This is a genomic window from Vogesella lacus (assembly GCF_979366295.1).
The window spans coordinates 15628-128450 of the sequence record NZ_CEETQT010000007.1 but is presented as its reverse complement, the minus strand read 5'-3'; the positions used below and the strand labels follow the sequence as shown (position 1 = coordinate 128450).

Here is a 112823-nt window from a genome sequence, read left to right as displayed (position 1 = left end):
TGGCCGCAGACTGATCAGGCCCTTCAACCAGCTGCAGGAAAAACTGCTGTCGTCGCGCGAAATTGCCCAAACCTTCAACATCAACAAATCTGATGCGGTCAGCAATCTGCACACGCTGATTGATACGCTAGAGCAGCAAGTCACCCTGATGCGCCGCCAGCATCAATCGATGCAGGATGCCATCACCAGCGCCGAACAGGCCAATTCGGCCAAAAGCGAATTCCTGGCCAATATGAGCCACGAAATCCGCACCCCGCTTACCGCCATCCTCGGCCATCTGCACCTGCTCTCTGCCAGCAAGCTGGAGACACCCCAGCAAGTCAACGTTGATCGCATCACGACGGCAGCACGCATCCTGCTTGATGTCATCAATGACATTCTCGACTTTTCACGCATAGAGTCGGGCAAACTCGAACTCGAGAGTGTCAGCTTCGAGCTGCATACCGTCCTGTCCAATATGTATGCCATGCTCAATCTGCAGGCCAAGAACAAAGGATTGAGCTTCAATATCGAAGCGCCCTCGGACAGTCACTCGCTGATCGGCGACCCGCTACGGCTGAGCCAGGTTCTGCTGAACCTGACCAATAATGCGATCAAGTTCACCGATAGCGGCCATGTGCAACTCGCCGTCACCGTAACCGCCCTCGAACACCAGCACAGCCAGCTGTCATTCCGCATCAGCGATACCGGTATAGGCATGAGCCAGGCAGAAATCGAGCGCTTGTTCCAGACATTTTCACAAGCAGACAGCTCTACCACCCGCCGTTATGGCGGCAGCGGTCTGGGGCTGGCGATCTGCCAGCAGCTGGTTGAACAGATGGGCGGTCACATCTCGGTACAAAGCGTGCCGGCAGAAGGCTCGACGTTCAGCTTTGCCATCAGCCTGAAAAACGGACAAAAAGACCAGGACCTGCAACTGGAGGAGCTGGAACCCGCATCACCCAGTACGCTTGCCGGCATGCGCATTTTGCTGGTGGAAGACAATGCCTTGCTGACCGAATACCAGAGCGCCCTGCTGCAAGGCCACGGAGCCTTGGTCAGCTGTGCGGAAGATGGCTTGGCCGCCATTGCGCAGCTACAGTCAGACCCGTCATTCGATATCGTGCTGATGGACATCCAGATGCCAAGAATGGATGGCCTGACAGCCAGCAGAGAAATCCGCAAGCAATACAGCCCGCAGCAATTGCCGATTATTGCCATGACTGCCCATGCCTTGCAGGCTGAAGTTGAAAAGTCGCTAGAGGCCGGCATGAATGCCCATCTTTGCAAGCCGGTAGAGTCCAAGCTGCTGTTCAGCACCCTGCTACGTTTTGCCCGTGAAAGACATGCCACACCAACCGGCACTGTCAGCAGCCCGCCTCCGGCAAATACCGTCCTTCCGGACAATATGCTGCACTTTGACCTTGCCTCGGCATTGAGCAGTATGGGGGGCAAACCTTCACTGCTGCGCAGATTGCTAAAGAAAATGCAGCAAGAATATCGAGGAAGCGCCGACGAACTCACCCGCTTGTTACAAGATGACGAGCATGCTACGGCATTGCGCCTTGCCCACTCACTCAAAGGAGTCGCTGCAACGCTGGGAGCAACACAATTGCAAAGTGCCGCCCATCAACTGGAAAGCGCCTTGCGTGACGAGCCCGATGCCGATCATCACCTGCTTGCCGCCGCGCTAGGCACTCAGTTGGCCGCGTGTATCGCGGAGCTCGACCAGTTGTTTGCCAGCGATGATGCCAGCCAGGCTGATAACAAGGCAGGCAAAACACTGATTGAGCAGGCTGACTGGGACACACTGATTACGCTACTGAAAGAGCGCAATATCAGAGCTAGTCGGCACTTTGCCGAACTGAAGCCACGGCTGGCACAAATCTCCGCACTCGATGTTGCCGAGATCGATATCGCCATGCAGTGCCTGGACTATGCACACGCCTTGAACCTGTTACGTGCACTTGGCAAACGCCTGAACTTCTGACGCATACCGGCAAAATGAAACGACCTGCAAGACAAAAATCCTTGCAGGCCGCAATAAAATCATACTCAAATCATCAGACGTCTTCAGTATCAGCCCAGCCGCTACGATCACCACGATTCAGCACAGCATCAATCAGCAAGACATCGCCTGCCGAATAGGCGGCGGCGTCTTTCAGCTGCTCGTAATAAGCGGTGAAATCGGGGGCAGTAGCATCAAACAGCTGCTGGAAGCTGTCGATCACGAAGTAGGTTTTCTGGAAAGTATCAATACGGTAGCGCGTATTCATGATACGCAGCAGGTCAAAGCCGATACGGTTCGGGCTGCTGCTTTCTAGGCAATAAACCGACTCGGTCTTGCTGGATACAATGCCGGCACCGTAAATACGCAAGCCCTTCTCGGTCTTGATCAGGCCGAATTCCACCGTATACCAGTACAGGCGCGCCAGTAGCGGCAAGGCACCTAGTGACTTGGCCTTCATGCCGCCCTTGCCATAGGCCTCGAGATAATCGGCAAACACCGGGTTCATCAGCAGCGGTACATGACCGAACAGGTCATGGAATACATCCGGCTCTTGCAGGTAATCAAGCTGGTGCGGCTCGCGCAGCCACCAGGTCACAGGGAAACGGCGATTGGCCAGATGCTCGAAAAACACCTCGTCAGGAATCAGGCCGGGTACCGCGACGATTTTCCAGCGCGTGGCGGCAAACAGCTTTTCGTTCAGGCGCTCGAAATCCGGCACGCGGTCGGTATCGACCTCGAGTGCGGCCAAGCCTTCGAGGAATTCATCACAGACGCGGCCCGGCAGCAGCTCGCTCTGACGCTGGTACAAGGTTGCCCAGGTCTGGTGATCTTCGGCGCTATAGCGATCCAGCGGCTGCGGCAGGGTAAAATCGCTGTCATGGCCGAGACCGGCATTCTTGCGGACAGTGATGTCCGGTACGGTAAACGGTGTGCTCTCCATCTTGTTCTCTCTTTTGTATTTTGGCGTGTGCGCCAGAACAAGTAGTGTAGGAGGGGATGCATGCGGCATGTCCGCAACATTTGCCAACATCACCGCAATTTTGCATACTTCCCGCACCAATTATAGGAATATGCAGAAAATGCGCACAGTAGAGTTTGACCGTTTTGATTACCTGATCCTGGAAGCCCTGCAGAAAGATGCGCGCGCCACCCATCAGAAACTGGCACAAGACATTGCCCTGTCGCCCTCGCAAATCGGCCGGCGCATCCAGCGGCTCGAAGAAAGTGGCGTGATCCAGGGCTACCATCTGGCGCTGCGCCCCGACATGCTGGACCTGTCGGTGACCGCCTTTGCCAATGTCAGTCTGGAAAAACACGGCGAAAGCTCGATCCGCGAGTTTGCCGCCGCGATCTCCGCCCTGCCCGAAGTACTCGAATGCTATGCCGTCGCCGGCGAGGCCGATTACTGGCTGCGCATCGTAGTGCCCGACCTGCCCTCGCTATCCAAATTCGTGATGAACAAGCTGATGACCGTGCCGCTGGTGCGCAGTGTGAAATCGACCATCGCACTGGAGCCGATCAAGCACACCACCCACCTGCCCCTGCCCAAGCCGTTCTAGGCGCGTCGCCACAAGGAGGCGGCAGACAAGGCCAACAGGCCGGCCGCCTGCAAGATCACACCAACGCTTTCGCTCAGCGACAGGCTCTCGCCCATCAGCAGCATCGACAGCAGCAAGGCAACCGCCGGAATCGCCAGAATGCTGACACCGGCCATGCCGGCCGACAGGCGTGACAGCAGCGTCATCCACATCAGCCAGCCAAGGCCGCCCGCCAGCACACCCGAAAACATCAATACCGCCGACAGCTGCCACGAGAACACGATGTCCTTGCCCGGGAAAAACGGCAGTAACAGCAACAGCGGCAGACAGCCACACAACATCTGCCAGAAAGTCAGCGACAGGGTATCGAGATGCGGATGGGCGGCGCGCAGCTTCTTGGCAATGATGGCCGAGGCTGCCCACACCAGACCGCCAGTCAGTGCCAGCAAGTCCGACAGCCAGTTACCGCCGCTCTGCCATGGCTCGAGAATGCAGATCAGCCCGACAAAGGCCAGCGCCACACCCAAGAGCTGGTTTGCGGCCAACCTTTCATGCAGAAAGATTCGCGCCAACAGCAAGGTCCAGAACGGCATGGTGTAACACAGCACCGACACCTTGCCAGCCCCGCCCGCCACCAGTGCCAGATTGGTAAACACCACAAAACCGGCAGTCTGCGTCAGTCCCAGCAAAAAGGTTGGCCGCAAGGGTGGCATGCGAAAAGATAGCTTGCGCCAGGACATGATCAGCGCCAGCGTCATCACCGCCAGCAGAGTACGCCCGAGCCCCAGTTGAAAAGCACTGGCGTAAGCCAGCCCCAGCTTGGTAACCACCCAGTTACCGCCCCAGGCCAACCATAGCCCGAGCAGCATGGCGAGAAAGGAATAAGACATCAGCGCACGCAATAAAAAGGCCGGATCTTTCGACCCGGCCTGTCAGCAGAAAGGCTGCTGATTATACCGCTTATGCAGACAGGTTTTTGGAGACGATCTCGAACACATCGTTCGACAAGCCATCCTTGGCCAGAATGCTCTGCAGCGCTTCAGTCATCAGTGCCTTGCGTGCCGGCTCCAGTTTCTGGCGACGGTTGAACACCGACACCAGGCGGCTGGCTACCTGCGGGTTGATGCCATCCAGCACCTTGATCTGTTCGGCCAGGAACTGATAACCGGAACCATCCGCCGCATGGAAGTGCAGCAGATTGCGACCAAAGCTGCCCAGCAGGGAGCGTGCCTTGTTCGGGTTTTTCAAGGTGAAGGCCGGATGCGACATCGCGGCACGCACATGTTCAAGCGTACCCGGCAGCTGGCTGCTGGCAATCAGCGCAAAGAACTTGTCCATCACCAGCGCGTTATCCTGCCAGCGGCTGGCAAAGGCCAGCAGGCAGTTTTCACGCTCTTCGCCTTCGCGGTCACGCAGGGCCAGCAGCGCGCCCATCTGGTCGGTCATATTGTCCGCCGACTGGAACTGCTGCTCGGCAGCTTCGGCCGGCCAGGCATCCGGCAGACGATTAAGCATCGCCAGCGCCAGATTCTTCAGGCCACGACGACCACCGTCTTCCGGACGATATTCGCTGCACTGGTTCAGATCCAGCGCCTCGTGCCATTCGCCACGCAGCTGCTGCGCCAGGGTGTCGAGAATGAACTCGCGCACCGCATGGATAGCAGCCGGATCGGCAACGTCAACCATTTCCAGAATTTCGTTTTCGGCCGGCAGATTCAGCATCAGCGCCTTGAACGACGGATCGCTGGCCTTGTCGCCCAGCACGGCACGGAAGGCCTCAACAAAACCGCCCGCCAGCTGCAGCGGCTTGCCGGCAGCCTGATCAGCCAGCAACTGGCGCACCAGACGCTCGGCATAAGCCTGACCGGCCTCCCAGCGCGCGAAGGTATCGCTGTCATTGGCCATCAGGAAGGCCAGTTCGTGATCGGCCCAGTCAAACTCCAGACGCACCGGCGCAGAGAAACCACGCAGCAGCGATGGCACCGGCTGTTCGGTCACATTCACGAAGGTAACGCTGTGCGCCGCTTCACGCAGTTCGAGCACGCGTGTGCTGTCGCCGGCGGCCGCTTCGCCCGCCTGTTGCAGCGGCAGGCTTTGACCATCCTTGCCCAGAAGGCCTACGGCAAACGGGATGTGGAATGGCAGCTTTTCGCTCTGGCCAGGCGTAGCCGGGCAGCTTTGCTCGACATGCAGGGTATAACTTTGCGCCACCGCATCGTATTCGCCACGTACTTTCAGCAGCGGCGTGCCGGCCTGGCTGTACCAGCGCTCGAACTGGGTCAGATCGACATCATTGGCATCCGCCATCGCGGCACGGAAATCGTCGCAAGTGACCGCCTGACCGTCATGGCGCTCGAAATACAGCTTCATGCCCTTCTGGAAGCCTTCTTCACCCAGCAAGGTGTGATACATGCGCACCACTTCCGAGCCTTTTTCGTAGATGGTCATGGTGTAGAAGTTGTTCATCTCGATATAGCTGTCAGGGCGAATCGAGTGCGACGTCGGGCCGGCGTCTTCCGGGAACTGCAGCTGACGCAGGTTTTTCACGTCCTGAATGCGCTTGACCGCACGGCTGTGCAGATCGGAGCTGAATTCCTGATCGCGGAACACGGTCAGGCCTTCTTTCAGGCTCAGCTGGAACCAGTCGCGGCAGGTCACGCGGTTACCGGTCCAGTTGTGGAAGTACTCGTGGCCGATGATGGCTTCAACACGATCAAAGTCGGCATCGGTGGCGGTATCCTGGCGCGCCAGGATGGCCGAGGTATTGAAGATGTTGAGGCCCTTGTTTTCCATGGCGCCCATATTGAAGTCGCCAACCGCCACGATCATATAGATGTCGAGATCGTACTCGAGACCGAAACGCTCTTCGTCCCACAGCATCGAGCGCTTGACCGCGCCCATGGCGAAATCAACCTTGTCCTGATCGGCAGCCACCGTCCAGATTTCCAGCGCCACCTTGCGGCCGCTACCGGTGGTATAGCTGTCCTGCTTGACCACCAGCTTGCCGGCTACCAGCGCAAACAGATACGCCGGCTTGCGATACGGGTCTACCCACTTCACCCAGTGGCGCTTCTTGTCAGCCATGCCCTCGCCCACCTTGTTGCCGTTGGACAGCAGCACCGGATAACGCTGCTTATCGGCAATGATGGTGGTGGTGAACTTGGCCATCACATCCGGACGGTCAGCGTAGAAGGTAATGCGGCGGAAACCTTCCGGCTCGCACTGGGTGTACAGATTGCCGCTGGATGCATACAGGCCGCTGAGGCTGGTATTCGCTACCGGGTCAATTTCGGTTTCGACATCAAGAATGAAGCTGTCCGGCACCTCACGGATAAACAGCTTGTCGCCCTCTAGGCTGTAACGCTCGGCCGGCAGCACATCACCATCAAGTACCAGTGAAACCAGCTTGGCTTCGCCATCCAGCTCCAGCACTTTGGCCGCAGCCGATTCCGGGTTGCGGTGAATCACCATGCGCGACTGCACACGGGTCAGATTGTCTTCAATAATGTCAAAAGTCAGGTCAACCTTGTCCACCAGATAAGCCGGCGGCAGATAATCCTTGCGGTACTTCACTTGTGCTTGCGTGCCCATGAGCGTTTCCTATGCAAATGGGCGGGTCGGCCACAGGCCGCCCGCCCTTGTCATGTCTTGTTAGATGCTGCCCTGACTCAGGATTTGATCCACTTGCCGCCATCGACAGCGAGGGCCAGACGGCAGGTATCGGCCTGGGTTGCGGCCAACTTCACTTTGTAGGTGCTCAGTTCGTCCCTACGGAAAGCGTGGATCTTGACGGTATCGCCAACCTTGTGGCGAGCCAGCGCTTTATCAAGGTCTGCCACCTTCATCCCGTCAATCGCAATCACCACATCACCACCAGACAAACCGGCTGCTTGCGCCGAACCACCATCCAGCACTTGTGCCAGCTTGACGCCCAGACTGTCGGCAACCGCCTTCACACCCAGAGTTGGCCGCAACTTGCCGGCCTTGATCTCGTCAACCACGCTACCGCTATCACCGGCACTGTCGGATGGCACCAGCTGCATGCTCACGCCCTGGGTGGCAAAGAGTTTTTCCAGCGGCAGGTCTTTTGTCGAGCGGATCGCCAGATCAAAGAACTTGCCCAGCTTGAGACCGGTCGCCTCCTCGGCTACCGACTCCCACTCGCCCTCTTCCAGACCCTTGCCGTCAGCCAGCCATTTCTGCCACAGCGCCAGCATCACGGTGTCCAGGCTCTTCTCCCCTGCCGTTTCGTGACGGATGTGCAGATCCAGCGCCAATGCCACCATCGAGCCTTTGGTGTAATAGCCGACGATACTGTTCGGGCTGTTTTCGTCCTGACGGTAGTATTTGGTCCAGGCGTCGAAGCTGGAATCAGCCAGCGACTGCTTGGTACGACCATTACCGCGCATCACACCGGTAATCACCTTGGCCAGCAGACCCAGATAACGCTTTTCGTCGATCAGGCCGCAACGCACCAGCGCCAGATCGTCGTAATAGGATGTGATGCCTTCGAAAGCCCACAGCAAGGTGGTATGGCCTTCACGGTTCAGATCATACGGCGTGAATACCGCCGGCTTCATGCGCTTGACGTTCCAGCTATGGAAGTACTCGTGGCTGATCAGGCCAAGCAGGCGCAAATAGCCTTCGCCGATTTCGCCTTCGGCCAGATCTGGTGCCGGCAGATCGTCACGATTGGCCACCAACGCGGTAGAGGCACGATGCTCGAGGCCGCCATAAATGTCGGCGCCGACAAACAGCATGAAGACATAACGGTCAAACGGCGCCGGCTCACCAAAGAAGCGGATCTGCCATTCGCAGATGCGCTTGGTGTCTGCGGCCAACCTTTTCAGATCTGCCTTGTATTTGCCCGACACCACAAATTCGTGCGGCACGCCGCAAGCCTCGAACTTCACCCGTTCGAAATCACCCAGCTCGACCGGGTGATCAATCAGCTCGTCGTAATCGGCAGCACGATAGGTGCCGAAACCGGATTTTTTGGTTTCAAGCGCTGGCAGGCTGGTCGCCACTTTCCAGTCGGCAAAATCCTTGCCTTCCGGAGCCACGATTTCAACCTCGCACGGCTCGTTCTCGTAGCCATCCGCACTCAGGAACACGCTGGTACCGTTATAGAAGCCACGCTGCTGATCCAGATACGCACCGCGTACCGACAGGTCATAGGCGTATACGGTGTACTCGACAGTCAGCTCGCCCTTGACGGCAGCCGCCTGCCAGCTGTGCTTGTCCAGTTTTTGCAGGGCAATTGTCTTTTTGCCGCTGCGTGCCGCGATCTGCACGATATGACGCGAAAACTCGCGAATCATGTAACTGCCCGGAATCCACGCCGGCAAGCGCAAAACCTGGCCGGCAGACGCCGGTTTGGCAATAGTCATGGTGACTTGAAACAGATGTGCATTCACATCCAGCGGCTGGATACGGTAACGAATGGCTGCGCCCATCAGCGACTCCAATTGGTTTTCTTATAGAAACAGGAACGGGATTCTAACATTTCGGCACAATAACGGCCGGTCTGGTCATCTTGATTTTCATCAAGAAGAGAAATCAGGATGACAATATAATCGCACGTAGGTAAAAAGGGCTAAAACCCAGTTGGTATATACTTTTTTGCACTGCAAAAAACCTGCACGCGTCCACTGGCGCGGCTGGCCGCCAACAACCGATTTGATTTAGAATGGCTGATTGATATCAGGGATAACGGCATTCATTGCGACTTGTTCGTAATGGACGTTTCCGGTCAGGGAAAAGTTCACCATGACCTGAGGCTACGCCCAAGTCCCGTCACGACTTGCCGGACTTCATTTTCATATGGGGCTACGCACCGGGGGTTCAAGTCGTCAGGTTTTACGTTCTAGTTCGCAACCTTGGAGAAACCCTAATGGAAACGCAATCCACTTATAACTATAAGGTGGTGCGCCAGTTCTCGATAATGACCGTAGTCTGGGGCATTGTCGGCATGCTGGTTGGCGTCATTATTGCGGCCCAGCTGGTGTGGCCAGAGCTCAACTTCGGGCCCTGGTTCCACTACGGTCGTCTGCGCCCACTGCACACCAATGCCGTAATCTTCGCCTTTGGCGGCTGCGCATTGTTTGCTACCTCGTACTACGTTGTTCAACGTACCTGTAATGTCCGCCTGTTCTCGGACAAGCTGGCTGCCTTCACCTTCTGGGGCTGGCAACTGGTTATCCTGCTGGCCGCCATCACCCTGCCGCTGGGCTATACCGCCGGCAAGGAATACGCCGAACTCGAATGGCCAATCGACATCCTGATCACCGTGATCTGGGTTGTTTACGCCATTGTGTTCTTCGGCACCCTGGCTATCCGCAAGGTCAAGCACATTTACGTAGCCAACTGGTTCTACGCTGCCTTTATCCTGGCCGTAGCCCTGCTGCACGTAGTCAACAGCCTGGCGATTCCGGTATCCCTGACCAAGTCTTACTCCATCTACGCCGGCGCAGTTGATGCGATGGTGCAGTGGTGGTACGGCCACAACGCCGTAGGTTTCTTCCTGACCGCCGCCTTCCTGGGCATGATGTACTACTTCGTTCCGAAGCAGGCTGGCCGTCCGGTTTACTCCTACCGTCTGTCCGTTGTGCACTTCTGGGCACTGATCTTCACCTATATGTGGGCTGGTCCTCACCACCTGCATTACACCGCCCTGCCTGATTGGACCCAGTCGCTGGGTATGGTGTTCTCCCTGATCCTGTTTGCACCTAGCTGGGGCGGCATGATCAACGGCATCATGACCCTGTCCGGCGCGTGGCACAAACTGCGTACCGACCCGGTACTGAAGTTCCTGGTGGTTTCCCTGTCCTTCTATGGTATGTCCACCTTCGAAGGCCCGATGATGTCGATCAAGACCGTTAACGCCCTGTCGCACTACACCGACTGGACCGTTGGTCACGTTCACTCCGGCGCTCTGGGCTGGGTTGCCTTCATCTCCATTGGTTCCCTGTACTACATGATCCCGCGCCTGTTCGGTCGTGACGGCATGCACAGCACCAAGCTGATCGAAGCCCACTTCTGGCTGGCCACTGTCGGCGTCGTTCTGTACATCGCCGCACTGTGGATCTCCGGTGTAATGCAAGGCCTGATGTGGCGTGCCCTGAACGCCGACGGCACCCTGACTTACGCCTTCGTAGAAGCCGTTAAAGCAACGTACCCGTACCACTTCGTACGTCTGCTGGGTGGCATTCTGTTCCTGTCTGGCATGCTGATCATGGCTTACAACACCTTCCGTACTGTTGCCGCAGGTCGCGCCGTTGATGCCAAGATCCCGGCCGTTGCCGCTCACGCGCACTAAGGGGTAGGAAAACATCATGGAAAAAATCCAGAAACTGATTGAAGAAAACGTTGCCTACCTGATCGTGCTGACCCTGCTGGTTATCAGCATTGCCGCACTGGTAGAAATCGTACCGCTGATGTTCCAGAAATCGACCACTCAGCCTATTGCCGGCGTCAAGCCTTACAACGCGCTGCAGCTGACCGGTCGTGACATCTACATCCGTGAAGGCTGCTATGGCTGCCACTCGCAGATGATTCGTCCGTTCCGTGCAGAAACTGAACGTTATGGCCACTACTCTGTTGCGGGCGAGTCGGTATACGACCATCCGTTCCAGTGGGGTTCCAAGCGTACCGGTCCTGATCTGGCTCGCGTTGGCGGTCGTTACTCCGACGAATGGCATCGTGTTCACCTGATCAATCCGCGTGACGTGGTTCCTGAGTCCAACATGCCTGCCTTCCCGTGGCTGTCCAAGAACCTTGCCGACGCTGATGGCGTTGCGGCTAAGATGACTGCCCTGCGCAAGGTTGGTGTGCCATACACCGATCAGGAAATCGCCGAAGCGAAAGCCATGGTTGAAGGCAAGTCCGAAATGGATGCGATCATTGCCTACATGCAAGGTCTTGGCCTTGCACTGAAGAACACCCGCTAACCATGGACTGGACCAATCTGGCACGCATTCTTTTCACGGTCTTTTGTTTCGTGACATTTGTCGTGATTCTGGTGGGTGCCCTCGGTAAAAAATCGCAGAAGCGTTATGACGATGCGGCCAACCTGGTCTTCAATGGAGACCAGGAAGAGCGCGACGGACTTGACGCTTCCAACGGAGCGAAAAAATGAGTGATTTCGTGAGTGACTTCTGGAGTATCTACATCGCGGTTATCGTGATCGTAGGTATTGTCGGCCTGACTTATCTGCTGTTTACGCAATCGAAAACAACAGTGCAGAAAGGCGAGAAAGTCGAGATTACCGGCCACGTCTGGGATGACGACCTGGCCGAGTACAACAACCCGCTGCCGCGCTGGTGGATGCTGATGTTCTACATCACGCTGATTTTCGGTGCGGTTTACCTGGTGCTGTATCCAGGCCTGGGTACCTGGAAAGGTATTCGCGGCTGGACTTCGGTTGGCCAGTACAAGGAAGAGCGTGCTACCGCTGAAGCCAAGTACCAGCCACTGTATGACAAGTTCCTGAAGCAGGATGTCAAGGCAGTTGCTGCCGATCCGGAAGCACAAGCCATGGGCAAGCGCCTGTTCCAGACCTACTGCATGCAGTGCCACGGCTCTGATGCTCGCGGAGCCAAGGGCTTCCCTAACCTGACCGACAGCGATTGGCTGTACGGCGGCGATACTGCCACCATCCACAAGACCATCGCTGAAGGCCGTCATGGCCAGATGCCGGCCTTTGGTGCAGCTTTCGGCGAAGAGAAGGTCAAGGATGTTGCCAACTACGCAATGTCGCTGTCCGGCAAGAAGCATGATGCCGAGCGCGCAGCACGCGGCAAGGAAACCTTTACCGCAGTTTGCGTGGCCTGCCACGGTGCTGACGGCAAGGGCAACCAGGCGCTGGGTGCGCCCAACCTGACTGACAATGTCTGGCTGTACGGTGGTACCGAGAAAACCATCGTCGAGACCATCACCAATGGTCGCAACAACCAGATGCCAGCCTGGAAAGACTTCCTGGGTGACGGCAAGGTTCACCTGCTGACAGCTTATGTTTATGGCCTCGCCAATAAACCAGCAGCTCAGTAATTGATCCGCCTCAATACTGCCCGCGCAAGCGGGCAGTATTGTTTTCATCATACAGTTTATTTAGTTGTATAATAAACGCACATTCAGATTGTTTGGCCAAGCACATGGCTTCGTGTGTTTTGCCAAGTTCTCTTGCCAAGGATCTTCCTATGAACGAGCCGCTGAAAGACATCAAGATCAAGGTCGAAACACCCGTCCTTGAAACGGTTTCGCTGTACGAATCGCAAAAGAAAATCCACCCGCGCAGTGTCAAGGGCATTTTCAACAACTGGCGCATCCTGTTTGTCCTGGCCACCCAACTGTTCTACTTCGGCCTGCCATGGCTGCAATGGAATGGCCGCCAGGCGGTGCTGTTCGACCTCGTCAACCGCAAGTTCTACCTGTTTGGCCTCACCATCTGGCCGCAAGACTTTGTCTATCTGGCTGCCCTGTTGATGTGCTGCGCCTTCGGCCTGTTTACCTGGACCACCATCGCCGGCCGTCTGTGGTGCGGCTATTCCTGCCCGCAAACGGTCTACACCGAAATCATGATCTGGATCGAGCAATGGGTAGTCGGTGACCGCAACAAGCGCATCAAGCTCGACAAGGAGCCGATGAGCCTGCGCAAGTTCCGTCTGCGCGCTACCACCCACGGCATCATGATCATCTTCTCGCTGATCACCGGTTTCACCCTGGTTGGCTACTTCACACCGATGCTGGATCTGGTCGCCGCCATGCCGACCTTCAGCTACGGCCCGTGGGAAGCGTTCTGGATGTTCTTCTATGCCGGCTTTACCTATCTGCTGGCCGGTCATATGCGCGAACAGGTATGTAAATACATGTGCCCGTATGCCCGCTTCCAGAGCGCGATGTTCGATGAAGACACCCTGATCATCTCTTACGACGAAAAGCGCGGCGAACCGCGTGGTGCGCGCAAGAAAGGCCAGGAAAACGAAAACCTGGGCGATTGCGTCAACTGCGGTATCTGCGTGCAGGTCTGCCCGACCGGCATCGACATCCGCAACGGCCTGCAATACGAATGTATCGGCTGCGCAGCCTGTATTGATGCCTGCGACGAAGTGATGGTCAAGGTCGGCAGCCCGAAAGGCCTGATCCGCTACACCACCGAAGCCGCACTGGAAGGCAAATACCCTGAAAGCCAGTTCTGGGGCCGTCTGAAACGCCCGCGCGTGGTGATGTACAGCGTCGTACTGCTGGTGATCATCGTTGCCGCCGTAACTTCATTGGCCATGCGCAAACCGTTCAAGGTTGATGTGATCAAGGACCGCGCTTCGCTGGTGCGCGAGACCGATGAAGGCTGGCTGGAAAACAGCTACAACCTGCGCATCATCAACACCTCTGAGCAGGAACAACGCTTCCGCATCACAGTCGAAGGTCTGCCTGACGCCAAACTGGTGTTCGACCGCAAGGAAATCGTGGTGAAAGGCACCGAAAACGAGCAATTCGACGTACGGGTGCAAGTTGATCCACAATATGCGACCAAAGGCAGTCACCCGATCTACTTCCACGTCGACTCTGTCGACACCGGCAGCAGCATCGAGGAAAAATCGAGCTTTATCGGAGAGTAAGCATGCAGAAGTCTGCAGGGGCACCACGCCCCTGGTTTAAAGAGCGCTGGTTCTGGGTCCTGATGTCTGGCCCCATCCTGGTTGTCATCGCCGGCTTCGTCACCTTTGGCATCATTGCCAAAGGTGCCGACGACCTCGTCAATGACGACTATTACAAGCGAGGCAAAGACATCAACCTCGAGCTCAAGCGTGATGTGGTCGCGCGCGACATGGGCATGACCGCCCAGCTGATGTTCAACGAAGACATGAGCTCGGTGCGCGTGCTGATCAACAGCCAGCAGCCGTTCAGCGGCACGCCGGAATTGCTGCTGCTGCACCCGACCCGCCAGCAGGGTGACCAGAGCATCGCGCTGAGCCGCATGGCCGACAATATGTATCAGGGCAAACTCAAGCCTGACCAGGCCAGCCACTGGTATGTGCGTGTGCAAGACAAGGAAGGCATCTGGCGCGTACAGGGCGAATGGCTGCCGGCCGAGGGCAATGCACTGACACTGGGCACGGCCAAAGCCGTCAGCCAGTAAGGACTACATCATGAGCAATCGTCGTCATCTGCTGCTGGGCCTTGGCACTTCGCTGCTGGCCGCCTGCGCCACCACCCGGCCAAACATGGCCTATGTGAACGGCAAGGCTTTCTATCTCGAACGCATCGTCTTCCCCAAGGACAAGACCCTGCTGCGCGTGCGCCTGCTGGATATCAGCAGCAGCCCGCATCAGGTGCTGGCCGAGCAGTCGCTGGAGAAAGTCGGCACCCCGGCAGCGTTCTCGCTGTGTTACGACCGTGCCCACGCCAAGGTTGGCCGCAAGTTTGCTGTCGATGCCCGCCTGTTTATCGATGGCGAGCTGCGCATGCAAGCTGCCGAAGAGCTGGCCTCGCTGGACGCCAGCCCCGAGCTGCGGCTGGTCATGGTTGGCAACTGATTGCCGCCTGACACCCCGACAAAACCCGCCACCAGGCGGGTTTTGTCATCTGTGGCCAAGCTCTGCTCGACTACTACGGTCTGATAATCACCAGCAAAGTATTGAACCCATCTGGATTACCGCAGCAACCAATAGCTGGCCGCCCGTCTTGGCTTGCCAGCACGCAAACTCAAAAGCCAGATGTACAGATCGGCAGTTATGGCCTGGGCAATCCCATGATGTATGCAAGCCAGGCCACACCATTCTGGCTTATGGCATAATTCTGCAACTTTCTTGCCGGACCTCCGCCATGCTGCGCGCCCTGCTATCCATTTTGCTGCTTGCCACCACGCTGAATGTCATGGCGGCCAACCCTGCCAGCCCATCACCCACACCGCTTGTCGCCCCTGCTACAACGCAAAATCAGGCGGTTCAGGAGGACATCAACAAACTGCAGCTCGAAGTCGGCATTCTCGCCAGCAAGATGGATGCATTTGACGGCAAACAAGCCAACCAGATCGCGCTGCTGTCGAACCAGTCATCCCAACTTGGCTCGCTGATTGCAGAAGTCAGCATCCTGATCACCATCCTTGCGGTCGGAGCAGGCTTTTTTGTGCACAAGCGTACCGAGGCGCTAGCCGCCAAGTTCGAAGCTGACAGCAAAGCCATGATGGAAAAGGCAGAAAAGGAGCTTGATGAAATCAAAAAGGCCAAGCGCGAGGCCACGAAACAATTCGAAGAACACAAAGAAAAAATGGCAGAGCTGCATACGCAAGCCGCAGAACAAGAAGCCGCCCTAACGCAAAAATTCGAATATTTAAACAATACACTCGAGCAAAAATGGGACACTCTTAATGCACGCACGCAAGAGAATTTTGATGCTCTTGAAGAACTTGCAAAACAATTCAGAATTGGCCAGCAAAAACAATTCGAATATTTTAATGCCGACCTACGTAAAAAATCTGACGAGATAAATCCAGACAAAACGGAAGTAACATTCGAAACGAAAGACAGTCTACCTATTACTGAAAAGCACGACCAGCCGCCTTTGGAAATAGCCCCCTCAGTCAAAACAGAGTTGACGGAATTACAAAATTTACTTGATAAAGCAATGGAATCATTTCGTGAGTGTGATTATTTCGCCGCAATCACCCACTGCAACCAAGCATTGAATTACATCAAAACAAATGACGACACTCCAACACTAATAGCCAAGGTTTTATTTATCAAAGCCACGAGCCAACACAATCTCAGAAATTATGCAGATGCGATTATTGCTTATCAACAAATCATTAATCGATTGAAAAATAGTGTTGATAAAGATACCCGCGAAATAGTTGCCAAATCAGTGGTCAACTGCGGCACCTGCCAATCTCAGTCAGGCGATGACAAGGCAGCCATCGCGACTTACAGCCAAGCAGACGAGCTGATCAAAGACTCAGACTCTCCTGAACTTCGTCTTTACAAGGCTGGCGCGCTGTTCAATACCGGTATTTCTTTCAAGAACTTGCAGCAGTTTGACAAAGCAATCCACGCCTACCAGCAAGTTATCGAACGATATGGCAACGATGAAAATCGTGACGTACAGCAACGAGCTGTTGAGGCTGCAATCAATATGGCAGAGGCATACAAAAAACTTCGTAATTATGGCCAAGCCATTCAGGTATATCTGGAAGCCATTAAAAGAGGTGATGACAAACACGATTTACATATTACTCTAGGCCTTGAAAACACCCTTTCCTCACTTGAATATCGCCTCCCTCCTGAGAGGCAAATAGGCACACTAGGGCAAATTACCGAATTTTATAAAAACGATAACCAGCCAGAAATCCAGAATGATCTTGCAAACATAATGTATAAGCTTGGCCTTGTCCATGAGAAGAATGAGCTGAGCAAGCAGCAGGCCATTGATACGCTAGAGAAACTAATCAGCAGGTTTGATAATGTCGCCAGCTGCAAAACCATCGTCAGCCACGCCAGAAATACACTTGGGTTCATTTTTTTGATGCAAGCCAAACAGGAAAACTCAAGCACTGGTAAAAGCAATTTACTGGCTAAAGCAATTTCCATCTTGACTACCGCACTATCAAGCTGTCGCGATGAAGAGCGTGCATTAATCGCTGGCAATCTGGGCTACGCCCACTTTTTGCAGGACGAAACTGCCAAGGCCGAGCGATACACCCGTGATTGTCTGCAGCTAGGTGGTAAGGCATCGTATGCAGAACAACAAAATGATGCCAAGCAACACCGTCTTGAAGCACAAGACAGCGAATACGAAGCCATGCTGCACAGACTGTGGCAGGACATCCAGCACGCACCTGACGCAGAGCAAGCCGAACAGCCCCCGGCAGGCTGATGGCTACGGCAATACTTGCGGCCAACCTTGGCCGCAAGCTCAGCCACGCAACACCACAAACTCGCCGGCAAACTCCCCCACCCGTTCATCCTCACACACCAGCACTGCCTGTAAGGCAAGACGGGCGCGGCCTTTTCGTGCCAGCTGGCGGACAAAGCGTGGCCAGTCAGTGTCGTCGATGAATTGCGCTTCGGCCCAGACATCGGCGCTGGCCGGTCGCTGGTAGTGCATTTGCTGGCGCTGGATGACCACCTCTGCATCCACACCCGCCGCCTGCAGGCGGCAATGCAGCAGCGACCAGCAGGCCAGGATGCACAGCGTGACGCCGCTGCCGCCAAATAATGTCTGCTGGTGATTGCTATTCGCTGCCAGCGGTGCGGCCAGGCTGAGCGCCTCGGGCGTGATGTCTTCGACCGTCACCGCCATCGCCTGCGCCAGTGGAAATTGCCGCAGCAGGTAGTCTTGCAATGCCTGCGTATCCATCCGACGTCACCTCAGTACAAAGGGGCCGGCGGTGGCAGCGGCATGTCGTGCGTCGCACCATCCGCCAGAAAACGGGCGACAGCCTGCGCCACGTCTTCACTTTGCAAAATGCGCGCGTGCCCCATGCCCTGCTGCGGCTGCAGAAGGCTGCCGGGCAGCGCTGCGGCCAACATTTCGGCGTGGCTGAATGACACTTCGCGGTCGGCAACATCGTGCCAGATTTGCACCGCTGGCGGAGCTTGAAGGTTGGCCGCCAGTTCGCCCGCTTCCAGATTGGCCAGACTGCCGCCCGCCAGTTTTTCGATTGGCCGTGACAGCGCCTGCAAGGTGGCCGGCTGCAAGGCTAACCGCTTTGCCAGCTGTTGCCAGACATGATCAAAACTTGCCAGCGGCGCAATCGCGGCCAACCGTGGCAAGGCCAAGCCGCGTGACTGCGCCAGCAGGATGGCCAGCGCGCCAAACGAGTGCGCGACCACGCCATGCAGCGCGCCGTGCTGCTGCGCCACGGCCTCGATGGCGCGGCAGTAATGCCAGATCGAGGCCTGCCGGCCGCCGGCACGGCCATGCCCCGGCATGTCCAGCGTCAGTACACTCAGCCCGGCTGCCAGCAGCGGTGCGACCAGCGGCGTCATCTGTGCGGCGCTGCCGGACCAGCCATGCAGCAGCAACACGGCCGGCCCTTCGCCCCAGCGATAGACGATAAGCTCGCCATCGGCCGTAGCCAGACGGACACGCTGCGCCTGTTGCAGCACAGCCAGCTGCGACGGGCGTGGCTTTTGCCGCTGCGGACGCAGGATCAAACGCGCCAGCACGGTCGCCAGCGGATTTGGCCAGGCCCGCTGCGCCGCGAGCCATAGTCTGGCTGGCAGGCTGCGTTTCTTTGTCTTTTCAAAACGACCGATCGTGCTTTTTTGAGGGTGTGACAAGCTGCTCAGGGGTTCGGACATGATCTACCTCGGAATGGTCAGATGAAGGTCAGGCGTCGGGAAGGTAGCCGTAACGTTGCAGCAGGCCGGCAAAGGCGTGGCGCAGACGGGCTTCGGCTTGCGGGTCGCGCAGCATCTTGTGCGCGAGCTGATAAGACATGGTCAGGCCGATGAAATCGAAGGCGAATTGCTCGGCATCATTGCCCTCGCCGGCTGGCGCTGCGGCCAACAGCGGGGCGATCAGACGGGCGATGAAGCCGCGCCAGTCGTCCAGCGCCAGATGCAAGGCATCGCGCAACGCGCCGGGCTGGTCGTCAAACTCCTGACTGCTGGCGACAAAAAAGCAGGTGCCTTGTTGCACCTCGCCGCCCAGCCAGGCCAGGTAATGCGCGAACAGCGCCTGCACTTGCGGCCAACCGCGCGGTGCGGCCAAGGTCGGCAACACCACATCGGCGCGGAATTGCTCGACGGCGCGTTCGATCACCGCCAGTTGCAGCGCTTCCTTGGATTTGAAGTGCGCAAACAGCCCGCTCTTGGACATGCCGATGCCGTCGGCCAGGGTGCCGAGGGTGACGGCTTCGAGTCCGATGGAGTTGGCCATCTGCAGGGCCTGCTGCACGATGAGGGCGTATTTGCTGTCGCTACGTTTCATGCGGCTAAATTAGCACGATCGGTCGCTTTTACCAAGCGCGGTTTGCCGTTGGCCGCAACAGCTGCAGGCCGATGTCGTCCAGCGTGCGGCAGCCGCACAGCGCCATCGCGACTTCCAGCTCTTCCTGCAACAGCCGCAGCACATGCGCCACCCCCAGCGCGCCGGCCACCGCGAGGCCATGCAGATAAGGCCGGCCTATCATCACCGCCTGCGCCCCCAGCGCCAGCGCCTTCAGCACATCAGTACCGCGCCGCACGCCGCCATCCAGCAAGATCGGCAGCTGGCCGGCCACGGCATTGGCGATTTCGGGCAGTACCTCCAGACTGGCCGGCACGCTATCGAGCACGCGTCCGCCATGATTGGACACCACCAGCCCATCCACGCCGGCCTGCTGCGCGAGCCGGGCATCATGTACCGACAGCACGCCCTTGAGCAGAATCGGCAGGCGGGTCTGCTGGCGCAGCCAGGCGATGTCGTCCCAGCGCGGCGCGATGGCCATGAAGCCGTCAAACACCATGCTCTGGCCGTCGCGCAGCGTGGGCTGCCAGGCCGGCATGCCCTGCAGGTTGGCCGCAAACACCTCGGGCGGCAGCGCAAAGCCTTCGCGCTGCTCGCGGTTGCGCACCCCTGCCAGCGGTGCATCCACCGTCAGCATGATGGCGCGGTAACCGGCAGTCTCGGCGCGACGGACCAGCTGCAGGACGAAATCACGATCATGCTGCCAGTAAAGCTGGAACCACAGCGGGCCTTGCGCGGCGGCGGCGATGTCTTCCAGCGGGGTGCTCGCCAGCGTGCTGACTACCATGCTGCTGCCAACGGCGGTGGCGGCATAGGCGGCGGCGCGTTCGCCATCGGCATGGGCAAGCTTTTGATAGGCGACCGGCGCCAGCAGAATCGGGTGGGAAAGCGCAAGACCAAACAGGCTGCGACGGCAATGGCCGCCGCTCACCTCTGCCAGTACGCGGGTTTCCAGCCGGTAAGCCGAAAAAGCAGCAAGGTTGGCCGCATGGCTGGTTTCATCCGCAGCGGCGCTGTCGATATAGCTGCGGGCATTGGCGCTGAGGTGCTGCGCGGCGTAGCGTTGATAATCGCCAAGGCTGACGAGATCGGCGGGAATATGCTGGAGAGGGGCGGCAGACATGGCAGCTCAAAAGCTGCCATTCTGCAATAGATGATAATAACTATCAATAAGATCAGAACAGTTCGATATCGCCAGCCAACTCGCTAGCCTCGGCCTGTTTCATTTCGGTAATGCGAGGCTTGCTGCGACGCGGCGCGCTCCAGGCCTGCATGTCCTGACTGGAGCGCTGCAGCACGGCCTTGAGTTTTTCGGCCAGATTCAGCAGGTCGTCCGGCGCAATCGGGTGCGCCTTGCTGCTGGCCAGCGCGTCCTGATTCAGCTGCTGCAGGATCTCGCCGGAACCGCGCGAGGTGCTGACCGCATCGGCCTGCGCCTGCACCGCCTCATCAATCTGGCTGGCGGCCTGATTGATGCTGGCAATCGCCTCGCGCACCGCCCCGAGCTTGCTGCGCGAGCTGTCGGCATGCCGCGCGGCGTGGCTGGCACGCTCGCCGGCCTGCTGCATGGTGGCCCCCACCTGCTGGCTGCTTTGCTGTACCGCACTGATGATGTCTTCGATTTCGCGGGTCGCCTCTTGCGCCTTGCCGGCCAGCTTGCGCACTTCGTCGGCCACCACGGCAAAGCCGCGACCGGCCTCGCCTGCACGGGCGGCTTCGATGGCGGCATTCAGCGCCAGCAGATTGGTCTGGTCGGCAATGTCCTTGATAGTCTGCAACGTGGTGCTGACGCGAGCGGCGGCATGGGCAAGCGATTGCACATCCTGCTCGGCCGCGCCCAGATCACGCGCCACCACTGACACGCCATCAATCACGATGGCTGCGTCTTCAAAGGCCTCTGCCATCTGCTGACCGGCACCTTGCGCCGAGGCATGAATCGCCGTGGCATCCTGCTGCAGATGCGCGGCCTGCGCGCTCATATTGGTGATACCGCCCACCATCACATCGACGTGGCTGGCCTGCATCATGTTTTTCTGCATCATGTCGCTGTAAGTGTCTTTCAGCTCTTGCGCCATCGGCACCAGCCGCGCAGCCGTCTGGTTGCCTTCCTGCAGGGTGTCGCGCATGTGCTGATGCCATTGCAGCATGCCGCCAAGCAAGGGCTGCCAGTATGGCAGGCCATTCAGATCAGGCAGCTGCGGCCGCTCGCCAGTGCCACCTTGCGACTTCCAGAACTCGGTCAGCTGCACCAGCGGGCGCAGACATTGCGTGCTGATCCGGTAAAGGACCAATACGGTGAAAACGGAGAGGGTGACCACATCCCAGACTATTTCCAGCCAGTCCGACGGATCCACCACTGCCTCAAGAAACATCAGTGGCAAGACACAGACAAAAGCAGGCCACAAGATACGGACCAGTTCTTTGAACATATTATTTTCCCGGTTTCAGTACGGCGCAGTCATTAGCAAGCATTACAAACGAGATTACTGATTTAATTTATAAGCCACAAACTTATCTTTCCGTATTACCAGATGGTCATGCGGATGGCTTGCGATTCTGCCACAGGCAGATGACACAAAAAAACCGGCGCAGTCATTACTGACCACGCCGGTTTTCCGGTTACGACGACCTTAAGCTTGCGGCTGCAGTCTGGCGGTGAAGTGACGCAACATCGGCGGCTCGTAAGTAAAGCCAAGGCCGCGAATACTGCGCGCCCGCGCTGCGATATCGATCAGGCAATCGGCGATGTAGTCCATATGATCATTGGTATACACACGACGCGGAATGGTCAGGCGCAGCAGCTCGAACGGCGACGGTTCCTGCTCGCCGGTCTGCGGATTGCGCCCCAACAACAGCGAGCCGATTTCGACCGCGCGAATGCCACCTTCCAGGTACAGCTCGCAGGCCAGTGCATGCGCCGGAAACTGCCCGGCCGGAATATGCGGCAACAGCATGCGCGCATCGACAAATACCGCGTGACCGCCGGTCGGTGTCTGAATTGGCACGCCACCTGCGGCCAACCTTTCACCCAGATACGCAACCTGGGCAATACGGTAGGCCAGATAGTCGGCATCCATGCCCTCTTTCAGGCCGATGGCCAGCGCCTCCATATCCCGGCCGGCCAGACCGCCATAAGTGACAAAGCCTTCCATCGCCACACAACGCACCTGCACTGCGCGGAACAGCTCTTCGTCATCCTTGAAGCAGCACAGGCCGCCGATATTGACCAGCGCGTCCTTCTTGGCCGACATGGTCAGCATGTCACCGTAACTGAACATCTCCAGCACGATGTCGCGCATGCTGGCAGCGGCATAGGCCGGATCGCGCTGCTGGATGAACCAGGCATTCTCGGCAAAACGGGCGGCATCAATCACCACCGGAATGCCGTGCTGGCGCGCCATTGCCGCCGCCTCGCGGATATTGCCCATACTGACCGGCTGGCCACCGGCGCTATTGCAGGTGACGGTAATGATCAGGCCGGCGACGTTGGCCGCACCGACTTCTTCGATAGTTTCGGCCAAGCTGGTCAGATCGAAATCACCCTTCCAGTCGTAGGCTGTGGTGGTGTCCAGCGCCTGTGGCGTCAGCACATTGATGGCACGTGCGCCGGCAATCTCGACATGTGCCTTGGTGGTGTCAAAGTGATAGTTGGAGATGAACACCGGCTGGCTGCTGCCACGGCGGCGCACCAGCTCGGGAAACAGGATCTGCTCGGCACCGCGGCCCTGATGAGTCGGCATGGTGTGGGCGTAGCCGAACAGCTCGCGCACGGTGTCGGCCAGATGATAGAAGTTGCGGCTGCCGGCATACGCCTCGTCGCCGGTCATGATGCCGGCCCACTGGCGGTCCGACATCGCGCCGGTACCGCTGTCGGTCAGCAAATCGATATAGACATCTTCACCACGCAACAGGAAAGGGTTCCAGCCGGCGGCCTCGAGCGCCTCGCGGCGATACTCGGGCGTGGTCATACGGATAGGTTCCACCATCTTGATGCGGAACGGTTCGGGAATGCGTCGTGCCATGATCTTGCTCCAATAGCCATAGCGCCTGCCGGCAGACGCAAAAGCATCTTGCCATCAGGCAAATTCGGTTTTTTATCGGGGAATGAAAGCGCGCAGCCGGGCGGCTGCCAGCAAGATCAGGCGTGCGGGAAGTCGTCGTTGAGGACGACATCAAGAGTGTACCAATTGCCCGCCGGTGAACCGTAGTGCACGGCTTGACGGGATAAACAAGCCTTGAGGTTCATGTTTGACTCCGTAAGTGCGGCCTTGTAGTGCCGCACTTACAGCCTACATCGCGCCAGCCGCATCCGGCAAGCCCGGCAGCCTTGGCCACGGCAGATTGGCAGCTTCGTGCTGCTGCAGTGTCGCGGCCAGCAGTTCTTGCGGCCAGGCTTCACCACTATCCGGCAGATCGCAAAAGTCGAACGAGTCGCCATCGAGCGCGAAACGGATGCGCCAGGCGTGCAGATAGGCACGATCCGCCTGTGCGCCGCCATACAGCTCGTCACCGTAGATCGGCGCACCCAGCGACTTCATCGCCACCCGCAGCTGATGCGTGCGGCCGGTATGCGGCTTGAGCACAAACAGGCGCAGGCCCGGCGTCAGGCTGAAACTGAAAAACTGGGTAATGGCCGGATTGGCCAGCGTTTCGCTGAGCCGCCAGGCGCCACCGCGCGCCTTGAGCATATCGCCGCGAATCAGGCCCTGCTTGCGTTTGGGCTTGGCCGCTGACAGCGCCAGATAAAACTTGTTGACACGCCGCTCGGCAAAGGCGGCACCCAGCTGTGCGGCCACCTCGCTGCTGCGCGCCAGCAGCAACAGGCCACTGGTGACCTTGTCGAGGCGATGCACCGGCCAGATGGCTTCATCATTCAGCAACTCGCGCACCTGCGGCAGCAGGCCGGCCTCATCGTCATCCTGATGAAAACTGACGCCGGCCACCTTACTGACCAGATAAAAGCGCGGATCCTGATAAACCAGTTTGCAGGCAGTCATCAATCCCCCTGCAACAGACGGATTTCAGCTTGCGCCAGCGCCGCCGGACGGCCCAGCAACACCAGCACATCGCCTTCTTCCAGCTCGAAGGCACTGTCAAACTCGTTGATACGGCGGTTACCACGACGAATGCCGCGAATGCCGACAGCCATATCATCCAGCCTGAATTCACCGATACAGCGGCCAACCGCACTGGCACCGGCAATCAGCGGAATGCTGTACAGCCGTGGCTGCTCGCTGTCATCCAGCCCCTCTGCATCGTCACTGGCCCCGCGGAAGAAGCCGGTAAACAGGCTGTAGCGCTGCTCGCGCACGCTCCGGATACGGCGCAGCACACGGCTCATCGGCACGCCGAGCACCATCAGTGCGTGCGAGGCCAGCATCAGGCTGCCTTCCATCACCTCGGCCACCACTTCGTCGGCACCGGCAGCACGCAGCTTCTCGACATCGCTGTCATCCACCGTGCGCACAATCACCGGCAGATCACGGCGTAAATCATGCACCACATGAATAATGCGCTCGGACGCATGGGTATCGGCAAAGGTAATCACCACGGTCTTGGCGCGCATCGCGCCGGCTGCCATCAATACCTCGCGCTTGGCCGCATCGCCGAATACCACCGGATCGCCGGCTTCGGATGCCTCACGCACGCGCTCCGGGTCCAGATCCAATGCAAAGAAGGAGATGCCTTCGGCCTCGAGCAAGCGCGCCAGCGACTGACCGCTACGACCGTAGCCGCAAATAATCACGTGCTCGTCCTTGGCCATGGTCTGCACCAGAATCTGGTGCAGATCGACCGATTGCTGCGCCCAGTCCTCGCGGATCACCAGCTTGCAGATGCGGTCGGCGTACTGGATCAGGAACGGTGCCAGCAACATCGACAATACGATTGCGGCCAACGCCGACTGTTCGACTTCACTGCTGATCAAGCCCAGATTGCCGGATAGCGCCAGCAGGACAAAGCCGAACTCACTACCCTGCGCCAGGGCCAGCGCACCCTTGAGGCTATCCTTGGCGCGATGACCGAAGGCACGTGCCAGCAGGAAAATCACGATGATCTTGACCGGCAACAGCAGCAACAGCATCACCATGATGCTGCCGGACTGCTCGACCAGCACGCCGACATCGAGCTTCATGCCGACGGTGACAAAGAAGAAACCCAGCAGGATGTCGCGGAAGGGCTTGATGTCCTCCTCAACCTGATAGCGGTATTCGGTTTCGGAAATCAGCATGCCGGCGACAAAGGCACCCAGCGCCAGCGACAGGCCGGCCAGCTGGGTCAGGTAGGCAACGCCCAAGGTCACCAGCAAGACATTGATCATGAACAGCTCGCTGGAGCGCTTGCTGGCCACCATGTGAAACCACGGCCGCATCAGGCGCTGGCCAAATACCAGCAACAGGCTCATCACGATGATGACCTTCAGCAAGGCAAGACCCAGATCCATCCACAGCTGATCAGAGTTGGCCGCAAAAGCCGGCAGCAAGATCAGCAACGGCACTACCGCCAGATCCTGGAACAGCAACACACCAACCGCCAGCTGGCCATGCTGCTGCGCCATCTCGACGCGCTCGGACAATAGCTTGAGCACAATCGCCGTCGAAGACAGCGCCAGCGCACCACCCACTGCAAAGCCGGCCAGACCGCTACCGCTCAGCCACCAGACTATGATGCCGATCACCAGCATGGTAAGCGCGACTTGCGAGCCCCCCACTCCGAACACCAGCCGCTGCATGGCGCGCAGCTTGGACAGCGAGAATTCGAGGCCGATGGAGAACATCATGAAGACAATGCCGATCTCACCCAGAAACTCGGTTTCCGGCCCCTCGGGTATCAGGTGCATGACACCGGGGCCGGCAATAAAACCGACCACCAGATAGCCCAGCATGGGGGGGACTCGCAGGCTGCGGCAGGCGGTTACCGCCAGTACTGCAACCAGCAAGACAAGAACAATAGGTGAGAGGTCATGCATCCGGAACAACACTCCTGGCCTGAGGGCAATGGTTATTAAGCAAATCTTGCACCAGCTGACAGGTGCCGAGTGATTATAAGCTGATATAATTACCGACTATGAAAATTGACCCAAAAACTTGCCTGCAATTGGCCAGAGAAACGCTGCAAATCGAGGCAGCCGCCATTACCAGGCTCTCGGAAAGACTGGACGAGCAGTTCGTCCGCAGTGTTGAACTGATGCTGGCATGCAAGGGCCGTGTAGTTGTCAGCGGCATGGGCAAGTCCGGTCATATCGGCAACAAGATTGCCGCAACACTGGCCAGTACCGGCACACCGGCTTTTTTCATGCATCCGGCCGAAGCCGCCCACGGCGACCTTGGCATGATTACCGACAAGGACATCCTGCTGGCAATGTCCAACTCTGGTGAAAGCGACGAAATCATCGCCCTGTTGCCAGCGCTCAAGCGCAAGGGCACGCCCATCATCGCCATGACCGGCCGCCCACAATCCACACTGGCACGTGAGGCCAATATCCATCTGGATGCCGGCGTCGAAAAGGAAGCCTGCCCTTTGGGCCTCGCCCCGACTGCCAGCACCACCGCCGCACTGGCGCTGGGGGACGCACTGGCAGTAGCGTTGCTCGAAATCCGCCAGTTCAAGGCCGAGGATTTTGCCCTCTCCCACCCCGGTGGCAGTCTTGGCCGCAAGCTGCTGGTACACATTCGCGACATCATGCATAGTGGCGAAGCCCTGCCGCAGGTGCAATCCGGTGCCAGTCTCAAGGAAGCGCTGCTGGTAATGACCCAGAAAGGTCTGGGCATGACTGCCGTTTGCGACCGTGAAGGCAAGCTGATCGGTGTCTTCACCGATGGCGACCTGCGCCGCACGCTGGATCGCACGCTGGATCTGGCCGGGCTCTACATTGATGACGTGATGGGCAGAAACCCGCGCACCGTTGCGGCCAACCTGCTGGCCAGCGAGGCCGCTCACCTGATGCAGCAACACAAGATCAACGGCTTGCTGGTAACCGGCAAGGACGGGCAATTGCTCGGCGCCCTCAATATGCACGACCTGCTGAAGGCAGGCGTTATCTGAGATTGACAATGCAAACGATTAACGAACTGGCCAAGCAAACCCGCCTGCTGATCATGGATGTAGATGGCGTGCTGACCGATGGCCGGATTTTCATTACCGCCTCCGGCGAAGAGTTCAAGGCCTTCAATACCCTGGATGGCCATGGCCTGAAAATGCTGCAGTCTACCGGTGTACAACTGGCCATCATTACCGGCCGTGCCGCCCCAAGCGTAGCGCATCGCGCTCGCGGCCTCGGTATTGATCATTACTATGAAGGCGTGCACGACAAGCGTGTCGCCTTTGCCGACCTGCTGCAAAAAACCGGCTTGACTGCCGCACAATGCGCCTACATCGGTGACGACGTGATCGACCTGCCGGTAATGAGCAAGGTTGGCCTCGCGGTTGCCGTTCCGGCGGCACCGAGCTTCGTGCGCCAGCATGCCCATTTTGTCACCGGCAATCACGGCGGCAGCGGCGCAGTGCGCGAGCTGTGCGAGCTGATCATGCAGGCACAGGGCACCTTTGACGCACTGATGAACAGCTATCTGGCATGAATCGCGCTGCACGACTCTTTCCGCTCGGACTGACGCTAGGCATGGCGCTGCTGGCCTTATACCTGCACATCGTTACGACGCAGCAGCCCTTCGCCCGGCCAGACCTGAATCTGAACGAGCCGGAATACACCATCAGCAATCTGCAGGCGCGCCAGTATGACGAGCATGGCATGCTGCAAGAGCGCCTGTACGCCAAATCGCTGTGGCAACTGCCCCGCAATCCGCTGGTCTTTGTGCAAGAGCCACTGCTGACCCGTTATCAGAACGGCAAGGCCGACTTCTCGGTAAACGCCTCGACGGCGACTTACCACCGTCAGGAAAAGCTGGCCGAGCTGAAAGACAATGTCCGCTGGGAGCAGGAGCAGCCGGGCAAAACGCCGATCGTACTGCAGACCTCCAGCATGCAGCTGGATGGCAACAAGCATGAAGTACGCAATCAGGCACCGCTGCTATTGACCCAGCAAAACTCCAGGCTCAATGCCACCGGTTTCATTTATCGCCAGGACAGCCAGACTCTGGAATTTCTGTCCAATGTTAGGATCTTCTATGCGCCATAGCCTGCCAGCCCTGTTACTGATCAGCTGCCTTGCCGTTCCGGCTCATGCCGACAAGGCCGATCGTGACAAACCGATCGAAATCAGCGCCGACAAAGGCACGCTTGACCAGAAAAAAGGCACCACAGTCTGGGAGGGCAATGTCGATGTCAAACAAGGCACTCTGCTGATTCAGGCCGACAAAGTCATTGTGGTACGCGATAACAAGGGCCAGCAGCAGCTGCAAGCCAGTGGCGGCCCGGTCAAGTTCCGCCAGAAGATTGATGGCAGCAACGAATTCGTTGAAGGCTCGGCCAACAGCGTGCAATACGACAATGGCAGCGACCTTGCCATTCTGACCGGCAATGCGCGTATCAAGCGTGGCATGGACTCGGTCAGCGGCAGCCGCATTGTCTACAACACCGCGACCGAGAACTATGAAGTCAATGGCAGCGCCAACGGCAGCACCGGCCGCGTCACCGTGATCCTGCAACCCAAGAGCAAGCCATGAGCAGCACGCTTTCCATCCGCCAGCTGAAAAAGACCTTCAAAAAGCGCACCGTCGTAAAGAATGTGTCGCTGGACATCAGCAGTGGCGAAGTGATCGGCCTGCTGGGTCCGAATGGCGCCGGCAAAACCACCAGCTTTTACATGGTCGTTGGCCTGATCGCTGCCGATGACGGCCGTATCGAACTCGACAAGCAGGAGATCACCCACCTGCCGATTCATCAGCGCGCGCGCATGGGGCTGGGTTATCTGCCGCAAGAAGCATCGATTTTCCGCAAACTCACCGTAGAAGAAAACATCAAGGCCGTGCTCGAGATCACCGGCCTGCGCGGTGAAGAGCTGGAAAACGAGCTGGTATTGCTGCTGGACGATCTCAACATCGGCCATCTGCGTGAAAGCAACGCCATGGCACTGTCTGGCGGTGAGCGCCGCCGCGTGGAAATCGCCCGGGTACTGGCCACCCGACCGCGCTTCATCCTGCTGGACGAGCCATTTGCCGGCGTTGACCCGATTGCCGTGATCGATATCCAGAAGATTATCCAGTTTCTGAAATCACGCGGCATCGGCGTGCTGATTACCGACCATAACGTGCGCGAAACCCTGCGCATCTGCGACCGCGCCTACATCATCTCGGAAGGCGGCGTACTGGCCTCCGGCCTGCCGGGCGAACTCGTTGAAAATGAACAGGTAAGACGTGTCTACCTGGGCGAACACTTCCATCTGTAAACAAGCATGAAACAGACCCTCCAGCTCAAGACCAGTCAACAGCTGACGCTGACGCCGCAGCTGCAACAGTCCATCAAGCTTTTGCAGATGTCCACACTCGAACTGGGCTCCGAGCTGGAGCGCTATCTGCTGGAAAACCCCTTGCTGGAACGCCAGGAAGAAAGCGAAGAAAAGCTGGTGCCGCCAAGCGAATGGCCAGAGCGCAACCAACCGGCCGAAACAGCTCCGGAAACCCCGCAAGAAAACGCCTCACAAGATAGTGATAACAGCAGTGCATTTGACGAGCCTGCTGACTGGGGCAGCCGCAGTAGCAGCAATCACGATGATGATGACGAGTTTGACCCCATCCTCAGCGCCCCGAAAAAGCCCTCGCTGCGCGAGCACCTGTTAAGCCAGACCGGCGAACTACAACTAAGCCAGCGTGACCGCGCCCTGATTGCCCTGCTGATCGACGAGCTCGATGATGATGGCTACCTCTCCAGCCCTCTGGACGAGATACTCGCCGAGCTGCCGCTTGAGCTGGATGTCGAGCTGGAAGAGTTGTCCTGCCTGCGTCGCCTGCTGACCCAACTGGAGCCCGTCGGCTTTGCCAGTCTTAATCTGCAGGAATTCCTGCTGTTACAGCTCGACAATGCCCCCCATGACAAGCACCCCGCGCGCGAGTTGGCCGCAAGCATTGTCAGCCAGCATTTTGACTTGCTGGGCAACCGTGACTTCATCAAGTTGAAGCGGGCCTTGAGCATTGACGATCCGACACTGAAAGCCGCTCACGGCTTGATCACCAGCCTGCGCCCGCGCCCGAGCAGTGGCTTTGACCACGGTGAAACCCACTACGTTGCACCGGATATCCGGGTGATCAAGGTTGGCCGCAGATGGGTTGCCCGGCTAAACCAGGCCAACCTGCCCAAACTTCGTGTCAACCAGATGTATGCCTCTCTGCTACAACAGAAAGGAACCAGCCACGATCTGGGTGGTCAACTTCAAGAGGCACGGTGGCTGATCAAAAACATTCAGCAACGATTTGACACCATCCTGAAAGTGGCGGAATCTATAGTCGAAAGACAACAAGAGTTCTTCGAGCTGGGCGAAGTAGCCATGCGCCCGATGATTCTGCGGGATGTCGCAGATGAGCTTGGACTCCATGAATCAACCATTTCCAGGGTAACCACGCAAAAATATCTTTTGTGCAGCAGAGGCCTGTTTGAGCTGAAGTACTTTTTCGGCAGCTCTGTTGATACCGATAGTGGCGGTGAGTGTTCGGCGACAGCCATCAAGGCCATCATCAAGCAACTCATCGATCATGAAGATAATAAAAAGCCGTTGTCAGACGGTGCGATTGCAGACCATCTCGTCGCCAAGGGCATACAGGTAGCCAGAAGAACGGTTGCCAAGTACCGGGAAGCGATGCAGATACCACCGGTCAGCCAACGCAAGTCACTTTGATTTTCTTGAGTCGCGACACTTCGTTCGCGACACTTTAAGAAGGAGTAAAGGGTATGAACCTCAAGATTACCGGTCTCCACCTCGAAGTTACCCCAGCACTGCGTGAATATGTAGAAAGCAAGCTGGAGCGGATTACCAGGCATGTAGATAATGTTATCGGTGTCAACGTGACATTGTCTGTCGACAAACTGGTACAGAAAGCCGAAGTAAACGTGCATTTGGCGGGTAAAGACATCCACGCCGAAGCGACGGATGCCGATATGTATGCTGCCATCGATGCCTTGGCAGACAAGCTTGATCGTCAGGTTCTGAAGTTCAAGGAAAAACAGGTTGACCACCGCGTCAGCCCTATCATTCAGGATCAGGCAGCCCTCTGATACCCTGCAAAGACAAGAACGGATAAGATTTCTTATCCGTTCTTTTTGTTTGAAACAATCCACCACGCTTACGTCCTGATCGGCTATTGAAATCTTGCCGGAAAGCGTAGAATGGCCAACGTTCTTTACTGGCACCACGCAAGATGAGCCTCATTAGCAAAATCCTTTCTCCAGAAAATGTCATGGTCGGGCTGGATGTATCCAGCAAGAAACGGTTGTTTGAACAAGTCGGCATCCTGATTGAAAACTCACAGGGCATTGCCCGCAGTGATGTTTTTGACAGCCTGTTCTCCCGCGAAAAACTGGGCTCGACCGGACTTGGTCAAGGTGTCGCCATACCTCATGGCCGCATCAAGGGCCTGAAAGAAGCCACCGGTGTTTTCATCCGTTTGAGCACTCCTATCGCCTTTGACGCCCCGGATAACAAGCCGGTCAGCCTGCTGTTTGTGCTACTGGTGCCGGACCAGGCGACAGATATTCACCTGCAGGCACTTTCCGAACTCGCCCAGCGCTTCTCCAGCAGAAGCCTGCGCGAGCAAATGAACAGCCCGGAAAGTAATGCAGAACAACTTTATGAACTGATCTGCGGCCAGAGTGACCATGCCTAATATCAGCGTACGCCGCCTCTATCAGGAAAATCAGCACAAGCTCAATCTGAGCTGGATCGCCGGTCGTTCGGGTGCCGATAACCTTATTTCGAATGATGAACAAAGACCCACCCAAGCACTGGTGGGACATCTGAACTTCATTCACCCCAACCGGGTACAGGTGCTGGGTCTTGCCGAGGTGGAGTACCTGAACAAGCTGGAACAGGCTGCCGCCAGAACCGCGCTTGACCAGCTGTTTCACCGCAGCATGGCCGTTGTCATTGTCGCCAATGCCCAAAACGTGCCCAACCTGCTGCGTGATTACTGCCATACCCACGGCGTGCCACTGATGAGCACCCCGCTGGAAAGTCCCTATCTGATGGATGTCCTGCGCATCTATCTGGCCCGAGCGCTGGCAGTTTCAACCGTCATGCATGGCGTATTCCTTGATGTACTCGAGGTCGGCGTGCTGATCATGGGTGACTCCGCCATGGGCAAGAGTGAACTGGCGCTGGAACTGATTTCACGCGGCCATGGCATGGTGGCCGATGATGCGGTCGAACTGTACCGGATTGGCCCGGAAACGCTGGAAGGTCGTTGCCCTGCCCTACTGCGTGATTTTCTTGAAGTACGTGGCCTCGGCATTCTGAATATCCGCACCATTTTTGGCGAGACAGCCGTTCGCCCGAAAAAGGTGCTGAAACTCATCATTCACCTGATGAAAGCCAATGATCAGGCAATGCAAACCCTCGACCGGCTGAATATCCAGTCCGAGACTCAGGATATTCTGGGCGTGAAGGTGCGCAAGGTCATCCTGCCCGTTGCCGCCGGCCGTAACCTGGCTGTACTGGTTGAAGCCGCTGTGCGCAATTACATCCTGCAGCTACGCGGTATCGACAGCACCAGAGAGTTTATCGATAGACATACCAGTTTGTTACGTGAGCAAGAGCATGCAACTGATTCTGATTAGTGGCCTTTCCGGTTCGGGTAAATCGGTTGCCCTGCGCCTGCTTGAAGACAATGATTTTTTCTGTGTTGATAATCTGCCGGCCGTGTTGCTGGAAGACGTCGTCAGCCTGCACGATGATCAGCTACAACCCAAACTGGCAATCAGTGTAGACACCCGTTCTGCTGCGACACTCGCCGCCTTGCCCAGTGCCATGCAGGCACTGCGCAGCAAGGGCATTGATACTCGCCTGATTTTTCTCGAAGCCAGCGACAACACACTGGTCAAACGTTTCTCCGAAACCAGAAGAAGACATCCGCTGTCTGGCAGCGGTCTGACCGTAGAAGAGTGCATCAATCTCGAACGGGAAATGCTCGAACATCTGCGTGAGCTCGGCCATCGTATCGACACCACCAATCTGTCAGCCAACACACTAAGGAGTTGGGTCAAATTGCTTGTAGATGCCGATGCCTCCGACTGCCTGACCCTTGTATTCGAGTCATTCGGTTTCAAGCATGGCATTCCGCTTGATGCCGACTTCGTATTTGACGCGCGCTGCCTGCCCAACCCTTATTACGAAGAAAAACTCAGGCCGCAAACCGGCCTCGATCAAGACGTCATGGACTTCTTCGCTCAAGAAAAGCTGGTCAGCGAGATGCAATCTGACGTGATGAAATATCTGCAAAAATGGCTGCCCCGTTTCCGCAGCGACAATCGCAGCTATGTCACGATTGCCATCGGCTGTACTGGCGGCCAACATCGCTCTGTCTATCTGGCAGAACGTCTGGCCGAAGCCTTCGACAACCAGCAAGTCCTGATCCGCCACAGGCAGCTGCAAGGCAAATAATGTGCTGCGCATCGGCGACATGCTGATACTGGTTTTGCTTGCGGCCAGCCTTTGGCTGCTGCAGGCAAAGCTAGCCGACAACAGCAGTGCAAGTTATGTAGAAATCACGCAAGACGGCCGGATCACCGGCCAATACCCGCTGCGATTGGATAAAACGCTACGACTGCACAGTGACGCCGGCGATACCGTTATCCAGATCAGTAAAGGCCGCGTACGCATTGCGCAATCCCCAGGCAAGTATCAATACTGCGTCAAGCAAGGCTGGCTCTCCGCCGCTGGCGCATTAGCCATCTGCATGCCGAGCCGCATCTCACTCAGACTTATCGGCAATGCCACAGCAGAAGACTCTCTCGCCTACTAAGCAAGACCTGCAGATCGCCAATCTTGCCGCACTGGCCATCTCGCTAAGCCTACTTGATGCCGCCATTCCAAGCCCTATTCCCGGCATCAAACCCGGTTTCGCCAATATCATCGTCCTGATAACCGCCTACCAGCATGGCTGGCGTGCCGCGGTCTGGGTGAGCATCTTGCGCGTATTGGCCAGCGCCCTGCTGCTGGGTACGCTGTTTACGCCAGGATTCTGGCTGGCCACTGCCGGTGCCATCAGCAGCCTGTTAAGTCTGGGCTTGAGCCTGCGCCTGCCTGCTCCTTACTTCAGTGCAGTCAGCCATAGTCTGATTGCTGCCCAGGCGCATCTGCTGGCGCAGCTACTGCTGGTACGGCTAATATTTATCCCGAACGATAATATTCTTGGTCTCGCCCTGCCGATGGCAATTGCCGCCATCCTTTCGGGGCTGGTCAATGGACTGATAGTCAACAGGCTACTGAAAAAATGAATCGACCCGTCAATACCATTACTGTCGCGCTAACCGGCGCCTCCGGCTTGCCTTATGGCCTCAGGCTGATTGAATGCCTGCTGAAGGCCGGCAAGCGCGTCTGGGTCATGTATTCGCAGGCTGCACAGGTCGTGGCCAAGCAGGAGATGAATCTCAGCCTGCCCTCGCAGCCACAAGAATTCCAGCAATGGCTGATCAGCAACTTCAATGCCGAACCGGACAAGATTGCCGTATTTGGCCGGGAAGCGTGGTTCGCCCCGCCAGCATCAGGCTCAAATCCAGCCGATGCCATGGTAGTCTGCCCGTGCAGCATGGGAACGTTGGCCGCAATCGCCAACGGCAGCAGCGACAATCTGATCGAGCGCGCTGCCGATGTGATGATCAAGGAAGCCAGAAAGCTGGTGCTGGTGCCACGCGAAGCGCCGTTTTCAGCCATTCATCTGGAAAACATGCTGAAGCTTGCCCGGCTGGGCGTCTGCATCCTGCCGCCCAACCCTGCTTTTTATACCCATCCGCAAACCATCCAGGACATGATTGACTTCATCGTTGGCCGCATCATGGATCAGCTGGCTATCGACCATGACTTGCACCCGCGCTGGGGGGAGTCGACATGAGCTGGCAGCCCGATATGCTGATCGGCCCCGCGCCACTCAAAGCGCTGGAACAACAGGCCGAGCAGGCCGGTTTGCAACTGATAGAAAAAGCCGGATCCGCCATTGCGGCCTGGTTACAGCAAAAGATACTTCGACCCGATCAGTCATTACTGATTGCTGTTGGCCCGGGGAATAATGGCGCCGACGCCCTCGTGGCAGCCCGCCTACTGCAACAAGGCGGAACGAAAGTCATCGCATGGCAACCTGTGCCAGCCAACTCCCCTGCCTGTCTGCAAGCCGCCCAAACTTTCCAGCAGATCGGCGGCAGTATCAACCATGAGCCAGTCGCGCCCGAGGCTGACATTCTGCTCGATGGCCTGTTTGGTGCGGGGCTGCATCGCCCGCTGGCAGCACCGTGGACGAGCATCATCCAGCAGCTCAATGAAAGAGATTGGACAAGAATAGCCATTGATGTGCCAAGCGGGCTCAATGCATGGACCGGCGACTGCCCGACCCAATGCCTGAGGGCCGATCATACTTTGGCTCTGCTTGCCCACAAGCCAGGTCTGTTCACTGCCGATGGCCCGGATAACTGCGGCAAAATCCACCTGCTTGATATGACCTGCCCCGAGAGGTTTTACCCCGAGCCTGAAGGGTGTCTCATCGCATCCATATCGCCCCTCCCCCCGCGTCAACGCAATAGCCATAAAGGCAGCTATGGCACGGTACACATTATCGGTGGTAACCACGGCATGGTTGGTGCCGCCATGTTGGCCGCAAGATCTGCGCTGCACGCGGGTTCTGGCAAAGTCATGGCACACACACTGGACGAGCGTCTGATCTTTGACCCTTCATGCCCTGAGCTGATGATCTCCGCTTTTACCCCTGGCGATACTTTTGACAATGACGTTATCGGCATCGGACCGGGACTTGGCTGCGATGAACACGCTATTGGCGCCATGTACTCTGTCATGCAACATCAGGGCGGCTTGGTTCTGGATGCAGATGCACTCAATTTGCTGGCACAAAATCCGCTGTGGCAGCAAAGTCTGCAACAACGCAAAACAGCAGCCATCCTGACGCCACACCCGGCCGAAGCCGCCAGGCTGCTGCAAACCGATACGCCAACGATACAAAGAAACCGTATCAAATCGGCCAGAAAAATCGCCGAGAAATACTCGGCAATTGTCGTGCTGAAAGGTGCCGGCAGCATCGTGTGCGCGCCCTCTGGCGCATACGCCATCATCAATGCCGGCAATGCCGCCTTGGCCAATGCCGGGCAAGGAGATGTCCTGACCGGACTCATCTGCTCCTTGCTGGCACAGAATGTCGATGCATGGGCCGCGGCATGTCATGCCAGTTATTTGCATGCCAACAGTGCCGATCTGTATGCCATTGAAAATCCGGGACTTGTCGGCATGACGGCCAGTATCACCATCAGTTTGATCAAACAGCAGTTGGCACAATAATATTGTTACGGAAAAAATCTTGAATCAACAAAGAAAAGCATACGCATTTGGCCTGTCGGCAGTCATTGCATGGTCAACCGTTGCAACCGCCTTCAAAATCACACTGAATCACCTAAGCCCGGCTCAGCTGGTTTTTTATTCCAGCCTGTTTTCCCTGATTTGCATCGTCGGTATTATTACCATTCAGGGTGACATCAAGCAATTTTTTACCGCAATAAGAAATAACTGGAAGCGCTCACTTATTCTTGGAGCAATCAATCCATTCGTTTACTACCTTATCTTATTCCAGGCATACGATCTGCTTCCCGCCCAAGAGGCTCAGGCGCTCAATTATACCTGGGCGCTGACCATGACTTTGCTGGCAGTCCCTATCCTCAAGCAGAAGTTGAAGTTACAGGATGCGCTGGCTGCCTGTTTTTGCTATCTGGGTGTTCTGTTCATCGCAACGCGCGGCAATCCTTTCAGTCTGGATTTTGCCAATATTGAAGGTGTCATCTGGGCGCTACTATCAACATTACTGTGGGCAATATACTGGCTGCTCAATACCAAGGATGACAGACCACCTGTCATCGGCCTTGGTTTGAATTTCCTGATGTCGATGATCTTTTCATTCATTTACTGCCTGATAAATAATGAATTGCACTTACCGGCATGGCAGGGACTGGCCGGTGCCGCGTATATCGGCTTTTTTGAAATGGGCATTACATTTGTATTGTGGCTGAGTGCAATGAAACTGACTGACAGCACGGCCAAGATTGCCAATCTTATTTTCCTTTCACCATTACTTTCCCTGTTTTTTATTTCCACCCTGCTTGGCGAGCAGATATTCCCGTCCACACTCATTGGACTTGCCTTGATTCTCGGTGGACTGATACTGCAAAAAATCCCGGTCAGCCGCTTGCGGCTTGCTCTAAGATGAATTAGTCCTTACGTACTACGTGAGTAAAAATGCGAAGCATAAAAACTAGGCTGGCTATCTGGATTGTTTCTGTGCTGTGTATCGTGATGATTGCGATCGGGTACCTGTCCTATCAAGCTGCTAGCCAGGCTGAGGAACGCGACTATCTGTCCATCAAGCAAGGCCTGCAGGAGCGCCTGGCACTTTCCCTCCCACATGGTGTGTGGCAACTTGATGACCAGTTCATCCGCTTGACGCTGGATGCCGAGCTGAAGTCCCCCGCAATTGTCGGGTTGATTGTGCAGGGGGATGCCGGCCTTTATTTCGGAAGGATGAGATTGCCCGATGGGCGGATTACCGACTTATCCAAAGCAACTCCGCCTCTACATGATGAAGTGCTGACACTTCCCATTATTTACCAGCAACGCAATAACCTCGGCCAGGTCACCGCTTATCTGTCACGCGAGCGCATCACCAATCGGCTCAACAATCAGCTCTGGACTCAATCAGCCCAACTGCTGATCGTCATCATCCTTTTGCTTGCAGTACTGTTGATTGCCTTGCGGCGCTATGTTTTTACCCCTATCGGCGCCTTGCAGAGAGCCCTGCACAAAGCCGCAACAATGGAGCTGGAGGCCGATATCCAACTGCCCCAAGCCGAATGGCGTGAGTTTGCCGACCTCGTTACCGGCGTAAACCTCATTATCATCAAGATCAGCAACGAACTGGGCTTGCGAAAGACAGCCCAGCAAGCCGCGGTACTGGAAAAGGACCGTGCAGAAATTGCTTACCAGCAATTGCTTGAAACCCAGAACACGCTGGTAGAAACCGAAAAACTGGCGTCTCTCGGCGGGCTCGTTGCCGGAGTTGCCCACGAAATCAACACTCCGGTCGGTATCACCCTGACCGCTGCCTCTCATCTTGCTCTGGCAACGGAAAAGATTAACGAGCAGATGCAAACTGGCCAGATCAAGAAGAGCGATCTCGAGTTTTATCTGAATGATGCCAACGAGTCATCAAGGCTGATTCTCTCCAATAGCCAGCGTGCTGCTGATCTGATCCACAGCTTCAAGCAAGTTGCCGTTGACCAGACCAGCGAAGCACGACGCCAGTTTCATATTGATCAATACCTGTCAGAAATCATTACCAGCCTGAGCCCGAAACTCAGACACAGCCTGATCACTGTGGATGTGGACTGCCCGTCTGGCCTCGAGATGGATAGTTACCCCGGTGCCCTGTCGCAAGTTGTCACGAATCTGCTGATGAATGCGCTATTGCATGCATACAATGAGAAGGAAAGCGGTGTCATTCTGATCCAGGTTGACCCTTTGGCCAACAACCAGATCAGACTGACCGTCAGGGACGACGGGAAAGGCATACCGTCTGAAAACCTCAAGCATATTTTTGAGCCCTTCTTCACCACCAAGCGTGGCACGGGCGGTAGTGGCTTGGGGCTACACATTGTCTACAACATTGTCTTTAAAAAGCTGGGGGGAAGCATTCACGTTGACAGCACGGCAGGAGAAGGTACAACCTTTACCTTGATGCTGCCCTGCAAGGCACCCGAAATGAATGCGTGAGGGGGATACATGCAAGAAAATGATGATTGGCTGCTTGATGACTCGGAGGAGCAAGCCGCTGCATCTCATCAGGCTGCAGCGCACAGCAAGCCCTGGAAAATCCTGATCGTCGATGACGAACCGGATATTCATACCGCAACTCGTCTTGCCATCCAGAATATCCGCTACAAGGACAAAAGTCTTGAACTGCTGAGTGCCTACTCTGCAGCAGAAGGCTTCGAGCTTTTGCAGTCTAACCACGACATCGCCGTCATTCTTCTCGATGTCGTGATGGAAACCGACAGCGCCGGCCTGAATCTTGTCAAAAGGATCCGGGAAGAGCTGAATAACCAGATTGTCAGAATCGTATTGAGAACCGGCCAACCCGGGCAAGCCCCGGAGCAGGACGTCATCCTCAATTACGATATCAATGACTACAAGACCAAGACCGAGCTGACCGTCCAGAAACTGTTCACCGTCATCATTGCCTCACTGCGCGGTTATGAGAGCCTGGTGACGATTGAGAAGAACCGCCAAGGCTTGGGCAAGATTCTTGAAGGAGCCAGCGATCTTTATCAGCTGCGTTCGCTGAAGGAATTCGCATCGGGTGTGCTGAAGCAGATCAGTGCGATTCTGGATGTCGGCACCGATGGTCTGTTGTGCATGGAAAGTGCGCCGCAAGGCAACGGTAGACCAACCCTGGAAATTCTGGCGGCAACCGGCGAGTTCGAAACGCTGCTCAATGGTGGCGATTTATCGACCTTTCCCCAGCTGCAACAAACCATCGAGCAGGCACTGAGCGAAAAACGCTCGATCTACCAGCACCCATACGACATTCTCTACATCACAGCCAATAATGGCCGAGAGTTTGTGATCCACTTTCAGCCGCCCTGGCCGCTGGAGGAATATGAATGCAATTTGCTCGAGGTATATTGCCAGCGGATTTCAGCAGCCTACGACAACCTCTATCTCTACTCTCAACTCGTCAAATCGCAAGAGGCTACCGTTGTCGCCCTCGCTGACCTTGCCGAATTCAGGGATAGCGATACCGGCGAGCATGTACTGCGAGTACAGAAACTGAGCGATGCCATTGCCCAGGATCTGTTCAGCAAACATGTTTACACCGAGCAGATGCCGCCACCGTTTCTCGACATGATAGGCATGGCCAGTATCCTGCACGATGTCGGCAAAGTGGCCACACCCGACCACATCCTGTTCAAACCGGGCAAGCTGGACCCGGATGAGCGCCGCATCATGGAGCAACACGCCGAGATCGGTGCCAACATCCTGCGCAAGGCCAGCAAGCTGGTAGAGGGCACCAGCTATCTGTCGATGGGTGCCGATATCGCTGATGGCCATCACGAATTCTTCGACGGCCATGGTTATCCTTACAAGCGTGCAGGTCAGGACATCCCCCTGTCCGCACGCATCGTGGCTGTTGTGGATGTGTTTGACGCCCTGCTGCACAAACGGCCTTACAAGGAACCATGGTCACTCGATGAAACCATGGCTTATATCAAGTCACGCAGTGGCCAGCAATTTGACCCCGAAGTCGTCAAGGCGCTGGAAAGGCTGGTGGCCGAAGACCGCATGCCGATCAAACCACCAATCAGCTGAAGCCATCCCCAAAAAAATGAGCCCGGATCCGGGCTCATTTTCCATTCGACTTGCGGCCAACCTTGATATCAAAACATCAGAGCTTGTAGCTGCTCTGCGTCATGACCTTGGCGCTCAGCTTCATCAGGCCCTTCACCGGCAAGGGCAGCTTTGCCGCACCAAAATTATGCGCCAGCTCGGCATGACGCAATTCATCGTCACGCATCTGACTGACAATCGCACGGCTCTTGGCATCCTGCGCCGGCAAGGATTGCAGATGGCTATCAAGATGGGCACTCACCTGCTGTTCGGTTTCCTCCAGAAAACCCAGATTCCATTTGTCCCCCAACAAACCGGCAGTCACGCCAATCGCCAGCGAGCCGGTATACCACAGCGGGTTGAATACGCTGGGGCGACCTCCCAGCTCGCGAATACGCTGCTCGGTCCAGGCCAAATGCTCCACCTCTTCAAACGCGGCATGACGCAGCGCCTCACGAGTTGCCGGGTCACGCGCCGTCAGCGCCTGGCCCTGGTAAAGCGCCTGGGCGCAGACCTCGCCGCAGTGATTGACGCGCATCAGGCCTAAGGCGTGCTGTTTTTCTTCCGCGCTCAGCGCCGTTTCTTCCACTTCGCGGTCAGGATGCGGGCGGGCGCTGGCTGCCGGTGCAAACAGGGTGCGCAGGCCACGGTCAAATTCGGTAATCAGGGTATCTAGGATCATGTCGGCTTATGGCTTTCATCAATACGGGCGATTATACCTTGCTCGTGCTGCTGTTATAATCCGCAAGTTTTCCGTTTACGCAACTTCACTGTAAAGGATCCAGCATGAACCTCGAACTGATCGGCCCAGGCAAAGACATGCCGAATGACATCAACGTCATCATCGAAATCACCGCCAACAGCGCTCCTATCAAGTACGAATACGACAAGGAAAGCGGCGCGCTGTGTGTTGACCGTTTCATGGGCACCTCCATGTTCTACCCGGCCAACTACGGCTTCGTACCGCAAACCATCGCTGGCGATGGCGATCCGGTCGACGTACTGGTAGTTACCCCGTTCCCGCTGCCACCTGGCGTGCTGATCCGCGTTCGTGCGCTGGGTCTGATCAAGATGGAAGATGACGGCGGCGTGGATGCCAAGCTGGTTGCCGTGCCGGTTGAAAAACTGTGCCCGATGTACAAGGACATCCAGAAGCTGGAAGACCTGCCACAACTGCTGCGTGACCAAATGGTGCACTTCTTCGAGCACTACAAGGATCTGGAAAAAGGCAAATGGGTCAAGATCCAGGGCTGGGGCACCATGGAAGACGCGACCCGCGAACTGAACGAAGGCATCGAGCGCGCCAAGCAAGGCTAAGCTCAAGGTTGGCCGCAAGGCCAAGCTGCCCGAAAGCCGGCGCCTGCGCCGGCTTTTTCATGCCATCTTGCCTGCGCTGGTCAGCCTGCATGGCTTTGTATACAGTAAGGTCTGTTGCACACCATCGACCCTCATCATGTCCAGCACCATTGCCAACCGCCTGTTGCCACTGCAGCTTCGCCTGCAGGCCACAGCCGCGCCAATGCAATGCCATCTGGATGAGCAGAACCTACACTGTGGCTCGCACACCTTTTCTATCGATAGCACAACACTGCCTGCGGCCAACCTTGGTATCGACTTTGCCCCGCACCCGCTGCAACAACAACTCGGCTTCATGCTGTTTGTCGCCGGCCCAGCCCGACCAGACCCGACATTAAGTCGCTATCTCAATCAACTCGCACCCGCGCCAGGTGCCTGGCTGTATTGCGGCCCTCATGGCAGTGCACGCTTTTGTCGCCAGATTTTTGATGCGTTGTTTTACTTGTGCGGCCCGATACTCGGCGTGCCCGATAGTACAGAAGCCAGGCTCCCGGATTGGCCACACTTGCTGCAAAAGCAATGGCAACTGGCCGAACAGTTACTCGCACTTTGTCAGGCTTATCGTCAACAGCATCAGGACCCACCGCTGGCTGAACTTGCCTCGCTGCTGACAGCCATGACCACCCCGCCGGCGAATCAGGATCACTTCGCGCTAGCCCTGGCCAGACTGCTGCAAGCGGGATTGCAACAACAGGCCGACTGCCAGCAGGCTTTCATGCTGCTCTGGCAGCGCCTACAAGATGGCAAACCTGCAAAGTCTTGAGCTGGCAGAACTCCACAACACAACAAAAAAGCCGCGAATATCGCGGCTTTTTTGTTGGCATCTGGCCAGTACTTACTTGCTGCCCGACATATCCTTGGACAGGAAGAAGGCATCAGAGAAGAACTCGTCTTCCGGCAGCTGACGCTCGCCGATAAAGCTCTTGTGGGCGGCCTCGACCATCACCGGTGCACCGCAGGCGTACACCTGATAACCGGACAAATCGGCAAAATCATCCATCACCGCCTGATGGACAAAGCCGGTACGGCCTGGCCAGTTGTGCTCCGGCAGCGCATCCGACACCACCGGGATGAAGGTGATATTGCTGTGCTGCGCCTGCCATTGGCCTGCCATCTCGGCCAGATACAGATCGGCCGGCGTACGCGCGCCCCAGTAGAACACGATAGGACGGGTCACACCGCTGTGGATCGCGTGTTCGATAATACCCTTGATCGGCGCGAAACCGGTGCCGCTAGCCACCATGATGATAGGCTTGTCGGAATCTTCGCGCAGGAAGAAGGAACCCAACGGCCCCTTGAAGCGCATGATTTCCTTCTCCTTCATGGTGTTGAACACATAGTCGGAGAACGAGCCGCCCGGCTGGTGGCGGATGTGCAGCTCGATGAAGGCATCGTCATGCGGCGCATTGGCAATCGAGAAGCTGCGTTTCTTGCCATCCTTCATCAGGATATCGATGTACTGGCCGGCCATGAACTGCAGGCGCTCGGACACAGGCAGTTTCAGCTTCAGAATCGCCACATCGTGGACTTTTTCGATCTTTTCGACGCGGCAAGGCAGGGTCTTGATCTGGATATCGCCAATACCGGCCACTTCGCGCGCCTCGATGGTGATATCACCTTGCGGACGGGCACAGCAGAACAGGGTCAGGCCCTGGGCCTTCTCGGCACTGTTCAGCGCTTTTTCCTGAGCGCCGCCGTGATCGACATCGCCCTCGACCACTTTGCCCTTGCAGGCACCACAGGCACCGTCGCGGCAGCCGTATGGCAGACCGATGCTCTGGCGCAAGGCCGCCTCGAGAATGGTTTCGTGTGCTTCTACCGCGAAGGTATGGCCGCTAGGCAGCACTTTTACCTGACAGGTCATGTTGTTCCCTTAAACTTCGCTAGAATGGCCAGCATGCGTACATTACTGATGATAGGCGCTGGCGATATCGCCTGGCGCACCCTGCCCCTGCTGCGCGCGCACTGGCGCGTCGTGGTGTTGCTCCGCAAGCCTGAAAATGCCGCGCGCTGGCGAGAGGCCGGAGCCTTGCCCATGCTGGCAGATCTGGACAATCGTCATAGCCTTGCGCGTTTCGCCGGGCTTGCAGATGCCGTGCTGTACTCGGCACCACCACCGGAACAGGGCCGGATAGACCCCAGAATGCGCAAGGTCTTGTCGCAGCTGGCAAAAACGGGAAGTCTACCACAGCAAATCGTGTATATCAGCACCAGCGGCGTCTACGGCAATGCCGATGGCAACTGGCTGGACGAGTGCTCGCCACTGCAGCCGGTTTCGGATCGCGCCAGACGTCGTGTCGACGCGGAGCGCAATCTGCGCGCCTTTGCCCTGAGCCATGGCAGTGGGCTGACCATCCTGCGCGTGCCGGGCATCTATGCGGCCAACCGTCTGCCGCAGAGCCGCTTCAGCAGCCAGCTGCCGCTGATCCGGGCTGATGAAGACAGCTACAGCAATCACATCCACGCAGACGATCTGGCGCGTATCTGCGTAGCAGCCTTGCACAAGCCGCGACAAGGCATCCGCGTGTTCAATGCCTGTGATGATGCGCCAACTGCGATCGGCGACTGGTATGACCTGCTGGCCGACCACCTGGGGCAAGCTCGTCTGCCACGCCAGTCGCGCGAGGCAGTCAAGGCACAGACGCCGGCCGGGCTATGGTCATACATGGCCGAGTCGCGTCGCCTGCGTAACGATCGCCTGAAAAAAGAACTGCTGCCCGTCCTGACTTACCCGACGGTGCAGCAGTTTCTCGCTGGCCACAAAAGCTAGATGACTTCGCTGGCCCGCTCGCACGGGCTATCCAGCCGCTCTTGCGCCAGCCTCGCCAGCGCATCGAGGTCTTCGGTCAGATTTTCCTCGATATGACGCAATGCCCCGCGCAAGATGGCCGAGGCCAGCAAGGCCTCGTCGCAGCCGAACACCTCGGCCATTGCGCGCAAATCCTTGCAGCAATCGTGACATAGCGGCACGGACAATTGCCGCACCGGCTCTACCGACAACAGCGAGGCCATTTCCCGGCCTTGCTCGCGGTGCGCTTCAAGTTGACGGATAAAATCATGCAAGGTATCGCTCATGCTGCCCTCCCCGGCTCACAGGTGATGATGTCACTAACAGCATGGCACACCGTCGCCCGAAGCCAAGGTCGAAACAGCCCTGAATTGATCTGGCTCCGTTCAGCCGCGTTCGGCCAGTAACAGTCGGCCGGCCAGTACGGCGAAAACCGAACCCAGCAGCCATTGCGGCCAACGTTGGCCGCTGCGCCCCAGACGGCGCGCCAGATGACTGGCACTCAGAATCACCGCGCCATTGACGACTAGCCCGACCATATTCAGTACCGTGGCCAACAGCAGCATCTGCCACCACAGCGGGCCTGCCGCCGGCTGCACAAACTGCGGAAACAAGGCCAGCACAAACAAGGCCATTTTCGGATTCAGCAGATTGGTCAGCAAACCTTGCAGGAATACCTTTTGCAACGACATGCGCTCGGGCACGGCGCACTCGCTAGCCACGGCCGCCGGTTTGGTACGAAAGCACTGCCAGGCAAGCCAGGCCAGATACAGTGCCCCGGCAAAGCGCAAGGCCTCGTAGGCCAGCGGCACATGCTGCAGCAATTGCGACAGCCCCAAGGCCGCCGCCAAAGCATGACAGTAGGTGCCCAGCTGTATGCCGGCCAGAGTGGCAAAACCCGCCAGACGGCCTTGTGTCGCACTACGCGAGGCAATCAGCAACATATCGGGGCCGGGGGTTGCCGCAAGTAAAAAAGCGGCGAGAAAAAACAGCAGCAGAGTATCAAGGGTGGGCATGGCAGCATCTTTCGCATGACGAAAGGAAGATCATGCTAGCGATGCCGCCACCCTATCGTCAAGCCGCCGCCGGCAGGCTATCGGCGAGCGGCAAATTTCGGTAACATCGCGATCTTTTTGCAGTTTTTCGAGTACGCACATGGAAAATCCCGGCTTCAACCGTGCCATCCGCAGCTTCGTGCTGCGTCAGGGCCACCTGTCCGCCGCCCAGCAGCGCGCCATTGATGAAGGCATGCCGCGCTGGGGTATCGAGTATCGCCCCGAGTCTATCAACCTGAACGAAGCCTTCGGTCGCGAAGCACCGAAAATCCTCGAGATCGGCTTTGGCATGGGCACGGCAACTGCCGAGATCGCGGCCAACAATCCGGACAAGGACTATCTGGGCATCGAAGTGCACTCGCCGGGCGTGGGCAATCTGTTCAAGCTGATTGGCGAGCAAAACCTCGGCAATCTGCGCGTGATTCGCCATGATGCAGTCGAGGTGATGGACAATATGCTGGCCGACGGCTCGCTCGATGGCGTGCATATTTTCTTCCCTGACCCATGGCACAAAAAGCGCCACAACAAGCGCCGCCTGATCCAGGCACCGTTCATCGAAAAACTGGTGAAGAAAATCCGTCCGGGCGGCTATCTGCACGCCGCCACCGACTGGGAAGACTACGCCATCCAGATCATGGAAGTCTTCAGCGCCAATGCTGAGCTGCAAAACAGTGCCGATGGCTATGCCCCGCGCCCTGACTATCGTCCGCTGACCAAGTTTGAAGCACGCGGCATCCGTCTGGGCCACGGCGTATGGGATGTGATCTTCACCCGCAAGTGATGACTGCAGCCACTGTGCGTAGCCATCAGCACTAGACGACGTGACTGCGGCCAACCCCAAAGGTTGGCCGCAAGCCTGATACCACCATGAAAATTGCCTTTGAAAGCGCCAATCAGCCGGAAGTCATCGCCCTGATTGCCGCACTCGACGCCTACCAGATCCCGCTCTACCCCGCCGAGAGCCACCACGGTCTGGATCTGGCCGCACTGCAAAGCCCCGATATCCTGTTTGCCGTCGCCCGTGATAGCCACGGCGAAGCTGTTGCCTGCGCCGCCATCTTCATCAACCGCCAACTGGCGCTAGGCGAACTCAAGCGTATGTACGTCAAGCCGGAAAACCGTGGCCAAGGCATCGCCCAGGCCTTATTGCAAAAGCTGGAAAACGCCGCCATTGAGGCCGGTTGTCGCTGGCTGGCGCTGGAAACCGGCTACCTGCAAACCGCCGCCATCACGCTGTATCAGGCGGCCGGCTTCCGCCATTGCGGCCCGTTTGCCGATTACCAGCCAGACCCCAACAGCGTATTCATGCGCAAGGATCTGTAAGAAACCTCGCTAGCCGGCTGCCTGCAGCAAGACTTCGAGATCGTCGCAGATGTCTTCCGGCTCGGCGGCTGGCTCGTAACGCTTGACCAGCCTGCCCTTGCGATCGATCAGGAATTTGGTGAAGTTCCACTTCACCGGGTGCGGATGGCTGCTGTCCGCCGATGTCAGCCATTGCCACAGCGCCGGGGCGAAGCGGCCATTGACATTGCCCTTGGCAAACAGCGGAAACTCGACGGCAAATCGGCTCTGGCAAAAGTCGGCAATCTTCTCGTCGCTGCCCGGCTCCTGCCCGCCAAACTGGTCGCACGGAAAGGCCAGCACCACAAAGCCTTGCTGGCGGTACTGGCTGTACAGCGCCTGCAGGCCGGCATACTGCCGCGTGTAGCCGCACTCGCTGGCCGTATTGACGATCAGCACCACCTGCCCGAGATACTCGGCCAAGGGCTGGCTGCGGCCATCCGGGCATGCTGCGGAAAAATCGGCAATCGTGGTCATGTGCTGCCTCCGTCCGTATAATGCTGTTTTTTCAAGTAAAACAGTCAACATCCATGTTTGCACCGAGTCGCGAAGATGCCCGCCGCTTCTTCTTCGATACCTGGCAAAAGCAACAGGCCGGCCATCCTTTGTCCGACCTTGAAAAACTGCTGGCCAGCGTGATCGCCGCCCATCCCGAATACCACGCCGTGCTGTCGCGTCCGGAGCAGTTCCGCGATCGCGAATGGCAGCCGGAACAGGGTGAAACCAACCCGTTCATGCACATGAGCATGCATCTGGCAGTCGAAGAGCAACTGTCTATCGACCAGCCTTTCGGCATTCGTCATCTGTACAAGCAGTTATTGCTGAAAACCGGCAGCGAGCACGATGCCCAGCATGAGGTGATCGACTGTCTTGGCGAGATGATCTGGCAGGCGCAGCGCTACGGCGGCGGGCCTGACGTCAACGTTTACCTGTCCTGTATCCGCGGCAAGCTGGGGCAGGATCCGGAAAACGAGCGACGTCTCAATCTGCAAGACATGGATGACTGAAGCAATAACGGCGATGTTCTCTTTATGAGAGACAGTCGCCGTTTTTTCAAACCTCGCCGTATTGTTGTCGCCAGTCGCTGACGGACTGCGGCACATCCTCCAGCCGCGCGATCTGCCGGCAGCCCGATGGCCACTGCCTTGCATGTGGCACGCCGGCCCCGCCCAGCCAGATTTCGACTGACTCGGGCAGACTGCCACGCAGGGTTTGCAGGTCCTTGCCGACATTGCCGTGATACGACTGCGAGAACGACAGCACGATGATGTCGACGCGATGATTGACGGCTGCCGAGGCGATCTCGCTCAATGGCATCTGCGCCCCGAAAGCAATGGTGTCGCAAGCCGACAGCCGCAGCAGCGCCTCGACCATCAGCAGGCCAAGCGTGTGCTGCTCGCCCGGGCAGGTGGTCAGCATCACTCGCGGTGCGCTGACCGAGGCCGGCAAGGTAGCCAGCGTTTCGCGCATCACCCGCATCAGCTCTTCTGCATACAGATGCTCTTCGTATACCTGCAGCAACCCTTGCTGCCAAGCTTCGCCGATCTGCAGGTTGGCCGCAGGCAAAAACTCGCAGACAAAGCGGCGCAAACCTAATTCGAGCAGACGATGGCGCAGGAGCTGACGCACGGCCAGCGCGTCGTGGCCCTGCAGCACTTGCAGGAAATCGCCACCGACCGTCGCCTCGCTGATGGCGATGCGCGGTGAGGCGCTCTCCAGCATGGTTTGCAACTGCGGTATGGCGAGAGCGACCAGCTTTCCCGGCCGATGTCCGTTGTCGAGCAGGCGGCGAATCAGCTTGAGTCGCTGGACATCTTCAACTGCATAACGCCTGTCCCCCGCCGCATCACGCAGCGGCTTCGGAAAGTCATAGCGGCGCTCCCACTGGCGCAGCAGATCTTTCGGAATACCGGTCTCGCGCTCGACCACGGCAATCGGCAGTCCCGCAGACGCGTTTTGGCTGGATTCAGGCATAAGGTCAGACATCGGCATTCACAATCGGACAAAAGCGGCATTATGCCATGCGTCGGCGCAAGCCGCGCAGCACAGCCCCCAGCAGTGGAATCTGCTCGTAGACGCCCGAGGCGGCATCCCAGTAATCGGCATGCTCGACAATCAGCCCGTCAGCCCCCAGCCGCAACAGCGAGCCGCCATGCAGCCGGCGCTGGCGACCACGCCAGCCATAGTGAAAATCCCAGCAGACAAAGGCGCGGCTATCCTCGGCAATCACCTCGACAATCTCGAAGCGCGGTGCCTGCAGCCGCTCGAACATGCGGCCGTACAGCACGCCGATTGCCGCTCGCCCTTGCAGTTGCTGGAAGGGGTCGCTGAAACGCGCATCCGCAGCGTAAACCTCGTCAATACGCGCGAGGCTGGCCGGCGACAGTGCGGCAAACCAGTCAAGATGTGCCTGCAGTTTGGCATTCATGGTGTCGTCACCTTGCGAGCCAGCCAGAAATACAGCCGGTAAGGCAGGTGTGCGGCCAACTTCAAGGGCCAGGTAAACCTGCCGGGAAAGTGGATATCGAAGCGCCCGGCCGCCAGACCTTTCATGATCGCCATGGCTGCCTGTGGCGGTGTCAGCAAGGCCGGCATGGCAAAATGATTGCGCGCCGTCAGCCGTGTCGCGACAAAGCCGGGATTCACCACATGCACCGCCACGCCCTTGTCGTGCAGATCAAGATACAGGGTCTGGGCCAAGTGATTGACCGCCGCCTTGCTGGCCCCGTACACCAGCGCATTGGGCATGCCGGCCCAGCCGGCCACACTGGCCACCAGCACCAGCCGCCCCTGCTGCTGCATCAGCGTGGCAAGGTTGGCCGCAACACCATGCAGCACGCCATTGAGATTGACATCCAGCGTCGCTGCCGCGCGCTGACTGTCGAGCTCCCACGCCCGCACCGGCTGGTAATCGGCCGCCAGCAACACCAGCATGTCAATTCCCCCCCAGGCAGCCAGCAAGGCATCCCGCGCACGCTGCCATTGCGCCAGCTGGGTCACATCCAGCGGCAACACCTGCATGCCCGGACAGGCTGCGGCGACCTCATCCAGCGCACTGCGGGTGCGCCCAGAAATCGCGACCTGCGCCCCGGCAGCGTGCACGGCGCGCGCCAATGCGGCACCAATACCGTGGCCAGCTCCGACCAGCCACACACGTTGGCCGCGCCAGTCACGCAGCGGCGGATTCAGGCTCATGGTGCGTCCTTGCGGAAAAACAGCGTCACCTCGCCCAGCGTGATACCGAACTTGCTCATGCGCGAGCGATTCAGCAGCGTCTGCTCGTCCAGCTGATACATCCAGTCATCAAAGCGCACCTCGTACACCTTGCCGTCTACCGGCAGCTTCAGGGTGTAATCCCAGAACAGCGCATAACCGGCAGTGCGGCCTCGCGCCTCGCCAACCACGTCATCGGCAGTGCCGGTGTACGAGCCATCGGGCTGTTTGACGAGTCGCCAGACGCGGCGCTGTTTCTCGCCATCATCGTAGGTAAAGTGCTCGTCAAGCACGCCCTGATTGCCCTGCCAGCTGCCGGTCATCTCGACTGTAAAACGGCGCACAACCTTGCCGCTGCGATCCTGGAACATGCCTTGCGCCGTCAGTCGGCCATTGAAATAACTGGCCAGATCAAGCCCCGGCCGGGTGCCGGCATAATCATCAATGCTCACACTGCGGCAGGCACCCAGACTCAACACCGCCAACACCATCAACAAGCGTTTGCGCCACATGCTGCATACTCCTTGCGCATCAGACGCCACAACAGCAGCAGCGCCACACCTTTGCAAAACATCGGCAAGCCGGCATACAGGCTTGTCAATTCCTGACTACTCTGGCCGGGCTGATAACCCGACCACTCGGCCAGCGGCAAAGCCAGTCCGGCCGCCAGGGCCAGCGCCAGCTTGTTCAGCATCGACATCACGCCGAATACCTTGCCGCCATGCTCCCCGGCCTGCTCGCCGAGCTTGTCGGCCACCATCGCGGCGGCCAGTGCCAGATCCGCGCCCAGGGCAATGCCGGTCAGCACACACACCAGCAGAAAACCGCCTATCGCCCCGCTCTGCAGCCCGAACACCGGCACAAAGCCAGCCATCGCCAGCAACATGCCAAGACACCAGGCCTGCGCCTTGCCGCAACGGTCCGCCAGCCTGACCCACAAGGGCAAGGCCAGCATCGCCGCCAGAAAATAAGCGAGCAGAAACAGCGCCGTTGACGACTCCGCCTGCAATACATCCGCCACATAAAAGTGCAGCAAGGTTGCCGGTATCGCCATGGCCAGACCGTTCATCAGCAAGACCAGAGCAAGCGCGGCCCAACCTTTGCCACCGCTGGCCAGAGCTTCCACCCCTCTGCCAGCCACCGCAGCGGCCGGCATAATCGCCGGCGAAGCGCGCAAGGCCCACCATGCCAGCAGCGCACAAGGCAGCAGCAGCCAGACAAACTGTTGCAGCGCCGCTTGCTCGCCAGCGCTTCTGGCCCACCAGGCCGGCAAGGCCGACGCCAGCAAAATGCCGAGCACGCCCCAGCCTTCACGCCAGGCAGTCACCCGGGCACGCCCTTCGGTAGTCGGCCACAGCAGCGCGCCGTAGCGCAGCAGGGCAATACCCAGCCAGCCATGCGCGAGATAGACCAGCAGCAGGCTGGCTATCAGCTGCGGCCAGATGAGCCATCCCGGCTGCGGCGACACCAGCCAGGTGAAGCCTGCCAGCGCACTGACGGTGGCAAGCAGGCTGGCGTTGCGCAATTGCAGCTGACTCAGCCGGTCTTGCCAGTAGCCGAGCAGCGGGTCCAGCACGGTATCCAGCAGCCGCACCGCAAACAGCAGGCCGCCCAGCAGCCCAAGCGACAAGCCGAACTCGCGCGCATAAAGTGCCGGCGTATGCAGATACACCGGGAGCGCCAGCATCGCCAGCGGCATGCCGGCAAAACCGGCCAGGGCAAGCTGCCGCGGTGTCATGATGGCTCGTTCAGCAGCTGCCGTCGCAAGCCCGGCGCCCGCGAGGCTGCATCCAGCCAGATACGGAAAAACTGGCGGCCGAACACCGGGTCGTCAATCTGCTCGGTCGGCTTGCCGTTGTACCAGAAGCGTGTCTGCCGGCCGTCAAAACTGCCGATGATCACATCGCCGTCCTGCACGTCCGGAAACGCCTTCTGCATGGCCTGTCGCCACATCAGCCGGCGATTTTCCGGCACGCCGTAACGCTGCATTTCTTCCTCGCTGACCTGCACCAGCTGCTGGCTGCTGATCTGCCGCGCATAGCGCAGCTGCAGGGCAAACGGCCGTGCCCAGTCAAAGGGCTGGCCTTGTGGCGTCAGCAGGGTTGCCTCGTACAAGCGAAAGCCGAACCAGCGCATATCGCCCTTGCCCAAGGGGCGCAGCATCGACAGCTCTGCCGGCATCGCCATGACCAGCCCGCTTATCAGGGTGCTCATGATCATCAGGCTAGCCTTGATGGCTAAACTCGAACTGATAGACATCGGTGCGCCCCGCTTCAAAACCGGCAATGCAGTACCAGAAATAGAACTGCCACAAACGGATGAAAGCCTCGTCAAAACCTTGCGCCCTCACCTGCGGCAACACCGCGTCAAAACTGGCCAGCCAGTGACGCAAGGTACGCGCATAGTCAGCGCCAAAGGCAAACGCATCACTGATCTGCAAGCGGGCCGCCTGGGCGTGGCGCGCCATCTCGGCCGGCGACGGCAACATGCCGCCGGGGAAGATGTATTGCTGGATGAAGTCGGTGCCACGGCGATAGTGCGCAAAATGCGCATCGGCCATGGTGATGACCTGTACCACCGCCTTGCCGCCTGCTTTCAGCCTTTGCTGCAGCGTGCGGAAGTAGCGCGGCCACCAGCGCTCGCCGACTGCCTCGAGCATCTCGATCGAGACGATATGGTCAAACTGGCCTGTCACATCGCGATAATCCTGCAAGCGCAGGTCGGCGTGCTCGGCCAGCCCCGCTGCGGCCAACCTTTGCCTTGCCCACGCCAGCTGCTCGTGCGACAGGGTCAGTCCGGTGACTTTGACCTGCCGGCTACGGATCGCATATTCGGCAAAGCCGCCCCAGCCACAGCCGATCTCCAGAATGTGCTGGCCCGGCTGCACATCCAGCCGCTGCAGGATTCTTTCGTATTTGGCATCCTGGGCCTCGCTCAGCGGCTGTGCTGCGTCGCTGAAAATGGCCGAGGAATAGGTCATGCTGTCATCGAGCCACAGCCGGTAAAAATCATTGCCCAAGTCGTAATGCGCCTGGATATTGCGCTTGCTGCCTTTGCGGGTGTTGGCGCGGAACAGATGGCGCAGCCAGTAGCCCAGCGTACCCAGCCAGTTGCCATGAATCGCCGCCGACAGGATCTGCTCGTTGGCAATCGCCAGTTGCAGCAGCGCCGGCCAGTCGGGCGAGGACAGCTGGCCATCACGCCAGGCTTCGGCCAGGCCAATGTCTCCGGACTGCATGATGCGGCTCAGCGCCCGCCAGTCGTGGATGTGCAAGCTTGCCGATATGCCGGCTTTTTGCCCGTTGAACACCTGACGCCCGGCCGGGGTATGCACCGTCAGCTCCCCTTCGACCAGACGATCCAGCACCCGCCACAGCGGCCGTGCCAGCCATGGCAACTCGCTTTGGGGCAATTGCCAGCTTTCGCTACGTGTATTCATTTGCTTCTCCCTGCCGAGCCGGCAGATTTGCCTGACCACTCTTGCCAAAAAACGGAATACGCTTGCGCCACAGCTGCCAGGCGTGCCAGTGAATCAACAGCCATACCAGCAGCACGCTGCGGCCGCATTGTCGCCAGACCGCACCGGCAGACAGCGCGGCAAGCGGCTGCCCCCTGCCCTGCAAGGCGGCGGCAAAGTCATAGTGCTGACCATCGGCGGCGTACTCGATACGCACGGCAAACTCGCCATCCGCCAGCTGAAACCGGAAACGGTACTGCCCCTGAACCTGATAAAACGGCGAGACATGCAGGACCTTGCCGGCCAGCAGCCAGTCCTTCGAGCCGATGGCGGCAAAATCGGGCTGATGCAACAGATAGTCATGGCGCTGGCCAAAGGTATTGCTGACCTCGGCCAATACCGCCCGCAAGGCCCCGCCCGCGTCCTGAACCAGATAAAAACTCACCGGATTGAACACCCGGCCGAAAACGGCAGGCAGGGTGTGCAGCGTCAACCGGAACCCCTCGCTAAAACCGGCACGCTGCAGGATGGCGGCCAACCATGGCTTGAGCGCCCGCCCGTCCGCCGGACCATGCCGCTTGCGCAGCCAGCTAATGCCCGGAGCCAGATCATGACGCGGGCTGTCATCGTCGAGATTGATCGCCACCCAGCCATGCGGATAGCTGAACTGGTGCACCTTGGGCTGCTGGCGGCCATGCCAGACATGGCCGTGAAAAACAGAGACTGTCATCGCGTGGCCAATACGAATTCCGGCAGCGGCCGGTGTTCGCCCAGTGGCAGGCTGCAATCCCACGGAATACTCGCCCCCAGTGCCTGCGCGACCTGCATGCCGGACAGCAAGCCGTCCTCGTGAAAGCCGTAGCGCGTCCAGGCACCGGCAAACCAGGTATTGCGCTCGCCCTGTAGTGCGGGTAGCGCCTTTTGTGCCGCGATAGCCGCGCTATCAAACACCGGATGCGCATAGTCAAAGCTGGCGAGAATATGCTCCGGCACGCGCTCGGGATTGAGAGTCACCATCAGCGGCGAGGAAAACGGCAGATCCTGCAGCCGATTCAACAGATAGGTCACCATCACCGGCCGCTCGCTTTCGCCGGCTTGTGCCATCTGGTAATTCCACGCCGCCCACGCCTGCTTGCGCGTCGGCAGGAAAGACTGATCGGTATGCAGATAGGCAAGATTCGGCTGATAGCGCACCTTGCCCAGTACCGCGGCTTCGCGCGGGCTCGGGTCTTGCAGCAAGGCCAGCGACTGGTCGCTGTGGCAGGCCAGAATCAGCTTGTCAAAGTGATGCTGGCCATGATCATCGTGAACGATGACACCATTGCCCGGCCGGCTGATCTGCCTGACCGGATTGGCCAAGCGTACATCGACAATCGCGCGCAACATCCGCTCGACATAAACCTTCGATCCGCCCTTGATGGTTTTCCACTGTGGCCGGTCAAAAATCTGCAGCAGGCCATGATTCATGCAGAAATCAAAAAATGTCTGCGCCGGAAAGGCGGCCATATCGCGTGTCGAGCCCGACCAGATCGCCGCCGCCATCGGCAGCAGATACCAGTTGCGCATCGCCTCGCCATAGCCGTGACGTGACAGGATCTGCCCCAGTGTTTCCTGGCTCGCGGCCGCTTCGCGCTGCAGCTGCGGCGCTTGCCGGTGCAGACGCAGAATATCGCCTAGCATTTGCCAGAACGTTGGCCGCAACAGATTGCGCTTCTGGGCAAACAGGCTGGCCAGATTGCTGCCCGCCCATTCCAGGTTTTCGCGCTGCAAGCTAACCGAGAAGGTCATTTCCGTCTGGTAGACCGGCACATCAAGCAAGGCCAGCAGGCGGGTGAGATTCGGATAGGTGTGGTCGTTGTGCACCAGAAAGCCGGTATCGACGCCGGCGCGGATGCCGTCCAGCGTGACGTCTACTGTATTGCTATGGCCACCGGCACGATGGCCCGCTTCAAACAGGCTGACGGCGTGTCCGCTACGCGCCAGCAGCCAGGCCGCCGACAGCCCGGCAATACCACTCCCTACCACTGCGATCTTCATGACAGCCACCTCTTTATTTCGTACATGATTTGTACAGTACAATATAGAAAAGTTCAACAAAAAAGCCTGCACAAGGCAGGCTGCTTTGTTCAGGCCACGTTCAAAGACCAGGCATCGGCATCAATCGAGCCGGTTTTGCCGCTCGCCACGCTGCCAGGCTTCGATATTGGCGGTCAGTTGTGCGGCCAACCTTTGCATCGCCTCACGGCTGGCCCAGCCGACATGCGGCGTCACAATCAGGTGCGGCAAGCGCGCCTTCAGCAGCGGATTGCCCTCGCGTGGCGGCTCCACCGACAGCACATCAAAGCCGGCACCGCCGATCTGGCCGTATTTGAGCGCGGCCACCAATGCGTCTTCATTGACGATGCCACCACGGGCGGTATTAATCAGGATCGCGCCCGGCTTCATCGCCTGCAATTCGGCGATATCGATCAGGTTGCGGGTTTGCTCATTCAGCGGGCAATGCAAGGACAGCACATCCGCCTGCGCAAGCATGGCATCAAAGGCGACATAGCCCTCACGCACATCGGCAGACCCTTTTCGCTCGCCGAAAATCACTTTCATGCCGAATGCCTCGGCACGTCTGGCCAGCGCGAGACCAATGCCGCCTCGACCAAAGATGCCCAGGGTCGCGCCCTGCAAATCACGAATAGGTGCGCCGAAATGGCAGAATTGCGGCGCGTTTTGCCAGACGCCAGCGGCCACATCACGCTGGTAAGCCGGCAGATTGCGCATCAGGGCCATCATCAACATGAAGGCATGCTCGGCAACGGTTTCATCACCGTAATTGCGGATATTGCAGACAGCAATGCCACGTTCGCGACAGGCAGCCAGATCGATATGGTTGTAGCCGGTTGCCGCCACGGCAATCAGCTTGAGAGCAGGCAGCGCCGCCAGTGTTTCGGCATCCAGCGGCACTTTGTTGGTGATGATGACGTTGGCCGCAGCACAGCGGGCAATGATGTCATCGCGGCTGCTGGCCGCATACTCGGTGTAATGGTGGGGAAAGGATGGAACGGAAACCGGGACAGGCAAGCTGTCCCGGTCGAGGAAAACGATTTCAATTGTCATGGATCAGTCTTCAGGTTTCATACTCTACCAGGGCGCGATAGGCGTGCCAGCTTGCCAGACCCAGCACCGGCATGATGATCAGCAGACCAACAAAATAGGTGGCAAAACCAATCGCAGTAAGAATAACGATCATAGCGGCCCAAGCCATCATCGTCACTATATTGGCAAACACCGCCCGCACGCTGGTGACCATCGCGGTAATGGTATCGACGTCCTTGTGCAGCAACATCGGAATAGCCACGACGCTGACCGCGAAAACAGCCAGTGCAAAGAAAAAGCCAAGCGCAAAATAGGCAATCGCGAAAGTCATGTGCTCGGAGCCAAGCATGCTCAACAGCAGCGTATCCAGACTCGGGATATTGCCATCATAAAACAGCGCAAAAATCAGCAATGACATGCGAAACCAGCCAAACACCAGCACCGTCAGCAAGGCGGCAAACAGGGTGAAACCCGGAATATTGACGCGCCAAGCCGTCATGCTGTGCAACAGACTGACTCGCCCGCCATTGAAGGCCTCGAGTTGCCGTGAAATATCGTACAGCCCGATGGCAAGGAACGGCCCCGCCAGCAAAAACAGGGTGGCAAAAGTAATGACGAACTGTGGTGCGTAGTCGTAATAGATGTTGAGCATATAGCCCATCAAGACAAAGACAGCGCCGTAAAACACGGTATCAGCCGGCGCACGGCGGAAGTCCCGCCATCCCAGCTGCAGCCACTTCAGCGGCTGATCAAGGCCCACTTGCCTGACTACCACATGCTCTTCGGAAGGAAGATGTGTAATGTCCATGGTCGTACCCCTCTTCTTTCACCCTGCACTAACGAGGATGAGTACTTCCGTTATAAGTCATTGACTGGCAAAGACAATGGCAACCTTTCGACGTATCCGGTGCCAGCTGTTAGAATAGCCGGTTCGATAATGCTGCAAACGAAGGACATCAAATGGCGGAACTGATCATCGAAGACCTGCAGATTGGTGAAGGCGCACTGGCCGAAGCCGGTGAAGAAATTACCGTGCACTACACTGGCTGGTTGACCGATGGCACCAAATTTGATTCCAGCAAGGACCGTTACCAGCCCTTCAGTTTTGTTCTGGGCCAGGGCTATGTGATCAAAGGCTGGGACCAAGGCGTTCAAGGCATGAAGGTTGGTGGCAAACGCAAGCTGACCATTCCTGCAGAACTGGGCTATGGTGCTCGTGGTGCTGGTGGCGTGATTCCACCGAATGCCACACTGGTATTCGAGGTTGAGCTGCTGCAAGTCGGCTAAACCCAATGAAAAAAGCCCGGATATCCGGGCTTTTTTGTTTTCTGCAGCTAGACACTCAGGCCTTGGCTGTCTGCTTTTTCTTGCGCCACCAGACGATACCGATACCAGCCCCCAGCAGTGCGATCACTATCAGGATACCTGCCTGCCCCTGATGTACGACATGCATCAGCCACTCTCGGTTACTGGCCCCAAAATGGCCCAGATACACCCATACCGGTACTGAGATCAGCGCGGCAAAACCATCCATGCACAGAAAACGCATATACGACACACGGCGCGTCATGCCTGCTGTCAGGAAGATCGGCGAGCGCAGGCCCGGCAAGAAGCGGGCAACAAACAGAACCCAGTTGCCGTAACGATCAAACTTGTCCTGCACGGCAGCAAAACGTTCCGGAGTCATGATGCGTGACACCAGCCGGAAACGCAGTACACGTTCGCCGTAAACACGACCAAGCGTAAACATGATGCCATCGCCGGCCAACACGCCGGCCATGCCCACGGCAAACATGGTATGAACATCGGTATAGCCCAGACCTGAAATGATCCCGCCAGCTACCAGCGTAATGTCTTCAGGTATCGGCACGCCAAACCCGCAAATCAGCAGTACCGTAAATACAGCGGCATATCCGTAGGTAGTGAAAAAATCGAGGAGAATCTGCAGGATGTCCATATAGACCTGACAAGGATTTCAAAAACGAACGTCTATGACTGAAGACATTTCTATGAGTTCAGCGCCGAGCGCATCTTAGCACAGGCCTTTGTTACACCAGGCTGGCCAGCATCAATTATTTCGAGCCAAAATAAAGGCCACCCCAAAGGATGGCCTTGCACGAAATCAAGCCTGCTCGATAGTGCCGGCAATATGCTGAGCCCACTGATCAGCCAGTGCCTGCTCGTCGGCTTCAACCATCACCCGCACGACCGGTTCAGTACCCGATGGACGCAATACCACGCGACCACGCCCTGCCAGGGCAGCTTCCGCCTCGGTAAGCGCATGAGCGCTGGCAGCCTTCCAGTCCTGACCATTCAGGCGGACATTGATCATGCGCTGCGGGAACGGTGCCCAGTCACTGCAGATCCGTGCCAGATCCTGCCCAAGCTCGCGCATTGCGGCCAACACCTGCAGGCAGGAAATGATGCCATCGCCAGTTGTGTGCTTGTCCAGACACAAAATATGGCCCGAAGCCTCGCCACCGACTTGCCAGCCCTTGCCGTGCAGCTGCTCCAGCACATAGCGATCACCGACCTTGGCACGCGCAAACTCGATACCGCGCGACTGCAAGGCCAGCTCCATCGCCAGATTGGTCATCACCGTACCGACAACCCCGCCAACAAGTTGGCCGCGCGCGGCTCTTGCCTTGGCAATCACGTAAATCAGGCGGTCGCCATCGTAGATGGTGCCATCACGATCCGTCATCATCAGACGATCGCCATCCCCATCAAGAGCGATACCAAAATCTGCGCCGTGCGCCCGTACCGCGGCAGCCATCGCTTCAGGATGTGTCGCACCAACACCATCATTGATATTGAAGCCATCCGGCTCGGCACCCAGCGTAATCACCTCGGCACCCAGCTCATGAAAGACCTTGGGGGCAATGTGGTAGGTCGCGCCATGCGCGCAATCGACCACCAGCTTCAAGCCTTTCAGGTCGAGCTCATTCGGGAAGCTGCTCTTGCAGAACTCGATATAACGTTCGGCGGCGCCATCAATACGGCGGGCACGCCCCAGCTCGCGGGACGGGCTGCATACCATCTCGGACTCCAGCATTGCCTCGATCTGCAATTCGAGCGCATCGTCCAGCTTTTTGCCACCCTCGGCAAAAAACTTGATGCCGTTATCGTCAAACGGATTGTGAGAGGCAGAAATCATGACACCGGCAGAAAGTCTCAGGGCACGGGTCAGATAAGCAATGCCCGGCGTAGGCAGCGGGCCGGTCAGCAGAACATTCACACCCGCTGCGGTAAAGCCGGCCTGCAAGGCAGCCTCCAACATATAACCGGAGATACGGGTATCTTTACCGATGATGACTGTCGGGTGTTTCTGGTGCTCGTGATCCACCAGCACCTTGCCTGCGGCATAGCCGAGGCGCAGGACGAAATCCGGGGTAATCGGGTATTCACCGGCCTTGCCACGAATACCATCTGTACCAAAATATTTGCGAGCCATTTTCTTTCTCGTTTTCAAGCAGGGCAAGGCGACATTCTAGCGAGAATCGCCTGCCAGAGTATCGGCAAAATCATGCGTGACTGATTCAGCGCAAGGCCTGCCAGAGCTGCAGCGCCTGCATGGTCGGTTTGACATCATGCACCCGAACCACAGCCGCCCCGCCCTGCACCGCCAGCAAGGCCGCTGCCACGCTGGCACCCAGACGCTGGGCAGGATCAGCCTCGCCAGTGACAGCCCCCAGCATGGACTTGCGCGACAAGCCTGCCAGCATCGGCACCCCAGCCTCGGCTTCCAGCCTTGGCAGCTGTTTCAGCAGCGCCAGATTGTGATCGAGGCTCTTGCCAAAACCGAACCCCGGATCTGCCAGCAAACGCTCTGGCACCACACCGGCAGCAAGACATGCGGCCACTCGTCGCTGCAGATAGCTGCCCACTTCGGCAACCACATCTTCGTACTCCGGCTTGAGCTGCATAGTGTCCGGGTTGCCTTGCTTGTGCATCAGGCAAATCGCCACCTTGGCCGCGGCCACCAGATCCAGCGCCCCCTCATCTTCAAGCGCGGACACATCATTGATCAGGTCAACCACGCCATTTGACAACGCTGCGTGCATGACCAGGGTTCTACGAGTATCCAGCGATAGCGGTACATTCAATGCGGCCAACCTTTCCAGCACCGGCATCACCCTTTGCAACTCTTCCTCAGGGCTGACAAACGGGGCATTCGGCCGGGTGGACTCGCCACCGATATCAAGAATATCCGCACCCTCTGCCAGCAGTTTTTCCGCATGTGCAAGTGCGGCATCTACCCGGTCGTAACGGCCACCATCCGAAAATGAATCCGGTGTGACGTTAACGATTCCCATGATCAAGGGCCTGTCCAGCTCAAGACGGAAACGGCCACATTGCAAACTCGCCATCGGCAAACCTCATGAAAAAAGGGTGTCAGCCTGGCTGACACCCTTGAATGTTTGAAACTGGATCAGACTTCTTGCGCAGGCTCAGTGCTGATGCTTGGCGCAGGCGGTGCCGGCGGCTTGTTCTCCGGACGGCTGAAACCGCTACCTGGTGTCGGAGGACGTGGCGGACGGTCTTCCATGATGTCGCGAATCTGTTCGCGGTCAATCGTCTCCCACTCCATCAGCGCGTTCGTCATGGTTTCGACTTTATCGCGATTTTCATCCAGCAATTTGACGGCCAAGGAATACTGCTCATCAAGAATGCGGCGGATCTCCACATCAACCTGCTGCATGGTCGCTTCGGACAGGTTTTTATGCGTCGTCACCGAACGACCGAGGAACACCTCGCCCTCGTTCTCGCCATAGACCATCGGGCCCATTTTGTCCGACATGCCGTAACGGGTAACCATATCACGGGCGATGCTGGTCGCACGCTCGAAGTCATTCGAGGCACCGGTCGAAATCTGGCCGGTAAACAAATCTTCAGCAACGCGGCCACCGAACAGCATGGTGATTTGCGCCAGCATCTGATCCTTGTACCAAGAGAAGCGATCCTGCTCCGGCAAAGACCAAGTCACACCCAGCGCACGGCCACGCGGGATAATAGTGACCTTGTGAACCGGGTCACAACCTGGCAACAGCTCGCCGATAATCGCATGACCGGACTCGTGATAGGCCGTCTTACGCTTTTCTTCCGGCTGGATGATCATGGACTTGCGCTCTGCACCCATGAAAATCTTGTCCTTGGCATCCTCGAAATCGAGCATATCCACCAGACGTTTGCTACGACGTGCAGCAAACAAGGCTGCCTCGTTTACCAGGTTGGCAAGATCTGCACCGGACATACCAGGCGTACCACGCGCCAGAATGCTGGCTTCAACGTCGGCCGCAATCGGTACCTTACGCATGTGCACGCCAAGAATCTGCTCGCGACCACGGATATCCGGCAGTGGCACCACTACCTGACGGTCGAAACGACCCGGACGCTGCAGTGCAGGATCCAGTACGTCCGGACGGTTGGTCGCAGCGATCACGATGACGGTCTGGTTGGTTTCAAAACCGTCCATCTCGACCAGCAACTGGTTCAATGTCTGCTCGCGCTCGTCATTGCCACCACCGAGGCCGGCGCCACGCTGGCGGCCAACCGCATCGATTTCGTCAATGAAGATAATGCACGGCGAGTTTTTCTTCGCCTGCTCGAACATGTCACGGACACGGGACGCGCCGACACCGACAAACATCTCGACAAAGTCGGAACCGGAGATGCTGAAGAACGGTACTTTTGCTTCGCCGGCAATCGCCTTGGCCAGCAGCGTCTTACCAGTACCCGGCGAGCCACACAGCAAGATGCCGCGTGGAATACGACCACCCAGACTCTGGTATTTGGATGGGTCGCGCAGGTAATCAACAATCTCCTTGACCTCTTCCTTGGCCTCGTCACAGCCGGCCACGTCAGCAAAAGTCACGGTATTGGTGTCCTGATCCAGCATGCGCGCCTTGCTCTTGCCGAAGGAGAACGCACCGCCCTTGCCGCCACCCTGCATCTGGCGCATGAAGAAGAACCAGACGCCGATCAGCAACAGCATCGGGAACCAGCTGATGAAGATATTCATCAGCATCGATGGCTCTTCTTCCGGCTTGGCGGAGAAGCGCACGTTGTGCTTGATCAGCACGTCAACCATCTTGGCATCAAATGGTGCATAAGTACTGAAGGACGAACCGTCAGCCAGTTTGCCGCGAACCCACTGGCCACGCAGCGGATTGCCCTCGATGGTCAGGGACTGAATCTTGCCAGACTCAACATCGCTCATGAATTGCGAATACTCGACCTGATTCTGGGTTTCCTGACGCTTGGTAAACTGGTTGAACACCGTCATCAGTACCAGACCGATGATGACCCAGATCGCAATGTTTTTACCGATATTATTCACAAGAGCGCGCTCCTATGTGCCCTGACTGGATGAATGGTTTTTCTATTGTAAACCCGGGTCGGTACGCTGTCAGCGACGACCTTTGCCCAACAGATAAATCTCGTTTGAACGATCACGCGAGGCCTTGGGTTTACGTGTAACGACCTCGGTGAACAAGTCACGCATGGCCTGCAAATAAGGCTGGAAATCGCTACCCTGGAACACTTTGACGAGAAAATGGCCGCCAGGTTTCAAATGATCGCGTGCAAATTCCAGCGCCAGCTCGTTAAGAAGATAACTTCTGGCCTGATCAATGCCGCTCATACCCGAGATATTGGGGGCCATATCCGAGATTACAAGGTCTAATTCACGGCCGCCCAGCATGGCCACAAACTCCTCGAGCACTTCCTGCTCGCGAAAATCGCCCTGGATGAAAGCCACATCCGGAATCGCCGCCATCGGCAGGATATCCAGCGCAAACACCTTGCCACTGTCACCCACGATGCGGGCCGCCACCTGCGACCAGCTACCCGGTGCCGAGCCCAGATCTGCCAGAATCGTGCCCGGCTTGATCAGCTTGTCTTTCTCATTGATTTCCAGCAATTTATAGGCCGCACGTGCGCGATAACCATCCTTCTGCGCCATGTGCACATAGTGGTCGTTCACATGCTCTCTCAGCCATGCGTTGCTACTCTTGCTTCTGGCCATCGTTTATTCCTGAAAAAAATGCTTCAGCGCTTTGGGGAACAGGCTAAAGTTTAGTAAAATCTTTTTTTAATCTGAAACTTGAAGCTACACATGAAAATCGAATTGTCCGCGGTAGAGCGCACTTATCTCAAAGGCCTGGCCCACTCGCTGAACCCGGTGGTGATGATCGGCAATAACGGCCTGACCGAGTCCGTGCTGCGCGAAATCGCCGTCAGCCTCGATGCCCACGAACTGATCAAGGTTCGGGTGCTGGGTGATGACCGCGTGGCACGCGTCGCCATCTACGACCAGATTGCTGAAGAACTCGGCGCCGGTCAGGTACAGCACATCGGCAAACTGCTGGTGCTGTATCGCCCGTCCGAAGCCAAGCGCATCGAACTGCCAAAGAGCAAGAAAGCACTGAAGGCACGTCCGTAAGCTTGCGGTCAACTTTGTGCAAAAAAGCGGTGGTTTCCCACCGCTTTTTTTCATTGGTCGTTACGGAACAGATAGACCAGTGCCATCAGGCTCTGCACCAGGTAGATCAGGCTCGATATCGCATGCCAGGTGGCAAAACCGCCGCCAAACAAGCCTTCTGCCGCCGAATTCATCTGCAGTTTCAGCTGCACGATGATGGGCGTCACACCGAAATGGTTGATCAGAATGCACAGCAGCATGCCCAGCAGCAGCCAGAAACCGCCCTGCCTCACGCCCTTGGCGCCCTGTCGCCAGACATAATCGACCAGCAGGAACACCCCGCAAACCAGACCTACCCAGGCCATGTGGCTGAACAGCTTGCCCGCCACCATGCCTGCCGTCACGCTATCAAGCGCAGAAAACAGGGTCGGGGCCACAATAATGCCCACCACCCACATGCCACCAAACCACAAGGTTCGTGCCAGCGCACGCAATCCGTCCATGATGACTCCTGTTCCGTTGCGGCCTACGTTTCAGATCAGATGTAAAGCACCTCGAGTACTTCGTACTCGCGCAGACCACCCGGGGCCTGGACTTCAGCCACATCACCTTCCACCTTGCCGATCAGGGCACGAGCGATAGGCGAATTGATCGACACCTTGTTTTCCTTGATGTCAGACTCGTCATCGCCCACGATCTGGTAGGTCTTTTCTTCTTCGGACTCCAGATCCATCAGTTTAACGGTGGTACCGAACACGATGCGGCCATCGGCATCCAGCTCGGACGGATCGATGATTTGCGCATTCGACAGCTTGCCTTCAAGTTCGGCGATACGGCCTTCGACAAAAGCCTGACGCTCTTTGGCGGCATCGTACTCGGCGTTTTCCGACAGATCGCCCTGGGCGCGCGCCTCGGCAATCGCTTCGATCACGGCAGGACGCTCGACACTCTTCAGGCGTTGCAGCTCGGTTTTCAATAATTCTGCGCCACGGACAGTCAGCGGGACTTTGATCATTTCTGATATCTCCAAGGGCTGATGCCCTGTAATAAAAGCGCAAGCCGCCGTACATGACGGCGGCTTGCAGAACATCGGGTTTGGGCAGGATTGTACCGGCAATTTGCCGCTACATCAAAGGTTGGCCGCAAGCGGCCAACCTTGCTGCTTAAGCCTTCAGTTCGGCGTGCAGTTGCTGCACGCTGTAGACATCAAAGTCATCAACATGGCTCAGACCTGCGCACACAGCCTTGGCACCAGCCAGGGTGGTGTACTGCGGAATACGCATCTGCAGTGCCGAGCGACGGATCGCATGGCTGTCCTGAATCGCCTTGCGCTTCTCGTCAACAGTGTTGACCAGCACGTCGATTTCGCCGTTCTTGATCATGTCGACAATGTGCGGACGACCTTCGTTCACCTTGTTGACTACCTGCACGATGATGCCAGCCTCGGCCAGCGCCTTGGCAGTACCACCGGTAGCGCAAACGCCGAAGCCCAGCTTCTGCAGCTCACGTGCCACCTCGATGCCACCCGCCTTGTCGGCGTCGCGCAGCGACAGGAAGACCTTGCCGGTACGCGGCAGACGATCACCGGCTGCCAGCTGGCCCTTCACATAAGCCTCGGCAAAGGTGCGGCCAACGCCCATCACTTCACCAGTCGACTTCATTTCCGGCCCAAGAATGGTATCCACGCCCGGGAACTTGATGAACGGGAATACCGCTTCTTTCACCGCGAAGTAAGGCGGTACGATTTCCTTGGTGAAGCCCTGCTCTTTCAGGCTGATGCCGGCCATTGCACGGGCAGCAATCATCGCCAGCGGCGCGGAAGTCACTTTGGAAACGAACGGCACGGTACGCGAAGCACGCGGGTTCACTTCCAGCACATAGATGGTTTCACCCTGGATCGCGAACTGCACGTTCATCAGGCCAACCACGTTCAGCGCACGCGCCATGGCTTCGGTCTGGCGACGGATTTCGTCCTGCACCGCCGGGAACAGGCTGTACGGTGGCAGCGAGCACGCCGAGTCACCGGAGTGAACGCCCGCCTGCTCGATGTGCTGCATGATGCCGCCGATCACCACATCGGTGCCGTCGGACAGGCAGTCCACGTCAACTTCGATGGCGTCGTTCAGGAAGCGATCCAGCAATACCGGGCTGTCGTTGGAGACCTTGACGGCCTCGCGCATATAGCGCTCGAGGTCAGCTGGCTCGTGCACGATTTCCATCGCACGGCCACCCAGTACATAGGATGGACGCACTACCAGCGGATAACCGATTTCCTCGGCCAGACGCATGGCATCAACCGGATTGCGCGCAGTGCGGTTAGGCGGCTGCTTCAAACCCAGATCGTTCAGCAGCTGCTGGAAGCGCTCGCGGTCTTCGGCAGCGTCGATCATATCAGGGGTGGTGCCGATGATAGGCACGCCGTTAGCTTCCAGCGCACGCGCCAGTTTCAGCGGCGTCTGGCCACCGTACTGCACGATCACGCCGAACGGCTTCTCGATGCGGCAGATTTCCAGCACATCTTCCAGCGTCAGCGGCTCGAAATACAGACGATCGGAAGTATCGTAGTCGGTCGATACGGTTTCCGGATTGCAGTTGACCATGATGGTCTCGAAACCGGATTCGCGCAGCGCCAGCGCGGCATGTACGCAGCAGTAGTCAAACTCGATACCCTGACCGATACGGTTAGGGCCACCACCCAATACCATCACCTTCTTGCGATCGGACGGATTGGATTCGCACTCGTCTTCGTAAGTCGAGTACATATAGGCGGTGTTGGTGGCGAATTCGGCGGCGCAGGTATCCACGCGCTTGTACACCGGATGCAGGTTCAGGCTCCAGCGATGGCTACGCACGCCAGCCTGATCGGTACCGATGATTTCACCCAGACGACGGTCGGAGAAGCCTTTGCGCTTCAGGCGACGCAGTTCGTCGTAGCTCAGGGTTTCGACCTTGCGGCCAACCAGGGCTTTTTCTTCGCCGACGATGTCTTCGATCTGGGCCAGGAACCACGGGTCGATCTTGCTGATGGCGAAAATGTCATCACGGCTCATGCCGATACGGAAGGCATCAGCCACGTACAGGATACGCTCGGGACCTGGTGCGCCCAGCTCGTGACGGATGGTCTCGGCATCGGTGGTAACCGGATTAAAACCGGACAGGCCGGTTTCCAGACCACGCAGAGCTTTCTGCATCGACTCCTGCAGGGTGCGGCCCATGGCCATTACTTCGCCAACCGACTTCATCTGGGTAGTCAGACGGTCGTCAGCCTGCGGGAACTTCTCGAAGGCGAAACGCGGGATCTTGGTCACGACGTAGTCGATGGACGGCTCGAACGAAGCCGGCGTCGCGCCACCGGTGATGTCATTCTTCAGTTCATCGAGGGTAAAGCCGACAGCCAGCTTGGCCGCAACCTTGGCGATCGGGAAGCCGGTAGCCTTGGAGGCCAGTGCCGAGGAACGCGATACACGCGGGTTCATCTCGATCACGATCATTTCGCCGGTGTCCGGATTGGTCGCGAACTGCACGTTGGAGCCGCCGGTATCCACACCGATTTCACGCAGTACCGCCAGACTGGCGTTACGCATGATCTGGTATTCCTTGTCGGTCAGCGTCTGCGCCGGAGCAACAGTAATGGAGTCGCCGGTGTGCACGCCCATCGGGTCGAAGTTTTCGATCGAGCAGATGATGATGCAGTTGTCGTTGCGGTCACGCACGACTTCCATCTCGTACTCTTTCCAGCCGAGCACGGATTGTTCGATCAGCAGTTCGTGGGTCGGCGAGGCTTCGAAACCGCGCTCGCAGATCGCCAGGAACTCTTCCTTGTTGTAGGCAATACCGCCACCGGAACCGCCCATGGTGAAGGACGGACGGATCAGGGTCGGGAAACCGACCTTGGTCTGCGCTTCCAGCGACTCTTCCATGGTGTGGCAGACGAAGGACAGCGGGCAGGACAGGCCAATCTTGGCCATGGCTTCCTTGAAGCGGCCACGGTCCTCCGCCTTGTCGATCGCATCTTCGGTCGCGCCGATCAGCTCGACCTTGTATTTTTCCAGCACGCCATTGCGTGCCAGATCCAGTGCACAGTTCAGTGCGGTCTGGCCACCCATGGTCGGCAGGATGGCATCCGGGCGCTCTTTGGCGATGATCTTCTCGACCACCTTCCAGGTAATCGGCTCGATGTAGGTGACATCAGCCATATCCGGGTCGGTCATGATGGTGGCCGGATTGGAGTTCACCAGAATGACTTTGTAGCCCTCTTCGCGCAGGGCCTTGCACGCCTGTGCGCCGGAATAGTCAAACTCGCAGGCCTGGCCAATTACGATTGGGCCAGCGCCGATAATGAGAATGCTCTTGATATCAGTACGTTTAGGCATGGTATTCGCTCAATTCAATTCAAAATTCGTCACAGACTGGCTGCGGCCAACTTGGCGCCAAAGCCGATGAACAGCGCGCCAACCCCGCCACCCAGCGAGGCGGCAAGGCGACGGCGGCGACGGAAGCTGGCAGCCAGCCGGTGTCCGGCCACGATGATGGTGGCCAGGTAAATCATGCTGCAGGCTTGCACGATGGCACCCAGCACGGCGAAAGTCAGTGCTGGGTAAGCGTAGGCCGGGTCGACAAACTGCACGAAGAAGGAAACAAAGAACAGGATGGCCTTGGGATTCATCAGGCTGATGATCAGCGCCTTGCTGAACGGCTCGCGGGCATCGACTTCCACGCGCGCGTCAGCGACCTCTTCGGTGTTTCGTGCATTACGCCAGCCACGCCAGGCACCGCGCAACATGTTGAACCCGACCCAGGCAAGATAAGCACCACCCAGGTATTTGACGATGGCAAACAGTGCCGGATTGGTCTGCAACAGACCGGCGGCACCGGTTGCGGCCAAGGTCATCAGGATCAGGTCGCCGCAAAACACGCCGGCAGCACCGGCGAAACCGGCCCGCACCCCGCGCTGGGCGGCCACGGACAACACATACATCGAGTTGGGGCCGGGCAGCAGGATGATGAACACCACGCCCAGAATGTAGGTAGTCAGGTCGGTTACGCCAAACATATCAGCTCCTGTCAGACGCGCTCTGCCATGGCCGCGATAAAGCGGTCAAACAGATAGGCCACATCTTCCGGACCCGGGCTCGCTTCAGGGTGACCCTGGAAGGAGAAGGCCGGACGGTCGGTCAGGGCAATGCCCTGTACGGTCTGGTCGAACAGCGAACGATGCGTCACGCGCACATTGGCTGGCAGGGTGTTTTCGTCCACCTGGAAGCCGTGGTTCTGGCTGGTGATCATCACGCGGCCGGAATCCAGATCCTGCACAGGGTGGTTGGCACCGTGGTGGCCGAACTTCATCTTGGAAGTCTTGGCACCGGAGGCAAGACCCAGCAGCTGATGACCCAGGCAAATACCGAAGACCGGCAGTTTGGTGTCCAGAATTTCGCGGATGGCGGTGATCGCGTAGTCACATGGCTCCGGATCTCCCGGGCCGTTGGACAGGAACACGCCGTGCGGATTCAGCGCCAGCACATCCTTGGCCGAAGTCTTGGCCGGAACGACGGTCAGCTTGCAGCCGCGCTCGGCCAGCATGCGCAGGATGTTGTGCTTCACGCCATAGTCGAAAGCCACCACATGGTAAGGAGTCTCGGTCTGGGCAACATAGCCCTTGCCGAGGCGCCACTCGCGGGTGTTCCACTCGTACGGCTGTTCGCAGGTCACGACCTGTGCCAGATCCTGGCCGGCCATGCTGCCAAAACCGCGTGCCAGCTCGATGGCACGCGCCTCGTCGATATCGCCCGCCATGATGCAACCGGCCTGCGCACCCTTCTCGCGCAACAGTCGGGTCAGCTTGCGGGTATCGATATCGGAAATTGCCACCACATTGTGCTTTTTCAGATAGTCAGACAGCGAATCTTCTGCACGGAAGTTGCTGTGCAACAGCGGCAGGTCGCGAATGATAAGCCCAGATGCAAAAACGGCGCGGGACTCGGTGTCTTCCGAGTTCGCGCCGACATTACCAATATGGGGATAAGTCAGGGTGACGATTTGACGGGTATACGATGGATCGGTAAGGATCTCCTGATAACCGGTCATGGCAGTATTGAATACTACCTCTCCGACGGTGTGGCCACTGGCTCCGATGGCTACGCCTTTAAAAAGCGTGCCGTCAGCCAAGGCAAGAATCGCGGGTACGGTTGTCACTGGCTGGCTCCTAAATTAATGATTTTTCAGTCGATGCATACAACAAACGGGACTATAGCGCACGCGCTTGTCCCGTTCGGTTAAACTTTTCTAGTTTACCAGATATGCCCGAAAACTCAATAGCCAGCACATAAACCTGCCTCACATACCAGCAGCATGCGCCAGTAGCACATCAAGCAAAACACGCCCTTCCGTCGGGGCGGCACGCAGTGACAAAGTGCGCGCATGAATCTGCTGACTGGCCAGACTGCCCTGCATGCCGGCCCAGTCAACAAAGCTCAGTTCACCCTTGACGCGCACGGCATGCTCGCCTTCGGCACTGATTTGCAAGGACGTCCCCAAAGGTGCCAGCTGCTGCTGCAACAGGCTCTGCAATTGCGCAGCCGGCATCGCCGCGACCTCACCCTGCGGCTCGAGCTCGGCTGCCTGCCGGGTCAGCGCCTGAACTTGCTGCAGTTCAACCTGCAGCTGCGGCAACTGGCGCAGAGTCTTGGCGCGATGGCTCGCCAGCGGCTGCCAGATCAGCAGGTAATACAAGGCCGCGCCCAATACCAGTGCCATTGCGGCCAACATGTATTGTTCGCGCCGGCTGCGCTGCTGCCAGTACTGGCTGGCTTGTGTCAGTAATCCCCTCATCACTTCCCCCTCAACAAGCGCCACTCGCGCTCGCCCTGTTCACTACTGCCGGCAATGATTTTTAGCCCACGACTGGCCAGCATTGGCTGCCACTCCCTGAGTTGCACCTCACTCAGCACTGCACTGCGAAATCTCAGCACGCCATCAGCGTAATCGAGGCTATCCAGTCGCAAAGCTGATGCACCCGGCAAGGCGGCCACCTCGGCGGCCATCAGCAAGACATCGCTATCCGGCGTCTGGCCGCGCGCCAGCTTCAAGCCATCCACCACCTGGCGCAGCGGTTGCACGGCATTGCCTGGCAGCGCCTGAGGCGCCCACGACTGAAGCTCGCTGCGGATCTGCTGCTGCAACTGCTGCTTTTGCCAGGCCAGCCAGCCGGAGAATCCGCCCATCAATACAGTCTGCAACAGCAGCAAACCAGCCAGCGACCAGCCCAAGAGCGGCAACCAGCCTCTGCCCTTTCCCCGACGCGGTGCCAGCGCGCCCTGGGCAAAATTGATCACCCCGCTACTTCGGGCCTTGCGCCAGTCAAAAGCCTCGGCCACTTCAATATCATCCGGCAGCACCACATCTTGCGGCCTTTCACCAGACAGCCGGAGTTGGCCGCCATCAGCCAGCAGACGCGGCAGCAACACACCGGCCATGGCCTGCGGCACAAAACCGCACTCGCCCTGCGCCCCGCGCCACAGCCAGCCGCTGCCAAGCTGGGCCAGGCTCAAACCTGTCGCCAGCTGCGGCAACAAACACTCTTCCGGCACAATCAGCGCCACCTCGCGGCCATATTGCTGCAGCCGGGCCAGCGCATGCCGCAGCGATGCCAGCTCGACCACCGCGATCTGCCGCCGGCCATCGGCCAGTAACGCGCCGATCTGGTAAAGGTTGGCCGCAGGGTCGTTTGCCAGCTGCTCTTCCAGCGCGAAGCCCAGTGCCTCGCCCTGCAGCTGCCGGCCCGGCGGCAGACTGGCGGCAACAAACAAGGTATGGCCGGCCGGCAACACCAGCTCCAGCCGGCTGGCAGCAGGCCACGCAGCCACCGCATCATGCCCTTGCGCCAGCAGGCTGCCCTGCTTGTCGAGCAAAGCCCAGTCCAGCGCTTCAAGCGCGTCCGGCCAGGCTGCTTGCCAGTAAATTCTCAGTACACTCATGGTTTTTCCTTGCCGGGCAACACGCCGGGCACAATGCCCTCCTGCCGCCACAGCTGACGCATGGCGGCGGCATCGCGCCGGTACAGTGCCCGCAGCTGCAGCTGGCTGCGCTCGTGGAGAATTCGACAATCAAACAGAAAATAATCACTGCGCACGCCGATTTCGACCAGCAAAGGCTGCAGGCCACCGGTCAGGCGCGCACCAAAATCGGCTGCATCCTTGAAATAGATACTGCGCCGCTGCAACAACAAAGCTTCGGCCTGGCTGGCAGGCAGGCCTGGCACCAAAGCCTGCAGCAGCTCGCGCGTGGCGGTATTCACATTCAGTGCACTGCGCTGCGGCAACACCACGATATGCGGCGACAAGGCCCGCATTACCGTTTCGTCATAACCGCGCAACCAGCGCAACTGCTCGGCGCGGCGCAAGTATTCATTGCTGGCCAGTTTGCGCGGTGGCTGCTGGGCCGCATACCAGCCGGCTTCGGCACCATGCGGCCGGGCTTCCTCATCCGCGTCCAGCCAGTCCAGCAATGGCTCGACCAGCTTTTCATCCTGCCCCAAGACACGTAGCAGCCCCTGATACAGCTTGACGGCCGCCTCGTCCGGCTTGCCATCGGGCTGCAGCAGATTGCGGATATTGAAGCGCCCCTGGGCATCGCTTAACTGGCCATCGACACGAAAATCGCCGCTGAATGATGTCGGCAAGGGCTGTGCCCAATCCTCGGCCAGATAGTCGCGCTCGCCACTGGCCAGCAGATCCGCGCGCAAGATTTCCGCCGCCCAGTCTTCCGCCGCACTCGATACCTGACGCATGCCGGCGCGCAGCTGGTCGTTATCCACCTGTCGCCACCACAGGCTCTGCTGCCACAACACGGTACTGGCTGCCGTTGCGGCCAAGGCCACCACCAGCAGCGCCATGATGATGGCCATCCCCCGTTGCTGCCGCCTCATCGCAGACTCCATACGCGACGTACCATTTCCTCGCCCGGCAATTGCAGCCGCATCTCCAACGCCCGCGCCTGGGCATTGCTGCCGGCTGGCGGCCAACTCGCATGCCACCGGCCATTGCCATCCAGCACCCGCCAGCTGGCACGAATATCGGCCGGCAACACGGGATAAATCTCGCCGCTGGCCGTCTCGCCCTCTGCCCACACCTGCCAGCGCAAGCCTGCGCCACCGCGATACTGCACCGTCTCGAGTCCGGCCATATTGCTGGCAGTTTCCAGCCATAAATCCAGCAGCTGGCCATCCGCCCCGCCCTCCAGTCGCAGCGCGGCCGGGTGACGCACTCCATCGGCCTGCCGTGGCTGTCGCAGCAACTCGCTCTCAAGCCGGCGCAGCACCCGCGCGATTTCCACCCACTGCTCACCCACCTGCATTACATGCTCGCGGGCAAGCAAGAGATTGCCGAAGGCGCGATAGCCCATCACTGTCAGGATGGCCATCAGGCTCATCGCCACCAGAATCTCGATCAGGGTCAGACCCTGCTGCCGCTTCATGGCTTGCCGCCTTGCGGCTGGCGCAGATAACCATTGATCTCGGCCAGCACATAATCGCTGCCCGGTGCCAGCACCTTGATCTGTACCTCGCGGATTGCCGCATTCGGCGTGGCCTTGACCTGCTGTTGCCAGGTCAATGGGCTGCCGTCGTCAGCCGTATCACCGCTGCTGCTGCCGGTAGCCGGCCACTCCTGCCGTGCCTGCAATAGCGCCAGCCGGCTTTGCGCCGCCCAGCCGGCCTGCATGCGCTGCTTCATGTTCTCGCTGTTATCGACTGCCACGCCGCTGGCACGCAGCAGCGCGGCCAGCGCCACCGCCATGATGGCCAGCGCCACCAGCACCTCGAACAAGGTAAAGCCCTGCTGCCGCCTCATGGCTTGGCGACCTCCTCAACCGTCACTAGCCCCAGCGGCGACAGACGAATCTCGCGCGCGCCACTGTCAGCCACCAGCCGCAGCCGCAAATCGGGGCTGCGACCATCCTGCCAAAGCGCCTGGGTAGCGCTGGCCGGCACGCCAGCCAGCCAGATGCCATCGCCACGCAAACCTTCCGGCAGGGCGCGATGCGCGAAGAAAACCTCGCTGGCCGTCTGCCATTGCCCGGCTTCGTCCTGCCACTGCCAATGCGCACCATCCGCCTGCCAGGACAGGCCGATCGGCTCGCCCAGCTCGGCGGCATCGACCGCCTGCTCCAGCACACGCGCCAGACGATAGCTCTCGTCAGCCAGCTGGCGATGGGTGTCAGGGCGCAGGGTGAAGCTGACCGTGGTCGCCATCACGCCGATGATGATGAGCACCACCATCACCTCGATCAGGGTGAAGCCGGTCTGCGGCCAACGTTGGCCGCAAGCGGCGCGGCTGGGTTTCATGCCGGCTTACAGATTCCAGTTGCCGATATCGGCGTCATTGCCTTCGCCGCCGCTCTCGCCATCTGCACCCAGACTCCAGACATCAATCTCGCCATGGCTGCCCGGCGCGGCGTACTGATACGGGTTGTCCCATGGGTCGTTCGGCAGACGTTCCAGATAGCCGCCCGGCTTCCAGTTTTTCGGCGGGGTGCCGGTGGCCGGCTTTTCCACCAGCGCCTTCAGGCCCTGCTCGGTGGACGGGTAGCGCGCATTGTCAAGGCGGTACAGCTTCAGCGCCTGCATGATGGCGCCGATGTCCTGCTTGGCCGCCACCGCCCGCGCCTCGTCCGGCCGGCTCATCACCTTGGGCACCACAAGCGCGGCCAGCACGCCCAGAATCACGATCACCACCATGATTTCGATCAGGGTGAAGCCGCGTTGCGCGGCCTGTCTTGCCAGTTTCATTGTTTCTCCTCGTCTGCCCCGCCTCGCGGGCAAGGGCTGTTGTTGTCAAAATCAGCGCACCATCTGGTTCATATCGATGATGGGCATCATGATGGCCAGCACGATCATCAGCACCATGCCACCCATCAGCAGGATCAGCAGCGGCTCCATCAGCGTGGTAAACGTCGCCAGCTTGCGTTCGACCTCGTTCTGCTGTTGCAGTGCCGCTCGGTCCATCATATCGGCCAGCCGGCCGCTGGATTCGCCACTGCCGATCAGATGAATCAGCACCGGCGGAAACTGGCGCGTCGCCGCCAGCGCGCGCGACAGCGCCGCCCCCTCGCGCACTCGCGCCATGGTGTCGCTCAGCGCCGCCTGCATCGGCAGCAGGCTGACAATGCCGCGAGCGGTTTCCAGCGCTGTCAGCAAAGGCACGCCGGAGCCGACCAGAATCGCCAGCGTACTGCCCATGCGTGCGGTATTGAGTGCCTGCAACAGACGGCCGATTACCGGCGTTTTCAGCAGCAAACGATGCCAGCGCGCCTTCACCGCCGGTATGCGCAGCACCCGCCAGCAGCCTGCGGCCAACGTTGTCAGCGCAAGCAACAACAAGCAGCCCCATTCACGCAAGAAATGGCTGCTGGCCACCAGTGCCCGCGTCAGGAAAGGCAGGCTTTGTTTGCTCTGGGCAAACACGCTGACCACCTGTGGCACCACATAGGCCATCAGCCCGCCGACCACCAGCAGCGCCACCACGGTGACTACCAGTGGATAAGCCATCGCCAGCGCGACTTTTTGCTGGGTGTGCTGACGCTGTTCGAGATAATCGGCCAGTTTCACCATTACCCGCGCCAGATTGCCGGTCTGCTCGCCCGCCAGAATCAGCGAACGGTAGAGATGATTGAATACCGCCGGTGCTGACGCCATTGCCTGTGCCAGCGACTTGCCTTCGAGAATGTCGCTGCGTACCTGCGCCAGTACTGCGTGGGTGCGCGGGTGCTCGGCTTGTTCGGCAATCGCCGCCAGCGCGCGCTCCAGCGGCAGCCCGGCTTCCAGCAAGGTTGCCAGCTGCTGGGTCAACATCACCAGCTCGGCTCGGGGCAGTCCACGAGACAGCAAGGACACACCACGGCCGGGCGCGGCCACGCTGTCGACTTCCAGAGGAATCAGCCCGCGCTCGCGCAGCTGGGCACGCGCCGCACGCGGCGAATCCGCCTCCAGCAAACCCTTGTGTTCGCGTCCGCCGCCATCCACGGCCAGAAACTTGTATGCGGCCAAGCTGCTTAACTCCTCGTCACGCGCAGGATTTCCTCGACGCTGGTCTCGCCGGCACGCACCCAGCGCAGGCCATCATCGCGCAGGCTGCGCATGCCGCAAGACAGCGCATGGCCACGCAACTCGGCTTCGCTGGCTCGATCGTGAATCAGCTTTTGCAGGGTGTCATCGACCGTCAGGAATTCATACACGCCATAGCGGCCGCGATAGCCGTGACCGCCACAGGCCGGACAACCGACAGCGCGGTAATGCACGGTGGCCGGCTCATCATCGAGTGCCAGCGGATGCGGGCTCTTGCAATGCGGACACAGGCGGCGCACCAGTCGCTGCGCCATCACCCCCAGCAGGCTGGACGCCAGCAGGAAAGGCTCGACGCCCATATCGGTAAGACGGGTAATCGCACTGGCAGCATCATTGGTATGCAGCGTCGCCAGCACCAGATGGCCGGTCAACGAAGCCTGCACCGCGATCTGTGCGGTTTCGAGATCGCGGATCTCGCCTATCATCACCACGTCCGGATCCTGGCGCAAAATGGCGCGCAAGGCCTTGGCAAAGCTCATGTCGATGCGCGCATTGACCTGGGTCTGGCCGACGCCGTCGAGGTGATACTCGACCGGATCTTCCACCGTCATGATATTGCTCTGCCGCGCATCGAGTCGTGACAGTGCGGCGTACAGGGTGGTGGTCTTGCCCGAGCCGGTCGGGCCGGTCACCAGAATGATGCCGTGCGGCTGGGCAATCAGCCGGTCGACTTCGGCCAGCGTGTCGCTGGCCATGCCCAGAGTGGCCAGGTCTAGCCGCGCCGCTTCTTTATCCAGCAGACGCAGCACCACGCGCTCGCCATGGCTGGTCGGCAGCGTCGATACCCGCACATCAACCGGGCGACCGCCCAGGCGCAGCGAAATACGGCCGTCCTGCGGCAGACGTTTTTCGGCGATATCGAGCGTGGCCATGATTTTCAGGCGCGACACCAGCGCGGCATGCAAGGCGCGATGCGGGCTGACCACATCACGCAGCGTGCCATCGAGGCGGAAACGCACCAGCGAACGGTCTTCGAACGCCTCGATATGAATATCGGATGCCCCGTCGCGCAAGGCCTGGGTCAGCAAGGCATTTATCATGCGGATGATAGGCGCGTCGCCTTCGGACTCCAGCAAGTCTTCGACTTCGGGCAGGGCATCGACCATCGCCGACAGATCAAGCGAGTCACCGATATCATCAACCACGTTGGCCGCGGCCTGCTCGCGGTTGGCATACAGCCGCGACATATGACGCTCGAACTCTTCGGCAGTCAGCTCGCGCACACTGTCCGGCGCGCCATGCAAACGATAGACCTCGCTCATCGCGGTCGGCGCTGTCGCAGCCTCCAGCAGCAAGAGCCGCCCATCCGGGCCGTCTTCCAGCAGGATGCGATTGGCACGCGCAAAGGCGAACGGTAATAGCGGGCGGGCAATCACGCTCATGGCTTGGCCGCACCGTTGGCCAGCGGCAATTTCGGCTGCAACTGTTCGAGAATGCCGCCGCTCGGGCCTTGTGGTAGCGTCCTCCCCGGATTCAGCGGCAGGCTGCCGGCCTTTTGCTGCTGGCCGATTACATAGTCGTAACGATCGCCCGCCAGCTGCACGGCACTAGCGGCATCGCGCAGGATGGTTGGTCGCAGAAACACCATCAGATTGGTCTTCTTGCGCTGTTTTTTCTGGTATTTGAACAACCAGCCAAGGCCAGGCACATTGCCCAGCAGCGGCACCTTGTCCTCGCCATCGCTGACTGCCTCCTGGATCAGGCCGCCGATAGCGACGATATTGCCATCATCGACGGTGACCGTGGTCTCGATCGCGCGTTTATTGGTGGTCAGGCCCGCCGGATTATTGCGGCTCGCCTCGTCCACCGAGGACAGCTCCTGCAGGATTTTCAGCTTGACGAGGCCGCCTTCGGAAATCTGCGGCGTGAGCTTCAGCGTCAGGCCGACATCCTTGCGCTCGTAAGTCTGGAATGGTGAAGACACCGACGAGCTGCCGCCACTGCTGCCGTTGCCGGTATTGCTGTAGCTGCCGGTGAGGAAAGGCACGTTCTGGCCGATGACAATCTTGGCTTCTTCATTGTCCAGCGTCATCAGGTTCGGCGTGGACAGCACATTGCCCTCGGCTTCTTTCTCGAGCGCCCGCGCCAGCACCGACAGATTCAGCACCTGTCCGATGCCCGGCAGATTCAGCGTGCCCTTGCTGTAGCCGATGGACAGGCCTCCGTTGGCCGCCATTTGTCCGGCACTGATATTGACGATGCCTGGCGTTGAGCCCGACGGGAAGTTGGTGCCACCAAACGCACCGCCATTGGCCAGATTGTTCAGCGACTGCCATTGCAGGCCGAATTCTTGCGCGCGCTCGGCCGAGACATCCACCACCAGTGCCTCGACAAATACCTGGGCGCGGCGCTTGTCCAGCAGCTCGATCACATTGCGCAGATTCTGATACATCGCATCAGGCACATTCATGATTAGCGCATTATTGGCGCTATCTGCCTGGATGTTGGCCGCCAGCGGGCCACTGGCTGGTGCCTGAGTAGCTGGTGCAGCAGCGCCAGCCGGCGCAGCCGCAGGCGCGGACGGCGCAGGGTTGGCCGCAGACTCGCCAGACAACAAGGAGCGCAAGGTCTGCGCGACCTTGGTCGCTTCGGCATTACGCAGATACACCACGCGCACATTGGCACCCGCCTGGCTGGGCTGATCCAGCTTTTCCAGCAGGCTGCGCACCTTGGCCAGACGGCCGGCAGTATCGGCGCGCACCAAAAGCTGGTTGCTGCGCATATCGGGCACGATGGTAAAGCGGCCGCCATCCGCCGCGTTGGCCGCGCCGGTGCTGGCCTCTTGCAGCAGACGATTGAGCAGCAGCGCCATCTCTGATGCCGGTGCATGCTTGACCGGCAGGATCACCACATCATTGGCCGAGGCACGCTCGATGCTGTCGATGATGCTCTCGATGCGGCGGATATTGTCGGCGTAATCGGTCACCAGCAGCGCATTGGCCTGCGGCATGGCGGCCACGGTATTGTTGGGCGAAATGATGGGGCGAATCACCGGCACCAGCTGGTTGGCACTGCCGTGCTGCATGATGAAAACGCGGCTGATCAGTTTTTCGCCGCCACCGCGTCGTGAGGTAGCCATGCCGGCATGCAGCTTGGCATCAGCCTCGGGCACGATCTTGGTCATGCTGCCGCTTTCGACCGCCGAAAAGCCCTGCATGCGCAGGCTGGACAGCAGAATCTCGTAGGACAGACTACGTGGCACCGGCTGGGCGGAAATGATGTTGATGGTGCCTTTCACCCGCGGATCGACCACAAAGTTACGGCCGGAAATCTCGCCGATGGCTTTGACCACGCTTTCGATGTCGGCATTCACGAAGTTCAGCATCACCGGCTCGTCCGGTGCGGCATAGGCATGGCAGGCAAAGACCAGCGCCAGGGCACCAGCCAAACGGGAAAATCGCATCTCAGTGTCTTTCTTGTTCACATCATTATCGTCCGGCACCCGCGTGTACCAGCGTCCCCATCCCCTGCAGGCAGGGCATTCTAATCTTGCAACAAGGTTGCCGGCGGTACGGCAACCGGTGGCTGGCTGGTCTGCTGGGGTGCCATGGCTGGCTGGCCCGGCGACGCAGCCGTGACCGCGTCAGGCGACAACACACCACCAGCGGATATCGCATTGCGCGTCAACAAGAGCTCATGACGCTGGCCATCCCGGACCAAGACAATCCCGCTGGCCAGTATCTGCTGCAATTGCCAGCCGCTGGCGGTGCTCTGCCCCAGACGTAAAGTCTTGCTGACGCCATCCTCCGCCACCAAGGCGAAATCGTCGGGACTGCCCGCCTGCCCGCCCAACAGTCCGAGCAGCTGGATGGTCGGGGCCGCCTGCATGGCGACTTGTGCCTGACCAAACCATGCTTGCCCTGCCAACAGCTGTACGGCCTGCGGCAATGGCATGCCCTGCACTTCGGCTTGGGTGTGATCAGGCCCCGGCAGTGCTCGCCACCACCAGTAGTTGGCCGCAAGCCAGCTTGCCAACAGCAGTAACAGCCATGCGAACTTTCCTGAGGCCGCTCGCAGCTTTTGCCATGCAGTCATCACACCCCCTCCAAAATCGAAGTGCAGAGAGTAATCGCACTGCCTGCGGATGACAACTTGTCTTATTGCCAATAATCATATTCATGATATTTTATTAATTTATAAATCAAATTACAAACATATAATTTCATTTGTTTGTAATTTTGTGAAATTTTGTTCTTATCAAGCCTGAGGAAACACATTATGCTGCGGCTTCCGCTTGCGAGGCGGAAAGACAAAACAGATAGAGGAAAAAATCATGAACATTCGCGTGACGGTAGGTGCCGTTGCTCTGGCGATGGCAGCAATGTCCAGCCAGGCGGCCACACCTGTACAAGACCGCTACTACACCCTGCGGGCGGGCGACCCGCTGGTTAGCCAGCAGTGGTATCTGCAAAACACCGGCCAGACTGCCTTCTCGCAGCGCGCCGGCGTCAAGGGTATCGATCTGAACCTGGACTTCACCCACCAGCGTGGCATCTACGGCACCGGCATCACCATCGGCGTGATCGACGACGGCATGGAGATCAACCACCCGGATCTGAAGGGCAATGTGGTTCCGGGCTCGTACAACTTCGTCAACAACACCAACGATCCGTCGCCTGACTCGCCGCATGGCACCTCGGTCGCCGGTATTGCGGCGGCTGTCGGCTTTAACGGCATCGGCGGTCGCGGCATCGCGCCGCGTGCCGGCCTGAAAGGCTACAACTGGCTGAACGCCCAGACGCTGGAAGCCTGGATGCACTCCCACGGCAAACGCCCGGGCGATCGTCCGCTGGAAGCCTTCACCGATGTGCGCGTGTTCAACCAGAGCTATGGCTCCAGCCCGCTGGTATCGCGTAGCGGCAACACCGCCGAGAACCTGACTGTTCGCCTGTATGACGAAGCCTACGAAGACGTGACCCGCTTCAGCCATGCTGGCCGCGGCGCCATCTTCGTCAAGTCGGCGGGTAACGGCTATCAGCGTGTTGCTGCTGGCGGTGGCCGCCTGAGCGGCTTCAACGGTAACGAAGGTCTGCCGTTCAATGACTCCAACATCGAGTCGACCAATAACAACTACTGGAACGTTGTTGTTTCTGCGCTGAACGCTGATGGTGTCCGTTCGTCCTACACCTCGGTAGGCTCCAACGTCCTGCTGACTGCGCCTGGTGGCGAGTTCGGCACCGACTCGCCAGCCATGGTGACGACTGATCCGGTCGGCTGCGACAAGGGCTACAACGTCAACACCCGTCCGCACGTGAATACCCTGCATGGCGGCAGCACACTGGACAAGAACTGCGATTTCAATGCAGTCATGAACGGTACCTCCTCGGCTGCGCCGGCCACTTCCGGCTCGATCGCGCTGGTCATGGCGGCCAACCCTGCCCTGAATGTGCGTGATGTACGTCATTTGCTGGTGACCACTGCCCGTCAGGTCGATGCCAATCAGCCGGGCGTACCGCTGACTTTCGCCGGTAAGGATGGCAATGCCCAGACCTATCAGGCCATTCCGGGCTGGCAGAAAAACGCCGCCGGTCTGCCATTCCACCAGTTCTATGGCTTTGGTCTGATCAATGTCGACAAGGCTGTCGAAGCCGCGCTGCAGTACAACTCGCCGCTGCCGGCCCAGCAGATCACTGCCTGGACCAAGGTTGATGCCAATACCGCCATTCCTGACGCCGATGTAAAAGGTGTGGATAGCACGTACAACTTTGACCAGGATCTGACTGTCGAAGCGGTACAGGTACTGGTAGATGCCGAGCATGGCCGCGTCAACGATCTGGCCGTCGAGCTGATTTCCCCAGCCGGCACCCGCTCGGTACTGCTGTCGCCACGTAACCACATGGTGATTGAAAAGCGCGGTCTGAATCAGCATCGTCTGCTGTCCAACCACTTCTACGGCGAGAATGCCAAAGGCAAGTGGACCCTGCGCGTAATCGACACCAATGGTGGCGTGTACAACTTTGTTTATCGCCCGACCGGCGGCACCGATCAGGTATTCAGCCTGCCAAACGCCGAAGGCAAACTGAACAACTGGTACATCCGCTTCTTTGGCCACCGGAGCACAAAATGAAATTCCTGATGATGACGACTCTCGTGGCCGCAGCCCTCAGCCTGCAGGCCGCCCACGCCAACCCGCTGCAGGCCAAGCCTGAAGGCAAGCCGGTGGTGATTAACGGCAAGGTGCTGTACAAGCAAGCCGAGCCAGCCGGCAAGCCTGCCGTACAGCAGCGCAGCGCCCGCAGCCTCGCTACCCAGCCGACAACGCTGTACCGCGGTGACGTACTGGAATCGCCACAGGAGTTCCTGACCTCGACCGTCAGCGGTGACATCCTGGTACAGCCGTTCAATGCGGCTGACGAGGCGGCCATTGCCAAGGACTACGGCGTGACCGTGCGCTATCGCACCCGCGGCGTGATCCTGTATGAGGCACCTGCCAGTGCCGAGCTACAGTCGCTGTTGTCCCGCCTGAAATCTGACAAGCGTGTGCGCCACGCCCAGATCGAGCTGGTCAGCAACGAGGCTCAGCCACAGTAAGCCTTGATGCTGTAAACGACAAAAGCCCCCGCGGGGGCTTTTGTCATTCAGGCGATCAGCAAATCAGAACGCCGCATCCGGCAACTCCAGCACGCTGTCCGCACCATGCAGGATGGCATAAGCCAGCCCGGATACCTGTGGCAACAGATGTTCGCCATAGAATCGCGCCGTGGTGATCTTGCCGTTCAGGAACTCACTGTCGGCATCCTCGCCCTGCAGCTGCTCCTTGGCAATCAGCGCCGCCTTGCCCATCATCCAGCCACCCAGCACGATGCCCATCAGCTTGAGGAAGGGCACCGAACCGGCTGCGGCCAACTCGGGCTTGCTGCTGAAAGTCTCGACGATGAAGGCAATGCAATGCTCGGCATCGCGTACCGCCATATCAAGGTTGGCCGCAAGGCTCAGCATGCCGGCAGCTTGCAGACGAGCAGCTGTTGACTTGACCTCAGCCAGCAGCCAGCGTGCCGTTGCGCCGCCTTCAACCGCGGTTTTGCGGCCAACCAGATCCAGTGCCTGGATGCCGGTGGTGCCTTCGTAAATCGCGGTAATGCGTGCATCGCGGCAGTATTGCGCCACGCCGGTCTCTTCGATGTAGCCCATGCCGCCATGGATCTGCATCGCCAGACTGGTGATCTCGTTGGCCTGCTCGGTATTCCAGCCCTTGACGATAGGGATCAGGAAATTCACCAGAGCCTGATTGCGTGTGACTTCATCAGCGACCGGATGACGCGCAGCACGATCCAGTGCCGCGGCGGCGTAGAAGGCCAGCGCGCGTTGTGCCTCGATCTGAGCCTTCATGGTCATCAGCATGCGACGCACGTCGGGGTGTCGGATGATGGCGACACCAGCCGGATCCGGGCTGCCGACAGCGCGGCTCTGCACCCGCTCACGCGCATACTCGACTGCCTTCTGGTAAGCGCGCTCCGAGACCGCCATGCCTTCGATGCCCACGCCCAGACGCGCGTGATTCATCATGGTGAACATATACGACAGGCCTTTGCTGGCCTCGCCCACCAGATAGCCGATGGCGCCGCCTTCATCACCGAAGCTCATCACGGCAGTCGGGCTGCCGTGAATGCCCAGCTTGTGCTCCAGCGACACGCAGCGAACGTCGTTGCGCGCACCCAGGCTGCCATCGGCATTGACCATGAATTTCGGCACGATGAACAGCGAGATGCCTTTCACGCCAGCAGGCGCATCCGGCAGACGGGCCAGCACCAGGTGGACGATATTGTCCGCCATGTCGTGCTCGCCCCAGGTAATGAAGATTTTCTGACCGCTGATCTGATAGCTGCCGTCGCCAACCGGTACGGCCTTGCTGCGCACCTGGGCGAGGTCAGAGCCGGCCTGCGGCTCGGTCAGGTTCATGGTGCCGGTCCACTCGCCGCTAGACATGCGCGGCAGGTAGATGGCTTTCAGCTCTTCAGACGCATGGTGATTGATCGCTTCGATTGCCCCCAGCGTCAGCATCGGCGCCAGCGAAAACGCCAGGTTGGCCGAGCACCACATTTCTTCTGCGGCCAAGGCCACCAGCGCCGGCAAGCCCTGACCGCCAAATTCGGCTGGCGCACGCAGGCCAACCCAACCGGCCTCGACGTATTGCTGCCACGCTTCCTTGAAGCCTTCGGCCGATGTCACGCTGAAGTCTGGCGACCACTTGGCGCCCTTGTCGCCCTGCTTGTTGATCGGTGCCAGCACGCCCTCGGCAAACTTGGCGCCTTCTTCGAGAATGGCGTCCACCAGCTCGACCGAACAATCTTCATAGCCCGGCAGGCTGCATACGGCAGCCAGCTCGGCCAGTTCATTCAGGGCAAAACGGATTTCCTTGACCGGTGCCTGATAAATCATCTCTACAACTCCTCGAATTCTCTGTTCGTCGTGCAAAAAAGCCGGCAATAGGCCCGCCAATGGCGTGGCCGTTGCCCATCGGGCAACTCCCCCAGTGACGAGCCGGTCTTGCCGGCTTTCTTGTGTGGCGGGCGTTTGCCGCCCTGCCTTTTTGGTATGGGTACTGCGGTATTACTTGGACAACTCGGCCATCAGCTCAGGCACCACGGTGAACAGGTCACCGACGATGCCGTAGTCGGCGATCTGGAAGATCGGCGCTTCTTCATCCTTGTTGATCGCCACGATCACCTTGGAATCCTTCATGCCGGCCAGATGCTGGATGGCACCGGAGATACCGACCGCCACATACAGCTGCGGTGCGACAACCTTGCCGGTCTGACCAACCTGATAGTCGTTCGGCGCGTAGCCGGCATCAACCGCAGCGCGCGAAGCGCCAACCGCAGCGCCGAGCTTGTCAGCCAGCGGCTCGATCACGGCCTTGAACTGCTCTTCCGAACCCAGGGCACGGCCGCCGGATACGATGATCTTGGCAGCGCCCAGCTCCGGACGATCGGACTTGGTCAGCTCCTGACCAACGAATACCGACAGCGAAGCATCCGCAGCAGCAGCCACGCTTTCAACGTTGGCCGCACCACCTTGTGCCGCCGCTTCGAAAGCGGTGGTACGCACGGTAATCACCTTGATGGCATCGGCAGACTGCACGGTAGCCAGCACGTTGCCGGCGTACACCGGGCGCACGAAGGTATCGGCAGACTCGATGGCCACGATGTCGGAAATCTGGGCAACATCCAGCAAGGCCGCTACGCGTGGCAGCAGGTTCTTGCCGTAGGAAGTTGCCGGGGCCAGCACGTGGCTGTAGCCACGGGCCAGATCGACCACCAGTGGAGCCAGATTTTCAGCCAGACCATGCGCGTAAGCGGCATTGTCGGCCAGCAGTACCTTGGCGACACCCGCCACAGCCTTGGCCGCATCGGCAGCAGCAGCGGCGTTCTGACCGGCGACCAGGACGTGCACTTCGCCCAGCTTGGCAGCGGCGGTCACGGTGTTGAGGGTGCCTGCTTTCAGGCTCTGGTTGTCGTGTTCAGCGATAACGAGAATAGCCATGGCTTACAGCACCTTTGCGTCGTTTTTCAGTTTGGCTACCAGCTCGGCGGCATTGGCAACCTTGATACCGGCAGAGCGCTTGGCAGGCTCGGCCACTTTCAGGGTCTTCAGGCGCGGGGTCACATCGACACCCAGATCAGCCGGCGTGGTCTTGTCCAGCGGCTTTTTCTTGGCAGCCATGATGTTTGGCAGCTTGACGTAGCGCGGCTCGTTCAGGCGCAGGTCGGTCGTGACCACGGCTGGCAGACGCAGCTTGACGGTCTCCAGACCGCCATCGACTTCGCGCGTCACATCAACGGTTTCAGCGGACAGGTCAACCTTGGAGGCAAAAGTGCCCTGACCCCAGCCCAGCAGGGCGGCAGCCATCTGGCCGGTCTGGTTGGCATCATCGTCAATCGCCTGCTTGCCGACGATCAGCAGCTGTGGCTGCTCTTTATCAGCAACCGCCTTCAGCAGCTTGGCGACAGCCAAGGGCTGCAACTCGGCATCGGTCTCGACCAGAATTGCGCGATCAGCACCCATGGCCAGGGCGGTACGCAGGGTTTCTTCACACTGCTTGACGCCCATGGAAACCGCCACGATTTCGGTAATCTTGCCGGCCTCTTTCAGGCGGACAGCTTCTTCTACGGCGATCTCGTCAAACGGGTTCATCGACATCTTGACGTTGGCCACATCCACATCGGTGCCATCGGCCTTGACGCGCACTTTCACGTTGTAATCCACAACGCGCTTAACAGCGACTAGAGCTTTCATATTCCTCCAGCGAACTCTCTGAACTTTTAAGACAGCTGTCATCAGACGGGACTATTCTCTACGGAATGCTCACCGAAATCAAACGAGCGTTTAATTGGTAGATCGACTACAAAAATTATTGCAGTACAACAGGGGTGGGACAATATTACGCGATTTCCAAAGCCTTGGGCAGGCTGCAACAAGCCCATTGTCACGCAGTGCAACAATTGATTACATTGCCATAGTGCCGCTTGCCATATAGTGGCAGCCAGGGAATATCTTTATTGCGAAAACGCATTACCAAGGGGCTAAGCATGACTGTTTTCTTCGAGGACATCCGTATCGGTGACAGCGCCGAGTACGGCAAAACCATTACCGAAGCCGATATCCTGATGTTCAGCGCGGTGTCGGGTGACGACAATCCGGTACACATCAATCAGGAATACGCCGAAAACTCGATGTTCAAATCGCGCATCGCCCACGGCATGCTGACCGCCAGCCTGATTTCGACCGTGGTCGGCACCCGCCTGCCGGGCAATGGCACCATCTATCTATCGCAATCAACCCGCTTCAAGGCGCCGGTGCTGATCGGCGAAACCGTAACCGCCCGCGTGACGGTCAGCGAGCTGGATCCCATCAAGAAGCGCGTGAAGCTGACTACCCAGTGCCTGGTCAAAGGCAAAGTCGTGCTGGAAGGCGAATCGCTGGTCATCGCCCCCTCACGCGAAAGCTAAGCTAGTCAAGGTTGGCCGCGGCACTTGCGGCCAACCTTTGCTGCAGCTGATCCAGCGCCCAGGTTGCTGCCTCACTCACTCTTGCATCCTCATGCGCCCGCAAAGCCTGCACACACTGCATGCTCGCCTCACTCGCCGGACCATTGCCCAGCGCAATCACGATATTCGACAGCCACTTGCCATAGCCGATACGGTAAATCGGGCTGCCCGCCATCTTGCTGGCAAACTCCTGCTCGCTCCAGCCCGCCAAAGTCAGCAAGGTCACACTATCCAAGCCGTGCCGCACCTTGAAATCCTCCTCGCCGGCCATCTGGGCAAAGCGATTCCAAGGACACACCAGCTGGCAATCGTCACAGCCATAGATGCGATTCCCCATCATGCTGCGCATTTCTGCCGGAATCAGTCCCTGCAGCTCGATGGTGAGATAAGAAATACAGCGTCGCGCATCTACCTGATAAGGCGCAACAATCGCCTGAGTCGGACAGACATCGATGCAGCGGGTACAGCGGCCGCAATGCCCATCCTCGCTCTCATCTGCCGGCAAGGGCAGATCGGTAAAAATCTCGCCCAGAAAATACAGCGAGCCCTGCTGCTTGTTGATCAGCAAGGTATGTTTGCCCTTCCAGCCAAGGCCAGCCTGCGCGGCCAACGCGACTTCGGCCACCGGCGCACTATCGGTAAACACCCGGAAACCGAACTCGCCGATCTCGCTCTTGATACGCTCGGCCAGTTTCTGCAGACGATTGCGGATCACCTTGTGATAATCCCGTCCCAAGGCATAGCGCGAGATATACGCTGACTCACCATCAGCCAGTACCTGATGCGCATCTGCCGACTCAGCAGGCCAGTAATGCATGCGCACCGACACAATACTCAAGGTACCAGGAACCAGCTCTTGCGGCCGCACCCGCAGCAGGCCATGGCGCTCCATGTAGGACATTTCGCCATGCATGCCCTCATCCAGCCACTGCTGCAGGCGCAAGCCTGCCTCAGCAGGCAGCTCGGCCTTGGTGATTCGCACATCGGCAAAGCCGAATTCGCGGCCCCACTGCTTGATTTGATTGGCCAAATGGCCATAATTCTGTTTTTTAACGGATTGCTCACTCATGGCCATGGATAATATCAGCGTACTGCAGGGTTTTCTGGCGGATGAAGCAGCCTCACTGCAGCTGGGCACACAACTGGCAAGCTGCCTGCCCAGCAAGATGCAGATTCAGTTACTCGGCGACCTAGGCGCCGGCAAGACCACGCTCACGCGTGGCCTGCTGCGCGGCCTGGGCCATACAGGCAGGGTCAAAAGCCCGACCTACACATTGGTGGAGAGTTACTCGCTCACCTCGCATCAGTTGCACCACTTTGATTTATATCGCTTCAGCGACCCGCAAGAGTGGCTGGATGCCGGTTTTGACGAATTTTTGAACAGCAATGCAGTTTGTATTATCGAATGGCCAGACAAGGCTTCAGCTTGTCTGCCACCTGCCGATCTGATACTGGAACTCTCGCACCATGATGATGGTCGCAAGTATCAGTTAACTGCCTTGAATGAAACAGGAAAGCAATGTCTCACCTGCCTCAAGACCCGACTCGCCGCAAACTGATCGGCGCTGCCGCTGCCACCTTTTTTCTGACGGTCTGCCGCAGTAGCGTAGCTGCTGCGCCGCAAATTCTCGCGGTGCGCGTGTGGCCATCATCCACCTATACCCGCATCACGATCGAGGCCAACGAGGCCATCCGCTACAAACACTTCAGTCTGGCCCAGCCAAATCGCCTGGTGATTGATCTGGAAGATCTGCAACTGGCTGGTGTGTTGCAAGACATCAGCAAACAGATCCAGGCTGCAGATCCATTCATCCAGACTGCACGTGCCGGGCAGTTCAATGGCAATACAGTCAGATTGGTATTTGACCTGCGTAATGAGGTCAAGCCACAGATCTTTGCCCTGAAGCCGATCGGCGAGTACCAGCATCGACTGGTGATTGACCTCTACCCTGCCAGCAATCAGCAGGACGACCCGCTACTGGCCTTGCTGCAAGACTACAACCAGGGCCAGCTGGAACAAAAAACGCCATCCGGCAGCAAGAAACCACAAAATGGCAATGACCGCATCATTACCGTAGTGATTGATCCGGGTCACGGCGGTGAGGACCCTGGTGCCGTCGGGCCAAGCGGCATTCGTGAAAAAGACGTAGTGCTACGCATCAGCCGTCAGCTGAAAAAACTGATTGATGGCGAGAAAAACATGCGCGCCTTCCTGACCCGTGACGAGGATGTCTTCATTCCTCTGGGTGTCAGGGTAGCCAAAGCCAGAAAGCTCGGCGCTGACCTGTTCATTTCGGTCCATGCCGATGCTGTCGTCAACCGTACGGCCAACGGTTCATCGGTTTTTGCCCTGTCGGAGAATGGTGCGACCAGCACCATGGCACGCATGCTGGCGAAGAGCCAGAACGATGCGGACATGATTGGGGGTGTGAAGATTGGCGGCAAGGACAAGTATCTTGCCCATACACTATTCGATCTGACCCAGACAGCGACCATCAATGACAGCCTGAAGCTGGGTACTGCCGTCCTATCCAAGATGGGCAGACTTAACCGTTTGCACAAACCCAAAGTCGAACAGGCCGGCTTCGCGGTACTCAAGGCGCCGGACATTCCATCCATCCTGGTGGAAACCGCTTTTATCAGTAATATCGAAGAAGAGAAAAAACTGGTGGATCCCGGATTCCAGCAGCAGATGGCGGAGGCCATCATGAATGGTGTCAAACACTACTTCGCCCAAGGGGCAGTATTAGCCAGAACGTGACACAACAAAAAAGGGAGCGAAGCTCCCTTTTTTGTTGACTCGCCTCCAGGTTGCCGGCTTATGGCTGCTCGAAGCTATCACTCGCCTGAGTGGCAGGCACTCTGTATTGCTCATCAGCCCACGCGCCCAGATCCATCAGCTTGCAGCGCTCGGAACAGAATGGACGAAAAGGACTCTGTGGGCCCCAAGCCACCGCAGATTTGCACTGAGGACAGGATACGACCGTCCTTTTGTTTTCAGACATCATCAGAACTTGCACGCAATCAGGTTGAAATCAATATCAAGAACACTCTGCTTGACCTTGGCACTACCATTGCCGGCATCAACAAAGCGGATATTCAACGCATATTTATTAGCCGAGACTTCCGGCACCACATTCAAACCACCGTCGTAACTGACTCTGATCAGCTGCACCTGCTTGCCACCCGACATTTGCTGGAACATGCCCTTTTTGGCCTGGTATGCATGGCTCTTGCCGGTAGCACGCAACAAGCGCAACAAGAGAGAGACTGCATCAAACATCGGCAGCATCGGACTAGTCCAGCGTTCAAAGTCCAACCGCCGGCTATCACCACCTTGCTGTAACCAGTAGTGATATGACGGCAGATCAAACTGGCAGGCTCCGCCCGGCATCACATCACGTTGCTTGATAGCCATCAGCCATTCATTTTCACGCAAATGCTGGCCAAACCGGCAGTGCCTGTCGAGCAGGCGCTGCGTCAGTAACTCGATTTCCTCCAGTAATCGCTCGCCAGCCTCATCCCCGTTAAGCGCTTCTGCCAGCTGCTTTTGTCGCTCAAGTTCCTGCAAGAGCTCGGACTTCAACTCGGAACGCGAAGCAGCCTCCATGATCTCGAACAGCACCAGCAGCGCCGCATGGTGATCAAACTCATGTTCCTTGCTTGTAAAGTAATCAAGGCGCTGGTTTAACCGTTCAAGGCGCAAAAGCGTTCGAGATCGTTCCGTTACCGGGAATTCAAAACAAGTCACAAGGCGGGGTCCTGACAAAGTAAGCAAGTTAATGTTGGCCGCAACCAAATCTGGCAAGCAAATGCGAATGCATTCTGGCTACCGAATCGGACAATAGCGCCAAGTCGCCGCTATTATCAAGTAACAAATCCGCCTTGGCGACTCGTTCGTGACGTGCTAGCTGCGCAGACATGATTTTTCTGGCAACGTCTTCTGTCAGGCCCGGTCTGGCCAGAACCCTGGAAAGCTGTATCTCTTCGTCACAATCGACAACTAAACTGCAGGCAATAAAATCCTGATAACTGCCGGATTCAAACAGCAAGGGCACTGCCAGCAAGACATAAGGTGCATCATGCAAAGCCGTCATGACATCACGTTTGGCTTGAGCATGGATTTCCGGGTGGAGCAGACTTTCGAGTTTTTTCCTGCTCGCATCGTCACTGAAAACCAGCTCACGCATACGCGCCCTGTCGAGCGCCCCCTCTGGAGTGATGACTTCGTTGCCGAATGCCTCACGTATCAACGGAATAGCAGCACCATTCACTGCCGTCAGCTCTCTGGCAATCACATCGGTATCCACGCAAGGAATCCCGCGCTCAGCAAACAATCTGGCGACCGTACTCTTGCCACTACCAATCCCGCCGGTGAGGCCGACAACCCGATTAACCATGCCAGTACCACTGAACAATGCTGTTCCCAAACAAGTAAGACAATAGACCAGCAGTCGCAAGATAAGGCCCAAAAGGCAAACTCTGCCCCGCGCGACTACGGTCAAACTGCAATAAGGCTATACCCACCACTGCCCCTACTACAGAAGACATCAAAACAACCAGCGGAATCAGCTGCCAGCCCAGCCATGCCCCCAGTGCGGCCAACAGTTTGAAGTCGCCATAGCCCATGCCTTCCTTGCCAGTCAGCAGTTTGAACAGCCAATAAACCGACCATAACGCCAGATAACCAAAGATTGCCCCCCAGATGGCATCACTCAGCAAAACCGGACCACCCAATAGGCTGTAAATAATTCCCAGCCATAGCAACGGGTAAGTCAGATCATCGGGCAGCAGTTTTGTCTGACCATCGATGACGGCCAAGGCAATAAGCAAAGAGGAAAAGCTAACGGACATCAGCCAATCAAAATCCAGACCATGCTTCCAGGCAAATACCGCAAAAATCAGACCGGTTACCAGCTCTACCACCGGATACTGGATACTAATCTTCACCCCACAAGAAGCACAGCCACCTTTCTGCCAGATATAGCTGAATAGGGGGACATTTTGCCAAGGCCTGATCGGCGCATGACATGCCGGGCAGCTTGAATGCGGAAACAACAGATTGAACTTTTCTTGCTTTGCTTCAGGGAGCTCAAGCAGCTCGCTGCACTCGCAACGCCATGCCCGCTCCATCATGATCGGCAATCGGTAGATCACCACATTCAAGAAGCTGCCCACCAGCAAACCAAGAATCAAAGCCAGCGCAATTTGAATACCGGCTGGCAGCAAAACCAGATCAGCAAAAATCACCCGACCACCTGACCCATCTTGAAAATTGGCATATACATGGCAACAACCAGACCACCGATAAGCACCCCCAGAATCACCATGATCATGGGCTCCAGCAGGCTGGATAATGAGGCCACGGCATTGTCTACCTCATCCTCATAAAAATCGGCCACCTTATCCAGCATATCATCCAGCGAACCTGACTCCTCACCAATGGAAGTCATTTGCAGCACCATATTCGGGAACAGATTGGTTCGTTGCATGGAGGAGTTCAAAGTTGAACCGGCACTGACATCAGACTGAATTTGCTTGGTGGCATCTGCATAAACCTGATTACCCGCAGCGCCGCCAACAGACTCCAGCGCTTCAACCAGGGGAACACCGGCGGTAAACAAGGTCGACAAGGTTCTCGACCATCTCGCGATGGTGGCCTTGCGAACGATATCGCCAAGAATCGGCAAACGCAGTAACAGCTTATCCAGACCAATCTGCATTTTTCGCGAGCGTTTATAGGTATGAATCAAGCCAAAAATGGAAATACCGATAGAACCGAATATCAGCCACCAATATTCGACAAACAGGTCCGACAGCATGATCACAATCTGGGTTGGCGCCGGAAGATCAGCACCGAAGCTGGAGAACAAGTCTTTGAAAGCCGGAATCACGTAGATAAGAATGACGGCGGTAATCACAAACGCCGTCACGATAATTGCCGAAGGATAGATCATCGCCGATTTGATCTTGCCCTTGATCGCGATAATTTTTTCCTTATAGGTGGCCAACTTGTCCAGCAAGGAATCAAGCACACCACCGGTCTCGCCCGCGGCAATCAGGTTGCAAAACAGGCTATCAAAGTAAATCGGATATTTGCGAAAGGCATCCGCCAGATTGCTGCCGGATTCGACCTCATTGCGAACATCCAGCAATATTCGGGTAAACGCACTATTACTATGACCTTTGGCCGAAATATCAAATGCCTGCAATAGTGGCACACCCGCCTTCATCATCGTGGCCAACTGCCTGGTAAACAAGGCCACGTCTTTCTCGGTAATTCTTTGCCCCAGCAAAGCCCTGCGCTTTTTTACCTTGCTGACATTCACACCCTGCCGGCGAAGCTGAGCCTTGGCTACCGTCTCTGACTCGGCTCTGATTTCCCCACGAATTACCTTTCCTGCACGGTCACGCCCTTCCCACTCCCAGATAAATGAAGCTGGCTTCTTATTTGCCGTCGCCATAAGTGCAGTTACCCTTTTTGCTGTTATTCGTTCGTTACCGCTTCGATTTCCATCAACGACGTCATGCCACGTTTTACTTTCAGCAGGCCCGCCTGCCGCAAATCAATCATGCCTTCTTTTCTGGCAAGATCAGCAATTTCCATCGCATTACCACCGCTCATGATCAGCCTGATCATGCTATCGGTAATTGGCATAACTTCGTAAATGCCGACACGCCCCTTATAACCCGACCCTTTGCACTCATCGCAGCCCACGGGTCCATAGGGTTTCCAGGAGCCATCCAGGTCTGCCTGACTGAAGCCCGCAGACAGCAGTGCTTTCTCGGGAATATCAACCGGTGCTTTGCAATGCTTGCACAAACGTCTGGCCAGTCGCTGAGCCATGATCAGTAACACCGAACTGGCTACGTTAAACGGGGCAACGCCCATATTCAACAAGCGGGTCAAAGTTGCCGGCGCATTATTGGTATGCAAGGTTGAAAAGACCATATGACCCGTCTGCGCGGCCTTGATGGCAATATCGGCAGTCTCGAAATCACGGATCTCACCCACCATGATGACATCCGGATCCTGACGCAGAAATGAGCGCAACGCAGAAGCGAAAGTCAGCCCAGCCTTTTCATTGACGTTTACTTGATTGATACCCGGCAAGTTGATCTCGACCGGGTCTTCAGCAGTCGAGATATTGGTATCTGATTTATTCAGAATATTCAGACAGGTATACAAAGAAACAGTCTTGCCGCTACCTGTTGGCCCCGTCACCAGCACCATGCCGTAGGGACGCTCAATAGCCTTTAGCAGCATTTCCTTTTGAGCAGGTTCATAGCCCAGTTGTTCGATATCCAGCGATGCCGCAGAGGCATCCAGAATACGCATGACAATCTTCTCGCCATAAAGCGTCGGCAGCGTGCTCACCCGGAAATCAACCGCTTTGTGCTTGGAAATCACCAGTTTCAGACGGCCATCCTGTGGTACCCGTTTTTCGGAGATATCCATCTTGGAGACGACCTTGATACGAGAGGCAAGTTTTTTCGTTATACCCAATGGCGGCTGCGCAACCTCTTTCAACACACCATCCACGCGGAAACGTATCCGGTAATACTTTTCGTACGGCTCAAAGTGGATATCGGATGCCCCGCCATTAATGGCGTCCATCAGCACTTTATTGACGTACTTGACCAGCGGTGCATCTTCCACCTCGGATGAGGATTCGACATCGACAATAGCATCGCCATCGGTGAGTTCCAGATCGCCAAAATCATCCCCCGCCAAATCTGTCAGAACTTTATTGGCATTCTCAGTCGATCGGCGCAACAAGCTTGCCAGCTTGTCATCCTCGACCACGACAAGATCAATTCCCAGACCAGTCTTGAAGGTAATTGTGTGGAATGTCGCCGAATTGGTCGGATCGGATGTCGCGATAAACAGCTTGCTGCCCCGCTTGAACAGCGGCAGCAATCGACCCGAAACGAGGATATCCTCATCCACCACCCCTCTTGGCAAGGTATCCGTTTGCAGACTAGCCAGGTCAAGTAGCGGCAAACCGAACATGTTGGCCGCAAACACAGCGACTTCCTGAGCACTCAACTTTTTGCTCTGGACCAGTTGCTCGACAAAGGTAATGCCTGATGTCTGAGCCTGCTTCTGAATCGCTTCGGCATCGTGCATCAGCAACTTGTCGCTTTGCACCAGTGCCCGTCCCAGTCCGGAGATAGTTGTCGTGCTCATGAGGGGATCCGAGATGAAGAATGAAAAGATTATACGTTCATTACATCAGACTAGATCACTCGCTGCTTCTCAAAATGAAAAAAGGCTGCCGAGGCAGCCTTTTTCAGAGCGAGAAGTTCTGATTAGAACTTGTGGCCCAGGTATACAGCGAATACGCGGGTACCAGTGTTGCTGGTATTGCCCATGTCGCTGGTGCGCTGGAATTCAACGCCAGTCCAGGTACGCTTGGACAGATCGTAGTTCACGCCCAGGGAGAATACGGAGTAGTCGTTGTCCAGCTTGGTGCCAGTAGCGTCCTTGCTGTCAGCTTCTTTCCAGTAACCGATCTTAGGAGTGATGTTACCCATTTCGTAGGTAGCGCTCAGGCCATAACCACGGGTCTTGGCAGAACCAGACTTGGTGGAGCCGTAACCGAAGTTAACACCCAGAGCATCGAACTGAGTAGCGATGGAGAACTGCTGCTGGTTCTGGCTAACACCTACGTTCTTGTCGGTGGAGTTAGCGTATTCGAACTTGGCAACACCAGCGTCATACTTAAGACCGAAGGAGTTGTTGTACAGAGCGGAAGTTGCGCTCTCTTTCAGCTGATGGGACAGGGCAACAGTCAGACCGCCGATAACTGGAGCATCGTAGCGGATCGAGTGCTTCAGACGCTTCTCACCAGCCTTGTAGGAACCGATAACAGCATCGTTACCATGAACGCCGATTACGTCGAATACGTCAGCAGCTGCACCGAAACCGGAGTTGGTCGGGTTGGAGATGTTACCGAACTTAACGGTACCAAAAGCACCAGACAGACCGATGAAGGTGTCACGGCCGTTCCAAGCATTGGTAGTTTCGTCGCCAGTTGGGTCGATACGGTTAGCAACCTGCCAGATAGCTTTCAGGCCATTGCCCAGATCTTCGTTACCGGAGAAAACGATCTGGCCAGCGTTACGGAACATGTTGTTATTGGAAGCAGCGTTATCAACCTTCAGGTTGGTAGCGCCAACTTCGATGTTACCGGAGATGGTAACGTCAGCCATAGCAACGGCCGGCAGAGCAGCCAGAGTAGCCAGAACGATCAGCTTTTTCATGTGTGTTCCTTTCAGGTCATGGACACTGCCCGGTCTTGGCCGAACCAAAGGCCCGGCAGGGCTGTTTTGACCACGGCATATCGCAGTGGTATCTGGGCTGCACTATAAAACTAACGTTGTAAAAAAACCAAGTCGCCCTCACCCAAAAAAATCAAATGGCATTGGCAATGCGATGTGAGAAAAAAATAAGTACATGTTTTAATTGATAAAATATAAAAAATGCCAACAGTGCTTAATTGCAACAAAAGCACGAATATGTTGCAATATAACAACGAAAACTTCTACACAAACAAAAAACCCCACAGCTTTACCGTGGGGTTTTTTATGACCGAGTGGATTACACCACTCAGGCTTGAAGCTTAGAACTTGTGGAACAAGTACACAGCAGTAGCGCGACGGTCATCCTTTATACCGGAGAGCGACTCGTTCTGAGTGCTGAATTCAAAACCGGCATAAGTACGCTTGGAGATGTCGTAGTTAACACCCAGAGTCAGCGCGCGGAAGTCATCATCAGCCTTCACGCCATCGGTAACGCTATCGCGTTCATTCCACAACGAGCCGGTAAAGGTCAGCTTGTCCAGTTTGTAGTTGGCCGCAATACCAAAACCGCTGTTTTTCTTTTCTGAAGACGTGCCAACGACAGCCACTTTCTTCTGAGCATAACCGGCATACAGACCCAGATCGCCAAAAGAAGTACCACCGCTCAGCTGAATATGACGATCGGTCTTGCCTTTAACAGTGGCGTTAACACGGTTCTCAACGGTAGCCTGAACAGAGAACAGGTCAGACTTGTATTTCACACCGAAGTCATTGGCGTAAGCCGGACGGGACTCGCGATCAGCAGCCGGGCTAGCAACAGCTGCAGTTGCTTCCTTGATCTGGTGAGAAACGGCGAATTCGAAACCACCGTAGTTGGCCGAGTCAAAGCGCACGCTGTGCTTGTGACGGGCTGCACCACTGCTCATGGAAATACCGCTGCCAGCAAGCTGGTAGGTCTGGTCAACCTGGGAGCCATAACCGGAGTTGGTCGGGCTGGAAACATTACCGAAACGCACACGACCAAAATCACCGCTCACGCCAATGAAGGTGTCACGGTTCGCCCACTGAGTGCTGGCACCTGTCTCGTCGCCAGCCGGATCGATACGGTTAGCCACCTGCCAAACAGCCTTGATGCCATTGCCCAGATCTTCGTTACCCGAGAAAACGATCTGGCCAGCATGGCGGGACATATTATTGGTAGAACCTGCATCACCAACTTTAACGTTGGAGAGAGCAACACCGATATTGCCGGTGATAGCAACGTCAGCAACAGCAACGGCAGGCAAAGCGGCCAAGGTGGCCAGAACGATCAGCTTTTTCATAATATTCCCTAGTATGTGCAGCGCCAGCAGTTTTGAAATCTGGCTTGTTATCTTGTTGCAACAATCTGTCGCAACCGCAGGACCATACTAATCAGCAACATCACACCAAAACAACAGTATTTTTTAGGATTTTATATCTTAAAATTTGAATATATTTACTTATAAAATCATTAACACATTGAAACAATTGATTTTTTGTAAAAATCATCAACAATTGTTAATTTGCAACTATATCAATACATAATGTGTTGTGACGCATTTTTCCAACTACAAAAACCGAATATGTCGAATATTAATGCCATAGCATGGCTAAGACGCGATCTCCGCCTACCAGACAATGCCACCCTATACGCCGCCAGCCAGGCAAAACCCGCCCGCCTCTTTGTTGTTTTTGTTTTTGACAGAAACATCCTGTCAGAACTACCTGGTGACGATCGCCGCATGCCACTCCTGCACAGCGCAGTGCACGAGCTGAAAATTGCCTTGCAAAAAAGTGGGGGCGACTTGCTCTGCCTTCATGGCGACCCGGTAAAACTGATTCCCGAGCTGGCCAGCCAACTGAATTGCGATACTGTGTATGCCGGTTCAGATTACGAGCCCTATGCCAGAACCAGAGATATGGAGGTTGGTCGCAAGCTCGCCGACCTAGGCAAACAGCTGAGCCTCAAGAAAGACCATGTCATTTTCGAGAAGGATGAATTGCTGACTGGCACGGGAAAGCCCTACACCGTTTTCACGCCTTATATGAAACGTTGGCTGCAGGCCTTCCACTCAGGCATGCTCACCACCTTCAATACCGATACCACAGCACTGCAACAAGCCCCTGCCGGCTATGACATTCCGACACTGGCCGAACTTGGCTTTTGTGAAGCGGACATAAAGCTGCCGACAGGACGTAGCGGTGCCTTGCAATTACTGGATGATTTCTCCAGCCGCATTTCCCGCTATCAGGAGCTAAGAGACTTCCCCGCCAAAAAGGGCGTCTCCTACCTTTCCGCCCATCTGCGCTTTGGCACGATCTCGATACGCGAGGTCATGCGAGTTGCCAGCCAGGAAAGCAATGCCGGTTCAGAATGCTGGATGAAGGAGCTGATCTGGCGCGAGTTTTACCAGCAATTACTCTGGCACTTTCCACACGCAGCAGAAACCAGCTTCAAGGAAGAATACCGGGAGCTGGCTTACCCCAATAATCAGGACTGGTTTGATGCCTGGTGCGAGGGCCGAACCGGCTACCCGATTGTGGATGCAGCCATGCGTCAGCTGAATAACAGCGGCTATATGCACAATCGCTTGCGCATGATAGTGGCGAGCTTTCTGGTCAAGGATCTGCTTGTCGACTGGCGCTGGGGGGAACGCTATTTTGCCGAGAAGCTACTGGACTTTGACCTTGCGGCCAATAATGGCGGCTGGCAGTGGGCGGCTTCGACCGGTTGCGACGCTCAACCCTACTTCCGGATTTTCAACCCCGTCACCCAGTCCGAGAAGTTTGACCCCGAAGGTCAGTTCATCCGGCGTTACGTGCCAGAACTGGAAAAACACGATAACAAAGCCATTCATGCCCCATGGCTGGCCAAGAATCCGCCTTTGGGCTTCCGGCTGGGACGAGACTACCCGGCGCCGATTGTCGATCACGCCACCCAACGCAAGCTCGCGCTTGAGCTGTTTGGCAAGCAATGAAAAATGCCCGGCAAGCCGGGCATTTTTCTGCTTATCAAACTAGCCGTTCTGATCCGGCTTGCCGATCTTGTCTTCCTTGCCACTCATCAGATTAAGCAGATTGCTCTTGTGACGGTGAATCACCAGCATCGCAATAATCATGCTGGTACCGAAATAGATGCTTTGTGGGCCAACAACAAAATAAGCGTAAACCGGCACCAGTACACAGGCGACGATCGCAGACAGCGATGAAATCTTGACGACAAAGGCCATGAATAGCCAGGTCGCCAGCGCAGCCAAGGCCAGCCAGCCATTGAACGCCAACAGCACGCCTACAGCCGTAGCAACCCCTTTGCCACCTTTGAAACCGAAAAACACCGGCCACATATGACCGACCAGCACGGCAAGGCCTGCCATTGCGACATGCTGCTCGGTCAGCCCATAACCCGGCCCGATCAAACCGACCAGCCACACTGCCAGCCAGCCTTTGACGCCATCGCCCAGCAAGGTCAGGCCTGCGGCCAACTTTTTGCCAGAACGCAAGACATTGGTTGCACCGGGATTCTTGGAACCATAGGTACGCGGATCAGCCATGCCCATCAGCCGCGTCACGATCACGGCAAAGGACAGGGAACCAAGCAAATAGGCCAGTAAAATGAAGGCGAACGCTGTTGTGCTCATGGCGAATCAACTAGAATGCAGGACTTGGCATTCTACGGTATCGGGCAAAATTCCCAAAGCCCGCAATAATGGACATCATTTTTCTGCGAGAAGTTAAGGCCGAAACCGTCATCGGCGTTTACGACTGGGAGCGCACCGCCCCGCAACACATCCTGCTGGATATGGAAATCGGCATTCCCAGTGAAGTGCCGTGCCACACCGATAATATCGGCGACACGATTCACTATGGCGAGGTTGTCGAGCGCATCAGATCATCGCTGTCCGAGCAGCATTTTCTGCTGATCGAGGCACTGGCAGAGCACATTGCCAAAATCATTCGCGATGAGTTTGGTGCACCATGGGTGAAGGTCTCCGTTACCAAGCTCAATATCTTGCAAGATGTCAGATATGTTGGTGTATGCATTGAACGCGGACATCGTCCAAGCTGACTCGCCCGCACAATAAATGATTCAAGAATGGGTATTTTGAAATCGGCGCAAAATACCCATTACCGCCGCAAGACCGTCACGCCAGGCTTTAACCTCAGCCATAACTGGGCACACTGCCAGCCGTCTGTCTCGTCCGCGGTTGAATAGAGACAGGCCAAATCCTGAAGCAGCCCTACAACCTCCTGCTTTGTAGCTGTGGCTCCGACTGATTCCATGCATCTGCCAGAGCCCGAAGATCACTGCTCCTGATTTCGCATGAAGTCAGCGGTATTGAAAAAAGCTTCCAGCAACTTCTGCTTCAGCCAATCCTCGCAAACCAGCTCATCCACTGCTCTTGTCATGCATGACATCCACTGATCGCGGGCCAACGCATCAACGGCAAAAGGCATGTGGCGCATCCTCAAACGCGGATGGCCGAATTTCTCCATATACAGAGCAGGCCCACCCAGCCAACCCGAGAGAAACATGTACAACTTCTCGCGTGACTCGGTCAGATCCGCCGGATGCATATCCCGCAACGATTTGACCTCCGGATCACGGTCCATGATGTCGTAAAACCTGTCCGTCAACCAACGTACAACACCTGCACCACCCAGCAATTCATAAGGTGTCATTTCCTGCATTGCATCTCTCTTTCCGCACAATCAAGGCTCAAGCTTTTGGCTTGGCCAGCTCGTAAACAGTCTTTCCCCTCAGGGCAAAGTAGTCACTCGCAAAATAGAAATTCTCCGAGTGCCCGACAAACAACAAGCCATGAGGTTTTACCAAAGGATGAAACTTCTTCAATACGGACAACTGGGTATCCCTATCGAAGTAAATCATCACATTGCGGCAAAATATCGCATCAAACTGTTTGCGCATCGGCCAGCCCGAGTCAATCAGATTCAGACGGCTAAAGCTGATCATGTCGCGCAGCATGGCTTTCGCCTGGTAGTTGCCATCAGGCAGCTTGTCAAAGTAGCGCGTCGCATAGCCAGCCGGTAATCGCGAAATCTTGTCCGCCGGATAAATCCCCTTGCGGCCAACCTCCAGTACCGTGGTGTCGAGATCGGTAGCCAGAATCTGTACGTTAGCCCTGCCACCAAATGCCTCGCAAACCGTCATCGCAATCGAGTATGGCTCTTCACCGGTTGACGATGCCGCACACCAGATACTGATATCACTCTTGTTGGTCAACGATTTGAGATAGTCGCTCAAAATCTGGAAATGGTGCTCCTCCCGAAAGAAGAAGGTGAGATTGGTTGTCAGTGCATTTACAAACAACTCAAACTCTTTCTTGCCGGCAATCGATTGCAGATAGGCGAGATAGGCAGGAAACCCATCCAGTTTCAGCTCGCGAATGCGTCGTACCAACCGCCCGTAAACCATATCCTTCTTGCTCGGATTCAAGGCAATGCCCGCCTCGCGCCTGATGAGATTACGAATCTGATCAAAATCCTGATCAGTGAATGTAAACTCGCGGACAAACTGCACCTTGGGTATCGAGATGGGGGGCATCTTGTTTTGCATGCTGGTTTACCTATGTAAAAAACCCGGGACTAGCCCGGGTTTTGTCATTGCACCGTTCTGACTCAAACCGAGAACGAAGAACCGCAACCACAAGTAGTCTGGGCGTTCGGATTGCGGATCACGAACTGGGAACCCTCGATACTTTCTTGATAGTCGATTTCAGCACCAACAAGGTACTGATAGCTCATCGGGTCAACCAGGAAGGTCACGCCACCACGTTCGATAGCGGTATCATCCTCGTTTACGATTTCGTCAAAAGTGAAACCGTACTGGAAACCGGAGCAGCCGCCACCAGTGACAAAAACTCGCAGTTTCAGGTCAGGATTACCCTCTTCTGCCACCAGATCACGTACTTTGTCACAAGCACTGTCGGTGAAAGCAATAGGAGTCAGGGTTTCGGTTGCTGCAGTCATTATTCAAGCCTCACATAAGGGACGAATCGCACCAGCGATCCTTCATCCCACTATTTTAGTCGGATATCGGTACAACTGGCCACATTTCAAGATCAGGGCAGCAGCGGAACAATATCCAGACCGGCGCGCTCTTCTTGGCCAAACATCAGGTTCATCACCTGCACAGCCTGCCCCGACGCACCTTTGACCAGATTATCTTCCACGACCAGAATGATCAGCAGGTCGCCGTTATTTGGTCGGTGCACGGCGATACGCGCAGTATTGGCGCCACGCACCGAACGCGTCTCCGGGCAGCTGCCTGCAGGCATCACATCGACAAATGGCTCGCTGGCGAAACGCTCTTCATACAGTTTCTGGTAGTCAACATCACGGCCTTCAGGGCGGATACGGGCATAAATGGTCGAGTGAATGCCACGAATCATCGGCGTCAGATGCGGCACAAAAGTCAGGCTGACAGGCGCACCATGAATGGCGGCCAACCCTTGCTCGATCTCCGGAGTGTGACGATGGCCTTTTACGCCATAAGCCTTGAAATTGTCACCCGCCTCGGCAAACAGGGTACCTACCTCGGCCTTGCGTCCGGCACCGGAAACGCCGGATTTGCAATCAGCAATCAGGGTATTGGTCTCGATATACTGCTTGCCACCTTCGAGCACCGGCAACAGACCCAGCTGTACCGATGTCGGATAGCAGCCTGCCATACCGATCAGATTCGCACGCTGGATGGCTTCACGATTAACTTCTGGCAAACCATACACCGCCTCATCCAGCAAATCGGTGCAGCTGTGCTCCATCGCATACCATTTCTGGAATACGGCCGGATCTTTCAGACGGAAATCCGCTGCCAGATCGATAACCTTGACACCGGCAGCAAGCAGCTCACGCGCCTGGGCCATGGCCACGCCATGCGGAGTAGCAAAGAATACGACATCGCATGCCTTCAGGTCAGTTTCGTCAGGCGTGGAGAAAGCGACACTGACGCGCCCGCGCAGGCTTGGAAACATCTCGGAAACCTGCATACCTGCTTCTTTGCGAGAAGTCACCGCAACGACTTCGGCACCCGGGTGATTGGCCAGCAAACGCAATAACTCGACTCCGGTGTATCCGGTACCACCAACAATGCCAACCTTGATCATGCGCGGCTCTCCAATATAAAAAAATGTCGCAAAGGCGACATGGTAAGACGAGAGCACGTGCAAGGCAATAATGAAAAAAGCCACCGCGATGCGGTGGCTTTTCGGTCGTACGCCAGCGAATTAACGCTTGGAGAACTGCTTGCGACGACGTGCCTTGCGGAAGCCGACTTTCTTACGTTCAACTTCACGGGCATCGCGGGTAACGAAGCCGGCGTTGGACAGGGTCGGTTTCAGTTCGGCGCTGAAGTCAACCAGAGCACGGGTGATACCGTGACGGATTGCACCAGCTTGGCCAGTTTCGCCACCACCGGAAACGTTGACCATGATGTCAAACGATTCCAGGTGATCAGTAATCTGCAGCGGCTGACGGATAACCATGCGGCCAGTTTCGCGAGCGAAATACTGGTCAACTGGCTTGCCGTTAACAACGATCTGGCCGGAGCCTTTCTGCATGAACACACGAGCTACAGAGCTCTTGCGACGGCCGGTACCGTAGTAATATTTACCGTTCATCTCTTAATTGCCTCTGATCAGATTTCCAGCACTTTAGGCTGTTGCGCGGTGTGTGGATGCTCGGTGCCGGCGTAAACCTTGAGCTTCTTGATCATCGCGTAACCCAGCGGGCCTTTCGGCAGCATGCCTTTGACGGCTTTTTCCAGAACGCGCTCAGGGAACTGGTCTTGCAGTTCGGTGAAGGTGCGCTCATAGATACCGCCCGGGTAACCGGAGTGGCGATAGTACTTCTTGTCCTGGGCCTTGTTACCAGTTACGCGCAGTTTGTCTGCGTTAACGACAACAATGTAATCACCAGTATCAACGTGCGGAGTGAACTCCGGCTTGTGCTTGCCACGCAGGCGACGTGCGATTTCAGCGGCAAGACGGCCCAACACCTTGTCTTCGGCGTCGACCACATACCACTCGCGCTTTACCTCATGCGGCTTGGCAGAAAAGGTCTTCATGGAACTCTACCATCGTAATTCTTGAAAGTTCCGGATTCTATTACAACTTGATTTCGCTGTCAAAACAAAGCTGACCGTGTTCGCGAGTTTGGGGCAACTTTTCCACAAACACGAAAAACAAGTTGCGGAACAAAAAAAACGGCGCAATCGGCTATCCGGATTGCGCCAAGTTCCACCTATTGAAGGAGGATGGAGGAGACAACACCAAAACGCACACTGTCTGCAACGTCCTGATGCAGATGTGATTATGGTGACGACAGTGTAATTTTGCAAGTTCTTTGTTGCACCGCACGATAAAATCGCAACACCAGCATCACACTCCCCTCATGCAGAATGCTCAATCGAGGCGCAACGCGGTTTCCAGCGCGATTTCCATCATGTCGCGGAAGGTCGTCTGGCGCGCCTCGGCATCCATCGCCTCGCCTGTAGGAATGACATCCGACACGGTTACGATACCCAGGGCACGGGCACCATATTGCGCTGCAACACCGTAAATGCCGGCAATTTCCATCTCGACAGCATGCACCTTCATGCTGTTCAACGTATCCAGCAGCTGTGGCTGCACGCCATAGAAAAGATCTGCCGAGAAAACATTGCCGACATGAATTTTCTTGCCCAGCTCGTCAGCCACATCAACCGCTGTACGCAACAGGCCAAAATCTGCCGTTGCCGCAAAATCATGATCGAGGAAGCGCATGCGGTTGACCTTGCTATCGGTGCTCGCCCCCATGGCCACCATGATGTCGCGGATACCGAGCTTGGCCGGATCGGTCGAGCCACAAGAGCCGATACGGATGATGTTCTTGACGCCAAAATCCTTGATCAGCTCGGTGGTGTAGATGCTGGCCGACGGTATCCCCATGCCGTGCGCCATCACCGACAAGCGCTTGCCCTTGTAAGTGCCGGTGTAGCCGAACATATTGCGCACGCTGGTCACCTGCACAGCATTTTCCAGATAAGTCTCGGCAATCAGCTTGGCACGCAGCGGGTCGCCCGGCATCAATACGGTTTCGGCGAAATCGCCCATTTCGGCACCGATATGCGGTGTAGCCATGTTTCATCTCCTTGTTATATCGCGAACCTGCAAGCGGCAATACACGGCGGTGGCAAGGCCACGGGGTACGGTGTTTGCAGCCACAGGCAGAAATGAGACCCGACGAGCGTCCGTCACCTGCCGTGTACTCGTCGGGCTAGCTTGATCTTCAAGACAGGAACATCTTCAGGACAAGAAAGATGTCCCGTAATCCATTTTCGGCAGCGACAACCAGCTCGCCACGCTCTGGCCGATATCGGCAAACGTAGCGCGCTCGCCCAGACTGCCGGCCTTCACCAGCTTGCCATAACACAGCACCGGAATGTGCTCGCGCGTATGGTCAGAGCCTGGCCAGCTCGGGTCGCAGCCATGATCAGCCGTCAGGATCAGGATATCGTCCTCGCCCATCTTCGCCATGATTTCTGGCAGTCGCAGGTCAAACTCTTCCAGCGCGCGCGCATAGCCGGCAATGTCACGGCGATGACCGTAGCTGGAATCGAAGTCGACAAAATTGGTAAAGATGATGCTGTTGCCCGGCGTGCTGTCCATGGCAGCCAGGGTCTTATCCCACAACTCCTGGATGCCGGTAGCCTTGAATTTTTGCGTGATGCCGACGTGGGCGTAGATATCGGCAATCTTGCCGATCGACACCACTTCGCCGCCGGCCTCGGCCAGTTTTTGCAGCACGGTTGGTGCCGGCGGCTCTACCGCCAGATCCTTGCGGTTGCCGGTACGGGCAAACTGGCCCTTGCCGCTACCGACAAACGGCCGCGCAATCACGCGACCGATGTTGTACGGCGCCAGCGCCTCACGAGCGATGCGACACAGCTCGTAAAGGCGTTCGAGGCCATAGGTCTCTTCGTGGCAGGCGATCTGGAATACCGAATCGGCCGAGGTATAGAAAATCGGCTTGCCGCTAGCCATATGCTCTTCACCCAGACGATCGAGAATCTCGGTACCCGAAGCATGGCAATTGCCCAGATAACCCGGCAAGCCGGCCTTCTCGACCAGCTCGTCAAGCAGCGCTTGCGGGAAACTGTTTTCCTTGTCGCTGAAATAACCCCAGTCAAACAGCACCGGCACACCGGCGATTTCCCAGTGGCCGGACGGCGTGTCCTTGCCACTGGACAGCTCGCGCGCATAGCCATAGGCCGCCAGTGGCGCGGCCCTGTCCATCCCCTCGGGGAAGTAGCCGGACGACAGCTCGCATGCATGGGCCAAGCCCAGTTTCGACAGATTAGGCAGGTTCAGCACACCATTGCGGCCAACGTTGGCCGCACCACTGGCGGCCGCCTTCGCAATGCTGCCTAAAGTGTTGCTGCCGATGTCTCCGAACTTGTCGGCGTCCGCCGCCGCACCTATGCCAAGGGAATCCAAAACCAGAATTATTGCGCGCTTAGCAGCCATCTCGTATTGCCTCGTCATGTCGTGTATGCCATTAGTTTCAGGCATTTATCTGTAGTTCTAGCATGCCTTTCAGCCGCGTAAAAAGGCAAGCACTACAAGCATTTACACAAGGCAAAACGGCACGCCAGGTGGCGTGCCGCTAGTGTGAAACATCATGGCATCAGTAATGGCTGTCGGACAGTTTTTCCTCGCCGGCCAGCGTCGCCAGCAAGCTATCCAGCAAGCCCGATGCGCCAAAGCGGAAGTTGGCCGCAGTCAGCCAGTGCGGCCCCATGATGTCGACAGCCAGCTGCAGATAGGCAATTGCCTCTGCCGCGCTACGCACGCCGCCCGCCGCCTTGAAGCCGCACGGCCGGCCGCTATCGCGTATCGCCTGCAGCATGATGCTTGCCGCCTCCAGCGTGGCATTGACCTTGACCTTGCCGGTCGAGGTCTTCAGAAAATCGGCACCGCCCGCCAGCGCCAGCTCGCTGGCCTCGCGAATCAACGCTGGCGTGGCCAGCTCGCCGCTTTCGATGATGACCTTCAGCAACTTGTCGCCACAAGCGGCCTTGCAGGCGGCGACAAGCTCGCGGCCAACCTTGCCGTTGCCGGCCATGAGCGCGCGGTACGGAAACACCACGTCCACTTCGTCGGCACCATAAGCGATGGCGGCGCGGGTTTCGGCCACAGCAATCGCGATATCGTCACCGCCATCGGGGAAATTCGTCACCGTGGCAATGCGCACCGCCTCATTGCCACTGGCCGCCAGTGCCTTGCGTGCATGCGGCACGAAGCGCGGATACACGCAGACCGCCGCCACCTGACCGGCGTAACTGCCGGCTTTCTGGCACAAGGCCTCGATACGCGCGACAGTATCGTCATCGTTCAGCGAAGTCAGGTCCATCAGCGACAACGACAGCGCCGCGCCCGGTTTCAATTCCATGATCATTCCTTGAGGTTGGCCGCAAGCCGCTCAGACGCGGCGCGCTTCCTGCACGCCACGCACTTCCATCAGATGCGACAGCACGCGCGACAGATCGCGTACGTGGCGGACTTCGACGGTAAAGCGCAAGCGTGCCTTCTGGTCGCGTGACAGCGTATTGACGCCGATCACATTGATCTTCTCGCGGGTAAACACATCCGAGATATCGCGCAACAGGCCCGGCCGGTCGGCGGCCTGAATGTCGACATCAATCGGGAACACGCTGCCCTGCTGATTGCCCCAGTCGGCATCAATCAGCCGCTCCGGCGCCTCAGCCGACAAACGCTTGAGCGTGATGCAGCTGGTGCGGTGAATCGAGATCCCACGACCGCGCGTGACAAAGCCGGCAATCGCATCCGGCGGTGCCGGACGGCAGCATTTGGCCAGCACCGTCATCAGGTTGCCGACACCTTCCACCAGAATGCCGCCCGAATCATGGCCGCCACGACTGCGGCGCACGATGTCCTCGGGGCTGACTTCAGTTGGCGGCGGCGGCAACAGACTGGTAATCGCCTGCGCCACGGCACGCGAACCCACTTCGCCATGCCCCAGCGCGGCATACACCTCGTCCAGCCGGCCATAACCCAGTTTTTCGGTCAGATGCCCGAGATTGGGTTTGTGATGCGGATGGCGCGCCAGCTCGCGCTCGAAAATCTGCCGGCCGGTTTCCCGCACCACATCGACGTTCTGCTGGCGAATGTACTGGCGAATCTTGGCAATGGCGCGATGGCTCTTGACCCAGCCTTCATGCAGCCAGTTAACCGACGGCCCGCCTTCTTTCGCGGTCAGGATCTCCACCCGCTGGCCATTCTGCAGCGGCGTAGACAAGGGCACGATATGACCCTCGACCTTGGCACCACGGCAGTGGTGACCAACGTCGGTATGCAGCGCGTAAGCAAAGTCGATCGCCGTTGCACCATTGGGCAGCGCCAGCACCCGGCCTTGCGGTGTCAGCACATAAATGGTGTCGGCAAACAGCTCGGTCTTGAAGGCATCAGCCAGATCCTCGCGGTCCGAACTCGACATGTCTTCACGCCAGTCCAGCAGCTGGCGCAGCCAGGAGATTTTCTCCTCGTACTGCGCATCGCCCTTGCCGCCTTCCTTGTAGCGCCAGTGCGCCGCCACGCCGAACTCGGCATGCTCGTGCATCTCGAAAGTACGAATCTGCACCTCGACGCCACGCTCTTCCGGGCCAATCACCGCGGTATGCAGACTGCGATAGTCGTTGGCCTTGGGGTTGCTGATGTAGTCGTCGAACTCGCCCGGAATCGGCTGCCACATGCTGTGGATGATGCCGAGTACCGTGTAGCAGTCCTGCAGCCGGTCGACCAGGATGCGCACGGCGCGAATATCGTAAAGCTCGGAGAAATCGAGCTTTTTCTTTTTCATCTTTTTCCAGATGGAATAGATGTGCTTGGGTCGCCCCGCCACATCGCCCTTGATGCCGGCCTTGCGCAGCTCTTCACGCAGGGTCTCCAGCACGCGGTCGATGTAATCGATGCGCTCCAGCCGCCGCTCGTCGAGCAGTCTGGCGATTTTCTTGTAATTGTCCGGATCGGTATGGCGAAAGCCGAGGTCTTCCAGCTCCCACTTGATCTGCCATACGCCCAGACGGTTGGCCAAGGGCGCAAACAGCTCCAGCGTTTCACCGGCAATCATGCGCCGCACCGCCATGTCCTCGACACGCGGCAGGTAATGCATGGTCTGGGTGCGCCACGCCAGCTTGATCAGCACCACGCGGATGTCGGCCACCATCGCCAGCAACATCTTGCGCAGGGTTTCGGCCTGACGCGCCTTGTCCTCGGGCGTTGCCGATTTCTCGAGGCGCGCCAGCTCGGTCAGGCGGCGCACGCGGGTGGCGCCATCAAGCAAGGTCAGTACCGTGCGATTGAAGTCCTTGCCCAGCCACTCCTGCCAATCCTCGCGATAGTCGGGCACGGCAAACAGCAGGGTCGCCACGATGGCGTCGGTCAGCAGGTTCAGGTCAGCGACAATCGCAGCAGCCGCCACGGCATGACTGAACACATCCTCGCCGGTCTGCGGCAAGGCCTTGCCCTCGTAACACTGGCGGGCGATGGCAAAGGCTTTTTCCAGCTGCGGCCGCTCGTCGGCGGGCACCGCCGCCGCCATTTGCGACAGCCAGCGGCCCGGGTCAGCAGCATCAGCCAGGGTATCGGCAACCGAACGAACGACAGAAACCATTTACTTGCTCTCAATGAATCGGGTAAGGACAGGGTGAAGCACTTAATCGAACAGCGTCGGGTGCTGCAAGCCGGCTTGCGCGGCCAGCAACAGGCGACGCACCGGCGAAGGCACGCCGGCATCGGGCGCGGCGTCCAGCGTCAGCCACACGGCATTATCCTCGCGCACGCTGTTTGCGGCCAGCGTCTGCAAGGCCACACATTGCGGCGTGATATGCAGCCGGAAATGGGTAAATACATGGGTGAGCACCGGCCATGCCGGCAACAGATCACCCTCTCCCTGCCCGGCCAGCCAGTCGTCCACCGCCAGCGTGCTGTCAAACTCCGGCAGGCTCAGCAAACCGCCCCAGATGCCGGAAGGCGGCCGGCGCTGCAGCAACACCTTGCCCTCATGCACTGCCAGCAGCATCACCACTTCACGCTCCGGAATCGCCGCCTTGGGCTTGCGCTGTGGCAACTCGGCAGTGCGGCCGTCACGCCGCGCGACACAGCCATCCTGCATCGGACAGGCCGTACACAGCGGCTTGCTGCGCTTGCATACCGTCGCGCCCAGATCCATCAGGCCCTGGGTGTAGGGCTTCATGTTTGCGGCCAACGCCGGCAGCAAAGATTCGGCCAGCAGCCACAGCTGCTTTTCTACTGCCTTGTCACCCGGAAAACCGTCAATACCGAAGGCCCGTGTCAACACCCGCTTCACATTGCCATCCAGAATGGTCTCGCGCTGACCGAAGGCGAAAGCGGCAATCGCCGCAGCGGTCGATCGCCCGACTCCACACAAGGTTTCCAGCTCGGTGCGGCCGGACGGAAATTGTCCGCCAAACTGCGTCATCACCTGCTTGGCCGCCTTGTGCAGATTGCGCGCACGGCTGTAATAGCCAAGGCCACTCCACAGTGCCAGCACCTCATCCTGCGCCGCTGCGGCCAACGTTGCCACGTCCGGAAAACGAGCCATGAAGCGCGGATAGTAATCAAGCACCGTCGCGACCTGGGTCTGCTGCAACATGATTTCGGAAACCCACACCGCATAAGGGTCGGGCAATTGCCACGGCAGGCCATGGCGACCATGAATATGCTGCCAGCGCACCAGGCGCGCGGCAAAATCAGCTTGCAAGGACATTGCTTGGTGTCACGCACAAAAAACAACCGGTCATAATAAACCGCACAAGCAGCAAGACCAAGAAGTTAAAGGCAAATTCGGCTAGAATTGGAGGATTGTTCTTCAGGAATTCAAAAGCAATGTCCAGTTTCCGTTCCCGCCAGCGAGCCATTGATCGCCGCCAGCCTCTGCCGACAGCCCCGCGCAATGCGCCGCCGGCAGGCCAAACTCCCGCACCGCGCGCCGAGGGCGACAGACCGCATGCCGCCAAAGGGCGGGACGGCAAAGGGCATTTCGACCGCAAGCCACACGAAGGCAAGCACGGTTTTGAAGATCGCAAACCGCGCTTCGGCGACCGCCCACCGCGTGAAGGTGGTTTCGACAAGCCACGCTTTGGCGACCGTCCACCGCGTGAAGGCGGTTTCGACAAGCCGCGCTTTGGCGATCGTACACCGCGTGAAGGCGGTTTCGACAAGCCGCGCTTTGGCGACCGTCCACCGCGTGAAGGCGGTTTCGACAAGCCGCGCTTCGGCGACCGTCCACCGCGTGAAGGCGGTTTCGACAAGCCACGCTTTGGCGACCGTCCGCCGCGTGAAGGCGGTTTCGACAAGCCGCGCTTTGGCGACCGTCCGCCGCGTGAAGCTGGCAGTGACTTCGAACAGCGCAAGCCGCGCTTCGAAGATCGCCAGCCACGTGAAGGCGGTTTCGACAAGCCACGCTTTGGCGACCGTCCACCGCGTGAAGGTGGCCGTGACTTCGAACAGCGCAAGCCGCGCTTCGAAGATCGCCAGCCACGTGAAGGCGGTTTCGACAAGCCACGCTTTGGCGACCGTCCACCGCGTGAAGGTGGCCGTGACTTCGAACAGCGCAAGCCGCGC

At 57.7% G+C, this 112823-nt stretch carries 115 protein-coding genes and 1 pseudogene (1 of these 116 running past the window's edge); 43 read left to right on the top strand and 73 right to left on the bottom strand.

Translation table 11 applies throughout. The features are described from left to right. Positions 1-1969, top strand: partial view of an ATP-binding protein gene (locus tag ACZ9W6_RS10620; protein WP_465191105.1) — the 3' portion only. It extends 251 nt beyond the left edge of the window; the window shows 1969 of its 2220 coding nt (coding positions 252-2220); its start codon lies beyond the left edge, outside the window; its stop codon occupies positions 1967-1969. Positions 1970-2042: 73 nt separating this feature from the next. On the opposite strand, the gene phhA is transcribed toward ACZ9W6_RS10620, so the two are convergent. Further along, complete coding sequence (gene phhA / locus ACZ9W6_RS10615) at positions 2043-2930, bottom strand: phenylalanine 4-monooxygenase (RefSeq protein ID WP_465191104.1); 888 nt, start codon at positions 2928-2930, stop codon at positions 2043-2045. Between the two features lie 139 nt (positions 2931-3069). Here phhA and ACZ9W6_RS10610 point away from each other — a divergent pair, with 139 nt between their 5' ends. Next, on the top strand, positions 3070-3549 hold the full coding sequence (locus ACZ9W6_RS10610; RefSeq protein ID WP_465191103.1) for an Lrp/AsnC family transcriptional regulator: 480 nt from the start codon (positions 3070-3072) through the stop codon (positions 3547-3549). Here ACZ9W6_RS10610 and ACZ9W6_RS10605 read toward each other — a convergent pair. The 3 genes from ACZ9W6_RS10605 to ACZ9W6_RS10595 all read right to left on the bottom strand — a co-directional run bounded on the left by ACZ9W6_RS10605 (position 3546) and on the right by ACZ9W6_RS10595 (position 8984). Then, a complete protein-coding gene (locus tag ACZ9W6_RS10605) occupies positions 3546-4418 on the bottom strand; it encodes a DMT family transporter (protein ID WP_465191102.1) in 873 nt (290 codons plus the stop codon). The two genes, ACZ9W6_RS10610 and ACZ9W6_RS10605, sit on opposite strands and share 4 nt — an antisense overlap. A 70-nt stretch (positions 4419-4488) precedes the next feature. Beyond that, positions 4489-7119 carry an aminopeptidase N gene (pepN, locus tag ACZ9W6_RS10600; RefSeq protein ID WP_465191101.1) on the bottom strand — a complete coding sequence of 877 codons (2631 nt, stop codon included), beginning with the start codon at positions 7117-7119 and terminating at the stop codon, positions 4489-4491. Positions 7120-7196: 77 nt separating this feature from the next. Then, entirely contained in the window at positions 7197-8984 is a 1788-nt protein-coding gene (locus ACZ9W6_RS10595) for a M61 family metallopeptidase (RefSeq protein ID WP_465191100.1), read from the bottom strand. A gap of 437 nt (positions 8985-9421) precedes the next feature. Here ACZ9W6_RS10595 and ccoN point away from each other — a divergent pair, with 437 nt between their 5' ends. From ccoN to ACZ9W6_RS10555, 8 genes are all read left to right on the top strand, one after another. Next, positions 9422-10846 carry a cytochrome-c oxidase, cbb3-type subunit I gene (gene ccoN, locus ACZ9W6_RS10590; RefSeq protein ID WP_465191099.1) on the top strand — a complete coding sequence of 475 codons (1425 nt, stop codon included), beginning with the start codon at positions 9422-9424 and terminating at the stop codon, positions 10844-10846. Positions 10847-10862: 16 nt separating this feature from the next. Further along, positions 10863-11477 carry a cytochrome-c oxidase, cbb3-type subunit II gene (gene ccoO, locus ACZ9W6_RS10585; RefSeq protein ID WP_465191098.1) on the top strand — a complete coding sequence of 205 codons (615 nt, stop codon included), beginning with the start codon at positions 10863-10865 and terminating at the stop codon, positions 11475-11477. Positions 11478-11479: 2 nt separating this feature from the next. Then, a complete protein-coding gene (locus ACZ9W6_RS10580) occupies positions 11480-11665 on the top strand; it encodes a cbb3-type cytochrome oxidase subunit 3 (RefSeq protein WP_465191097.1) in 186 nt (61 codons plus the stop codon). Further along, the gene (gene ccoP, locus ACZ9W6_RS10575) at positions 11662-12576 is read left to right on the top strand and encodes a cytochrome-c oxidase, cbb3-type subunit III (protein WP_465191096.1); all 915 of its coding nucleotides are present in this window, start codon (positions 11662-11664) and stop codon (positions 12574-12576) included. Before ACZ9W6_RS10580 ends, ccoP begins: the two co-directional genes overlap by 4 nt. A gap of 149 nt (positions 12577-12725) precedes the next feature. Next, positions 12726-14144: a cytochrome c oxidase accessory protein CcoG gene (gene ccoG, locus ACZ9W6_RS10570; RefSeq protein ID WP_465191095.1), complete on the top strand. Its 1419-nt coding sequence runs from the start codon at positions 12726-12728 to the stop codon at positions 14142-14144. A 2-nt stretch (positions 14145-14146) separates the two neighbouring features. After that, the gene (locus ACZ9W6_RS10565; protein WP_465191094.1) at positions 14147-14665 is read left to right on the top strand and encodes a FixH family protein; all 519 of its coding nucleotides are present in this window, start codon (positions 14147-14149) and stop codon (positions 14663-14665) included. 10 nt (positions 14666-14675) lie between these two features. Continuing rightward, on the top strand, positions 14676-15062 hold the full coding sequence (locus tag ACZ9W6_RS10560; RefSeq protein ID WP_465191093.1) for a YbaY family lipoprotein: 387 nt from the start codon (positions 14676-14678) through the stop codon (positions 15060-15062). Between the two features lie 289 nt (positions 15063-15351). Next, positions 15352-17397 carry a tetratricopeptide repeat protein gene (locus ACZ9W6_RS10555; protein WP_465191092.1) on the top strand — a complete coding sequence of 682 codons (2046 nt, stop codon included), beginning with the start codon at positions 15352-15354 and terminating at the stop codon, positions 17395-17397. A 39-nt stretch (positions 17398-17436) separates the two neighbouring features. Here the strand turns inward: ACZ9W6_RS10555 and ACZ9W6_RS10550 are convergent, their stop codons facing one another. The 8 genes from ACZ9W6_RS10550 to ACZ9W6_RS10515 form a co-directional block, all read right to left on the bottom strand. After that, positions 17437-17880 carry a YiiD C-terminal domain-containing protein gene (locus ACZ9W6_RS10550; protein ID WP_465191091.1) on the bottom strand — a complete coding sequence of 148 codons (444 nt, stop codon included), beginning with the start codon at positions 17878-17880 and terminating at the stop codon, positions 17437-17439. Between the two features lie 11 nt (positions 17881-17891). Next, complete coding sequence (locus ACZ9W6_RS10545; protein ID WP_465191090.1) at positions 17892-18827, bottom strand: alpha/beta hydrolase; 936 nt, start codon at positions 18825-18827, stop codon at positions 17892-17894. 28 nt (positions 18828-18855) lie between these two features. Next, positions 18856-19458, bottom strand: coding sequence for a TetR/AcrR family transcriptional regulator (locus ACZ9W6_RS10540; RefSeq protein WP_465191089.1), 603 nt, complete (start codon positions 19456-19458; stop codon positions 18856-18858). Positions 19459-19486: 28 nt separating this feature from the next. Continuing rightward, entirely contained in the window at positions 19487-20599 is a 1113-nt protein-coding gene (locus tag ACZ9W6_RS10535; protein ID WP_465191088.1) for an alpha-hydroxy acid oxidase, read from the bottom strand. Positions 20600-20651: 52 nt separating this feature from the next. Continuing rightward, positions 20652-21380, bottom strand: coding sequence for a methyl-accepting chemotaxis protein (locus ACZ9W6_RS10530; protein WP_465191218.1), 729 nt, complete (start codon positions 21378-21380; stop codon positions 20652-20654). Positions 21381-22106: 726 nt separating this feature from the next. Beyond that, the gene (locus ACZ9W6_RS10525; RefSeq protein ID WP_465191086.1) at positions 22107-23498 is read right to left on the bottom strand and encodes a tryptophanase; all 1392 of its coding nucleotides are present in this window, start codon (positions 23496-23498) and stop codon (positions 22107-22109) included. A 267-nt stretch (positions 23499-23765) separates the two neighbouring features. Then, positions 23766-24473: a TIGR01621 family pseudouridine synthase gene (locus ACZ9W6_RS10520; protein WP_465191085.1), complete on the bottom strand. Its 708-nt coding sequence runs from the start codon at positions 24471-24473 to the stop codon at positions 23766-23768. After that, the gene (locus ACZ9W6_RS10515; protein ID WP_465191084.1) at positions 24473-26443 is read right to left on the bottom strand and encodes a cation:proton antiporter; all 1971 of its coding nucleotides are present in this window, start codon (positions 26441-26443) and stop codon (positions 24473-24475) included. Before ACZ9W6_RS10515 ends, ACZ9W6_RS10520 begins: the two co-directional genes overlap by 1 nt. Before the next feature lie 98 nt (positions 26444-26541). Between ACZ9W6_RS10515 and ACZ9W6_RS10510 the strand changes: the two genes are divergently transcribed. From ACZ9W6_RS10510 to ACZ9W6_RS10430, 17 genes are all read left to right on the top strand, one after another. Beyond that, positions 26542-27519 carry a KpsF/GutQ family sugar-phosphate isomerase gene (locus tag ACZ9W6_RS10510; protein ID WP_465191083.1) on the top strand — a complete coding sequence of 326 codons (978 nt, stop codon included), beginning with the start codon at positions 26542-26544 and terminating at the stop codon, positions 27517-27519. An 8-nt stretch (positions 27520-27527) separates the two neighbouring features. Further along, the gene (locus ACZ9W6_RS10505; protein ID WP_465191082.1) at positions 27528-28052 is read left to right on the top strand and encodes a KdsC family phosphatase; all 525 of its coding nucleotides are present in this window, start codon (positions 27528-27530) and stop codon (positions 28050-28052) included. Further along, positions 28049-28609, top strand: a complete 561-nt coding sequence (lptC, locus tag ACZ9W6_RS10500; RefSeq protein WP_465191081.1) for an LPS export ABC transporter periplasmic protein LptC — start codon at positions 28049-28051, stop codon at positions 28607-28609. Before ACZ9W6_RS10505 ends, lptC begins: the two co-directional genes overlap by 4 nt. After that, the gene (gene lptA, locus ACZ9W6_RS10495; protein ID WP_465191080.1) at positions 28599-29096 is read left to right on the top strand and encodes a lipopolysaccharide transport periplasmic protein LptA; all 498 of its coding nucleotides are present in this window, start codon (positions 28599-28601) and stop codon (positions 29094-29096) included. Before lptC ends, lptA begins: the two co-directional genes overlap by 11 nt. Continuing rightward, entirely contained in the window at positions 29093-29818 is a 726-nt protein-coding gene (gene lptB, locus ACZ9W6_RS10490; RefSeq protein WP_465191079.1) for an LPS export ABC transporter ATP-binding protein, read from the top strand. The genes lptA and lptB overlap by 4 nt, the downstream gene beginning before the upstream one ends. A 6-nt stretch (positions 29819-29824) precedes the next feature. Beyond that, the gene (locus ACZ9W6_RS10485) at positions 29825-31261 is read left to right on the top strand and encodes an RNA polymerase factor sigma-54 (RefSeq protein WP_465191078.1); all 1437 of its coding nucleotides are present in this window, start codon (positions 29825-29827) and stop codon (positions 31259-31261) included. 53 nt (positions 31262-31314) lie between these two features. After that, a complete protein-coding gene (gene hpf / locus ACZ9W6_RS10480; RefSeq protein WP_465191077.1) occupies positions 31315-31638 on the top strand; it encodes a ribosome hibernation-promoting factor, HPF/YfiA family in 324 nt (107 codons plus the stop codon). A gap of 143 nt (positions 31639-31781) precedes the next feature. Further along, the gene (gene ptsN, locus ACZ9W6_RS10475) at positions 31782-32246 is read left to right on the top strand and encodes a PTS IIA-like nitrogen regulatory protein PtsN (protein ID WP_465191076.1); all 465 of its coding nucleotides are present in this window, start codon (positions 31782-31784) and stop codon (positions 32244-32246) included. Next, positions 32239-33195 (top strand): HPr(Ser) kinase/phosphatase, encoded by a 957-nt coding sequence (gene hprK, locus ACZ9W6_RS10470; RefSeq protein ID WP_465191075.1) that lies wholly within the window; start codon positions 32239-32241, stop codon positions 33193-33195. Before ptsN ends, hprK begins: the two co-directional genes overlap by 8 nt. Next, on the top strand, positions 33176-34018 hold the full coding sequence (gene rapZ / locus ACZ9W6_RS10465) for an RNase adapter RapZ (protein WP_465191074.1): 843 nt from the start codon (positions 33176-33178) through the stop codon (positions 34016-34018). The genes hprK and rapZ overlap by 20 nt, the downstream gene beginning before the upstream one ends. A gap of 1 nt (position 34019) precedes the next feature. Next, positions 34020-34379 (top strand): NusG domain II-containing protein, encoded by a 360-nt coding sequence (locus ACZ9W6_RS10460; protein WP_465191073.1) that lies wholly within the window; start codon positions 34020-34022, stop codon positions 34377-34379. After that, entirely contained in the window at positions 34348-34854 is a 507-nt protein-coding gene (locus ACZ9W6_RS10455) for a Gx transporter family protein (RefSeq protein ID WP_465191072.1), read from the top strand. The genes ACZ9W6_RS10460 and ACZ9W6_RS10455 overlap by 32 nt, the downstream gene beginning before the upstream one ends. After that, positions 34851-35468 carry a flavin prenyltransferase UbiX gene (locus ACZ9W6_RS10450; RefSeq protein WP_465191071.1) on the top strand — a complete coding sequence of 206 codons (618 nt, stop codon included), beginning with the start codon at positions 34851-34853 and terminating at the stop codon, positions 35466-35468. The genes ACZ9W6_RS10455 and ACZ9W6_RS10450 overlap by 4 nt, the downstream gene beginning before the upstream one ends. Then, positions 35465-36916 (top strand): NAD(P)H-hydrate dehydratase, encoded by a 1452-nt coding sequence (locus ACZ9W6_RS10445; protein ID WP_465191070.1) that lies wholly within the window; start codon positions 35465-35467, stop codon positions 36914-36916. Before ACZ9W6_RS10450 ends, ACZ9W6_RS10445 begins: the two co-directional genes overlap by 4 nt. 19 nt (positions 36917-36935) lie before the next feature. Further along, positions 36936-37835, top strand: a complete 900-nt coding sequence (locus tag ACZ9W6_RS10440) for a DMT family transporter (protein ID WP_465191069.1) — start codon at positions 36936-36938, stop codon at positions 37833-37835. 29 nt (positions 37836-37864) lie between these two features. Further along, positions 37865-39394, top strand: coding sequence for a sensor histidine kinase (locus tag ACZ9W6_RS10435; protein WP_465191068.1), 1530 nt, complete (start codon positions 37865-37867; stop codon positions 39392-39394). A gap of 9 nt (positions 39395-39403) precedes the next feature. Then, positions 39404-40990: a DUF3369 domain-containing protein gene (locus ACZ9W6_RS10430; RefSeq protein WP_465191067.1), complete on the top strand. Its 1587-nt coding sequence runs from the start codon at positions 39404-39406 to the stop codon at positions 40988-40990. A gap of 76 nt (positions 40991-41066) precedes the next feature. Here ACZ9W6_RS10430 and coq7 read toward each other — a convergent pair whose 3' ends face one another. Then, positions 41067-41687, bottom strand: a complete 621-nt coding sequence (coq7, locus tag ACZ9W6_RS10425; protein WP_465191216.1) for a 2-polyprenyl-3-methyl-6-methoxy-1,4-benzoquinone monooxygenase — start codon at positions 41685-41687, stop codon at positions 41067-41069. Between the two features lie 107 nt (positions 41688-41794). Between coq7 and ppa the strand changes: the two genes are divergently transcribed. Then, positions 41795-42325 carry an inorganic diphosphatase gene (ppa, locus tag ACZ9W6_RS10420; protein WP_465191066.1) on the top strand — a complete coding sequence of 177 codons (531 nt, stop codon included), beginning with the start codon at positions 41795-41797 and terminating at the stop codon, positions 42323-42325. A 136-nt stretch (positions 42326-42461) separates the two neighbouring features. Beyond that, the gene (locus tag ACZ9W6_RS10415; RefSeq protein ID WP_465191065.1) at positions 42462-43127 is read left to right on the top strand and encodes a hypothetical protein; all 666 of its coding nucleotides are present in this window, start codon (positions 42462-42464) and stop codon (positions 43125-43127) included. A gap of 72 nt (positions 43128-43199) precedes the next feature. On the opposite strand, the gene ACZ9W6_RS10410 is transcribed toward ACZ9W6_RS10415, so the two are convergent. Further along, entirely contained in the window at positions 43200-44228 is a 1029-nt protein-coding gene (locus tag ACZ9W6_RS10410) for a CDP-6-deoxy-delta-3,4-glucoseen reductase (RefSeq protein WP_465191064.1), read from the bottom strand. 33 nt (positions 44229-44261) lie between these two features. Between ACZ9W6_RS10410 and ACZ9W6_RS10405 the strand changes: the two genes are divergently transcribed. Then, positions 44262-45134 (top strand): SDR family oxidoreductase, encoded by an 873-nt coding sequence (locus tag ACZ9W6_RS10405; RefSeq protein WP_465191063.1) that lies wholly within the window; start codon positions 44262-44264, stop codon positions 45132-45134. On the opposite strand, the gene ACZ9W6_RS10400 is transcribed toward ACZ9W6_RS10405, so the two are convergent. Then, positions 45131-45439: a hypothetical protein gene (locus tag ACZ9W6_RS10400; protein ID WP_465191062.1), complete on the bottom strand. Its 309-nt coding sequence runs from the start codon at positions 45437-45439 to the stop codon at positions 45131-45133. The genes ACZ9W6_RS10405 and ACZ9W6_RS10400 overlap by 4 nt on opposite strands. Before the next feature lie 99 nt (positions 45440-45538). Beyond that, positions 45539-46168, bottom strand: a complete 630-nt coding sequence (locus ACZ9W6_RS10395) for a LysE family translocator (protein ID WP_465191061.1) — start codon at positions 46166-46168, stop codon at positions 45539-45541. Positions 46169-46307: 139 nt separating this feature from the next. Here ACZ9W6_RS10395 and trmB point away from each other — a divergent pair, with 139 nt between their 5' ends. Both trmB and ACZ9W6_RS10385 read left to right on the top strand, forming a co-directional pair. Next, positions 46308-46988, top strand: coding sequence for a tRNA (guanosine(46)-N7)-methyltransferase TrmB (trmB, locus tag ACZ9W6_RS10390; RefSeq protein WP_465191060.1), 681 nt, complete (start codon positions 46308-46310; stop codon positions 46986-46988). A gap of 86 nt (positions 46989-47074) precedes the next feature. Beyond that, a complete protein-coding gene (locus ACZ9W6_RS10385) occupies positions 47075-47530 on the top strand; it encodes a GNAT family N-acetyltransferase (RefSeq protein ID WP_465191059.1) in 456 nt (151 codons plus the stop codon). A 9-nt stretch (positions 47531-47539) separates the two neighbouring features. On the opposite strand, the gene ACZ9W6_RS10380 is transcribed toward ACZ9W6_RS10385, so the two are convergent. Continuing rightward, positions 47540-48025: a glutathione peroxidase gene (locus tag ACZ9W6_RS10380; RefSeq protein ID WP_465191058.1), complete on the bottom strand. Its 486-nt coding sequence runs from the start codon at positions 48023-48025 to the stop codon at positions 47540-47542. A gap of 53 nt (positions 48026-48078) precedes the next feature. Here ACZ9W6_RS10380 and ACZ9W6_RS10375 point away from each other — a divergent pair, with 53 nt between their 5' ends. Continuing rightward, positions 48079-48555: a DUF1841 family protein gene (locus tag ACZ9W6_RS10375; protein ID WP_465191057.1), complete on the top strand. Its 477-nt coding sequence runs from the start codon at positions 48079-48081 to the stop codon at positions 48553-48555. Positions 48556-48601: 46 nt separating this feature from the next. On the opposite strand, the gene ACZ9W6_RS10370 is transcribed toward ACZ9W6_RS10375, so the two are convergent. The 11 genes from ACZ9W6_RS10370 to ACZ9W6_RS10320 form a co-directional block, all read right to left on the bottom strand. Continuing rightward, positions 48602-49522 carry a MerR family transcriptional regulator gene (locus ACZ9W6_RS10370; RefSeq protein WP_465191056.1) on the bottom strand — a complete coding sequence of 307 codons (921 nt, stop codon included), beginning with the start codon at positions 49520-49522 and terminating at the stop codon, positions 48602-48604. A gap of 40 nt (positions 49523-49562) precedes the next feature. After that, positions 49563-49976, bottom strand: a complete 414-nt coding sequence (locus ACZ9W6_RS10365; RefSeq protein ID WP_465191055.1) for a nuclear transport factor 2 family protein — start codon at positions 49974-49976, stop codon at positions 49563-49565. Then, positions 49973-50743, bottom strand: a complete 771-nt coding sequence (locus ACZ9W6_RS10360) for an SDR family NAD(P)-dependent oxidoreductase (RefSeq protein WP_465191054.1) — start codon at positions 50741-50743, stop codon at positions 49973-49975. Before ACZ9W6_RS10360 ends, ACZ9W6_RS10365 begins: the two co-directional genes overlap by 4 nt. Next, positions 50740-51273 (bottom strand): DUF3833 domain-containing protein, encoded by a 534-nt coding sequence (locus tag ACZ9W6_RS10355; protein WP_465191053.1) that lies wholly within the window; start codon positions 51271-51273, stop codon positions 50740-50742. The genes ACZ9W6_RS10360 and ACZ9W6_RS10355 overlap by 4 nt, the downstream gene beginning before the upstream one ends. Further along, the gene (locus tag ACZ9W6_RS10350; RefSeq protein ID WP_465191052.1) at positions 51252-52499 is read right to left on the bottom strand and encodes an MFS transporter; all 1248 of its coding nucleotides are present in this window, start codon (positions 52497-52499) and stop codon (positions 51252-51254) included. Before ACZ9W6_RS10350 ends, ACZ9W6_RS10355 begins: the two co-directional genes overlap by 22 nt. Next, complete coding sequence (locus ACZ9W6_RS10345; RefSeq protein WP_465191051.1) at positions 52496-52975, bottom strand: chalcone isomerase family protein; 480 nt, start codon at positions 52973-52975, stop codon at positions 52496-52498. Before ACZ9W6_RS10345 ends, ACZ9W6_RS10350 begins: the two co-directional genes overlap by 4 nt. Positions 52976-52985: 10 nt before the next feature. Continuing rightward, a complete protein-coding gene (locus tag ACZ9W6_RS10340; protein ID WP_465191050.1) occupies positions 52986-54200 on the bottom strand; it encodes a class I SAM-dependent methyltransferase in 1215 nt (404 codons plus the stop codon). Continuing rightward, positions 54187-54948: a DUF1365 domain-containing protein gene (locus tag ACZ9W6_RS10335; RefSeq protein ID WP_465191049.1), complete on the bottom strand. Its 762-nt coding sequence runs from the start codon at positions 54946-54948 to the stop codon at positions 54187-54189. Before ACZ9W6_RS10335 ends, ACZ9W6_RS10340 begins: the two co-directional genes overlap by 14 nt. Then, positions 54945-56255, bottom strand: a complete 1311-nt coding sequence (locus tag ACZ9W6_RS10330) for an NAD(P)/FAD-dependent oxidoreductase (RefSeq protein WP_465191048.1) — start codon at positions 56253-56255, stop codon at positions 54945-54947. Before ACZ9W6_RS10330 ends, ACZ9W6_RS10335 begins: the two co-directional genes overlap by 4 nt. A 120-nt stretch (positions 56256-56375) precedes the next feature. Continuing rightward, positions 56376-57326: a D-2-hydroxyacid dehydrogenase gene (locus ACZ9W6_RS10325; RefSeq protein ID WP_465191047.1), complete on the bottom strand. Its 951-nt coding sequence runs from the start codon at positions 57324-57326 to the stop codon at positions 56376-56378. A gap of 10 nt (positions 57327-57336) precedes the next feature. Continuing rightward, complete coding sequence (locus ACZ9W6_RS10320) at positions 57337-58113, bottom strand: DUF2189 domain-containing protein (RefSeq protein WP_465191046.1); 777 nt, start codon at positions 58111-58113, stop codon at positions 57337-57339. A 152-nt stretch (positions 58114-58265) separates the two neighbouring features. Between ACZ9W6_RS10320 and ACZ9W6_RS10315 the strand changes: the two genes are divergently transcribed. After that, complete coding sequence (locus ACZ9W6_RS10315) at positions 58266-58592, top strand: FKBP-type peptidyl-prolyl cis-trans isomerase (protein WP_465191045.1); 327 nt, start codon at positions 58266-58268, stop codon at positions 58590-58592. A 55-nt stretch (positions 58593-58647) separates the two neighbouring features. Here the strand turns inward: ACZ9W6_RS10315 and ACZ9W6_RS10310 are convergent, their stop codons facing one another. The 5 genes from ACZ9W6_RS10310 to ACZ9W6_RS10290 all read right to left on the bottom strand — a co-directional run bounded on the left by ACZ9W6_RS10310 (position 58648) and on the right by ACZ9W6_RS10290 (position 64332). Then, the gene (locus tag ACZ9W6_RS10310) at positions 58648-59256 is read right to left on the bottom strand and encodes a DedA family protein (protein ID WP_465191215.1); all 609 of its coding nucleotides are present in this window, start codon (positions 59254-59256) and stop codon (positions 58648-58650) included. Positions 59257-59427: 171 nt separating this feature from the next. After that, positions 59428-60759, bottom strand: a complete 1332-nt coding sequence (gene glmM, locus ACZ9W6_RS10305) for a phosphoglucosamine mutase (RefSeq protein ID WP_465191044.1) — start codon at positions 60757-60759, stop codon at positions 59428-59430. A gap of 85 nt (positions 60760-60844) precedes the next feature. After that, positions 60845-61675 carry a dihydropteroate synthase gene (gene folP / locus ACZ9W6_RS10300; protein WP_465191043.1) on the bottom strand — a complete coding sequence of 277 codons (831 nt, stop codon included), beginning with the start codon at positions 61673-61675 and terminating at the stop codon, positions 60845-60847. A 62-nt stretch (positions 61676-61737) separates the two neighbouring features. Further along, positions 61738-63645 carry an ATP-dependent zinc metalloprotease FtsH gene (gene ftsH, locus ACZ9W6_RS10295; protein WP_465191042.1) on the bottom strand — a complete coding sequence of 636 codons (1908 nt, stop codon included), beginning with the start codon at positions 63643-63645 and terminating at the stop codon, positions 61738-61740. A gap of 69 nt (positions 63646-63714) precedes the next feature. Beyond that, positions 63715-64332 (bottom strand): RlmE family RNA methyltransferase, encoded by a 618-nt coding sequence (locus ACZ9W6_RS10290; RefSeq protein ID WP_465191041.1) that lies wholly within the window; start codon positions 64330-64332, stop codon positions 63715-63717. 90 nt (positions 64333-64422) lie between these two features. Between ACZ9W6_RS10290 and yhbY the strand changes: the two genes are divergently transcribed. Continuing rightward, entirely contained in the window at positions 64423-64749 is a 327-nt protein-coding gene (gene yhbY / locus ACZ9W6_RS10285; RefSeq protein ID WP_465191040.1) for a ribosome assembly RNA-binding protein YhbY, read from the top strand. Positions 64750-64799: 50 nt separating this feature from the next. Here yhbY and ACZ9W6_RS10280 read toward each other — a convergent pair whose 3' ends face one another. From ACZ9W6_RS10280 to ACZ9W6_RS10205, 16 genes are all read right to left on the bottom strand, one after another. Next, the gene (locus ACZ9W6_RS10280; RefSeq protein WP_465191038.1) at positions 64800-65231 is read right to left on the bottom strand and encodes a DUF4149 domain-containing protein; all 432 of its coding nucleotides are present in this window, start codon (positions 65229-65231) and stop codon (positions 64800-64802) included. Between the two features lie 35 nt (positions 65232-65266). Further along, positions 65267-65743, bottom strand: a complete 477-nt coding sequence (gene greA / locus ACZ9W6_RS10275) for a transcription elongation factor GreA (protein ID WP_465191037.1) — start codon at positions 65741-65743, stop codon at positions 65267-65269. A gap of 148 nt (positions 65744-65891) precedes the next feature. Beyond that, positions 65892-69101: a carbamoyl-phosphate synthase large subunit gene (gene carB, locus ACZ9W6_RS10270; RefSeq protein WP_465191036.1), complete on the bottom strand. Its 3210-nt coding sequence runs from the start codon at positions 69099-69101 to the stop codon at positions 65892-65894. Between the two features lie 29 nt (positions 69102-69130). Further along, positions 69131-69781, bottom strand: a complete 651-nt coding sequence (leuE, locus tag ACZ9W6_RS10265; protein ID WP_465191035.1) for a leucine efflux protein LeuE — start codon at positions 69779-69781, stop codon at positions 69131-69133. 11 nt (positions 69782-69792) lie between these two features. Then, a complete protein-coding gene (gene carA / locus ACZ9W6_RS10260; RefSeq protein ID WP_465191034.1) occupies positions 69793-70920 on the bottom strand; it encodes a glutamine-hydrolyzing carbamoyl-phosphate synthase small subunit in 1128 nt (375 codons plus the stop codon). Between the two features lie 141 nt (positions 70921-71061). Then, the gene (gene gspM / locus ACZ9W6_RS10255; RefSeq protein WP_465191033.1) at positions 71062-71556 is read right to left on the bottom strand and encodes a type II secretion system protein GspM; all 495 of its coding nucleotides are present in this window, start codon (positions 71554-71556) and stop codon (positions 71062-71064) included. Further along, complete coding sequence (gspL, locus tag ACZ9W6_RS10250; protein WP_465191032.1) at positions 71556-72701, bottom strand: type II secretion system protein GspL; 1146 nt, start codon at positions 72699-72701, stop codon at positions 71556-71558. Before gspL ends, gspM begins: the two co-directional genes overlap by 1 nt. After that, on the bottom strand, positions 72698-73630 hold the full coding sequence (gene gspK / locus ACZ9W6_RS10245; RefSeq protein ID WP_465191030.1) for a type II secretion system minor pseudopilin GspK: 933 nt from the start codon (positions 73628-73630) through the stop codon (positions 72698-72700). The genes gspL and gspK overlap by 4 nt, the downstream gene beginning before the upstream one ends. Positions 73631-73647: 17 nt before the next feature. Beyond that, positions 73648-74199: a prepilin-type N-terminal cleavage/methylation domain-containing protein gene (locus tag ACZ9W6_RS10240; RefSeq protein WP_465191029.1), complete on the bottom strand. Its 552-nt coding sequence runs from the start codon at positions 74197-74199 to the stop codon at positions 73648-73650. Then, the gene (gene gspI, locus ACZ9W6_RS10235) at positions 74196-74573 is read right to left on the bottom strand and encodes a type II secretion system minor pseudopilin GspI (RefSeq protein WP_465191028.1); all 378 of its coding nucleotides are present in this window, start codon (positions 74571-74573) and stop codon (positions 74196-74198) included. The genes ACZ9W6_RS10240 and gspI overlap by 4 nt, the downstream gene beginning before the upstream one ends. Beyond that, entirely contained in the window at positions 74570-75067 is a 498-nt protein-coding gene (locus ACZ9W6_RS10230) for a type II secretion system protein (RefSeq protein WP_465191027.1), read from the bottom strand. Before ACZ9W6_RS10230 ends, gspI begins: the two co-directional genes overlap by 4 nt. Before the next feature lie 6 nt (positions 75068-75073). Then, positions 75074-75511 (bottom strand): type II secretion system major pseudopilin GspG, encoded by a 438-nt coding sequence (gene gspG, locus ACZ9W6_RS10225; protein ID WP_465191026.1) that lies wholly within the window; start codon positions 75509-75511, stop codon positions 75074-75076. A 51-nt stretch (positions 75512-75562) separates the two neighbouring features. Next, the gene (gene gspF / locus ACZ9W6_RS10220; RefSeq protein WP_465191025.1) at positions 75563-76768 is read right to left on the bottom strand and encodes a type II secretion system inner membrane protein GspF; all 1206 of its coding nucleotides are present in this window, start codon (positions 76766-76768) and stop codon (positions 75563-75565) included. A gap of 5 nt (positions 76769-76773) precedes the next feature. Then, positions 76774-78228: a type II secretion system ATPase GspE gene (gspE, locus tag ACZ9W6_RS10215; RefSeq protein WP_465191024.1), complete on the bottom strand. Its 1455-nt coding sequence runs from the start codon at positions 78226-78228 to the stop codon at positions 76774-76776. After that, a complete protein-coding gene (gene gspD, locus ACZ9W6_RS10210) occupies positions 78225-80249 on the bottom strand; it encodes a type II secretion system secretin GspD (RefSeq protein WP_465191023.1) in 2025 nt (674 codons plus the stop codon). Before gspD ends, gspE begins: the two co-directional genes overlap by 4 nt. Before the next feature lie 80 nt (positions 80250-80329). Continuing rightward, complete coding sequence (locus ACZ9W6_RS10205) at positions 80330-80881, bottom strand: type II secretion system protein N (protein ID WP_465191022.1); 552 nt, start codon at positions 80879-80881, stop codon at positions 80330-80332. A 238-nt stretch (positions 80882-81119) separates the two neighbouring features. On the opposite strand from ACZ9W6_RS10205, the gene ACZ9W6_RS10200 reads away from it, so the two are divergent. Then, positions 81120-82913 carry a S8 family serine peptidase gene (locus ACZ9W6_RS10200; RefSeq protein ID WP_465191021.1) on the top strand — a complete coding sequence of 598 codons (1794 nt, stop codon included), beginning with the start codon at positions 81120-81122 and terminating at the stop codon, positions 82911-82913. After that, positions 82910-83377 (top strand): hypothetical protein, encoded by a 468-nt coding sequence (locus tag ACZ9W6_RS10195; RefSeq protein ID WP_465191020.1) that lies wholly within the window; start codon positions 82910-82912, stop codon positions 83375-83377. The genes ACZ9W6_RS10200 and ACZ9W6_RS10195 overlap by 4 nt, the downstream gene beginning before the upstream one ends. Positions 83378-83440: 63 nt before the next feature. On the opposite strand, the gene ACZ9W6_RS10190 is transcribed toward ACZ9W6_RS10195, so the two are convergent. The 3 genes from ACZ9W6_RS10190 to ACZ9W6_RS10180 form a co-directional block, all read right to left on the bottom strand. Next, positions 83441-85225 carry an acyl-CoA dehydrogenase C-terminal domain-containing protein gene (locus ACZ9W6_RS10190; protein WP_465191019.1) on the bottom strand — a complete coding sequence of 595 codons (1785 nt, stop codon included), beginning with the start codon at positions 85223-85225 and terminating at the stop codon, positions 83441-83443. Between the two features lie 171 nt (positions 85226-85396). Next, positions 85397-86329, bottom strand: coding sequence for an electron transfer flavoprotein subunit alpha/FixB family protein (locus ACZ9W6_RS10185; protein ID WP_465191018.1), 933 nt, complete (start codon positions 86327-86329; stop codon positions 85397-85399). A gap of 3 nt (positions 86330-86332) precedes the next feature. After that, the gene (locus ACZ9W6_RS10180; protein ID WP_144372975.1) at positions 86333-87082 is read right to left on the bottom strand and encodes an electron transfer flavoprotein subunit beta/FixA family protein; all 750 of its coding nucleotides are present in this window, start codon (positions 87080-87082) and stop codon (positions 86333-86335) included. A 293-nt stretch (positions 87083-87375) separates the two neighbouring features. Here ACZ9W6_RS10180 and ACZ9W6_RS10175 point away from each other — a divergent pair, with 293 nt between their 5' ends. Then, positions 87376-87795 carry a MaoC family dehydratase gene (locus ACZ9W6_RS10175; RefSeq protein ID WP_465191017.1) on the top strand — a complete coding sequence of 140 codons (420 nt, stop codon included), beginning with the start codon at positions 87376-87378 and terminating at the stop codon, positions 87793-87795. A gap of 1 nt (position 87796) precedes the next feature. Here ACZ9W6_RS10175 and queG read toward each other — a convergent pair whose 3' ends face one another. Next, the gene (gene queG, locus ACZ9W6_RS10170) at positions 87797-88864 is read right to left on the bottom strand and encodes a tRNA epoxyqueuosine(34) reductase QueG (protein WP_465191016.1); all 1068 of its coding nucleotides are present in this window, start codon (positions 88862-88864) and stop codon (positions 87797-87799) included. A gap of 43 nt (positions 88865-88907) precedes the next feature. On the opposite strand from queG, the gene tsaE reads away from it, so the two are divergent. Then, entirely contained in the window at positions 88908-89393 is a 486-nt protein-coding gene (gene tsaE, locus ACZ9W6_RS10165; RefSeq protein WP_465191214.1) for a tRNA (adenosine(37)-N6)-threonylcarbamoyltransferase complex ATPase subunit type 1 TsaE, read from the top strand. Then, positions 89354-90595 (top strand): N-acetylmuramoyl-L-alanine amidase, encoded by a 1242-nt coding sequence (locus ACZ9W6_RS10160; protein WP_465191015.1) that lies wholly within the window; start codon positions 89354-89356, stop codon positions 90593-90595. Before tsaE ends, ACZ9W6_RS10160 begins: the two co-directional genes overlap by 40 nt. A gap of 58 nt (positions 90596-90653) precedes the next feature. On the opposite strand, the gene yacG is transcribed toward ACZ9W6_RS10160, so the two are convergent. From yacG to ACZ9W6_RS10120, 8 genes are all read right to left on the bottom strand, one after another. Beyond that, complete coding sequence (gene yacG / locus ACZ9W6_RS10155) at positions 90654-90839, bottom strand: DNA gyrase inhibitor YacG (RefSeq protein ID WP_465191213.1); 186 nt, start codon at positions 90837-90839, stop codon at positions 90654-90656. A 2-nt stretch (positions 90840-90841) separates the two neighbouring features. Beyond that, positions 90842-91642 carry a cell division protein ZapD gene (gene zapD / locus ACZ9W6_RS10150; protein ID WP_465191014.1) on the bottom strand — a complete coding sequence of 267 codons (801 nt, stop codon included), beginning with the start codon at positions 91640-91642 and terminating at the stop codon, positions 90842-90844. Then, on the bottom strand, positions 91614-92234 hold the full coding sequence (gene coaE, locus ACZ9W6_RS10145; protein WP_465191013.1) for a dephospho-CoA kinase: 621 nt from the start codon (positions 92232-92234) through the stop codon (positions 91614-91616). Before coaE ends, zapD begins: the two co-directional genes overlap by 29 nt. After that, a complete protein-coding gene (locus ACZ9W6_RS10140; protein ID WP_465191012.1) occupies positions 92227-93084 on the bottom strand; it encodes a prepilin peptidase in 858 nt (285 codons plus the stop codon). Before ACZ9W6_RS10140 ends, coaE begins: the two co-directional genes overlap by 8 nt. Next, positions 93081-94298: a type II secretion system F family protein gene (locus ACZ9W6_RS10135; RefSeq protein ID WP_465191010.1), complete on the bottom strand. Its 1218-nt coding sequence runs from the start codon at positions 94296-94298 to the stop codon at positions 93081-93083. Before ACZ9W6_RS10135 ends, ACZ9W6_RS10140 begins: the two co-directional genes overlap by 4 nt. A 23-nt stretch (positions 94299-94321) precedes the next feature. Then, a complete protein-coding gene (pilB, locus tag ACZ9W6_RS10130; protein WP_465191009.1) occupies positions 94322-96025 on the bottom strand; it encodes a type IV-A pilus assembly ATPase PilB in 1704 nt (567 codons plus the stop codon). A gap of 122 nt (positions 96026-96147) precedes the next feature. Continuing rightward, positions 96148-97101, bottom strand: coding sequence for a porin (locus ACZ9W6_RS10125; RefSeq protein ID WP_465191007.1), 954 nt, complete (start codon positions 97099-97101; stop codon positions 96148-96150). Between the two features lie 359 nt (positions 97102-97460). Further along, a complete protein-coding gene (locus ACZ9W6_RS10120) occupies positions 97461-98462 on the bottom strand; it encodes a porin (RefSeq protein WP_465191006.1) in 1002 nt (333 codons plus the stop codon). A 222-nt stretch (positions 98463-98684) separates the two neighbouring features. Here ACZ9W6_RS10120 and ACZ9W6_RS10115 point away from each other — a divergent pair, with 222 nt between their 5' ends. Next, complete coding sequence (locus tag ACZ9W6_RS10115; protein WP_465191005.1) at positions 98685-100139, top strand: cryptochrome/photolyase family protein; 1455 nt, start codon at positions 98685-98687, stop codon at positions 100137-100139. Between the two features lie 39 nt (positions 100140-100178). Here the strand turns inward: ACZ9W6_RS10115 and plsY are convergent, their stop codons facing one another. Continuing rightward, entirely contained in the window at positions 100179-100799 is a 621-nt protein-coding gene (gene plsY, locus ACZ9W6_RS10110; RefSeq protein ID WP_465191004.1) for a glycerol-3-phosphate 1-O-acyltransferase PlsY, read from the bottom strand. Between the two features lie 68 nt (positions 100800-100867). Here plsY and folB point away from each other — a divergent pair, with 68 nt between their 5' ends. Next, the gene (gene folB, locus ACZ9W6_RS10105) at positions 100868-101227 is read left to right on the top strand and encodes a dihydroneopterin aldolase (RefSeq protein ID WP_465191003.1); all 360 of its coding nucleotides are present in this window, start codon (positions 100868-100870) and stop codon (positions 101225-101227) included. Between the two features lie 236 nt (positions 101228-101463). Here the strand turns inward: folB and ACZ9W6_RS10100 are convergent, their stop codons facing one another. From ACZ9W6_RS10100 to mutY, 11 genes are all read right to left on the bottom strand, one after another. Then, a complete protein-coding gene (locus tag ACZ9W6_RS10100; protein ID WP_465191002.1) occupies positions 101464-101850 on the bottom strand; it encodes a group II truncated hemoglobin in 387 nt (128 codons plus the stop codon). 28 nt (positions 101851-101878) lie between these two features. Beyond that, the gene (locus tag ACZ9W6_RS10095) at positions 101879-102736 is read right to left on the bottom strand and encodes a CheR family methyltransferase (RefSeq protein ID WP_465191001.1); all 858 of its coding nucleotides are present in this window, start codon (positions 102734-102736) and stop codon (positions 101879-101881) included. A 62-nt stretch (positions 102737-102798) separates the two neighbouring features. Next, on the bottom strand, positions 102799-103149 hold the full coding sequence (gene erpA, locus ACZ9W6_RS10090; RefSeq protein WP_465191000.1) for an iron-sulfur cluster insertion protein ErpA: 351 nt from the start codon (positions 103147-103149) through the stop codon (positions 102799-102801). 92 nt (positions 103150-103241) lie between these two features. Continuing rightward, positions 103242-104285, bottom strand: a complete 1044-nt coding sequence (gene argC, locus ACZ9W6_RS10085; RefSeq protein WP_465190999.1) for an N-acetyl-gamma-glutamyl-phosphate reductase — start codon at positions 104283-104285, stop codon at positions 103242-103244. A gap of 120 nt (positions 104286-104405) precedes the next feature. Then, the gene (rpsI, locus tag ACZ9W6_RS10080) at positions 104406-104798 is read right to left on the bottom strand and encodes a 30S ribosomal protein S9 (protein ID WP_465190998.1); all 393 of its coding nucleotides are present in this window, start codon (positions 104796-104798) and stop codon (positions 104406-104408) included. Positions 104799-104815: 17 nt separating this feature from the next. Then, positions 104816-105244: a 50S ribosomal protein L13 gene (gene rplM, locus ACZ9W6_RS10075; RefSeq protein WP_465190997.1), complete on the bottom strand. Its 429-nt coding sequence runs from the start codon at positions 105242-105244 to the stop codon at positions 104816-104818. A gap of 337 nt (positions 105245-105581) precedes the next feature. After that, entirely contained in the window at positions 105582-106298 is a 717-nt protein-coding gene (gene deoD / locus ACZ9W6_RS10070; RefSeq protein WP_465190996.1) for a purine-nucleoside phosphorylase, read from the bottom strand. A 165-nt stretch (positions 106299-106463) separates the two neighbouring features. Further along, positions 106464-107684 carry a phosphopentomutase gene (locus ACZ9W6_RS10065; protein ID WP_465190995.1) on the bottom strand — a complete coding sequence of 407 codons (1221 nt, stop codon included), beginning with the start codon at positions 107682-107684 and terminating at the stop codon, positions 106464-106466. Positions 107685-107844: 160 nt separating this feature from the next. Beyond that, positions 107845-108609, bottom strand: coding sequence for a deoxyribose-phosphate aldolase (deoC, locus tag ACZ9W6_RS10060; RefSeq protein ID WP_465190994.1), 765 nt, complete (start codon positions 108607-108609; stop codon positions 107845-107847). 30 nt (positions 108610-108639) lie between these two features. Next, a complete protein-coding gene (locus tag ACZ9W6_RS10055) occupies positions 108640-110850 on the bottom strand; it encodes a RelA/SpoT family protein (protein ID WP_465190993.1) in 2211 nt (736 codons plus the stop codon). Positions 110851-110892: 42 nt separating this feature from the next. Beyond that, positions 110893-111966 (bottom strand): A/G-specific adenine glycosylase, encoded by a 1074-nt coding sequence (gene mutY / locus ACZ9W6_RS10050; RefSeq protein WP_465190992.1) that lies wholly within the window; start codon positions 111964-111966, stop codon positions 110893-110895. 119 nt (positions 111967-112085) lie between these two features. Between mutY and ACZ9W6_RS10045 the strand changes: the two are divergent. Next, positions 112086-112823, top strand: a pseudogene (locus ACZ9W6_RS10045) (hypothetical protein); the annotation flags it as partial.

What these genes read in the sequence shown, in the direction of transcription:
- trmB (WP_465191060.1), top strand. Translation starts at nt 46,308, where the DNA reads ATGGAAAATCCCGGCTTCAACCGTGCCATCCGCAGCTTCGTGCTGCGT.
- deoC (WP_465190994.1), bottom strand. Translation starts at nt 108,609, where the DNA reads ATGGAATTGAAACCGGGCGCGGCGCTGTCGTTGTCGCTGATGGACCTG.
- plsY (WP_465191004.1), bottom strand. Translation starts at nt 100,799, where the DNA reads ATGAGCACAACAGCGTTCGCCTTCATTTTACTGGCCTATTTGCTTGGT.
- gspM (WP_465191033.1), bottom strand. Translation starts at nt 71,556, where the DNA reads ATGAGGGGATTACTGACACAAGCCAGCCAGTACTGGCAGCAGCGCAGC.
- hprK (WP_465191075.1), top strand. Translation starts at nt 32,239, where the DNA reads ATGCCTAATATCAGCGTACGCCGCCTCTATCAGGAAAATCAGCACAAG.
- folP (WP_465191043.1), bottom strand. Translation starts at nt 61,675, where the DNA reads ATGGCGAGTTTGCAATGTGGCCGTTTCCGTCTTGAGCTGGACAGGCCC.
- ACZ9W6_RS10125 (WP_465191007.1), bottom strand. Translation starts at nt 97,101, where the DNA reads ATGAAAAAGCTGATCGTTCTGGCTACTCTGGCTGCTCTGCCGGCCGTT.
- rapZ (WP_465191074.1), top strand. Translation starts at nt 33,176, where the DNA reads ATGCAACTGATTCTGATTAGTGGCCTTTCCGGTTCGGGTAAATCGGTT.
- gspD (WP_465191023.1), bottom strand. Translation starts at nt 80,249, where the DNA reads ATGCGATTTTCCCGTTTGGCTGGTGCCCTGGCGCTGGTCTTTGCCTGC.
- ACZ9W6_RS10135 (WP_465191010.1), bottom strand. Translation starts at nt 94,298, where the DNA reads ATGGCGACGGCAAATAAGAAGCCAGCTTCATTTATCTGGGAGTGGGAA.
- ACZ9W6_RS10195 (WP_465191020.1), top strand. Translation starts at nt 82,910, where the DNA reads ATGAAATTCCTGATGATGACGACTCTCGTGGCCGCAGCCCTCAGCCTG.
- ACZ9W6_RS10595 (WP_465191100.1), bottom strand. Translation starts at nt 8,984, where the DNA reads ATGGGCGCAGCCATTCGTTACCGTATCCAGCCGCTGGATGTGAATGCA.
- gspE (WP_465191024.1), bottom strand. Translation starts at nt 78,228, where the DNA reads ATGAGCGTGATTGCCCGCCCGCTATTACCGTTCGCCTTTGCGCGTGCC.
- ACZ9W6_RS10445 (WP_465191070.1), top strand. Translation starts at nt 35,465, where the DNA reads ATGAGCTGGCAGCCCGATATGCTGATCGGCCCCGCGCCACTCAAAGCG.
- ACZ9W6_RS10160 (WP_465191015.1), top strand. Translation starts at nt 89,354, where the DNA reads ATGTCTCACCTGCCTCAAGACCCGACTCGCCGCAAACTGATCGGCGCT.
- glmM (WP_465191044.1), bottom strand. Translation starts at nt 60,759, where the DNA reads ATGGCTCGCAAATATTTTGGTACAGATGGTATTCGTGGCAAGGCCGGT.
- ACZ9W6_RS10605 (WP_465191102.1), bottom strand. Translation starts at nt 4,418, where the DNA reads ATGTCTTATTCCTTTCTCGCCATGCTGCTCGGGCTATGGTTGGCCTGG.
- ACZ9W6_RS10400 (WP_465191062.1), bottom strand. Translation starts at nt 45,439, where the DNA reads ATGAGCGATACCTTGCATGATTTTATCCGTCAACTTGAAGCGCACCGC.
- pepN (WP_465191101.1), bottom strand. Translation starts at nt 7,119, where the DNA reads ATGGGCACGCAAGCACAAGTGAAGTACCGCAAGGATTATCTGCCGCCG.
- ACZ9W6_RS10190 (WP_465191019.1), bottom strand. Translation starts at nt 85,225, where the DNA reads ATGATTTATCAGGCACCGGTCAAGGAAATCCGTTTTGCCCTGAATGAA.
- ACZ9W6_RS10320 (WP_465191046.1), bottom strand. Translation starts at nt 58,113, where the DNA reads ATGGACATTACACATCTTCCTTCCGAAGAGCATGTGGTAGTCAGGCAA.
- ccoG (WP_465191095.1), top strand. Translation starts at nt 12,726, where the DNA reads ATGAACGAGCCGCTGAAAGACATCAAGATCAAGGTCGAAACACCCGTC.
- ptsN (WP_465191076.1), top strand. Translation starts at nt 31,782, where the DNA reads ATGAGCCTCATTAGCAAAATCCTTTCTCCAGAAAATGTCATGGTCGGG.
- ACZ9W6_RS10525 (WP_465191086.1), bottom strand. Translation starts at nt 23,498, where the DNA reads ATGGCACGACGCATTCCCGAACCGTTCCGCATCAAGATGGTGGAACCT.
- phhA (WP_465191104.1), bottom strand. Translation starts at nt 2,930, where the DNA reads ATGGAGAGCACACCGTTTACCGTACCGGACATCACTGTCCGCAAGAAT.
- ppa (WP_465191066.1), top strand. Translation starts at nt 41,795, where the DNA reads ATGAACCTCGAACTGATCGGCCCAGGCAAAGACATGCCGAATGACATC.
- yacG (WP_465191213.1), bottom strand. Translation starts at nt 90,839, where the DNA reads ATGTCTGAAAACAAAAGGACGGTCGTATCCTGTCCTCAGTGCAAATCT.
- ACZ9W6_RS10180 (WP_144372975.1), bottom strand. Translation starts at nt 87,082, where the DNA reads ATGAAAGCTCTAGTCGCTGTTAAGCGCGTTGTGGATTACAACGTGAAA.
- ACZ9W6_RS10280 (WP_465191038.1), bottom strand. Translation starts at nt 65,231, where the DNA reads ATGGACGGATTGCGTGCGCTGGCACGAACCTTGTGGTTTGGTGGCATG.
- ACZ9W6_RS10485 (WP_465191078.1), top strand. Translation starts at nt 29,825, where the DNA reads ATGAAACAGACCCTCCAGCTCAAGACCAGTCAACAGCTGACGCTGACG.
- erpA (WP_465191000.1), bottom strand. Translation starts at nt 103,149, where the DNA reads ATGACTGCAGCAACCGAAACCCTGACTCCTATTGCTTTCACCGACAGT.
- rplM (WP_465190997.1), bottom strand. Translation starts at nt 105,244, where the DNA reads ATGAAGACCTTTTCTGCCAAGCCGCATGAGGTAAAGCGCGAGTGGTAT.
- ACZ9W6_RS10120 (WP_465191006.1), bottom strand. Translation starts at nt 98,462, where the DNA reads ATGAAAAAGCTGATCGTTCTGGCCACCTTGGCCGCTTTGCCTGCCGTT.
- ACZ9W6_RS10065 (WP_465190995.1), bottom strand. Translation starts at nt 107,684, where the DNA reads ATGGCTGCTAAGCGCGCAATAATTCTGGTTTTGGATTCCCTTGGCATA.
- ACZ9W6_RS10355 (WP_465191053.1), bottom strand. Translation starts at nt 51,273, where the DNA reads ATGTGGCGCAAACGCTTGTTGATGGTGTTGGCGGTGTTGAGTCTGGGT.
- ccoO (WP_465191098.1), top strand. Translation starts at nt 10,863, where the DNA reads ATGGAAAAAATCCAGAAACTGATTGAAGAAAACGTTGCCTACCTGATC.
- ACZ9W6_RS10315 (WP_465191045.1), top strand. Translation starts at nt 58,266, where the DNA reads ATGGCGGAACTGATCATCGAAGACCTGCAGATTGGTGAAGGCGCACTG.
- ACZ9W6_RS10520 (WP_465191085.1), bottom strand. Translation starts at nt 24,473, where the DNA reads ATGACTGCCTGCAAACTGGTTTATCAGGATCCGCGCTTTTATCTGGTC.
- deoD (WP_465190996.1), bottom strand. Translation starts at nt 106,298, where the DNA reads ATGGCTACACCGCATATCGGTGCCGAAATGGGCGATTTCGCCGAAACC.
- ccoN (WP_465191099.1), top strand. Translation starts at nt 9,422, where the DNA reads ATGGAAACGCAATCCACTTATAACTATAAGGTGGTGCGCCAGTTCTCG.
- yhbY (WP_465191040.1), top strand. Translation starts at nt 64,423, where the DNA reads ATGAAAATCGAATTGTCCGCGGTAGAGCGCACTTATCTCAAAGGCCTG.
- mutY (WP_465190992.1), bottom strand. Translation starts at nt 111,966, where the DNA reads ATGTCCTTGCAAGCTGATTTTGCCGCGCGCCTGGTGCGCTGGCAGCAT.
- ACZ9W6_RS10530 (WP_465191218.1), bottom strand. Translation starts at nt 21,380, where the DNA reads ATGGCAGAGGCCTTTGAAGACGCAGCCATCGTGATTGATGGCGTGTCA.
- argC (WP_465190999.1), bottom strand. Translation starts at nt 104,285, where the DNA reads ATGATCAAGGTTGGCATTGTTGGTGGTACCGGATACACCGGAGTCGAG.
- ACZ9W6_RS10560 (WP_465191093.1), top strand. Translation starts at nt 14,676, where the DNA reads ATGAGCAATCGTCGTCATCTGCTGCTGGGCCTTGGCACTTCGCTGCTG.
- pilB (WP_465191009.1), bottom strand. Translation starts at nt 96,025, where the DNA reads ATGAGCACGACAACTATCTCCGGACTGGGACGGGCACTGGTGCAAAGC.
- ACZ9W6_RS10450 (WP_465191071.1), top strand. Translation starts at nt 34,851, where the DNA reads ATGAATCGACCCGTCAATACCATTACTGTCGCGCTAACCGGCGCCTCC.
- leuE (WP_465191035.1), bottom strand. Translation starts at nt 69,781, where the DNA reads ATGTTTGGCGTAACCGACCTGACTACCTACATTCTGGGCGTGGTGTTC.
- ACZ9W6_RS10100 (WP_465191002.1), bottom strand. Translation starts at nt 101,850, where the DNA reads ATGCAGGAAATGACACCTTATGAATTGCTGGGTGGTGCAGGTGTTGTA.
- ACZ9W6_RS10610 (WP_465191103.1), top strand. Translation starts at nt 3,070, where the DNA reads ATGCGCACAGTAGAGTTTGACCGTTTTGATTACCTGATCCTGGAAGCC.
- ACZ9W6_RS10095 (WP_465191001.1), bottom strand. Translation starts at nt 102,736, where the DNA reads ATGCAAAACAAGATGCCCCCCATCTCGATACCCAAGGTGCAGTTTGTC.
- coaE (WP_465191013.1), bottom strand. Translation starts at nt 92,234, where the DNA reads ATGGTTAATCGGGTTGTCGGCCTCACCGGCGGGATTGGTAGTGGCAAG.
- ACZ9W6_RS10175 (WP_465191017.1), top strand. Translation starts at nt 87,376, where the DNA reads ATGACTGTTTTCTTCGAGGACATCCGTATCGGTGACAGCGCCGAGTAC.
- ACZ9W6_RS10325 (WP_465191047.1), bottom strand. Translation starts at nt 57,326, where the DNA reads ATGACAATTGAAATCGTTTTCCTCGACCGGGACAGCTTGCCTGTCCCG.
- lptB (WP_465191079.1), top strand. Translation starts at nt 29,093, where the DNA reads ATGAGCAGCACGCTTTCCATCCGCCAGCTGAAAAAGACCTTCAAAAAG.
- ACZ9W6_RS10360 (WP_465191054.1), bottom strand. Translation starts at nt 50,743, where the DNA reads ATGAGCCTGAATCCGCCGCTGCGTGACTGGCGCGGCCAACGTGTGTGG.
- ACZ9W6_RS10230 (WP_465191027.1), bottom strand. Translation starts at nt 75,067, where the DNA reads ATGAAACCCAGCCGCGCCGCTTGCGGCCAACGTTGGCCGCAGACCGGC.
- ACZ9W6_RS10335 (WP_465191049.1), bottom strand. Translation starts at nt 54,948, where the DNA reads ATGACAGTCTCTGTTTTTCACGGCCATGTCTGGCATGGCCGCCAGCAG.
- greA (WP_465191037.1), bottom strand. Translation starts at nt 65,743, where the DNA reads ATGATCAAAGTCCCGCTGACTGTCCGTGGCGCAGAATTATTGAAAACC.
- ACZ9W6_RS10535 (WP_465191088.1), bottom strand. Translation starts at nt 20,599, where the DNA reads ATGTCTGCCGCCCCTCTCCAGCATATTCCCGCCGATCTCGTCAGCCTT.
- ACZ9W6_RS10550 (WP_465191091.1), bottom strand. Translation starts at nt 17,880, where the DNA reads ATGGATACGCAGGCATTGCAAGACTACCTGCTGCGGCAATTTCCACTG.
- ACZ9W6_RS10290 (WP_465191041.1), bottom strand. Translation starts at nt 64,332, where the DNA reads ATGGCCAGAAGCAAGAGTAGCAACGCATGGCTGAGAGAGCATGTGAAC.
- ACZ9W6_RS10540 (WP_465191089.1), bottom strand. Translation starts at nt 19,458, where the DNA reads ATGAAACGTAGCGACAGCAAATACGCCCTCATCGTGCAGCAGGCCCTG.
- ACZ9W6_RS10240 (WP_465191029.1), bottom strand. Translation starts at nt 74,199, where the DNA reads ATGAAGCGGCAGCAGGGTCTGACCCTGATCGAGATTCTGGTGGCGATG.
- ACZ9W6_RS10330 (WP_465191048.1), bottom strand. Translation starts at nt 56,255, where the DNA reads ATGAAGATCGCAGTGGTAGGGAGTGGTATTGCCGGGCTGTCGGCGGCC.
- ACZ9W6_RS10505 (WP_465191082.1), top strand. Translation starts at nt 27,528, where the DNA reads ATGCAAACGATTAACGAACTGGCCAAGCAAACCCGCCTGCTGATCATG.
- ACZ9W6_RS10055 (WP_465190993.1), bottom strand. Translation starts at nt 110,850, where the DNA reads ATGGTTTCTGTCGTTCGTTCGGTTGCCGATACCCTGGCTGATGCTGCT.
- ACZ9W6_RS10380 (WP_465191058.1), bottom strand. Translation starts at nt 48,025, where the DNA reads ATGACCACGATTGCCGATTTTTCCGCAGCATGCCCGGATGGCCGCAGC.
- ACZ9W6_RS10340 (WP_465191050.1), bottom strand. Translation starts at nt 54,200, where the DNA reads ATGAATACACGTAGCGAAAGCTGGCAATTGCCCCAAAGCGAGTTGCCA.
- gspI (WP_465191028.1), bottom strand. Translation starts at nt 74,573, where the DNA reads ATGAGGCGGCAGCAGGGCTTTACCTTGTTCGAGGTGCTGGTGGCGCTG.
- gspL (WP_465191032.1), bottom strand. Translation starts at nt 72,701, where the DNA reads ATGAGTGTACTGAGAATTTACTGGCAAGCAGCCTGGCCGGACGCGCTT.
- ACZ9W6_RS10415 (WP_465191065.1), top strand. Translation starts at nt 42,462, where the DNA reads ATGTCCAGCACCATTGCCAACCGCCTGTTGCCACTGCAGCTTCGCCTG.
- gspK (WP_465191030.1), bottom strand. Translation starts at nt 73,630, where the DNA reads ATGGCCATCATCATGGCGCTGCTGGTGGTGGCCTTGGCCGCAACGGCA.
- ACZ9W6_RS10395 (WP_465191061.1), bottom strand. Translation starts at nt 46,168, where the DNA reads ATGCCCACCCTTGATACTCTGCTGCTGTTTTTTCTCGCCGCTTTTTTA.
- ACZ9W6_RS10565 (WP_465191094.1), top strand. Translation starts at nt 14,147, where the DNA reads ATGCAGAAGTCTGCAGGGGCACCACGCCCCTGGTTTAAAGAGCGCTGG.
- ACZ9W6_RS10405 (WP_465191063.1), top strand. Translation starts at nt 44,262, where the DNA reads ATGCGTACATTACTGATGATAGGCGCTGGCGATATCGCCTGGCGCACC.
- ACZ9W6_RS10350 (WP_465191052.1), bottom strand. Translation starts at nt 52,499, where the DNA reads ATGACACCGCGGCAGCTTGCCCTGGCCGGTTTTGCCGGCATGCCGCTG.
- ACZ9W6_RS10545 (WP_465191090.1), bottom strand. Translation starts at nt 18,827, where the DNA reads ATGTCCGAACCCCTGAGCAGCTTGTCACACCCTCAAAAAAGCACGATC.
- gspG (WP_465191026.1), bottom strand. Translation starts at nt 75,511, where the DNA reads ATGAAACTGGCAAGACAGGCCGCGCAACGCGGCTTCACCCTGATCGAA.
- ACZ9W6_RS10200 (WP_465191021.1), top strand. Translation starts at nt 81,120, where the DNA reads ATGAACATTCGCGTGACGGTAGGTGCCGTTGCTCTGGCGATGGCAGCA.
- hpf (WP_465191077.1), top strand. Translation starts at nt 31,315, where the DNA reads ATGAACCTCAAGATTACCGGTCTCCACCTCGAAGTTACCCCAGCACTG.
- tsaE (WP_465191214.1), top strand. Translation starts at nt 88,908, where the DNA reads ATGGATAATATCAGCGTACTGCAGGGTTTTCTGGCGGATGAAGCAGCC.
- ACZ9W6_RS10555 (WP_465191092.1), top strand. Translation starts at nt 15,352, where the DNA reads ATGCTGCGCGCCCTGCTATCCATTTTGCTGCTTGCCACCACGCTGAAT.
- ACZ9W6_RS10370 (WP_465191056.1), bottom strand. Translation starts at nt 49,522, where the DNA reads ATGCCTGAATCCAGCCAAAACGCGTCTGCGGGACTGCCGATTGCCGTG.
- ACZ9W6_RS10510 (WP_465191083.1), top strand. Translation starts at nt 26,542, where the DNA reads ATGAAAATTGACCCAAAAACTTGCCTGCAATTGGCCAGAGAAACGCTG.
- ACZ9W6_RS10345 (WP_465191051.1), bottom strand. Translation starts at nt 52,975, where the DNA reads ATGAGCACCCTGATAAGCGGGCTGGTCATGGCGATGCCGGCAGAGCTG.
- ACZ9W6_RS10385 (WP_465191059.1), top strand. Translation starts at nt 47,075, where the DNA reads ATGAAAATTGCCTTTGAAAGCGCCAATCAGCCGGAAGTCATCGCCCTG.
- ACZ9W6_RS10185 (WP_465191018.1), bottom strand. Translation starts at nt 86,329, where the DNA reads ATGGCTATTCTCGTTATCGCTGAACACGACAACCAGAGCCTGAAAGCA.
- ACZ9W6_RS10375 (WP_465191057.1), top strand. Translation starts at nt 48,079, where the DNA reads ATGTTTGCACCGAGTCGCGAAGATGCCCGCCGCTTCTTCTTCGATACC.
- rpsI (WP_465190998.1), bottom strand. Translation starts at nt 104,798, where the DNA reads ATGAACGGTAAATATTACTACGGTACCGGCCGTCGCAAGAGCTCTGTA.
- ccoP (WP_465191096.1), top strand. Translation starts at nt 11,662, where the DNA reads ATGAGTGATTTCGTGAGTGACTTCTGGAGTATCTACATCGCGGTTATC.
- ACZ9W6_RS10430 (WP_465191067.1), top strand. Translation starts at nt 39,404, where the DNA reads ATGCAAGAAAATGATGATTGGCTGCTTGATGACTCGGAGGAGCAAGCC.
- lptC (WP_465191081.1), top strand. Translation starts at nt 28,049, where the DNA reads ATGAATCGCGCTGCACGACTCTTTCCGCTCGGACTGACGCTAGGCATG.
- ACZ9W6_RS10410 (WP_465191064.1), bottom strand. Translation starts at nt 44,228, where the DNA reads ATGACCTGTCAGGTAAAAGTGCTGCCTAGCGGCCATACCTTCGCGGTA.
- carB (WP_465191036.1), bottom strand. Translation starts at nt 69,101, where the DNA reads ATGCCTAAACGTACTGATATCAAGAGCATTCTCATTATCGGCGCTGGC.
- ACZ9W6_RS10205 (WP_465191022.1), bottom strand. Translation starts at nt 80,881, where the DNA reads ATGACTGCATGGCAAAAGCTGCGAGCGGCCTCAGGAAAGTTCGCATGG.
- ACZ9W6_RS10580 (WP_465191097.1), top strand. Translation starts at nt 11,480, where the DNA reads ATGGACTGGACCAATCTGGCACGCATTCTTTTCACGGTCTTTTGTTTC.
- ACZ9W6_RS10365 (WP_465191055.1), bottom strand. Translation starts at nt 49,976, where the DNA reads ATGAATGCCAAACTGCAGGCACATCTTGACTGGTTTGCCGCACTGTCG.
- ACZ9W6_RS10455 (WP_465191072.1), top strand. Translation starts at nt 34,348, where the DNA reads ATGCCACAGCAGAAGACTCTCTCGCCTACTAAGCAAGACCTGCAGATC.
- folB (WP_465191003.1), top strand. Translation starts at nt 100,868, where the DNA reads ATGGACATCATTTTTCTGCGAGAAGTTAAGGCCGAAACCGTCATCGGC.
- ACZ9W6_RS10515 (WP_465191084.1), bottom strand. Translation starts at nt 26,443, where the DNA reads ATGCATGACCTCTCACCTATTGTTCTTGTCTTGCTGGTTGCAGTACTG.
- ACZ9W6_RS10435 (WP_465191068.1), top strand. Translation starts at nt 37,865, where the DNA reads ATGCGAAGCATAAAAACTAGGCTGGCTATCTGGATTGTTTCTGTGCTG.
- lptA (WP_465191080.1), top strand. Translation starts at nt 28,599, where the DNA reads ATGCGCCATAGCCTGCCAGCCCTGTTACTGATCAGCTGCCTTGCCGTT.